This window comes from Alkalihalobacillus pseudalcaliphilus (genome assembly GCF_028610675.1).
In the GTDB taxonomy this organism is placed as follows: domain Bacteria; phylum Bacillota; class Bacilli; order Bacillales; family Bacillaceae_D; genus Alkalihalobacillus; species Alkalihalobacillus pseudalcaliphilus.
Genome location: NZ_JAQQWS010000006.1, coordinates 59348 through 174690, shown reverse-complemented (window position 1 = coordinate 174690; position 115343 = coordinate 59348). Strand labels below are relative to the sequence as shown.

Genomic DNA, 115343 nt, shown 5'->3' with positions numbered 1-115343 from the left:
TGGGAGCGTTCCGCATTATTGGCTGAAAATGAGTGCCAGACTGTCCGGGCGGAATATCGACAGCTAAAAAGGCTTTTACAAAGTCAAGAAGAACAAACAAGAGCACAGGAACGAACGAGAATAGCAAGAGACATACATGATAATGTCGGGCATCAGTTGACGGCTTTAGCGATGCAGCTTGAAATGGTTGAAATGGGTGTGGAGAAAGGTCAAATAGATTATGAAGCGATTAAACAGTCGAAGCATTTAGCCACACAAAGTCTAAAAGAAATGAGATCCTCGGTACAGGCAATCCGTCATGAGGATATAAAAGGATTTGCTTCTGTACTGCAGTTAATTCGAAGACTTGAGGCAGAAAGCCATATTCAAGTGAACTTAACTACTAGAAAGGGAGCTTTGCTTGCCCCATTAACCAATGACCATATGATTACGATTTATCGCATTGTTCAAGAAGCGGTTACGAATGCAATGCGACATGCAAGAGCAAGAGAGGTTGATCTTATTTTTGAAGGGATTGCCAAACAGGCCTTTCAATTAACAATTTCTAATAAAAATGAGCATGTAAAAGTGGCTCATAGGGAAGGGTTCGGGCTATCAGCAATGAGAGAGCGAGTAGAAGCACTACAAGGTCGTCTTGCCACCTCTCAAGTAGATGAAACCTTTACAATTGCTGTCTATTTTCCCTTAAAACCAGTGTCGGAGTGAGGCGTTCACGTTGAAAAAAAGAATTTTATTAGCTGAGGATCAAGTATTAGTTAGGCAAGGCTTGAAAATGATGATTGAATATTCGGGTGATTATGTCGTTGTAGCTGAAGCGAATAACGGAAGTGAGGTGCTAGACCTCCTTCATCAGCATATCGTAGATTTAATAGTAATGGACATTAGAATGCCGATTATGAATGGGCTCGAAGCTACTAAAATCATTAAAGAAAGCTATCCGTCAATGAAAATACTGATCTTAACAACTTTTGCAGATGATGAGTATGCCCTACAAGCTTTGAGGTTAGGTGCGTGTGGATATTTATTAAAAGATGCGGACAGGCAGCGTTTATTGTATTCAATTGAGAAAGCTTTAACGGGTGGTTTAGCGTTAGATGAACAGGTTGCTGCCCAAGTAGTTCCACAGTTACTGCAACAAAAACAGGAGCGCCTCCCTTTGCCAATTCCTTTAACAGGCAGAGAGAGGTCCATTATTGTTTTAGTCGGAGAAGGAAGAAGTAATCAAGAAATCGCTGATTCTTTGTTTCTATCACTCGGTACGGTCAAGAATTTAATGAGCCAGCTATTAACAAAGCTAAACGTAAGAGATCGAACACAGCTTGCGATATTTGCTTTAAAACATGATATGAAAGTGGGCGATTAGATGAGTTGTCAGTCTGATCGCTTTTTTCATGGGGAAGCACTATAAAATGACTTAAGTCATCGAAACAAAGAGAAAACAATGACTAAATATAGTGGGAAGAGTCATAGCGATTACCTATTATATACATAAGGGTTTAAAGGGAATGTTTCAACTCCCTATAAGAAACGGGATGTAAGGAGTGTGTAGTAGATGATTGAAGTGATTAATTTGAAGAAAAGTTATAAAAAAAAGGAAGCTGTAAAAGGAATTAATTTATTTTTGGATAAAGGTGAGGCAGTAGGGTTATTAGGGCCAAATGGGGCAGGGAAATCAACGGTTATTTCATTAATTTCCTCACTTAATAAGCCGACTAGTGGTGAGGTTTTTCTTAACGGGAAGGATGTGTGGAAGCACCCACAAGATTTAAGGGAAGTGCTTGGTGTTGTTCCACAGGAAATCGCCCTGTATCATGAACTAACGGCAGAGGAGAACCTCTTGTTTTTTGCCAAAATCTATAAGTTAAACAAAGAGAAAACGAGAGTACGTGTAGAAGAGGCATTAAAGGTGGTAGGTCTTTATGAGCGGAGGAAGGACCGAGTGAAAACTTTCTCTGGAGGCATGAAACGACGATTAAATATTGCCGCTTCCATTTTACATGAGCCACAAATATTAATTATGGATGAACCGACAGTCGGAATTGATCCACAGTCTAGAAATCATATTTTTGAAATGGTGAAACAGTTACAAGAAGAACAACATGTCACAGTTCTGTATACGAGTCATTATATGGAAGAGGTTGAAGCTTTATGTGACCGCGTGTATATCATGGATCAGGGTGATGTGATTGCCTCTGGAACCATACGCGAGTTAAAGGCGATTTTATCGTCGGAGCAAACGGTTGAATTGACATTAGCCCAGCCCAATCATCACTTATTAGAGTTATTAATGGAAGATTCATCGATTAAGGTTTCGCAAAAATCTGATTTTACTTATTCACTGATTGCTCCACATACAAAAAATATCTTCCAAACGGTCATTGAACTTGCTAATACAATTGGAATACAAATCAATGCCATCCAAGTAAGAACACCAACATTAGAAGATGTATTCCTCCACTTAACTGGAAGAACGCTACGCGATTAAGGAGGAAGCTGGCGATGTTATTTACAATGATCATAAAGGATTTGAAGTTACTTCTACATGACCGTATTGAATTATTTGTCTTATTATTCATGCCACTTGCTTTTATTGGTATTTTAGGTGCAGCTCTTGGAGGTGGTGGGAATGCGAATGTATCAAATGAACCTTTGCAAATTGCGTTAGTGGATGTGCAGGGGGCTGAGGAAGCATTAATGGAGTATGAACGAAACTTAGTTGAACGGGGTTTGGGTGATACAGCCATTCAGGAATTACTTGAACAGGCACGCATACAAACGATTCCAGCTACACTACGTGAAGATGTTTTTTCTGGAGAGTTAGAATCAAGGGTCGTTCTAGAGGAATTGAGATCATTAAGTGAAGTGACTGAAAATGGGCAGTACGAGGCCGTTTTTCTCTTAGAGGAAGGTTATCACCAAGCCTATTGGGACTATCTCTATTTTCAATCAGGTTCTATGGAGCCTTTGCAAATAAAAGTCGATGATAATGAATATACGGCAAAAATCATTACACAAATGGTGGATTATTTTTTTGAACAATGGCATGTGCATATGGAAATAGCGAGCATAAATGAAACGACTCAAGACACAGTGCTCGAATTAAATGAGACATATAAAAGTGAAACAGCCTTCGCGAACCGCCTTATTTCTGGGTTTGATTACTATGCGGTTGGCATGGTGACAATGTTTGTGATGTTTGGTACTACTTTTGTAGCGAGTTATTCATTAACCGAGAAAAAATCACATCTGTTCTTGAGGTTAAGACTCGCTGATATTCCATTTTATTATTATATGTTATCGAAATGGTTAACGAGTTTTATCATTGCCTTTTTACAAGTATGCCTCATATTTACATTTTGTTATTTCGTATACGAGGTGACATGGGACCATATTGGGTTAATGTTGGTTGTTACCTGTTGTTTAAGTGTAATGATCGGTGGTCTTTCTACGGTTTTAGCGTCATTATCTTATATTTCAAATTCATATCGAACGATTCAAGCATTTTCCTTTTTGGGTGTGGCGATTTTATCATTTATTGGTGGTAGCTTCGGCTATGCACAAACACCTATAACAAAATTCACACCGAATGGTGTAGCGATGGAAGGCTACTTTATTGCGATGGTTGGAAATGGTGGGATTCATGAACTGACCCATATTTTTCCGATGGTTCTAACTTTTGTTTTTGTTTGTCTAGCGGTATCCTCGCTGTTATTAACGAGAAAGGGGGATATCCAATGAGGGCAATTATTTGGGGTGAATGGCGTCAAGTGTTAAGAAATCCAGCTTCTTTGTTAAGTTTGATTGCTTTGACGATAATTTTTGCATCATTAATGGGCAATAGTGGTGGATTAATAGGGGTTATTCCTGTATATTCAACATATTTTTCTGAGCAGGAATTAGAGCAGGCTGTGGCCCAATTAAATCGAGATGAAGCGATCGTTCAATTTGTGATTCGAGATGAAAGTAATATCAATTCAGGGCTCATCAATCAATCCTATGAGCTGGCGATTGAATTAAATGATGAGCATTATCAATTATTTGTGGCAAGAGAGACGCCATTAAAGGGTGTCGTGGAAGCAGAGCTGCAGTCTTTTTATCAGCAAAGGGATATCAGTAAGAAAGGGTATGAGATTACTCCCTATACTTCTGAAATGTATGTAAAGAGTGAAACGTTTAATAATGAACAAACAGCCCCATTTGATCAAGCGTTGCATACACTGTTTGGGATGAGCTTATTCTTTGTTGTGTACACGGTCTCTTTTTCTATTCAATCAATTTTGAATCAGAAGGAGTATGGATTATGGGATCGAATTATCCTGTCGCCGACTACTAAAACAGATATGTATGTTGGTCAAATATTGTTTGGCTTTCAAATTGGTTATGCTCAGTTACTGATTACTTATAGCATTTTTAAGTGGGTAATCGGTGTTGATTTCTATGGAGGCTTCTGGTGGGTGTTGGTCGTGATCGTTCCATATGTTGCTGCACTCGTATCGCTTGGAGTACTTCTAAGTGGTTTAGTTACGAACTTAAGGCAAATGAATGGAATCATTCCCTTTGTATCTGTCAGTATAGCGATGCTAGGTGGGGCTTTCTTTCCGTTAGATATCGTTTCAGCAGAGTGGATCTTATGGTTGTCAAAAATATCCCCGATCACGTATGGGCTTGAAATGTTAAAAGGAGCTACCGTCTATCAATGGAGCTTGGAGCAATTTTTATTACCTGCATCGATATTATTTGGAATGAGTGTCTTATTTATGGGACTTGGCTTGAACCTAATGGAAAGGCGTGCTGAATATAAAAAGAGTTAAGTAAACATGAAGTAATTGAGTGTTTCATAGAAATAGAGGGAGGGAAACCTTTCTCTTTTTTATTTTGCATAATGTCTTTTAGAGGCACGGTTTATATAGGAGGGGTTTGATGAGTGATTGGCAAAAGAAGGATGAAAAATATGTTTGGCATTCGATGAAACCGTATCAACCGAGTGGGACGATGGTGGTGAAAGAAGCGAAAGGTGTGTGGGTAACGACAGACAGTGGAGAGAAATATCTAGATGCAATGTCTGGTTTGTGGTGTGTCAATATTGGTTATGGAAGAGAAGAGTTGGCTGATGTAGCGGCAAAGCAAATAAAGCAATTAGCCTATTACCCATTAACGCAAAGTCACCCTATGGCGATTAAACTCGGAGAAAAACTTAACGAGATGTTAGATGGGGAGTACGTTATCTATTTTTCTAATAGTGGCTCTGAGGCGAATGAAACGGCTTTTAAGATCGCACGGCAATATCATCATCAACGTGGAGAAGCGAGTAGACATAAGATTATTTCACGCTATCGCTCTTACCACGGTAATACATTGGCAACATTAGCTGCCACGGGTCAAGCGGAACGTAAATATAAATATGAGCCTTTAGCGAATGGCTTTTTGCACGTTACACCACCTGATGTGTATCGTAATGAACCTAGGGGAGGAACAGGAAGAAAAAGGTATGAGGTGCGAATGATAGAGGATATGATCCGTTGGGAAATGCCAGAAACGATCGCGGCATGTATAATGGAACCGATTATTACAGGTGGAGGAATTCTTATGCCACCTGATGATTATTTAGCGTCGGTTGCGGAAGTGTGTACGGAAAATAATGTGTTGCTTATTGTTGATGAAGTCATTTGTGGCTTCGGCCGTACAGGTAAAGCATTTGGCCATATGAATTATGATGTGAAACCAGATATTGTGACGATGGCAAAAGGACTCACAAGTGGGTATTTACCTTTAGCTGCAACAGCAGTCAAAAAAGAAATTTATGAAGCGTTTGCTGGGACTGAACCTTACGATTATTTTAGGCATATTAATACATTCGGTGGCCATCCAGCCTCATGTGCTGTCGCATTAAAAAATATTGAAATCATGGAAAAAGAGCAGCTTTTTGAAAGATCCGAAAAAATAGGAGAATGGTTAAAACAGCAACTTGTAGAAAAGCTAAATGAGAATCGCTTTGTCGGAGATATTCGTGGTAAAGGACTATTGATAGGTATTGAATTAGTAGAGTCAAAGGAAAGTAAAAAGCCTTTAGCGGTGTCCTACTTAAATCAGATTATTGCATCATGTAAAGAGAAAGGCCTCTTAATTGGAAAAAACGGAGCGACCGTCGCCGGTTACAATAACGTGTTAGCCATTGCTCCACCCTTAACGATTACGAAAGAGGAATGTGCATTCCTTATAGAAACGGTTATGGAAGCCATTAATCAATCAACCACATCAAGCTGAGTTGACAAATCTAACGTCAGAAGCCCCCTCATTAAATGGAAGAGAGGGGCTTTTTCTATTGGAATGAAAGCAGAAAAGGGAGGGGGGACTCGAGGGAAGGTGGGATAAGGCTGAGGTGTTGTAGGGAAGACGTGAAGCAACAACACGTCAGGTGAAAAAGGCCGAGTTGTTGTAGGAAAAGTGGGAATAGCGGGGTTGCGGTCTGAAAAAGAGAGAGGAAGCCCGAGCAAACGCTGAATCGCGGGGTTGCGAGCAGAAAAAGAGAGAGGAAGCCCGGGCAAACGTGGAATCACGGGGTTGCGGTCTGAAAAAGAGAGAGGAAGCCCGAGTAAACGCCGAATCGCGGGGTTGCGAGCAGAAAAAGAGAGGGGAAGCCCGAGCAAACGCCGAATCGCGGGGTTGCGAGCAGAAAAAGAGAGAGGAAGCCCGGGCAAACGCGGAATCGCGGGGTTACGAGTGGAAAAAGAGGGGGGAAGCCCGAGCAAAAGCCGAATCGCGGGGTTGCGAGCAGAAAAAGAGAGAGGAAGCCCGAGCAAACGTGGAATCACGGGGTTGCGAGTGGAAAAAGAGAGAGGAAGCCCGAGCAAACGCGGAATCACGGGGTTGCGAGTGGAAAAAGAGAGAGAAAGCCCGAGCGAACGTGGAATCACGGGGTTACGAGTGGAAAAAGAGGGGGGAAGCCCGATTCATTTTGCCACAACACAGATATAAGAAGTAGCGAAATCTCAAACAGTACAAATAAAAGCTAGTTTGATTTGAGGCAAAAAAGGAAACATAACGAATATAGGTATTTTTTTGTTGACTTAACTTGTATAGGCAAGTTAAAATAATGTCGAATCATAAACTTGTATATACAACGAATTGATTATTTTTTAAGCGATATGAAAACGTTCACAGGGGAGGATATTTATGAGCGATCCTAAAAAAGCTTCTAAAGAGATTCTTGAAGCAATAGGCGGAAAAGAAAATATAGATTCAGCTACACATTGTGTAACGAGATTACGCTTTGTTTTACATGATGAATCAAAAGTAGATAAGAAAGCATTAGATCATGTTGACGTTGTAAAAGGGACATTTGCTACGGACGGACAATTTCAAGTAATTATAGGTCCGAAAGTAGTCGAGCAAGTCTATAAAGAGTTAGCACAAGAAGCAGATGTAGAAGAGGTTTCTAAAGATGAAGTGAAAGCAAAAGCTTCCAAAAAAATGAACCCTCTTAAACGAGCAATCAAAACATTAGCGGACATATTTATCCCTATTTTACCAGCCATTGTTACAGCAGGTCTCTTGCTTGGAGTTAACAATATATTAACGGCTAATAACATTTTTGGTGAACAATCACTTGTAGAAATGTACCCACAATGGGCTGATTTTGCTAACATTATCAATTTAATAGCTGCTACAGCCTTTGATTTCTTACCAGCGCTAATTGGTTGGTCGGCAGTAAAGAGGTTTGGTGGAAACCCACTGTTAGGGATTGTCTTAGGACTTATTCTAGTTCATCCAAATCTATTAAGTGCTTGGTCTTACGGAGAGGCTTTAGAAGCTGGAGAAGTACCTTATTGGAATTTATTCGGTTTAGAGATTGCCCAGATGGGTTATCAAGGACAAGTCCTTCCTATTTTAGTTGCAGCGTTTATATTAGCTAAAATTGAAATATGGTTGAAGAAAAAAGTACCAGAAGGTTTTCAGTTATTAATCGTTGCACCAATCGCTTTACTTGTTACTGGATTTCTATCTTTCTTATTAATTGGACCCGTTACATTTTCAATCGGTAACTTTATAACGGATATATTTGTTTGGGTATTTGACAACGTTGCCGCTTTAGGTGGTTTATTATACGGATTATCCTATGCACCACTCGTTATTACAGGAATGCATCACACATTCCTTGCAATCGATGTGCAATTAATTGGTACCATTGGCGGTACTTTCTTATGGCCAATCCTTGTTTTATCAAATATTGCCCAAGGATCAGCCGCATTAGCCATGGCATTTTTAGTCAAAGATGAAAAAATTAAAGGTTTATCATATACCTCTTCAGTATCAGCGTACCTAGGAATTACAGAGCCGGCTTTATTTGGAGTGAATTTAAGATATCGCTTTCCGTTTATAATGGCGATTATTAGTGCCGCTCTAGGTGGATTGTGGATTTCATGGAATGCAGTTATGGCCAATTCTATTGGTGTAGGTGGTCTACCAGGAATCTTTTCAATTGTAGTCGAACAATGGGGCGTTTTCTTAATTGGAATGTTAATCGCCTTTGTCCTTCCATTTGTCTTAACTTATCTATATGGAAAAACACGTAAGATCACAGATTAAAATGAAAGGTCATTAGTTGCAAAACTAGTGGCCTTTTACCAATAAACTCTCCATTAATAAAATGAAATTCAAAACTTTAAATTGGCTGGCTTTGACTGTGTACTACAAGTAACTGCAAATTGGGTTTTTACTTTTTATTTGCATGAATGTTGTAAGAGTTTTTTGAACTTAAGAATTAATAGTAACCCAGCGGAGCAAGAACTTCGGTAGCTGCGATTAACGCTCCGCAATAAAGCTTTAGATAATTTTTATAAACGAAAGGGGATCATAACAATGAATGAATGGTGGAGACGTTCGGTCGTCTATCAAATTTATCCGAAGAGTTTTAATGATACAACAGGTAGTGGTCAAGGAGATATACAAGGAATTACTGAGAAGCTAGATTACTTAAAAGAGTTAGGTGTTGATGTCATCTGGCTAACTCCTATTTATGCCTCACCCCAAAATGATAATGGCTATGATATTTCTGATTACTATTCAATAGAACCTGAATATGGCACGATGGCTGATTTTGAAGAACTTTTAGAGGAAGTTCATAATCGCGATATGAAACTGATTATGGATTTAGTTGTTAATCATACCTCGACAGAGCATCAATGGTTTCAAGAAGCAAAGAAATCAAAGGATAATCCTTACCGTGATTATTATATATGGAAAGATCCCGTCCAAAGTAAAGAACCAACAAATTGGCAATCAAAGTTTGGTGGCTCTGCCTGGAAATATGACGAAAAGACAGACCAGTATTATTTGCATTTATTCGATCAAACTCAAGCGGATTTAAATTGGGAAAATGAAAAATTACGAAAGCATGTTTATGAAATGATGCATTTTTGGTTTGACAAAGGTATTGATGGTTTCCGATTGGACGTCATAAATTTAATTTCTAAGGACCAGAGTTTCCCGAATGAAACCGATCCGAATAAAGATGGGAGAAGGTTTTATACAGATGGGCCAAGGGTTCATGAGTTTTTACAGGAGATGAATCAAGAAGTATTATCCAAATATCAAACAATGACAGTCGGTGAAATGTCGTCAACAAGTATAGAACATTGTATTAAATACTCCAATCCAAAAAGAAATGAATTAAGCATGACTTTTAATTTCCATCATTTAAAGGTCGATTATCGAAATGGTCAGAAATGGGAATTGGCACCTTTTGATTTTGCACAGCTCAAACAGATTTTATCGACGTGGCAAGTTGAAATGGCAAAAGGTGGAGGGTGGAATGCTTTATTTTGGTGTAATCACGATCAGCCTCGAGTTGTAAGCCGTTATGGTGATGATAAAAAATATCATCACCAATCAGCAAAAATGCTTGCGACGGCCATTCACCTCATGCAAGGTACACCGTATATTTATCAAGGTGAGGAAATTGGTATGACGAACCCTGGTTTTACTTCGATTCAAGATTACCGAGATGTTGAAACATTAAACGCCTATAAAGCTTTGTTAGCTGAAGGTAAAAGTGAAGAAAGGGCAATTGAAATCATCCAAGAGCGTTCACGCGATAATTCAAGAACACCGATGCAGTGGTCAGATGAAACAAACGCAGGTTTTACTTCAGGAACGCCATGGATAGGTGTATCAAAGAATTACCGTGATATAAATGTTGTACAAGCTTTGAAAGATGAAGACTCGATCTTTTATCATTATCAAAAACTAATACAAATGCGTAAAAAGTATGATATTATCACATATGGGGATTTCGAAATAGTAGACGAAGATAATGACCAGATATTTGCGTATATTCGAAAGTACGGGCAGCAGAAACTATTAGTTATTAATAACTTTTATGCTGAGAGAGTCATGTTTGAAGTGCCCAAAACTATCAGCCGTGGTCATGCTGAGCTACTATTAAACAACGATGAATTAGTACCACCTTTTGGTGAGACGCTAACGTTAGAGCCATATCAATCCGTTGTTTACTTGATTGAGGGCTAAAGATAGAAAAAGGTGAGACTATTGAAGCGTAATAAGTTCAATTTTATTTATGAACAGCTTAAAGAAGATATTAAAAATGGTAAATATCGAGAAAATGAATATTTACCTTCTGAACATGAGCTGGTCGAACAGTTTCAGGCTTCCCGTGAGACGATTAGGAAAGCATTAAAAAACTTATCAGAGTATGGGTACATTCAAAAGATTCAAGGTAAAGGTTCCTTAGTATTAAAAAATGCAAAGATTGACTTTCCAGTCACTGGATTAGTAAGTTTTAGAGAACTTGCTCATACGATTGGAGGAAGTGCGAATACTGAGGTCATCACACTTGAAGAAGCAGACATGATAGAACCGTTAAGAAATGCTCAGGTGGATGAAGATGAGAAAGTGTGGAAAGTGGTTAGGGTTAGAGAAATTGATCATGAGCGCATTATATTAGATAAGGATTTCTTAATAAAAAGTTATATTCCCGTATTGAACATGGAACAATGCAAGCAATCTATTTATAAATATGTAGAAGATGAATTAGGGTTAGTCATCAGTTTTGCCAAAAAAGAAATTACCGTTGAGGAAATCACAGAGGAAGATGCTGAGCTTTTGAACATGGGACATTATCAAAATATCGTTGTGGTAAGAAGCCTTGTTTACCTTGAGGATGCTAGTTTATTTCAATATACGGAGTCTAGACACCGTCCTGATAAATTCCGCTTTGTAGATTTTGCAAGACGCCAAAAATAGAAGAGAGCAGCTATTGAATCTGTTTTTCAGATGCATAGCTGCTCTTTCATTATTTAAGTAAGGATTATCGCATTTAATATACGTAAGTAATTAGAAAATAAAATAATTAGGCAGGAACTTTGCCATTAAGGGGAACTCATTTTTATTGAAGGGATAGTAAAAAATTGGTCTTTTAGTGGGGGGGAATGGAGAAGTAGATGAAGGATTTGCAGTTATTTTGTTACATTATATTTGTCTGTGTAACATTCTTGTAATATAAATGGAGATGAAAAGACCTATCTCTTTAATGAGGAGATGAAAAAAAGACTAGTAAATTGCCACTTTTAATTAGTGAGTACCTTATAAAATAAGGGTTTGATAGATTATTTCAAAAATATAATTGTTACAATAATAGCGTTTATTGTAACATTAGAAATATAAATGTAACACTACTAACATATCATTGTCATTTTTTGATGATATACTTCAAATCGTGAAGGAAAATTAAAAGATTTATAAGGATTTTGTCGTATTACATATAAGTAAGTCGTAAAGAGGAATCACATACATATTAATTAAAAGGTAGGGGTACATATGCGTAAGCAAAAGCATTTAATCTTGAGCACGGCTATTATCTTAGGTTTATCAGGTGTATTTGCGTCAACAACTTCAGCTAACACAGACCTAGACAGAATTCAAGCAGAACGTGACACGATTCAAAGCGAAATTGCGAAGCAAAATGAGCAATTAACGGATTTAGAAAAAGAAATCCAGCAAATAAATGAACAAATTGAACGTGTAGAGCAAGCTATTAAAGACAACGAGAAAATGATTAAAGACACAGAAGAAGCTATTGCGGTAGCTGAATCTGAAATTGCTGAGTTAGAAGAAGAGATTGCTATTTTAGAAGAGCAAATCGAAGCACGTTTTGACTTATTAAAAGACCGTGCCGTTTCTTACCATCAAAATAACTCTAATTCTAGTTTCTTAGAAGTTGTTTTTGGTTCTACAAGCTTTAGTAATTTCATTGAGCGTGTAGTAGCAATGACAAAAATCGCTGAGGCTGATAATGCCATTATCGAGCAACTAGAAGAAGACCAGGCGAAAATTGAAGAGGCACGTGCTGAAGTAGCTACTAAGCTAGGTGAATTAGAAGACAAGCAAGTAGAGCTTGAAGGTATGAAGCATCATATTATCGAGCAACAAGAGCAGAATGAAGCTTTAAAAGCTGAGGTTGAAGAAAAGGTTGAACTTGCCGAAGCAGAAAGAGATGGTTTAACTGCACAAGATAGTGAACTTGCTGCAAGAGCGGCAGATATCGAAGCACGTCAAAACCAAGTCGTTGATCGTTCTGATTCTGTCTCTTTAACATCAGCATCAAACACAACAGCTGATACATCTTCTAATACAAATAGTCAATCAGCTGTTTCAACTGGAAATGGAAACATTCAAATTGCCATGGATGCAGGTAGAAAATACATTGGTAATTCTGTTTATGTATTTGGTGGAGGACGTAGTGCTTCAGATATTGCTAACGGACGTTTTGACTGTTCAGGATTTGTGGCATGGGCAATGAGGCAAGCAGGCTATCAAGTACCAGCTTCTACAGATGGATTACGTTTTGCTGGACAACAAATTGCAGCGGGTGATAGACAGCCAGGAGATTTAGTTTTCTTTAATACTTATAAAACAGATGGACATGTTGGTATTTATTTAGGAAACAATAAATTCATTGGCTCTCAAAGCTCTACAGGTGTTGCGATTGCTGATATGTCAAGTGGTTACTGGAAAAATACATTCAGTGGGCGTGTTGTACGCGTACATTAATAGCTTATTCATAAAGGCTTACTTTCAATTAAGAGAGTAAGTCTTTTTTTGATTCTTTAATAAGTGATAACTGAGTATGTAAAAGCATTTTGTTGTTTCATGTATACCCGTGGAATGATGTTTTAAACATGAAGTTTTTATATGTTCAATAGCGAGAAAACTCGAAATGATCACCAAGAATAGGTATAATGGGTATAACTTATTGATGGGAGGAAGAGCTAAAATGGCCAATGTTTTTGATTTTACCGTACAAGCTCCAAATGGAGAAGAGGTCGCTCTAGAGCAATATAAAGGAAAGGTACTTTTGATTGTTAACACGGCAACAAAATGTGGGTTAACACCGCAGTTTAAAGGTCTTGAGCATTTGTATCAATCCTATAAAGAAAAGGGATTAGTTGTACTAGGCTTTCCATGTAACCAATTTATGAACCAGGAGCCACTATCAAATGATGAGATGGTAGAAGCTTGTCAATTAAATCATGGTGTTAGTTTCCCGTTACTTGCCAAAATAAAAGTAAATGGCTCGGAGGCAGAACCTTTATATAAACACTTAAAAAAGGAGCAAAAAGGTGTCTTAAGCTCAGAAGTTAAATGGAATTTCACCAAATTCCTAATAAATAAAAAGGGCGAAGTAGTAGAACGTTACTCACCTCAAACTGAGCCAGAAAAGCTAGAAGCAAAAATCCAAGAATTATTAAAGGGCTAAAATAAATAATCAAATGCCCACAACAAAAAAAGAAGATGTTTGATACATTACTTGATAGCTTTTGGTTAAATGAGTTTTTACATCTGCCATTAAGTTAAGGTTGATGGATGAACGTTGAAACCGAGAACTAGTAGCGGTAATTAAGGCTTCGCACATGAGGTTTAGTTAATTTTCATACAAAACCCACATGGCGAAGCCCCGTTCACTTCGCCACCAACAAACACGAAAGTGGCATTTGCCTTTAACTGGTGTCTGTTCATCCACTTTGTTTTTGTTGTTGTTATTGTTTTTATTTTAATTGATGTTAGTACCCGGCGGAGCATAATTTTCGGTACGGGAAGTAGAACTCCGCACCTAATCAGTAGTATCACTTTCATACAAAATATTAGAGTTGTAACGGACTAAAGCGACTGACAAGTTCGGCAGCTCTGAATTTGTTTAGAACTTTAATTTAAGAAAAAAGGAGGGATGACCATGTATTCCAAAAAAGGACTGTTAGAAGAAGCAGAGACTTTTTTACATAGCTGTTATCAAGAATTATCCTTTCAATCCAAAGTACTCAATGACAGATTAAGCGAAGTACAGCAACAAATACATCAAGAAGGAACATATACACATACATACGAAGAGTTAGCACATGGAGCAAAAATGGCCTGGCGAAACAGTAATAAATGTATTGGTCGGTTATTTTGGGATTCCATGCAAGTGCGTGATGCAAGAGATGCGGTATCTATCGAAACAGTATTTGCTGAAATATGGGAACATATTAAAAGCGCAACAAATAACGGGAAAATCTTGCCGACGATAACGGTTTTCCAACCGGAAACAAGTAGACATTCTATCAAAATCTTAAATCACCAACTTTTTCGATATGCAGGATATGAAACAGAACTTGGCATAATTGGAGACCCAGCCTCTATAGAATTGACAAAAGTTTGTTTAGAGTTAGGTTGGCAAGGGAAACAACAACCATTTGAATTATTGCCTATTGTTGTTCAAATAAGTGATAAGCTATATTTTAGAGAGATTCCCGAAGGTTTAGTTCTTGAAGTTCCGATTGAACACCCGACCAATCCATTATTCGAAGAGTTGCAATTGAAATGGTATGCTGTACCTATCATTTCTGATATGGTATTAGAGATAGGTGGTATTCGTTATCCATGTGCACCCTTTAATGGTTGGTATATGGGTACAGAGATTGCCGCACGAAATTTTGCTGATCCATGTCGATATGATCAATTAAGTCGTGTTGCTGAATTATTTCATTTGGATCAAAGTAGAGAAAGTCATTTGTGGCGCGATGAAGCATTAGTTGAATTAAATAAAGCTGTTCTATTTTCCTATAAAAAATTTGGAGTAAGTATTGTTGACCATCATACTGCAGCTAAACAGTTTAAACGATTTGAAGAAAGGGAAGCGAAAGCAAACCGTGAGTTAACCGGTGATTGGACTTGGCTCATTCCACCTCTATCGCCAGCGACAACTCATATCTTTCACCAACAATACAAAAATAAAATCGTCAATCCAAACTACTACCGGGAAGACGAACTTGTGTGAGCAATGACGAGCTAACTTCACGGCACAAACTATCGCCCATAAGTAACTTTCATACAAAAGATACACTAAAGGATGAAGAACATGAGTATATTACATGTAGAAGGATTAACAAAATCCTATGGAGACAAAGTACTGTTTGAAAATATATCATTTACACTTGATGAGCAACAACGAATTGGCCTTATTGGACTTAATGGCACTGGGAAATCCTCACTCTTAAAAGCTATTGCACAGCTTGAACAAGCTGACAAAGGAGAGTTTAAACACGCAAATGATTTTAAAGTCGAATATTTAGCTCAGCAGCCAGAACTTGATAGTCAACTAACGGTTCTAGAACAAATTTATTATGGGGATGCTCCTATTATGGTCACCCTTAGAAAGTATGAACAAGCCTTGATTAATTTAGAGGCACAAGAAAATGAAAAAAACTTGTCTGCTTTAATGAAACAACAGCAAAAAATGGATGAACTAGAGGCATGGGAAGCGAATACGATAGCTAAAACAGTCTTATCAAAATTAGGTATTCACAATTTTGATCAAAAGGTAAGTCAACTTTCTGGAGGTCAAAAGAAACGAGTAGCTATAGCCAAAGCCCTCATAAACCAGGTAGATTTATTGTTGCTAGATGAACCAACAAACCATTTAGATAATAATACGATAGAGTGGCTAGAAGGGTTTTTGGGTCAATACAAAGGTACTTTTATCGTCATTACACATGACCGCTATTTCTTAAATCGTGTCACGAACCAAATTTTTGAGCTCGATCATGGACGTTTGTTCCGGTATGAAGGCAATTATGAGGTCTATCTAGAAAAAAAAGCAGAGCGCGAAACATTAGAAGTACAGCATGAGGCAAAAAGACAAAATATATTAAGGTGCGAGTTAGCATGGCTACGGCGAGGAGCGAAGGCAAGAACAACGAAACAAAAAGCTAGAATAGACCGAGTACATGATTTGAAAGAGCAAGGCTTTAAAAGAGAGCAACGTGATTTTGATTTTTCTATCGGTTCTAAACGTTTAGGAAAAGATGTCATTGAACTTAAGTCAATTAGTTATGCAATTGATCAAAAGCAGCTATTATCTAACTTTGATTACTTACTAGTAAAAGGACAACGTTTAGGGATTATCGGTCCTAATGGTAGCGGGAAATCAACTTTATTAAATATAATGGCTGATAGACGTAAGATCAATTCAGGCGAAGTTATAGTTGGTGAAACCGTCGATATCGGTTATTATACACAGGAAGATGAAGAGATTAATGGAGAGCTAAAAGTCATTGAATATATTAAACAAGTAGCTGAAATTGTCTATACAAAGGATGGAACGATTATAACAGCAGAGCAAATGCTTGAACGCTTTTTGTTTCCACGTTCCATGCAATGGACGTATATTCACCGTCTATCAGGTGGGGAGAAGAGACGCCTGTATCTACTTAGAGTTTTAATGGGAGAACCGAATGTGCTCTTTTTAGATGAACCTACAAATGATTTAGATACGGAAACATTATCTGTTTTAGAAGATTATTTAGACCAATTTCCAGGTGTTGTTGTAACGGTATCCCATGATCGATATTTTTTAGACCGAGTTGTTGATCAACTTCTAGTCTTTGATGGTCATGGTCATGTTTCATCATTCTATGGAACCTATAGTGATTATTTAGAAAAAACGGATGTAGAGAAACAACAAGTTATCGAGGAAAAAAAACAAGTATCCAAAGCTATTGAGGTAGATTTGAAGAAAACGAAAAAGAAGCTTTCCTATAACGAACAAAAAGAGTGGGAAACCATTGAAGGTAAAATTGAGTCGCTAGAAACAGAGCTGCTGGAAATTGAGCAAAAAATTGCTGTGGCTGGTAGTGATTACACGGTGATTGCGGATTTATTAGAGGAGCAAAAACAAAAAAACGAACAGCTTGAAGCAGCGATGGAGCGGTGGGAGCAGTTATCAATACTTATTGAGGAAATCAATGCTAATTCTTAATAAAGGCTGTTCGTCTAACGGAAATTATGTTACAATGTAAAAAAATATAAGAACCACTAGGGGTGTCTTTTGACTGAGAGAGGCGAATGCCTTAACTCTTAGAACCTGATCTAGTTTAAACTAGCGTAGGGAAGTGGTAGACGGATTTTGTTAATTAAGTATGCCTTAATACGTTTATGACAAATGACATCTCCTTGTGGTTAATTAAAGAGGGGATGTTTTTATTTTGGATAGAAAAAGATTATATCTCATGATTGAGATTGCGATTATGGCAGGTTTGGCAACGGCCTTAAGTTTTGTAAAAATCAACGCCTTATGGGCAAATGGTGGGTCCATATCTTTTGAGATGATTCCGCTATTTTTAGTGGCATTTCGCCATGGTTGGAAGGTAGGGGTGTTAACGGGGTTAATAGCTGGTTTTACTGGTTTATTATCGGGAGCTAGTATTTTCCATCCGATTCAATTTGTATTAGATTATCCAGTTGCTTTTGCATTAATTGGTCTTGCAGGTGTATTTGTAAGGAAGAGGCAAGTTCCTAATTTATCTGTTATTGTGTTAGGAATATTACTAGGGACATTATTACGATTCATGGCACATTTCACTTCAGGTGTCGTTTATTTTGCAGAATTCACACCAGATGGCTGGAATGACTATATTTACTCAGCTGCATATAATGCTTCTTATCTTGTCCCACAAATGATTATTACACTCATTCCACTTTTAATCATCTCAAAGAATTATCCACAGTTTTTTAAAGTAAAACCAACTTTATAAAAGCAAAAGGCTCGTAAGTGATTGAATTCAACCGCTTACGAGCTTTTTTTATGCATAGACATGACATCTTGCTTAAATACTTTAAGAGAAAAATCAATGATTGTATTTATTTTTCGATAAAACCAAATGGTCGGAAGATTGCTTTTGTGCCAATATATTCCCAAATGATTGTGTTATCTGTAGAGCTGCCGTTATCATGTCTAGGACCCAAGTCGCCACTTATTCCAGCTTTTATGCATTTGTATATTTGGTTTTGATAAAAAATAATATCGTTCATCTCATAGGAATGGTTAGGGTGCCATTCTTTTTGACTAGCAATTCCTGATTTTATACAAACCCAACCGACATAACCTCCAGGCATCGGATTTGCATGATAAATGATATCAGTAATTTGAAAGCTACCTGAGAATGGTTCGACAGGACTATGTGTAACAGGATCATAGGTAATTAAAAGGCGTTCAGGATTTGGAGGGTGGAAACCTATAAGATCGTTATTAGAGAAAATAAATGCTATTAAGCTTTTTTGATGATTATAAAGGGGAAGAGCGATTGTTGGCTGAGCACTTGAATTTTTAATGGTACAATGTTTAAAAGCAACTTTCAAAACGGATGGCACTACGGTAAAGTTTGTTCGAATAAGAGATTGGAAAGTAGGGTTTTCGATGTTTATGTGAGAGTTTTTTATTTCTACGATACCGAAGCCTTTCTCTCTATTAATGTCAGTAACGAGTAGTTGATTAATGGAAACTAATTTAAAATCACATTTATTCACAAAGATATTCGGATGCTCATTTTCGGAATTAATATTACCAATATTTAATCCACTATTTATGAAGGAACTGTTAGATACAGTAACTATCCGTTGTTTTTGGTTATAGATATGGTTTTTTATTTGACATTCCTCAAAGGTTGCGTGGTTAAAAGCGACTTTTTCTACTAAACTTCTACTTTGACGTGTTGAACTATTAATGATTATATTTTTGTAGTAACACCTATAATGCTCATAAGATTGAAAAATTATTTCTCTTTGTTCACCCTTCATTTCAAAACTACATTCTTCTATTTTGTTAACAATTAATTGACTAATACCTTGATAAAAGCTTGAATAACTAATATGATTCCCTCGAAAAACGGAGCGATTAGAATCTTTTAGAATGATATTATCGGGTTCAATAAAGGAATTCCCAGTTACAAAGACATCATAATGATTTCCTACTAATTGAGTTGTACCACCTTGGAAATAATTATTTCTTATATACACGTGTGAATTTTCAAAGTTGGCATCCATTAAGCCAACCGTATTTTTGCAGTTATATATATAGTTGTTGGAGATTCCTGCATAAGCAGTCGTATAAATATTAATAGCGATAGAGTTGACATTATAAATATGATTGTGCTCGATTTGGATCGAATAACAGCCAATTAATATCCCGTGGTTTGTATTATAGATAAGGTTATTTCGAATCACACAATGATCGCCATAAAAGTCTTCTTGGTTAATGCCATACCTAGTTGAGTCAAAAAATAGAGGCTTCCCATCGTAAAAATTGAATCCATTATCTCGTATTATATTGTGCTGAATGACATTATAATTGCCACCTAACGTAATTCCACCTCTATGTCCATTATAAACTTCATTATGCTCGACCATATTATAGCAAGGGATTAAGCCCCAACCTATTGTTATATTCATATTTTTTGCTGGGTTTGTTTCATTGAGGAATTCTAATCTTATTTTTTGAGCACCTATTGGAATCGTAATAGGCGTATACACTTTTCTTTTAAATAACGAGCGAATATAGTCCTCTTTTTCTGAATAAAAGTGAATGTTCACGACTTTAGTGTTAATTGAAGTGTGTCTCACATAACCGAAACCACTAATGATAAAAGAGTTAAATTGGCCGTTATCAATCGTAATAAACCGTGATGTTAAGTTTTGAGTGGAATGAAAAAGGTTTCCTTTGTTATCAACCGCATGTTGGGTCAAATTCATGTTAAACTCCGTTAATGTCCTGGCAGCATCACTTCTAATAGATATATTGTCGCCCATATAATCACGAATCGTACAATGCTTAACAGAGCAATGATTACTTCCGCGTTTTAGAATTACCCCATAGGATTGCTCTTGTCTTCTTTCATTATCAGATAAAAAGCTACGGTCGGCCTTGCAGCCAATGATTGTACCACCTAACAGATGTGAGTTCGTTACATGATCAAATGTAAAACTATTACCTATAAAATTATAGAAGTCATTTCCTGACCTTTGATCAAATGGAGAACGTTGATCAGAGTCATAAATCACTTTAAATGTCGACCGATTCAAATGAAAAGTCATGTGACTATGAAGTTCAATCGTTCTAGGGTAACAAATCGCGTAGCTTCCTTTAGGCATGGCAACATGGGTGTAACCTTTTAAGGAAGCTTCTACTAAAGCAGCATTAATTCCCTGAATGTTAGTATCTGCCATTTCAAAATCGGCTTGAGTATATGGTTTATTTGGTATTCCTTCTGTAATTCCCCAAGTTACTAAATCGATTACATAAGAGTTAGAGACAGGCATGATATCAGTCTTATCGATTTTAGAACTTAGAACATCTTCTAAATGAGTAATATCCTGAATGGCGTGGTGGTGTATTTTTTCCGATTTATTATTTAAAGAATCTTTAAATTCTCCGATCAAAAGTTCTAAGTCATTGATATCAACTTTTGCAGCTAATAAATGTTCTAGCAGTTCATCTTTAACATAGGGTTCCAATGCTTGTGGGTCAATTTTCGTGTGAATCATATCTACTAATTCTGAGTCATCGTAAATGGATATCTCTATGCCATTAACATTTAAATGACCATTTAAAGAAGAGGGGGATATGTGATCACCTTTGTTGCTTATAAGAATGTTACCCGAATCGCTTCCAATGAACAGTTCGGTAGTGTCAATACAAAATCCAAATTCCCCCACGTCTAATATCGGTAAATCTTGTCTTAGGCCTCTTTTTATTAATATTTTTTTGTTCACTTGAAAACTCCTCCATCAATTATTAAAGATGGAGTAAAACCGTTAGAGCGTAATGAAGGATGGATGACGATAGTGATATACCCATCTCTAGGAAAATTCTCGATTGTATTATTAATATGGTGAATCTCGAATTCTCCTAAAAATAAACCTACTTCATCGGTCTGACCTTGTTTAAAAGTATAAGATAGTGTTTCAGTTTCAATTAATGTAGCGATTTCATCGATAATGATTCTTTTAGCGTATTGATCTGTCATTATAAAATGTATTTTAGAAAAGGTAAGGTCTATATCTAATTGTTGTGAAGCTTGAAAAAGCAAAGGTGTGCGTAAATCACCTTGTTTTAAATGGAAGAGCATGGCTTTTGAACTCCTTTCGAAATCATCTAATCCTATATTTGAAATGTGATTCTATAGTTTATTCATTCTGTATAAAATGGAAACGGCATATCATTAGTATAATGAAAAGTGATGAGGAAATTTGGACTTCTAAAATAACAATTGACATATTCTTTATAAAGAACTAATATGAATGTATTAAATCAATTTAGGATGAAGAAAACGTATTTATAGCATTTGTATGTTATTTTTTTAAAATAAAACGTTCTTTAAAAAGAACGGTATATAGAAGGTGATCATGGTGGAGTCAGGTAAAACAAAAGAAATGGAGATTAAAAAGATAGTAGATGTACTGAAGAAAAGGCTATGGATCATTATCATTTTTGCAGTTCTAATAACTTCACTTGCGACGATCTACCAGCAATTGAACAAACCTATTCCTATTTATGAATCAACGGCAAGGTTATTAATTCATGATAATACTGAATACTTCGAGACGCTGATTGTATTTATTAAAGAGCCACCGATTTTAGAGAAGGTAATTGAGGAATTATCTCTATCACAATCTGTTCAAACTCTTACAAATCAAATTCAAGTTGGTCGAGTTGATAATTCAAGAATTGTTACGTTAACTGTACTAGATAGAAGTCAGGAGCAGGCAACACAAATTGCTAATACATTAACAAGTGTATACCAACAAGAAGTAGCCAAAACATTAGACTTTCAAGATATTGCTGTTTTTTCTGAAGCACATTTACTTGAAAATCCGGTACCAATTAACCCTGAAAGTAGTCGTTTATTATGGATGGCATTAGTGCTAGGTATAACTCTAGGTATTGGTTTTGTTCTTATACTAGATAGTCTCGATAATCGACTACGTTCCGCGAGAGAAATAGAAAGGTTATTGGAAGTGCCTGTAATTGGGAGTGTTTCATTAATTAATAAAAAGTCATTGGCAAAAAAATCAAGAAAAAAATCCAGTTCTTCTTCATTAAGAGGTGAAACCATTGGTTCTTAAAAGAAAGAATAAACTAAAAAAAACCATCAATCATTATGACTCATTAATAGCTGAAGAGTATGAATTTATTCGAACTAATATTGAATTTACTGTTTTAGAGAATAATTGCAAAGTAATTGGAATTACTTCACCAAGTGGAGGAGAAGGAAAGTCAACAACGGTTGCCAACCTTGCTTTATCTTTAGCTGAGATGGGAAAAAAAGTGCTTATTATTGATATGAATGTTAGAAATCCCATGATTAATAAAATGTTCCATATAAAAAATACAATTGGTCTTACTAACATACTGGTTGGACAAAAACACTTAGAAGAAGTTATCGTTCAAACTGGTGAACCATTAATAGGAGTCATTCCTGCAGGACCAATTCCTTATAATACAGAGCGTTTGTTCAAATCACAATTAATGGATCAATTATTTGAAAGTGCCCAAAAAATCTATGATTTAATTTTAGTGGATGGACCATCGATTTTAGCTGAGAATGAAGCTAAAATTATCGCTAACCGTTGTGATGGAGTTGTCATGGTTATCCAATATGGAAAAACAGAAGACACCGTTGCACTAGAAGCAAAGAAATCTTTAATTATTGCAAAAGCGAAGCTTCTGGGAGTAGTTATTAATGCTAAAAGAAAAGTATTATTCTCATGAGGCATTTTTTTTGCGAATGTTGTTCTTAATAAAGAATTATCGAATCTAATGGAGATATCTCCTTTCCAATATCAATGGGGGTACTCGGTTATGCTGTGGGTGAAAACCTTAGACGCTAGTCGTCGAAAGTGTGATGTGAGGAAGGGTTAAATGCCCTGTTTTATTATAGTTAACCATGGAATGGTGAAGAACTATCCTATGATTAACTATAATAAATAACCCTTAAAAAATGACAGAATGGAGGTAAAAAATGTACCGTAAGAGATTAGTTACTTTAGTTTTAATTGATTCACTTATGATTATATTTACAAGTGTTTCGAGTTATTTACTTGTGTTTGCAACGTTACCATCAATAAGCCCTGTATTAATCATAACCTTACTTTCTTTATTTATTTGTTATTATATTTTTTCAGTACGATATAAGTTGTATAAAAAAGCTTGGGAATACGTTAGCATTGATGATCTTGTAAGTATTATGAAGTTAGTCATCTATGCTAATTCTTTTGCAGCTTTTATGCAACTACTATTATTTGAAATGATTCAATTTAGATTCATTATTTGTATGACGATACTTCAAGTCTTCTTTATTGGAGGTTCTAGGTTTTTTATTCGAATCGTTCAAAACAGTAAGATAAAAAGGGATATAGCAAAGGAACGGACGCTAATAATAGGGGCTGGATCAGCTGGTACGATGGTTGCAAGGCAACTTCAAGGTAATCAAGAAACTGAGTTACAAGTCGTAGCTTTTCTTGATGATGATCCTAAAAAACAGAATCTTGATATCTATGGAGTGCCTGTATTGGGTGGCATGAAACAGATTGAAGAAACGGTCAGAGCATATGATATCGCTCATATTATTATTGCGATTCCTTCTCTGCATCATAAGCAATTAAAGGAGATTTACTATCGATGTGCTCAAACAAAAGCTAAAACCAAAATTCTTCCTCTGCTAGAGGATGTAATAACAGGTAAAGTCTCGGTGACGAACTTCCGAGATGTGAATGTGGAAGACCTACTTGGTAGGGAGCAAGTCCAGTTAGATATGGAGAGTATTTCAGATTATATTACAAATAAAGTGGTACTTGTGACGGGGGCAGGTGGCTCAATAGGATCTGAAATTTGTCGTCAAGTATCACAGTTCTTACCCAAGAAGTTAATCCTTTTAGGACATGGAGAAAATAGTATTTATTCGATCGAAATGGAATTACTTGAATCGTATCGAGATACTTCGATTATATTTCACACTGAAATTGCTGATATCCAAGATAAAGAGAGTATGTTTCACATTATGGAAAAATATAAACCTCATGTTGTGTATCACGCGGCTGCTCATAAACATGTACCATTGATGGAACGAAATCCAGAGCAAGCGATTAAAAATAATCTATTAGGAACTAAGAATATAGCAAATGCCGCACATTGGCATCAAGTTCATACATTTGTGATGTTATCTACTGATAAAGCAGTAAATCCTACAAGTGTTATGGGAGCAACGAAAAGGTTAGCAGAAATGATTATTCAAGATTTGGATAGGCAAAGTGAGACGAAATTTATCGCGGTACGATTTGGAAATGTATTAGGGAGTAGGGGAAGTGTCATTCCTTTATTTAAAAAGCAGTTAAACATGGGAGGGCCGCTTACTGTAACACATCCTGATATGGAGCGTTATTTTATGACGATAAAAGAGGCATCAAGGTTAGTATTACAAGCTGGAGGTTTAGCTAGTGGTGGTGAGATATTTGTGCTAGATATGGGTGAACCAGTTAAGATTGTTGATTTGGCCAAAAATATCATTACTTTATCTGGATATTCCGTCGATGAAATCGGAATAAGCTTTAGTGGAAAACGGCCAGGGGAAAAGCTATTTGAAGAATTACTTAATGAAAACGAAGTGAATGAAGACCAAATATTTACGAAAATTTATCTCGGTAAATCATCACAATTATTTATAGAAGATATTGATGAGCTTCTGTTAGACTTTATGATACTTGATAAACAGGTATTAATTGATAGAGTTGTCCAATTAGCCAATAAAAAAGTAGAGTTTATTCATGAAAAACAAGTAATAAATAACAAGGCATTGCCGATACCAGGATAATAGATTTGTAGGAATGAGAGCTTGAATGTTAAGTCGAAAGGGAGGTTTTTCAATACTAAAATATGGCTATTCTATGGATGAATTTAACGATTGTATCAATTTGTGCTTGGATGGCAAGATATCTGTCCAAACCACTGCTAGCCAATATTTATAGACCAGTTCCGGTTAAACCTAATATATTTTTTGCCTTGCTGGCCTTCCTTTCCTTAGTATTAGTTTCTGGACTTCGTCAAAACATAGGTGATACGTACGTTTATAGAGAACTCTATGAGCAAAGTGATTGGAGTTGGGAATTTATAGTAAGTGGCAAAGATATCGGGTTTGGTATTTTTCAATTGTTTTTAAGAAACTTTTCAGAAGACGCTCAGCTTATGATTTTTATGACAGCTCTTATTACGAATGGTCTAATTGTTTGGGTTCTTTATAAATATGCAAGAGTTTTTGAATTAAGCCTCTATGTTTACATAACTAGTGGCTTATTTTTAGTTTCAATGAATGGGATAAGACAGTTCCTTGCAGCAGCAATCATCTTTGCAGCAACAAAGTTCATATTTGACGGTAATTGGAAGGGGTTCACCATCGTTGTTTTAATAGCGGCTACTATTCATCAAAGTGCACTTCTTTTAATTCCTATTTACTTTTTGGTGCGTAGAAAAGCTTGGACAAAGGTTACTTTTGTCCTTTTAGGTTTAGCCATTTTATGTGTATTTGCGTATAATCAATTTTCGGATTTATTATTTGCTGTTATAGAAGATAGTCAATATGCTGGGTATGCGGATTTTTCAGAAGGAGGAGCCAATTTGGCGAGAGTTGCCGTCTATTCCGCCCCTTTAGTTTTAGCTTACTTGGGAAGGCACAGGTTAAGAGAGTTGTTTCCTAATAGTGATTATATCGTCAATTTGTGCTTATTAAATGTAGTGTTTATGATTATTGCTTCACAGAATTGGATATTTGCACGGTTAAACATTTACTTTGGCTTATATCAATTAATATTATTAGCTTGGATTGTAAAAATATTTAAAGAGAAAGATCAGAAACTGATTTACTTTATCATTGTCCTTTGTTATTTGTTCTTCTTTTATCAAGAACATGTAGTTTCATTAAATATTCGTTATAGAAGTGACTTTCTTTCACTATTATTTAGGTAAACAAAGTTACGGTAGTTTTTTAGTAAAGGGAGATTCCTATGAAAAGAATATTTGATTGTCTTATTTCTCTTACATTATTTATCGTCTTGCTACCACTTTACTTACTAATCTATTATTCTATTCGTTTTAAACTGGGGAAACCAGTCATTTTTAAACAATTACGACCAGGGTTAGATGGGGAGTTATTTGTATTATATAAATTTCGAACCATGAACAATGCAGTAGGAAAGGATGGTCATATTGTAGATGATCATTTAAGAATGACAAGCTTAGGAAAGTTACTGCGCAAGTATAGCCTTGATGAGCTTCCTCAGTTATTAAATGTAATGAAAGGCGAGTTAAGCTTAGTCGGTCCAAGACCATTGTTAGTTGACTATCTACCATTATATTCTGAAACACAAAAAAAACGACATAATGTTAGACCTGGCATTACCGGATGGGCCCAAGTAAATGGACGAAATACGATTACATGGGAGGAGAAATTTGAACTTGATGTTTGGTACGTAGATAATCGCACGTTTCTATTGGACTTAAAAATTATTTTGTTGACTCTCTATAAAGTTTTTAAAACAGAAGGTGTGAACCAATCAAAGACTCTCACAATGGAACGGTTTAGAGGTACTCAAGCAAACTCTAAAATAGGTGGCGGTGGTGAGCAGTGAAAGTAGTGATTATCGGTCAGGGAGGCCATAGTAAGGTCATTCAGGATTTAATAGAGACAAATAATGAATTGGAAGTCATTGGTTATTTGGATGATCAATATAAAGGGTTAGTGAAAAAAGAAGGGGTGTACCAGGGAGCAATAGATTCAGCTATTCAACTTGTTGGGTTAATAGACGAAATTAAATTTATTATAGCTATTGGGCAAAACCAATTAAGAAAATGGATTTTTCAGAGGTTAGCATTTGAAAATGAAGCGTATGTTTCGATTATTCACGCTACTGCTTGTATAAGTCCAAGTGCACAAATTGGATTTGGAACAGTCATCATGCCTTATGCTGTCGTTAACGCAAATAGTCAAATTGGTAACCATAGTATCATTAATACAAGTTCTGTCATTGAACATGATGTTCAGATCCATGATTTTGTTCATATTTCACCAAATGCGACATTAACTGGTTCTGTACTAGTGGAGCAAGGGGTACATGTAGGAGCGGGAGCCATTGTCATTCCTGGTTTAAAGGTCGGCGAATGGTCAGTTATAGGTGCAGGTGCAACGGTAACGAAACATATTCCAGCACAGTGTACAGCGGTTGGAATTCCGGCAAAAGTAAAAATGAAAGAAGGGAAGAATATTGTCGAATATCGTGAATAATCAAAGAATATTCCTTTCTCCCCCACACATGAGTGGAAACGAATTCCAGTATATAAAAGAAGCTTTTGATTCAAATTGGATTGCTCCACTTGGCCCGAATGTAGATGAGTTTGAAAAAGAAATTGCTCATTATATGGGAGTTAATGGAGCCGTTGCTTTGAGTTCCGGAACAGCAGCCATTCATTTGGCTCTTTCTTTATTAAATATTGGCAAGGGAGATAAAGTCTTTTGTTCGAGTTTAACATTTGTTGCGAGTGCGAATCCAATCCTCTATCAGGGGGCTGAGCCAGTTTTTATTGATTCGGAACCAGAGACTTGGAATATGTCTCCACGAGCATTAGAGAGGGCATTCCTAGATGCGTCTTCAGAGGGTGTCATGCCAAAAGCAGTTGTTGTTGTTAATTTATATGGGCAAAGTGCCAAGATGGACGAAATTATGGCTTTATGCCAAGCATACGGTGTGCCAATTATTGAAGATGCAGCAGAATCATTAGGAGCTTTTTATAAAGGAAGGGCGAGTGGCACATTTGGGCAATTTGGCATCTATTCTTTTAATGGTAATAAGATTATAACAACTTCGGGGGGCGGTATGCTTGTTTCCGACCAGAATCACTTTATTCAAAAAGCACGTTTCTTAGCAGCTCAGGCGAGGGATAAGGCTATTTTTTATCAACATAGTGAATTAGGCTATAATTATAGGCTCAGTAATATACTAGCTGGAATTGGTAGAGCACAGCTACCCTTTTTGAAAGACAGAGTCGCGGCAAGAAGAAAGGTTTTTTCCAGATACTACGAGCAATTAAGCCATCTTCCTGGACTTGAATTTATGCCTGAACCAGATTATATGCAATCGACGAGATGGTTGACGGCGTTTACAATTGATGAAAGTCAATTAGGAATAAGTTCAGAAATATTGCTCCAAGCATTGAACAGTGAAAATATTGAAGCAAGACCCGTTTGGAAACCATTACACTTACAGCCGCTTTTTATTAAAAATCAATATTATGCTCATAGTGATAGAGAGAATGTATGTGAGCAACTATTTATGACTGGTATTTGCTTACCATCGGGATCAAATTTAAGTGAAGAAGAGCAAGAAAGAGTGATTCACTGTATCCACAATGCTATAGAAATTAAAGGATTGACGTTATATGGATAAAAGAGTTGAAGCTATACCAAAAGTCATTCATTATTGTTGGTTTGGTGGTAAGGAGAAACCACCCATTGTAGAAAAGTGTATAAAAAGTTGGAATCGTCACCTTCCACATTATGAAGTGAAGGAATGGAATGAACAAAATTTTGATGTATCATGTAACTCTTATGTAGAAGAAGCTTATGCAGCAGAAATGTATGCTTTTGTTAGTGACTTTGTAAGAGTTCATGCTTTATATCATGAAGGAGGTATTTATTTAGATACAGACGTAGAAGTACTTAAACCCTTTGATGAGCTTTTAAAACATCAATCGTTTTGGGGGTTTGAACAAGGTGATTACATTGCTACAAGTACGATTGGGGCTGTGAAGGGTCATCCATTAATAGAGGAGTTCTTAGAATCTTATAATAAGAAGAAATTTATAAAGGAAGATGGAAGCTTTGAGCAACTAACGAATGTAAAAATTGTTACTGAATTATTAGAAAAAAAGGGTCTAAAAAGGAATGGTTTGTTTCAGGAAATTAAACAACTCGGTGCTTTTTACCCGCAGCCTACTTTCTCACCCTATGATTATATTAATTGTAGAAATCTAATGAATGACAGCTCGTTTACCATTCATCATTTTCATAAAGGTTGGTTACCAACGAGAGATAAAGTAAAGGGTCATTTGAAAAGAGCAACGGCTGCCATTATTGGAGGAGATAATATTTTCAGAATACGGAAATTTATGTCTCGAGGAGAATTAAAATGAAAAAGATCCTTATTACCTCTTATGATCTTGAAGTCGGAGGAGTCGAAAGAAGCCTTATTAACATGCTTACCCATTTTGACTACAACTCTTATCAAGTAGACTTATTGTTATTTAGTCATACAGGGGATTTCATTGAATATTTACCTGAAAATGTTACATTGCTGAAAGAACATCATAAGTATGCGACTTTTAGAAAGTCGATTTTAGAAATGGTCCGAGACAAACAATGGTTATTAAGTGTACCGAGGCTAGTAGCAAAAGGGTTGGCTTTTTTGCGTGGGCACTTAAAGCGGACTTCTGAGCCGGGGTATTTCCAAATGCAGTTAATGTGGCGTTATTCCATTCCATTTTTACCGAAAGTGACAAAAGAGTATGATATTGCTATAAGCTATTTATGGCCACACGATTTTGTTGCCAAAAAAGTAAAGGCAAAAAAGAAATTGGCTTGGATTCATACTGATTACTCTTCGATTGATACTCATGTGAAAATGGATGAAAAAATCTGGACCCATTTTGACCATATTGTAGCGGTATCGGAGAATTGTCGCTCATCCTTTTTAACGAAATATAAGGGATTAAGCCGTAATGTTGTCGTTGTTGAGAATATTCTTTCGCCGGATTTTATTCAACGAATGGCGATAGAAAAGGTAGAGAATCCGATGATAGAGGACCAACGATTTAAAATGATCACGGTTGCGAGGTTATCCTATCCAAAGGGGATCGATCAAGCTATCGAGGCGATGAAGATACTAAAAAGTAAAGGGTATACAGAGCTAGTTTGGTATGTAGTTGGTTATGGAGCTATCGAAGCAGAGCTAAAAGAGTTAATTGCTCAGGCTCAATTAGAAGATTGTTTTATTTTATTAGGCAAACAAATCAATCCATACCCATTCATAGCAGCTGGAAATATGTATATTCAGCCGTCTAGATATGAAGGCAAAGCTGTTACAGTAAGTGAAGCACAAATACTAGGGAAAGCAGTCATTGTTACCAATTATTCTACGGCCAGAAGTCAAGTTTCAGATGGTGATGACGGAATCATTTGTGAATTGAATGTTAAAGATATAGCAAGTATGATTGAAAAAGTATACACAGATGAGAGAACTCGCCATAATTTAGAAAGAAATTGTCGCCGAAAAAACTATCATAATAATGAAGAGTTAATCAAGTTATATAAGCTTTTTAATGAGGAAGAGCATGTACTAAAGGAAAGAAAGTGGGAAGTGATTTAAGGATGCATCCCAAGGTTAGTATTATTATCCCCGTTTATAATGCAGAAAAGTATCTAACTTTTTGTATCAATTCTTTATTCAACCAACAACTTCGAGAATGTGAATTTATCTTTATTAATGATGGATCAACAGACGGTAGTTCAGCTATATTAGAGGAATTTAGAAAATTCGATAAAAGGGTTAAGCTTATTCATCAAAAAAATAAGGGTGTAAGTGAGGCGAGGAATGCAGGTTTAGCTGTGGCTAAAGGTGATTACATAGGGTTTGTTGATGCCGATGACTATATTGAAGCAGATATGTATAAAAATTTATATAAAGAGGTGATTAGAGAACAATCTGATGCTATTATCTCTAATCTTGAAAGTCAGATAGATGGATATCCTGTCATTACCAGTTATCCTTTTCCTATGAATAAAAATCTGGATAAAGCCTATATCAATAAGCATATGCTACCTTATTTTATTTATAGTGAGCAGCTTAATTCAGTATGTAATAAATTGTACCGAGCGGCGATTATAAAGGAACAAAATCTGACTTTTCCTAAAAAAGTAGCTTTAGGTGAGGATGGTTTATTTAATATGCAATTTCTAGAATATGCACAAAGCGTACGTTACATCGATTATGTAGGTTACCATTATCGTGAAGTGGTTGGTAGTGCGACAAGGAATAGTCATCGTGTCAATTACTTTCATCGAGCGCTTGAGGTTTTTAATGAAGAATTGCCTTTATTTATCAAGTTAGAATTAGGCGAAGAGCGTATTAAGGAATTAAAATCTATCAAACTAGTAAACAGTGTGATGTCTTTCATTCATATTTATTTTGCGCCATCTACAAAGACTCATTTTTCAAAAAGATATAAATGGATTCAGGCAATGATCTCGGATAGGCGTGTGCGAGATTCGTTGCCTTTTTATTATCGTCGCCAATTTAAGGAACTAAATAGTTATGAGAAGGTTATGTTTTTTTTAGTCAAATATAGGTTTATTTATGGTTTGTATGGACTAACTCTTTACAGTAGGTTCAGAAATAAGAAATAGATGGAGGAAACCGTATGAAGGTGATGATGTTTGCACATCATAGTAGTTTAAATCGAGGCTGTGAAGCAATAGTTCGTTCGTCTAATCAAATCATTAAACAAAAGATACAAGGAGCTAAAACATATTTAGTTTCTGAAAAACCTGAATCAGATCAATTACATACTCATTTGGATGCAATTTATGATGGAGCAAAAATACCAATAAGAAAATATTCGTTACAATGGGCAATGTCATGGATGTATGTAAAGTTGTTTAAAGATGAAACTTACGCATTAAGAAAAATTGAGCACAATACCATTAAATATATCGATGAAATGGATGTATTCCTATCAATAGGGGGAGATAATTATTGTTATGGCGAACAACCAGGCTGGTATGAGATTGATAGAAGAGTCAAAGAGAAAGGAAAGAAGTTAGTTCTGTGGGCATGTTCGATTGGGGAAGAGGACCTTTCAAGTAGGAAGCTTGACGACCTCAAGCAATTTGATCTAATCCTGGCAAGAGAGTCGCTCACCTACAATACACTACAAAAACATGGATTAACGAATGTCAAATTATGTGCAGATCCAGCATTTACAATGGAAAAAGAAGAAATGCCATTACCATCTGGTTGGCAAGAGGGAAATACAGTAGGGCTTAATTTCAGTCCACTTGTATTAAATAAAAATCCCGAGTCTAAACAAGCAGTTAAAGATTTAATAGAACATATTTTAGATACTACAACCATGACGATTGCTCTTACCCCGCACGTCATTCAAGAGAATAACAACGATTATGAAGTCCTAGAAGAATTTTACCGAGATTATAAATATTCTAAAAGAATTTTATTGCTATCTGACCAATTAAATGCCACACAGTATAAAGGATATATTGCTAGAATGCGTTTTTTTATTGGAGCAAGAACACATGCAACAATCGCAGCATACTCAAATTTTGTACCTACGCTTGTACTTGGATATAGTGTTAAATCAAAAGGAATTGCCAAAGATTTATTTGGTGAAGAGAAATTCGTTTTAAATCTAGCAGATATATCCAATTCAACAAAGTTAAAAGGGAGCTTTAATGAACTCTATCAACAAGAACACGATATTAAACAGCAATTAGAAGTGAGAATACCAGAAATAAAGAAGTTGTCTTTACAGGCGGTTGATTATTTAGAACAATTAATTCATGGAGGGTAAGGTATGAAAAAGAAACTCTTATTTGTCATGAATAATTTACATTGTGGTGGAGCAGAAAAGGCACTTATTTCATTGTTTGAAATGATTGATTATGACAGGTTTGAAGTCGATCTTCTTCTCTTTAAACAAGAAGGGATGTTCTTATCAAGTGTGCCAGCTCAGGTGAATCTAGTGGAGGGGCCATCCGTGTATCATTATTTTGATGGCCGTTTTTTTCCGACGATAAAGAAATGTCTCAAAGAAAAGCGGTTTAGATTAGCATTAGCTAGAGTGATGGCCGGCTTTATTTATAAAACAGAATCAAATAAAGCGATATGTGAGCAACGGGTTTGGAAACATATAGGTGCTAATATTCGTCCATTAGAAAAAGAGTATGACGCGGTGATTGGTTATTTAGAGAAAAGTCCTATTTACTACGCGGTTGAGAAAGTAAAAGCGAATACAAAAATAGGTTTTATTCATAATGATTATCAAAAATTAGGAATGGATGAGAATTTTGATCAGCTTTATTTTGAGAAGTTACATTCAATTGTGACGGTTTCTGAAAAATGTGCCACTGTTTTAAAACGTGTTTTTCCTAGTGAGCAAGATAAAGTGAAAGTTATGTATAATATTATATCTCCAGCGGTTCTAAGGAAATTAGCAAGAAATAAAGTGGAAATAATTAAAAAAGACTTAACGATTATATCAATAGGAAGGTTAGCTTATCAAAAAGGTTATGAGCTAGCCATTTTAGCATGTGAACAACTAGTTCATAAAGGAATGAAAGTAAAGTGGTATGTTATCGGTGAAGGGGAAGAAAGGGAAAAGTTAGAACAATTAATCGCAGAAAAAAATCTGCAAGACCACTTTATTTTACTTGGGGTAAAAGAAAATCCATACCCTTACATGGAAGAGGCCGATTTGTATGTGCAAACTTCGCGGTTTGAAGGGAAGTCGATTGCGATAGATGAAGCAAAAATCTTAAGAAAGCCAATCATTGTCACGAATTTCAGTACAGTTCAAGACCAAATACAGCATAAAATAAATGGCTACATCGTCGGTATGAGCCCAAACGCAATAGCAGAGGGAATACACAATGTCTTTCATAATGAAGCCCTAAAAAATCAATTCATTAAGCAGTTATCTAGTGAGTCATTAGGAACAGAAGCTGAAATAAATAAATTATATGATTTAGTTCATGTAGGGTAGAAAGGGAACGGAAATGACTTACATCGTTTTTCTACTAGTGATATTGGGAATAGCGGTTATTCTCACGGATGTCCTGCCTATTTTTAGAGATTGGTTAAGCAGAATCCATATTGGAAGATTTCATAATGAAAATCAGTGGATGGTAGCAGCTAAAGCAATAGCTGTTAAATGGTTAACACATACGCCTAAAATGAAGGTTACTGATCAAACCCGCTTCGTTATCTTGGATATTTTGAAAGGGAATTATTCTAAGGCGACGATACAGCACTGGCAAGAGGCAGCTCTTTTATTTGGACTTTCAAGTTATTTAGAATTTAATAATAATCAAGAGGTGCAAACAAAAATTAATGAATATGTAAACAAAACGTTTGATAGTGAGGGTCAGTGGGTGAAGAAGCCTCAACATGTAGATGCGGCAATATTAGCCTATGCAGTAATGAAAATTAACTTCATTAAGGTGGAGAAGTATCAAAAAGCATTTGATTATATATGGGAACTTATTCAAGAACACATTGGAAGAGATGGGACAGTAGGGTATAGAAAATCAATGATGGACTACAGATACGTAGACACAATTGGTTTTATATGTCCTTTTTTGGTCGCTTACGGAGTGCATTTTAAGAAAGCAGAGTGTGTCGATTTAGCGATAACGCAAATCAAGGAATTTGATCTATATGGCATGATGCAAAGTCTGTATATTCCATGTCATGCGTATCATGTGTCCAATAAAATACCAATTGGATTATACGGCTGGGGAAGAGGAATGGCTTGGTATGTGATTGGTTTAATGGACGCTTGGCTTGAATTGCCACAATCCCATATGCATAAAGCGTATTTAGGGGAAAGAATAGAGCGATTAGCTGAAAGTGCTTTACAGACACAACAGGACAATGGTAGCTGGACTTGGTTAATGACAAGGAAAGAAGTAAGAGCAGATTCATCGGTCACCGCTGTTATGGCGTGGTTTTTATTGAATTGTTCAAAAGTAAATTCGCCTGTTCAACCGAATCATAATCTTGCCGCTAATAAAGCACTGAGTTATTTAAGAACCGTCACGAAAAAAAATGGAGAAGTTGACTTTTCACAAGGGGATACGAAGGATATAGGCGTTTATTCTCAATTATTTAATATAATGCCTTTTACACAGGGCTTTACGTTAAGAGCTTATTTTATAAGAAATAAGAGCTGAGAAAAACGATACTAAAAAAGAGCATACAGATATTAGTACTAACAATTTTCCATTCATTGTTAGCGGGTACCGTAACCAGTTTTATTTTTGTAAAAATAAAAAAAAGGTGTGGCTAAATTGAGCATTCATATTAAGAGATTACTAAATATCCTCAATAAAGGTGATAAAAAGAAGTTCTTAATCATCTTTTTAATGATGATAGTTGCCGCATTATTGGAAACAATTGGTATAGGTTTGATTGTTCCCTTTGTTGGGGTTATTACTAATCCAGGAATGATTGAATCGAATAAAATACTGTCGTTCTTTTACCAGTCATTTCAATTTCAAACAGAAGGCAGCTTCGTTCTATTTCTAGTTGCTATCCTTTTTTCTATTTTTGTACTGAAAAACATCTATTTACTTTTCTTTTTCCATATTCAATACAAAGTAATTTTTAATCAACAGATTAAATTAGCAAGAACCTTATTTGCCACCTATTTAAGAAAACCCTATACCTTTCACTTGCAACGAAATACAGCCGATTTACTTAGAAATGTAAATGGCGAAATACCGAAAGTATTTCAAGGCATTATTTTATCAGTGTTTCATTTATTAACTGAGGTGTTTGTTGTAATTTGCATAGTAGCTTTACTTATTTACACAGCACCTTATATCACTTTGGCGGCTACTTTGCTGTTAGGTCTCAGTATCTTTCTGTTTTTTAGGGTATTTAAAGGCAAAATTAGTGATTTAGGAAAAGAGCAGCAACGTGTTGGTGGCATGATGATTAGGTGGGTAAACCAAGGTTTAGGTGCAAGTAAAGAGTTAAAGGTCTCAGGTAATGAAGATTTTTTTATCAATTCATATAGTAGTCATAGCAAGATACAAGCTAGGAATAATAAGTATATGAAAATGCTAGAGCAAGTTCCGAGGCTTTTTATAGAAACGTTATTAGTAAGTATCGTATTGTTAATGATAGCGATGATCCTGTTTCAAGGAACCAATACTGCTGAAGCAGTGTCTATCTTGGCACTTTTTGCGATGGCTGCTTTTCGGTTAATGCCATCTATTAACCGGATGATCAATATGATCACAACGATACGTTATAGTTTACCTGCATTAACGGTTATTTATGAAGATATAAGTTCTAGTATTAGTGAACGAGTGGAAGAGCATGAAACGGTTGATGAATTGGTCCTTGAGAAGGGAGGACCCATTTTTAAGAAATCTATTCAATTAATCGATATCTCTTTCAAATATCCTAATCAACAAGAATATTCAATAAAAGATGTTTCATTAAGAATACCTATCGGTCAATCAGTAGCTTTTGTCGGGGAGTCTGGAGCTGGAAAAACAACGCTTGTCGACATTATACTAGGCGTCTTAGAACCTGGCAAAGGGAAGTTGCTCATCGATCACCATCCACTTGAGAAAATTAAGAAATCATGGCAGCAGAATATCGGTTACATTCCACAAACGATTTTTTTATCTGATGATAGTATTCGCCATAATATTGCTTTTGGTATGAACACAGACTGTATTGACGACCAAGAAGTATGGAGAGCTTTAGAACAGGCACAATTGAAGGAATTTGTTGAAGGTTTGCCCGAACAATTAGATACATCGGTTGGTGAAAGAGGGGTAAGGTTGTCTGGTGGGCAAAGACAAAGAATTGGAATTGCAAGGGCACTATATCATGATCCTGAAATTTTGTTCATGGATGAAGCTACGTCAGCATTAGATAATGAAACAGAACAAGGAATTATGAAATCAATTGATCAATTGAAAGGTGAAAAAACGTTAATCATTATTGCCCATCGTTTAAGTACGATTGAGAACTGTGATGTTGTGTTTAAGATAAAGAATGGAAGACTGCAGTCAACTACTCACAATGAAGCTGAGATGCAAACATCATAAGGAATAGCATTGTGTAATAAAAAATGAAGCAGGTGATTAATGATGGGTAGGAAAAAAATATGTATCATCACGACTACTTCTATAACAATTCGATGCTTTTTAATTGAGCAGCTAACCTTTCTTACTAGCCATGGGTATGATGTGACGGTTGTGTGTGACCGCGATGTGAGTTTAAATAAGGATCTCCCCGCAAACATACGATATTATCCAATTACGATGAAAAGAGGAATGGCTAGTTTCGGTGTTATACATAGTATCTATGCTCTGTCACTCTTTTTCCATAAAGAGCGATTTGATATGGTGCAATATTCAACACCAAATGCAGCTCTTTATGCCTCTGTTGCTAGTTGGTTAAATTCAGTACCTGTCAGATTGTATTGTCAATGGGGGATACGATATGTAGGATTCAAAGGCATACGAAGAGGCTTGTTTAAAGGGATTGAAAAGTTAGTTTGTATTCTATCTACGGTAGTAGAGCCAGATAGTTATGGGAACCTTCAGTTTAGTCATCAAGAGAAGTTATATTCAGCTAACAAAAGTCGAACGATTTGGAACGGGAGTGCCAACGGAGTTGATTTTACACGTTTTAATTTCTTGAAAAAGAAGTTATGGAATAAGGAAATAAGAGCCAAGTACAAGATCAAAGATTCAGATATTGTATTTGGCTTTTTTGGTCGTCTCCATAGAGATAAAGGGATTACCGAATTATTAACAGCATTTAATCAACTATCTGAAAAAAATAGCCACATAAAATTATTGATTGTTGGACCTAAAGAGCAGACGAATTTGGACTCAGAATTAATGAAGAAGTCAATTGCGAATGAAGCAATTATCTTTTGTGATTATACGGATGAAATAGAAAAGTATTATGCGGCCCTAGATGTATTTGTTTTACCTAGTTATCGAGAAGGTTTTGGAACAGTAGTGATTGAGGCAGGGGCAATGGGAGTTCCTGTAATCGTGACAAATATTCCAGGACCAACAGATGCGATGAAAGAAGGAGTAACCGGAATCATTGTGGAGAAAGGAAATATTCAAGACTTAGAGCACGGAATGAAACGTATGTTAAATCCTTCGTTAAGAGAACAAATGAGCTTAGCTGCTATCCCGTTTGTTCAACAACATTTTGAGCAACAAACTTTCTTGCAACACATTTTAAGTGATAGAAATCGCTTAATCGCTGAATCTAGGTTAGGAAAAGAGGTTGAATATGGGTAGAGCGAAGCCGAAAGTATCGATTATTATGGGCATATATAATTGTTCTTTGACGTTAGAAGAAGCCATTTATTCGTTGTTTGATCAAACCTTTCAAGATTGGGAGTTAATAATGTGCGATGATGGCTCAACAGATGAAACCTTTAAAATTGCCTCTTCCTTTGCAAAAAGGTATGAAAATATTCATGTACTTCATCATAAGCAAAATAAGGGGCTAGCTCATTGTTTAAATGCTTGTTTAAAAAAGGCTAAAGGTGAATATATTGCAAGACAGGATGGGGATGACAGGTCAAGACAAGAACGATTAGAGAAGGAAGTTGACTTTTTAGATAATCATCAGCAATTTGACATTGTTAGTACGGGAATGAATTTTTTTGATGATCATGGTTTTTGGGGGCACATACAGTTACAAGAACGGCCAAACGCTTTTGACTTTATCCCACAAACGCCTTTTTGCCATGCACCATCAATGTTTCGTAGGCAAGCTATTTTAAAGGTGGACGGTTACGATGTGACTAAAAAGACGTTACGAGTCGAGGATTATCATCTTTGGTTTAAAATGTACGCAAACGGTTCTAGAGGCTACAATTTGCAGGAGATTTTATACGAAGTTAGAGATGATCGAGACGCAATCAAAAGAAGAAAATACTCAATGAGGTTAAGAGAGTCCTATGTAAGATTAGTAGGATACAAGATGTTAAAGTTACCACTTCACACTTACTTTTATGCCATGCGACCTTTAATAGTTGGGTTAGTTCCTGTGCAAATGTATAAATATATACGTAAGTTTAAATATAATCAAGTTTGAATCGGGATTCTTAGTTTTGAAAGGGGAGCAGTATGAGTGCGATTGCAGGGATTATTCATTTCAATCAAGAGCCTGTCTTGAAAGAAATGGGGTACGCGATCATGAAACATTTCAGTTCATTTCCGGCAAATGACGTTCAACAATTATATCATAATGGGTTGTTTTTCGGTTGTCATGCACAATGGTTAACACCGGAATCAATTGGTGAAGTATTACCTTTTTATGATCGTGAACGTAAGCGGATTATTGTGGTGGATGCGATAATCGACAATCGGGAAGAGCTCCTAGACTTATTCCGTATTAGTAAAAGTCATAGAAAACGAATTCCTGATAGCCAAATCATATTAATGGCTTATGACAAATGGGAGGAAGAATGTCCCAAGTATTTAATCGGTGACTTTGTCTTTATGATATGGGATGAAAACAAAAAAAAGTTGTTTGGAGCAAGGGATTTTTCCGGTGGACGCACATTATATTATTTTCGAGCTTCTGAGCGTTTTGTATTTAGTACATTGATTCAACCTCTTTTTAAGCTACCATACATTAAAAAGCAGCTAAACGAACAGTGGCTTGCTGAATATTTAGCGATTGCAGGGATGGTAGATGTGGTAGATACTCAATCTACTCCTTATGTGAACATTCAACAAATACCACCCTCTCATAGTCTAACAGTTGAAAGAAATCAAACGAAGTTGACAAGGTATTGTCATTTGGGAAAAGATAAGAAAATGATTTTTAAAAAGAATGATGAGTATGTCGAAGCATTTCAGGAGGTCTACCAACAAGCTGTCACTGCACGATTGAGAACAAATAAAAAAGTGGGTGCCCAATTAAGTGGTGGCCTTGATTCTGGTTCAGTTGCCGCATACGCTCAAAAGCAATTAACGAAACAAGATAGAAGCTTACATACTTTTAGCTATATACCATCAAAGGACTTTGAGGATTTTACACCGAGAAACATCATGACCAATGAAACGCCTTATATCCAATCAACATTACAGTATATAGGGGGCATTCAAGAGCATTTTCTTGATTTTGACGGAAGGGATTCTTACTCTGAAATCGACTCATTTTTAGAAATGATGGAAATGCCTTATAAATTCTTTGAGAATTCATTCTGGATGAAAGGGATTTTTGAAAAGGCTGATCAGCAAGGGGTGGGCATTTTATTAACAGGAGGACGGGGAAATCTAAGTGTTTCTTGGGGAAGTGCTCTTGAGTATTATGTTACGTTATTTAAAAGGTTAAAATGGTGCAAGTTAAACACAGAATTAAACCATTTTAGTCAACGTACAGGAGGACCTCGTTATCGGCTTTTACCAAAAATAATCAAAAAAAGTCTACCAAAATTATCGGCGAATAAGGTGAGTCCTTATCCTTTGATTCATCCAGGATTTGCAAAGAGAACAAAAGTTTACGAGAAATTGAGAAGTTATGGTTTTGATCAATCTGGCTGGTTTCGTTTAAATAACATCTATAAAGAGAGAGAACATCACTTTGAAGATCTATTTCATTGGAATGCTACCAACACGGTATCAACTAAGCTATCGCTGCAGCATTCATTATGGAAACGTGACCCTACGAATGACTTGAGGGTCATTAGATTTTGTTTATCATTACCTGAAAGTCAATACGTCCAGAATGGTTATGAACGTTCTCTAATTAGAAGAGCTACCAAAGATTTATTGCCTGATCAAGTAAGGTTGAATCAACGTATAAAAGGTGTGCAGGGTGCAGATTGGGTTCATAGAATGAAAAATCAGTGGGATTTTCTTATTAATGAACTGGAGGAGATGCTCACAGACCCAATTAGTTCTCTCTATTTAAATAACGAATTAATCAAAGAAATTCTACCGACGTTAAAAGGAAATGTTAAACCAAATTTTATCTTAGACCCTCATAGCAAGATAGTGATGAGAAGCATTATTGTTCATCGCTTTTTAAAACAATTGGAAAGGAGGTGAGTACGTTGAAAAATGAATGGGTGAAACCTACATTAGAAATGCTAGATATTTCCTTAACCATGGCACAAACAACTAATGGTCCTTTTACAGATGAGGCATATGTACCTGGAGAGTGGTCAGAAGACCCTCGTTTTACACCGAGCTAATATACAAAACCCACAAGCGCCACCCCGTAGGGAGCGAAGCATAATTTTCGGGAGCGACGAGTGAAACTCCATGTTCGCACTAACTTTTATACAAAATGGATTCATATGTGAAAGTTATTGTTCAGCCCTTATTTACTAAAAATGAGGGCTTTTTTATCGTTGACATTGTTCGTTATTAAGAATAAAATAAATATAAGAACAGATCGTTAGCCAAATCTCCACATTTATTGATTTGTATAATGGAGGTTATTTTTTCGGATGAAAAGTTCTTAATAAAGAACAAATTTAACTACTTATATGTTAATTGAAGGGGGTCCCAGAGTTTAACCATGACCTTTAACTACCAAGCATTTGGGTTGAAAATTGCTAGTGAAATGTGTCTATCTGAGTTAATAAGTATCGGAAGAACCCAACAGCCAGATGTTGAAATAAAACTAGAGAATATGGAGGATGAATGGAATAAGCAATACCAGAAGGGTGAATACTTTATTGTTAGACCGAATTTTATCTTTTTTAAAATCCCGAAGGTAGCCTTGTTCTGTATAAAAAATGGAAATGAAATGAAGGTTTCACCATTTAAAGGAGTGTCAGAAGAGCATCTCAGACTCTATATCTTAGGAACCTGTATGGGTGCTTTATTATTACAAAGAAAGATACTTCCTTTACATGGAAGCACACTCGCTATTAATGGGAAAGCATACGCAATTATAGGTCATTCAGGCGTAGGGAAATCAACATTAGCAACAAACTTATTGGCAAACGGTTGTCAGCTTTTGAGTGATGATGTGTCGCCAATTACCTTTAACGAACAAGGCCATCCAGTTGTTATTCCAGCGTATCCTCAGCAAAAATTATGGCAAGAAAGCTTGGAGAAATTAGGTAAATCTAATCATGGACTCAGACCGATTGTGCAAAGAGAGTCAAAATTTGCAGTTCCGGTAAGAGAACAATTTAAAGAAGAGCCCCTACCTTTAGCAGCTGTTTTCGAACTAGTGAAATCAGAAGTAGGGGAATTACAAGTGAAAAAGGTACAACGGTTGGAGAAGCTATCTATTTTATATACTCATACGTACCGACATTTTCTTTTGCAAGAACTACAGTTAACAAGTTGGCATTTTCAGACGATGACACAGATTGCTCAACATATAAAGATGTACTCTTTGCACAGACCATTATCAGCATTTACGGTAGAAGAACTTACAGAGTATATCTTAATACGTACAAATAAGGAGGTAGTAGTGACATGAATGATAACGTCATGAAAAGTAACGTCGTTTATCAGCAAGTACAAGGAACGATTGTCTCAAATATGGATGGAGAGAAAGTGATGCTGAGTATAGAAAATGGTAAGTATTATAATTTGGGAGAAATAGGTGGCGAAATTTGGGACCTGTTAGAGAGACCTTTAACATTAGAGAGTTTAGTAGAGAAATTAGTTAATAGATATGAGATATCGCTTTCAAAATGTTCAGAAGAGGTGCAGGGGTTTCTGGACGAATTGAAGGAGCAAAACTTGATTGAAGTGAAATAAAGTTAGGAGATACTACAATTTGAAATGGGGGTAGGTGATGAGTAAGCTAAAACATTTTATAGCTCTAGAACGCTCAATGAAGCTGTTATTAATAGAAGCCTATTACTATTTAGGCTGGGCAAGGATGAAGAAGCTCATTCCTTTTCAAAAGCTTGTAAAGACGATGGAGATGAGAATAGGGGAAACCACAGTTCATGTAAATGTAGAACAAAAAGGGATTTGTAGGGACATTTCATGGGCAATTCATATAATGAGTTCCTACACGTTTTGGGAAAGTGAGTGTTTAGTAAAAGCCCTTGCTGCTATGAAAATGCTTGAAAGAAGACAAATTGAAAGTACGCTTTATTTAGCTACAGGTAAGGATGAAAAAGGTTCACTTGTTGCACATGCTTGGTTAAGAAGTGGTTCATTTTACATTTCTGGAGCAGAAGGAAAAGATCAATTTACGGTCATCGCTAAATTTTCGAAAGAGATAAGTCCGATTGCATAGTGAGGAGGGATGAAAATGGAACTCACGCTTGATAAAAATTCGATTTCTAAAGAATTACTTTTCATCTTAGATTTGATTTGTGATAAAAAGAGCGATAGTTACGAAGAGGTTGATTGGGAAGAATTTCTTATACATACTCAACATCACCGGGTATATCCATTGCTTTATTCGAAGGTGAAGCAACTCGAACATATGATTCCTGATTTTGTGAGACAATCCCTTTATTCTGATTATAAACATAACATTTTTCAAATGCTTCGCCTACGTGCAGAAATGAGTGGGATTCATGAACTGTTTTTTGAGGTGCAGATTCAAACGCTTTTTCTAAAAGGTCCGATATTAGCAGAAGAGCTTTATGGTGATTTGTCGTTAAGAACATGCAGTGATATCGATCTTCTCATTCCATTAAATCAATTAGAATATGCAGAATCACTCCTAATAAATCTTGGTTATGAAAAAGATGATTATATTGAAACGGTATTAAATGATTGGCGTTGGCGGCATCACCATGTTACTTATTATCATCCTATAAAAAAAATCAAAGTAGAAGTACATTGGCGCATGCATCCTGGCCCGGGGAAAGAGCCTACTTTTGATGTGTTATGGGAGAGAAGAAGAGTAGATAAAATAACAGGAACCGCTGTCTATTATTTAGGAAGAGAGGACTTGTTTCTATTTTTAACAGCCCATGGGGCTAGACATGGTTGGTCGAGGCTACGGTGGTTAACAGATATGTATTATTTAAGCGAACAAGATTTGGATTGGTCCCTTCTTTATAAGCTTTTTCAGGTTTATAGTAGTCCACATCTTTGCGGTCAAGTTCTCATCTTATTATCTCATCTATTAGATATGAAGCTTCGAGAAGAAATGAATCCTTTTATCAGTCGGAAGGCACTTAGGTTAGCACAAGAAGCTCTTTTTTATCTTGAGAATAGAGTACAGTTACATACTAAACCGCTAGCTATAGAAGTGGCCAATTATCATAAAAGATATTTGGTGAGACTCATGTCTTTTAAGCAGCTTTCATTGTTTGCTTTAAGTACGTTACATCCATTTCCAGAAGATGCACAAACTTTACCTTTACCAGTTCGATTGCATTTTTTATATTTTCCTTTAAGACCGTTTTTATGGATATGGCGTAAATCGAGAAAGGTTGCCGTCACGTAGGGGGAGTGCTCATGAAGGATATTATTTATTTTGTAAAGAAAATTCATGCTTATTCAGGAAGGGTTCTTTATCTAAATTTGACTGCGAGTGCACTTATGAGTTTATTAGAAGGGCTAGCTATCGTTTTGCTTATTCCAATGATTAGCTTAACTGGTCTGATAGTATTTAATCTTGAAGGAACTCCACTAATTGGTATTCAAGATGTGTTTCAAAGTGTACCAGCTCAAATGGCTTTGCCGCTAGTTTTACTGTTGTTTATCTTCATTGCAATTGGCCAAAATGTATGTAATCGACAGTTACATATTCGCAATACGAAAATACAATTTGGTTTTTTGCGCCATTTACGCGTCCAAATGTATGAAGTTTTATTATATACGAAATGGAATTTCTATGTGAAAAATCGTAAGTCAGATGTCATTCACTTATTAACAAGTGAAGTATCTAAGGTAAGTGCGGGAACTTATTATTTCTTACAATTTTTGGCATCCTTTATATTTACTTTTATACAAATAGGTCTCGCTTTTTGGCTCTCACCAAGTATTACTGTTTTTGTTTTATTAAGTGGACTTCTATTACTTTTTTTAAATCGAAAATTTCTAAGACGTTCTCTCGAGCTAGGAAAACGTAATTATGTTTTAGGGAAAGAGTATTTAGCAGGAATAACCGATCAAATTAATGGGATTAAAGATATAAAAAGCAATACATTAGAATCATCAAGGCTCAGTTGGTACAAAAAAATTACAAAAGATATTGAAAAGGAGCAAGTTGATTATACCGTTATTAAATCGACTTCACAGTTTTATTATAAAGTAGCATCTGCCCTGTTTACGGCTGTTTTTATCTATTTGGCTATCTCCTTATTTCAAGCTCAATTAGCTCAATTAATGCTAATAATCGTTATTTTTTCGAGGCTTTGGCCAAGCGTCATGAATATTCAAAGTTCCGTTGAGCAAATTTTAACGACATTACCTGCATTTAAAGCAGTTAATAACATGCAATCTGAGTGTAAGCGTGATAAAGAGTTTTCCGAATTAGCTGCAACAACGCCACTAGAATTAAATGATGGCATCGAGTGTAGAGAGGTTTATTTCGGCTATGATGAAAAGCAGTATGCACTAAAAAATATAAACGTAAAAATTAAAGCGAATCAGATGACCGCAGTTGTTGGTCGATCGGGAGCTGGAAAAAGTACGCTCATTGATATTGTAATCGGACTCCATAAACCACAAAAAGGCTCAGTCATCATTGATGGCATAATTCGTACGGATGAAATGCTCTATTCGATGAGAAAAGCGATTAGTTATGTTCCTCAAGAACCTTTTTTATTTAATGCTAGCATAAAAGATAATTTGCAATTAGTGCTAACCGATGCCAATGAAGAGGAGATGTGGGAGGCCCTACATTTTTCATCAGCTGAGGATTTTGTTCGGAAATTACCTGATGGTTTAGATACGATTATTGGAGATCGAGGAATTAAACTTTCAGGAGGAGAACGTCAACGTATAGTACTTGCACGAGCCATATTAAAAAAACCTTCCATTTTAATTTTAGATGAAGCAACAAGTTCATTAGATACAGAAAATGAAGCTAATATACAAGCGGCTATTGAACGTTTAAAAGGAAGAATGACGATTATCGTCATTGCTCATCGATTATCAACGATTCGAAATGCTGATCAGGTTATTGTATTGGATGAAGGACAGGTTGTACAAAATGGTCGTTTCGGTACTCTTTCTCAAGAGAAAAAGAGCACCTTTCAACTACTTCTACAAAACCAATTAAAGGCGACATTATAAATACAAAATGAAGATGGGGGCGTAACAAAAGGGATTGAAAATAAGGAGCATGCATGATTTGTTCCAGAGCCATGGTAGAGCAATAATGGCCCTTTTCCACCAAAAGATAGAGTGAAAGGACTATGGGAATATGAAGGGATTCAACAATATGTAAGTGCAGGTCTTGGTAGTAGTCGCTATATTCCATTCTTCAATTTCCGTTTTTTAAATCTGCCCGAATTAATCTAAATAGAAAAAAACGAGTGACAGTAATATATTAATTGACTAATAGTAAGGATTAGATTATATTCGTTATAAAGAACTCGTATAAACTTTTTATCTTTATAACGAACAAAGGGAGAACTGCCCAATTTTATTAAGGAAAGGTGGTGAGAGTATGAAAAAAAATTGGAAGTCACTATCATTAGAAGTATTAGATGTAAGCTTGACGATGAAAAAGAACCCGCCAACAAAGCCTACAGATCCAACGGATCCGACAGACCCGACGGATCCATTAGATAGCTAGGGAAATGATTACTTCTGTAGGACTCTTATCTGTTAGATGAGGGTCCTCTAGTCTAATGGTAGAATGAGAAAGGAGAATTGCTCCGTGTTTGAAATCGTACAGCATTCAAAGCAACAAAAGAAATTCGCATCCATTTGGGAACATGCCTGTGAAAAAAATGGATGGGAAAATGATTCATATCGAAATGATGCCGTTCGTTATAATTTGCTCATATCTAATCGTTATCCATTTCTTCCAAAGAAAGCGATTGGAACGGTTGAATTTATTCCATTCGATCCTTTACATAAAAATAGTACGGTAGAAGGAGAAGGGCGCTCCAAATTTTCACATTACCCAGATATTAAGGCAAACCAAAAAAAAACTTGGGAAATCGATAAATTATGTCTTCATGAATCCTATCAGAGACAAGGACATTTTAAGCGTTTTATGGAGGTATTTTATGATCACGCATTACACTATGAACCAATATATTATATTGGGTTAATGGAAAAGAAATTTTACCGAATGATCAAAATCCTATATAAATTAGCGGTGGAACAAAGAGGTGAAGAGCTAGTTGGGACAGGGCAGACTTTAGTTCCAGTGGTACTTAAAATTGGAGAGATCATGGAAAACAAAAAAATGGTTGAGAGGATATTAAGAGAAGCAAAGTAATCTAATAAATAATATTGCAGTTAAATAAGAAGGCAGAGTATTTGCTTATTTAATAATGTCCTCTTGATTAGAAGCTCGTTCACCTGTGAACCTTCTTCCGAAATGGCAAACAAACCTTAGGTATGAACCTTATCACAAATCATAACTATTAAAAGTATCCAACTCTGAATAGGGTTTATTTCTATAATAGTAAAATTATTATATTTATTGTATGTTCATTGAAACCTTTCTCCATTTTCAAAACCCGCCTGTAAAAAATCTATCCCCATTCCCACAGAGTCCTACGAAGAAGAGCATATGGATAATAATAGTACACTATCAAGCGGAAACCCGTGAGACATAGTGGCAGAGCTGAGAACCAGCGGCGAAGCCGATTAGCTCAGCACCACGTAATTGTCGCGCAGCATGATTTTCGGTAGCGACGAGTAGAACTCCGCCTATCATCTTTTGGACACTTTCATACAAAACTTCCTCAAGTAACCCTCATCCATTAAATAAAATCCTCATAAACTTTGTGAAATAGTGGAAATAGCTTATCTATAGGTTTCATAAGCCGTTTATCAGGTTAAACAAAAAGTAGAAACACATCAAAAGGAGGAATTTAGAATGGAACAAACAAAGTGGAAAGGTCGTTGGAACCAAATGAAAGGTGAGGCTAAAAAGAAATGGGGTAAATTAACAGACGATGACTTACAACAAGTGGATGGTGATAAAGATAAATTAATTGGTAAAGTACAAGAAAGATACGGAATCACAAAAGAAGAAGCCAAAAAAGATGTAGATAGCTGGAATTAAACGTTATTTAAAGGGATTAACAATTCGTTACGTAACGAATTGATGATATAGATATGGGAGCTGTAAGATTGGATGAGAAATTCTAATGTTACAGCTCCTTTGTTTTTAGAGGAGGCTAGAAGAATAAAGGATTGATTCATTCATTCATATGGTTTTTATGAGAGGCACGACTATAAGGAGCGCTCACTTTAGTAGCTGAGCAATAAAACGCCAACCTTACTCGGCTTTTTTGGCATGTTGTTCATAATTATTGACACTATACATACAAATAGGTAGCGAAGGAGGGATGCTAATGATAAATCCTGAAGAATTAATCAAACAAATAAAGGAACTACAGGAAAAATTTAAGGAAACGATGCAAACATCACCATATCCGCTTTATCGTCATTATGGCAAGATTGAAAGATATGAAGAAATTCCAGTTACAGTTCCTGAACAAAGACAGCTAAATCAACCAGGTGTAGATGCCTTAATGGTACCATTGCCTATTCTTGAAAACCCTCATTATAAAGGTAGTGAAAAGCTGAGTAATAAAGTGGCACTTATAACGGGAGGTGACAGTGGGATAGGCGCGGCGGTTGCTATTGCTTTTGCAAAAGAAGGAGCAGATATTGCTATTTCTTATCTTAATGAGCATGAGGATGCACATCGAACGAAAAGGCGAGTAGAAGAATTGGGAAGAGAGTGTCTTTTATTACCTGGAGATGTAAGGGAAAAAAAACAAAGTATAGATATTGTTACGCAAACGGTTAAGCGTTGGGGCAAAATTGATATTTTAGTGAACAATGTAGGTATTCAATTTCAGCAAAAGGAATTGACTGATATTACTGACGAACAATTTGATGATACATTTAAAGTAAATATTTACTCACATTTTTATACGACAAGAGCAGCTTTACCATATATGAAAGCAGGGAGTTCCATAATTGGCACCACATCTGTCGTCACATATAATGGTGAAGAACAAATGATTGATTATACGGCTACAAAGGGAGCAATTGTTGGATTTACACGAGCTTTAGCTAAAAATGTCGTGGATAAGGGCATTCGTGTCAATGCCGTTGCACCTGGTCGAATATGGACACCACTTATTCCAGCAAGTTTTACGGCTGATCAGGTGGCGATTTTTGGCTCGCAAAATCCGATGAAACGTGTGGCTCAACCATTTGAGCTTGCTCCGACGTACGTTTATTTAGCTTCTGATGATTCAAGGTTTGTTACGGCACAAGTACTACATGTAGATGGCGGAGAATCAACCAATTCTTAATGGAGGAGAAGATGGAATGAAGTTTCAATTTAACCCTGAGTTGACTTTACTATTAAGTAATCAACCAGGTCTTGTGACGATGACGTATTTAAATCATTCATGGAAGATGCAAAAAATTGGACCAAGACCTCCTTTTTATCGTAATCCATCCTATCAAAGTAATTTTCCACTTATTTAAAACAAAGAAAGATCCTTTATCTATTCCGAAAAATCAGTTAATCTAGCTATAATAGATAAACTGATTTTTTTTGAGGGGTGAGTTAGTGTTACGTATATCTTGCATTCAAATGGAAGTTATTCCGGCAAATCCTCAGGCTAACCGCGAACGTGTTGAGAAATGGGTTGTTGATGAGTTAAATAAGAATGAAAAACCTGATATCCTTGTCTTGCCTGAAATGTGGACAACAGGTTATCGGTTAGAAGCACTTAAAGAAATCGCTGATACACCTAATGGGGTTACGTATCAATTTTTAAGTAGACTTGCAAAATCATATGGTGTTCATATCATTGGCGGCTCGATTGCGGTTAAGGAAGGGTCCGATATTTATAATCGCTCTCTCGTTTTTAATCGTGAAGGTGAACTCGTTTATCAATATGATAAAGTCCATTTAGTGCCGATGTTAAATGAGCCAGCTTACTTAAGTGCGGGACAAAAGAAAGGACAGGTTTTTACGTTAGATGGTAATAAAATGGGTCTAATCATTTGTTATGACTTACGTTTTCCAGAGTTATCAAGATCACTAGCGTTACAAGGGGTACAAGTCCTTTTTATTGTTGCCCAATGGCCAGAAGTAAGGTTTAAGCATTGGAATATTTTACAGCAAAGTCGTGCGATTGAAAATCAACATTATGTGGTCTCGTGTAATGGTATCGGTGAAGATCAAGGGACGATTTTTGCGGGACGATCAAAAGTGATTGACCCTTGGGGGAATATTTTAGTTGAAGGTACAGCAAATAAAGAGCAGACTCTGTCTTCTCAAATCGATTTAGAGAAAGTAGTAAAGATAAGAAATGATGTACCTGTATTCGAAAGTAGAGTGCCACATTTATATTAAAGATTACCTGTCAAAGCGATCGATGGATGCCTTGGCAGGTTTTATTTCAAATAAAAAGGTCATTTTTAATTTCTGAGTACATAAAAGATATAAATAAAAGACATCAATTTCAAACACTCACATATATTGTATTATTCCGACTTATCAAATTTGAATACTTGTATAAGTGGAATAATTGATTAGCTGGAGAGGTGAGAAAGGCATGTTTATTATCTTAAATGTATGTATAATGCTTGTCCTTATTTTGGGTTTATATTGGATGCAGCGCAATCATATTTCTTTTTCAAAAAGAGTATTTACAGCTTTAGGAGTAGGTATACTGTTTGGTCTAGGTTTACAATGGGTTTATGGAGCATCTTCAGAAATTATAGCTGAGACATCGAATTGGTTTAACATTGTTGGAACAGGTTACATTCGCTTTTTACAAATGATTGTTATGCCTCTTATCTTTGTATCCATCTTAGCAGCTTTTACGAAAATGACATTGACTAAAAATGTAGGCAAAATTAGTGTTCTCATACTAGCTGTTTTGGTTGGGACGACTGCAATTGCAGCGGCTGTAGGTATTGCTACGTCTGTGGGTTTTAACTTAGAAGCGATTGAAATTGAACAAGGAGAAGCGGAGCAAGCACGAGGTATTTCATTAGAAGAAAATTATACAAATAACGTAGAAGGTTTAAGCTTCCCTCAACAAATCATTCAATTGTTGCCTGCTAATCCTTTCTTAGATTTTACTGGTGCGCGCTCAACATCGACTATTGCGGTCGTTATATTTACTGTGTTTTTAGGTATTGCTTACTTAGGGGTTCGGCGGAAAGAGCCCGAGAAAGCGGAAACCTTTGCAAATCTAATAGGTTCTATTCACGCAATTATCATGCGAGTCGTTACATTCATATTACGTTTAACCCCATATGGCGTTTTAGCGATTATGACTCGGACAGTTGCAACAAGTGATTTGACTGCGATTGCAAGTCTAGGGAAATTTGTCGTCGCTTCATATGTAGCTTTAGCTGTTATGTTTATTATTCATTTATTATTATTACTCTTTTCAGGCTTGAATCCTATCACTTATGTAAAAAAAGCATTTCCAGTATTAGCGTTTGCTTTTACTTCTCGTACTAGTGCTGGAGCATTACCCTTAAATATTGAGACGCAAAGAAAATTAGGTGTTCCCGAGGGGACGGCGAATTTTGCTGGTTCTTTTGGTTTATCAATCGGACAAAATGGTTGTGCAGGTATTTATCCAGCAATGTTAGCGGTTATGATTGCTCCCACAATTGGAATTAATCCTTTAGATCCTGGTTTTATTCTTATGTTAATTTTAGTTGTGGCTATTAGTTCTTTTGGCGTAGCTGGTGTAGGTGGAGGAGCGACGTTTGCGGCACTTTTAGTTTTATCAGCCCTCGATATGCCAATTGCTTTAGCAGGATTGTTAATATCTGTTGAACCCCTTATAGATATGGGGCGTACAGCAGTGAATGTGAGCGGGAGTATGACAGCAGGTACATTGACAGGGAAATGGACGAAAGAATTAGATGAGACGATTTATAATGATCCTACTCAACAGCTCGAAACAAATGAGATTTAAAACTTGATGGCTAAATGAATAAATCTATCTATGAAATAGGGCGCTAAAGAATTGAATCTTTAGCGCCCCTATACTTTATAATCATAATACAATCGGTTTTAAACCGTTGCTTTTTGAAGTTTATCAATAAATTTCAGTGAGCGACCTGTTCCAATGGCAACAGATTCTAAAGGATTAGGTGCTAAGTGAACAGGAACAGAAATTTCGTTTGATAACCAATCCTGCATCCCATTTAATAATGCACCACCACCAGTTACCATAACACCACGGTCAACAATGTCTCCACTTAATTCAGGAGGGCAGTTTTCCAACGTTGCACGAATAGCTTCAAGCAAGTGAATCATATTTTCGTGTAAGGCAGCTTGAATCTCAGTTGAAGCTAATTCAAGTGTTTTCGGTAAGCCATTAACTAAATCACGACCACGAACTTCCATTGTTAATTCCTCGTGCTCGATTGGTGTATAACCAATCTCCATTTTTATTTGCTCGGCAGTGCGTTCTCCAATTAACACATTGTATTGTTTACGTACATATTGAATAATCGCATCATCGAGTTTATCTCCACCTATTCTTACTGAATTACAGGAAACAACTCCTCCAAATGAGATAATTGCCACTTCTGTTGTACCTCCACCAATATCTACCACAACATTGGCTATCGGTTCACTTACTGGTAAGTCTGAACCAATCGCTGCTGCTACAGGTTCCTCAATGATATGCACATTTTTTGCACCACAACTTCTAACCGCATCTAAAATTGCTCGACGCTCTACAGATGTTGAGCCAGATGGAGCACAAACGACAACATTTGGCTTACGCATTGATAACCCTAGTTTTTTGCTAGCTTTTTTCATAACCGCTCTTAACATATCACTTGTAACATCAAAATCAGCAATGACACCGTCACGTAATGGACGAACGGCAATGATGTTTGCTGGTGTTTTACCGACCATATTTTTAGCTTCTGTACCAACGGCAAGAACTTCTTTCGTTTCTGTATTTAATGCCACAACGGAAGGTTCGTTAATGACAATTCCTTTGTCCTTCGTATAAACAAGTAAATTCGCTGTACCTAAGTCTATTCCAATTTCTGCAGTAGACCACATAATTAGCACCAACTTTTCTATTAGTAGTTTCTAATTTGTCATTTTAACAACTAATTTGTCAGCTTAATAGAGTCCTACAGGCTATCTTCTATGTAAGATTATGAGAACAATATGGGATTATTTTTTAAGAAATAAGGGATAGAGGAATATTATACCAGAATAAAGAGAGGGCTGAGTCTTTTTGACTAGTTCTATTTCCTTTCAAAAAAAGGAACCCCACTTACCTTACAAGGTAGTGGAGTTCAAATATAAAGGGGGTGAGGAATAAAGATGCATTTAATCTTCACTCGTTCAATTATGGTATACCCGCTGCTCAAAATTTAAAACCAATTTAATTAAATTTATTTTAAAAAAAGTTTTTATTAATTATAATGGATTTAATGACTCAATTAGAGTGGAGGGGGATTCATGGTTACGGGAGATACACGAGAGTGTGGCATTATTTTATTTGATGGGGTCTGTAATGTGTGCAATAAATTCGTCGACTTTATGCTCAAACATGATAAACATCAATTCTATAAGTTTGCGTCTATTCAATCTGACATTGGTCAACAGCTTATCAAGCAACACAAAGTGAACCGAAATATTGACTCCGTTATCGTAATCGAAGCGAATCAGGCTTTCCTACACTCTGATGCTATAGTGAAGATTATTCCAAAGTTAAGTTGGTATTGGCAGTGGGCAAGAGTATGGAAAGTGTTACCTAAAAATATTAGAGATAGCTTATATCGATGGTTTGCGAAAAATCGTTACCGCTTTTTTGGTCAAAAATCGAGTTGCCGTCTACCTACTAAAAAGGAACGGGAAAGGTTCTTATAAATTCAAAAGCAGGGAGCGACAGATTTATATCTGAAGCTTCCTGCTTTATTTATGGTGAACGAGGATTGTTTTAGGGAATGTGCTTGTAAATGTATGAAGTATTGAGCTGTGAAAAGGAAAAAAAGCGTTAGAAGGGGAAATGCTCGGGGTTGCGAGTGAAAAAAAGAGGGGAAAGCCCGAGAAAACGATGATGCTTGGGGTTCTGGGCGGAAAAAAGAGGAGAAAGCCCGAGAAAACGGAAATGCTTGGGGTTACGGGCGAAAAAAAGAGTAGAAACCCCGAGAAAACGATGATGCTCGGGGTTGCGATCGGAAAAAAGAGGGGAAAGCCCGAGAAAACGATGATGCTTGGGGTTACGGGCGAAAAAAAGAGTAGAAAGCTCGAGAAAACGTAGATGCTCGGAGTTACGTGCGAAAATAACTGTACTACACCATTGGGGTGGCCGATTCCTTCAGCTAGTCCTCCAGAGGGTACGTGCTCCCAGTCCCGTAGCGAAATCCGAAGCGACAAACTATCAACTTTAGTCAACGCCCATGGCAAAGCCAAATTCACTTCGCCACCAACAAAGATGAAAGTGGCATTTGCTCTTCAACTGGTGGCATTTCATTCATAAACGGTTTTGAGGATTCTCATATTATGCCGTAGCCCCGCCACTTTTTATGTGTTGCGTACGGGCAACACATAAAAAGATTCAGCGCAAGCGCATAAACAGCCACCACCAACAAAAAAGAGAGAGTAGTAACCCATCATCAGGATTAGTATCTAAAATCCAAGGTTTTTGGACCGTTAGCCAAGCTCGCTTGGCTACTTCACGCGACTGTGTTTCGATTTTCAAAGACGGACCAAAAACAAAAACCGAATGGTCAAGTTATCTCGAAAAATGAGCGTGACTCATTGAACTTTCATACTAAAGAAAATCAGAATTTTAAATTTCCCTCTTGTTTGTTCATTTATGCTTTGCTAATATAGGGACATTCGTTCGTTTAAAGGGCTAAAGTGTGTGTAAGCATACTTTATGCAATTAAATGAATAATAAGGAAGAAAATGTTTCGTTATAGAAAGGTTTGAGATGAGTGAGTCAACAAGAGCAATGGTCATCTAAGTTAGGTTTTATATTTGCAACAGCAGGCACAGCAATTGGACTCGGGGCGATTTGGAAATTCCCTTATATTGCAGGTACAAGCGGTGGCGGAGCATTCTTTTTATTATTTCTATTATTTACTCTTTTTATTGGATTGCCATTACTGATTGGTGAATTTGTTTTAGGGAGAACAACAGGAAAAGAAGCCGTATCAACCTATAAAGAGCTAGCCCCAAAAACACTATGGCCAATTACTGGTTGGATCGGTGTGGTCGCTTGTTTCTTGATTTTATCGTTTTATAGTGTCATTGGCGGATGGAGCTTATTATATATATTTGAAACAATAACCGGACAAATGTCGCAGCTGAGCGTAGAACAGTTATCGAGTAAATTTAGTGAACTAATCGCGAACCCTTGGCGAGCAATTGGTGCCCAAGCTTTATTTATGATTATGACTATTTATGTCATTTCTAAAGGTGTACAAGCGGGTATTGAAAGAGCGAGTAAAATAATGATGCCAGCTTTGCTTATTTTATTACTCATTATCGCCATCCGGTCTTTGACATTAGAAGGAGCGAGTGAGGGAATTCAATTCCTTCTAAAACCGGAGTGGTCGAATATTAGTTCAGATACTGTGCTATTTGCTTTAGGTCAAGCATTCTTTTCGTTATCACTTGGCGTTTCGGTGATGGTGACATATAGTTCGTATGTATCGAAGAGTCAAAACTTACCTTTAACTGCTTCGGTCATTGGAATCATGAATATTCTCGTTGCTTTGTTAGCTGGTTTAATTATATTTCCAGGAGTGTTTACATTTGGTCTAGAGCCGAGTGAAGGTCCTGCCTTAATTTTTGTCGTATTACCTACGATATTTAACCAAATGCCTTTAGGACAGGTATTTATGTTTGCATTCTTTTTATTATTTTTCTTTGCCGCATTAACATCCGCATTTTCATTATTAGAAATAATTGTGGCTACCTTTTCCAAGGGGAAACCCAAAAAGCGTCAGAAGTTAAGCTGGAATATTGGCTTAATAATTTTATTTGTTGGTGTTCCATCGGCGTTGTCCTATGGAATCTTAGCTGATGTTCAATTATTTGGACGAACATTTTTTGATCTTTTAGATTATTTAACGAGTAATATTTTATTACCGTTAGGGGCTTTGCTTGTTGCTTTATTTATATCATGGAAGGTGCCAAAGGAAAGATTATTAAATGAGATGAAACAAGGAGCTCATATTGGTAATCGATTTTTTGCCATTTGGTATTTGTTAGTGAAATTTCTTATTCCATTAGCGATTTTAATTATATTCTTAGATGTTTTAGGTGGATTTTCTTTCTTTTTTTAATATAGATAAATAATTAGAAAAGTATAATTTAACAAAAAATATACATTTTTACTCATGTTGTTTGGTCGAAAACATGGTATGATAGAAAAACACAACGAGATGCCAAGATGCATCGATGGGAGGGACTATAATGGATAACAACAAGCTACAAAGTTACTTTGAACAGAAGTTATCGTTAGCTAAAAATCAATTTGAGCGTACGATTGATTGTAAGCATACTGAATTCGATGATCTCTATCCGTATATGACAGAGCAACCACAGTTTTTCTGGTATAAGCGTTATGTAGCGTGGCAAGAGTTGTTGACCATTGTCCACACGGTAAAGGATCTAGAGTTGGAATGGCAGCAGCCTTTCACAGACAAACAGATTGCCTTTGTAGAATCGAAAGTCATGGATGCAAAGGTCCTTGATAATTGGTATGAGGAACAAGAGGAAGAGGCAGAGAAAGAGCAATCTTCGCAGCAGGAATAAATAATAGTCCCTAGGCTCTCTTAAGAGACCTGGGGATTTCCTATGAAAGGAGGGTTTCTTTGAAAATAAAAGTGGTAGTAGCTTTAATTGCATGTAGTTCGATGCTCTTTTCTTGTCAAAGTAAGGAAGAGGATTCTACGGATTCTTTAGTTCCAAACATTGAACAGGAAGTAGTTGTAGAAGTTGAAGAACCCAATCATGATACTCAGCAGTTAGATGAGTTATTAGCAGAACTAAAAATGAAAAAAGAGCTTGATGTAAGTGATTATGAAAATAGAACTCCTATGGAATGGGGAGAAAATGTACAAGGAGTCAAAACTCAATTAGATACGGATGAACAAGTCATTGCTTTAACGTTTGATGCGTGTGGAGGTCCATATGGGAGTTTATATGACGAAGAATTAATTGACTTCCTCAGAAAAGAATCTATCCCAGCTACTTTGTTTGTTAATCAACGTTGGATAGAAGAGAATGAAGTGACTTTTAGTGAACTTGTGGAAGAGCCTTTATTTGAAATTCAGAATCACGGCAGTGAGCATGTTCCTTTATCGGTGAGTGGTCAAAGTGCATGGGGCATTGAAGGGACACAAAGTGCTGAGCAAATTGTTCATGAAGTGATTGAAAATCAAATGACGATTACTTCATTTACGAATGAAGAGCCGTTATTTTTCCGTTCTGGAACGGCATTTTATGATGAGATTGCTGTAGAGATCGTAAAGGAATTAGGTTTAGAGGTTGTTAATTTTAATATCTTAGGAGATGCCGGTGCTACCTATTCTGCCGAGCAAGTACATGATGCTTTGTTGAGTTCAGTGTCAGGTTCCATTGTTTTATTACATATGAACCAGCCCAACTCTGGAACGGCAGAAGGTGTGGAGCGGGCGGTTATGGACTTAAAGGATCAAGGTTTTTCTTTTGTAACATTATCACAATATACACTTAAGTAATTTGAATCGTAGCATCATCATGGTGATAAATGGCACTGAGTTCACCTTCAATATCTTCAGCTAATTCTTCATGAGTTGGAAGAGAGTCATAGTTTTGAATGATTTCAAAGGTTTGTAAATCTAATAATAAATAAGGATATCGCTCGCCTTTGTCTTCTAAAAGAGCAAATAAACGTTCATCAACGGTAGCAATTAAATCTCCAGCCGTTTTGACTGAGCGTTTTTTTTCTATGATCACATCCATTGTGCATGCCTCCTTTTTATCCATTCTTTACATGATTTATAGTTTTATACATGACTAGCTAGTGATTTCGAGAGTTTCATAGTTAGAAGGGGTATTATTTTCACTTATTTCTTTTTATCATAACCAGTACCCCCCCTTTCCATTGTGTAAATGTGTATTCATTGATACTATTTGATTAATTAGGATTTCTATTCAGAAGAGGTGTTTGTATTGGCAAAGAAAAAATATTATGTAGTTTGGGAAGGTAGAAATAGAGGAATTTATACATCATGGGCCGAATGTGAAAAACAAGTAAAAGGTTACACAGGTGCTAGGTTTAAATCTTTTCAGAGTGAAGCGGAAGCCAATGCGGCATTTTCAGGAAAATCAACTCAGGTGTTTGCAAAGAGCAATAAAGGATCCGCTAAGAAAAAGGAGAAAATTAGCGAGTCAGAAATTATTTGGGATAGTATATCTGTTGATGTAGGCAGTCATGGAAACCCTGGTAAAATAGAATATAAAGGGGTCGATACAAAAACCGGTGAAGTTTTATTTGCCCAGGATGATATCCCTGTTGGAACAAATAATATGGGTGAATTTCTAGCCATTGTTCACGGGCTTGCTTATCTTAAAAAACAAGGGAGCAATAAGCCTATTTATTCGGACTCTGTTACTGGTATGAAGTGGGTGAAACAAAGAAAAGCCAATGCAACACTTGTGAAAAATGAAGAAACGGCTTATATTTGGCAACTTATTGAGCGAGCAGAAAAGTGGCTCCATGAAAATAAATATGATAATCCAATTTTAAAATGGGAAACCGCTTCATGGGGTGAAATCAAAGCTGATTATGGACGTAAATAAAGGAGGAAGATGAGATGTTTGCTGACTTACAATTAAAGCAAAAAGAGTATTTTTATCGTGGTGAAACAAAGGATCTAGAGTTTCGTCTTAAACAGTTAGACAAGCTTTATGAGGTGTTAAAGGCCAATGAAGATTTATTCTTTGATGCACTAGCTAAAGACCTCAATAAATCCAAAGATGAAGCTTATGTAACTGAAATGATGCTTCTATATCAAGAAATTAACCACACGAAGAAGCATCTAGAAGAATGGATGAAACCAGAAAAAGTGAAGACAGCCATCTCACATACTGGCTCCCAAGGTTATATTCAACATGAACCTTACGGCGTTTCTTTAATTATTGCACCATGGAATTATCCTGTTCAATTAGCATTTGCCCCATTAATTGGAGCGGTATCAGCTGGCAATTGTGCAGTGGTCAAGCCTTCAGAATTAACGCCTAATGTTTCCAGAGCCATAACAAATGTGATAAATAACCATTTTCCAAAAGAGTATATTCATGCTGTTGAGGGGGCTGTTGAAGAGAGTCAAGCCTTGTTAGATCTGCCTTTTGACTACATTTTCTTCACCGGAAGTGTCGCAGTTGGAAAAAAAGTGATGGAGGCTGCTTCTAAGCGATTAACACCGCTTACTCTTGAATTAGGTGGGAAGAGCCCAGTGATTGTTGATAAAGAGGCAAAGATAGACGTTGCAGCGAAACGAATTGCTTTCGGCAAGTTTCTTAATGCGGGTCAAACTTGTGTGGCACCAGACTATTTACTTGTTCATCAAGAGGTTAAACATGAGTTTTTAGCGGCTTTAAATAAAGAGATACAAAGATTTAAAAAAGATAAAATTAATAAAGGGAAATATGTACGAATTGTAAGTGAACGGCATTTTGAAAGGTTAGTCTCTTTTTTGGATGAAGGAGAAACTTTAATTGGCGGTGGTTATTCAGAAGCAGCCCTTCGGATAAACCCAACAGTCCTACAAAATGTGGCATTAGATTCCCCGTTAATGGAAGAGGAGATATTTGGTCCAATTTTGCCTATTTTCACTTATGAAAAGATAGAAGAAGTGTATGCGATGGTACGAGAGCGCCCGAATCCGTTGGCCCTTTACGTTTTTACAGAAAATAAAGATCTAGCTGATCAAGTTTTAGAGAACTTGTCGTTTGGAGGAGGCTGTGTCAATGATACGGTCATGCACTTGGCAACACCACATCTTCCTTTTGGTGGAGTGGGTGAAAGTGGAATGGGAGCTTATCATGGGTTTGAAAGCTTTGCCGCATTCTCTCATCGTAAAAGCATTTTAAAACAAACAACAAAGTTTGATCTAGCTGTTCGATATAAACAAAACAAGTTTACAACCTCGGTTTTAAGGAAATTAGTAGAATAAGTTTTTGATAAAAGAGGAGGCCAATGATGAAGCACGGGGAGTTGGGGCACAAAATAATAAATCCTGATGATTTCTTAGATTAGTAGGTAGAGTATGAACGAGCAAAGCTCGATGACTAACACATAGTCATCGAGCTTTTTGATTGGAGCATTTTATAATTTATACTTCATTACTCTATTTACAATAGGTAATGTCTTTCTACTAAAGAGCCAAAGAATATCATGAAATATAAATAAAAATACTCGTAAAAGAAGGTGAATATAGGAATTTGAAAATGATCTTTCGCTAGACGCAAATACCTATATCATTTATACTGAAAATTAAGATATTTACGGAAACTTTCGAATATGCAAATAAATTCATATTCATCCATTTAAATGTCAATTAATAAACAGGTAGTAATAGACGGTCTAAATGATTGTAACTGCTGTCATGTGTCGCAGAGAAGTGCTTGAAATCGATATGTCCTATAATTATATTTCGCTACTAAATGAGATGTATTCGTATTTAAAACTATGTTTTTGAGCAAACTCACATTCCACCTAGCCAAACCTCTGTTCATACAGAACGCCCACGGCGAAGCACAATTCCCTTCGCCACCAATAAACACGAAAGTTGGATATTCCCTTTTTCTTGGTGGCTCTTCATTCACTTTGTTTTTGTTGTTATTTCTTATAATGAATGCAATTTGTACATGAGAATGAGCAGTCCCAAGCGGACGAGTTATGCGGAGACTCCCGTGGTGTAGTGGAAAAAGCTTGAGAGCCGCTGGCTGTACTGATTAGCTCAGCGCCACGCGATTGTCGCAGAGCGAGTATTTCTGTAGCGAACAGTAACGCTCTATGTTCGCACTAACTTTCATATAAAACGCCCATGTCGGAGCCAAACCGCTCCGACACCAACAAAAAAGAGAGAGTAGTAGCTCAAGAATTAGAATCTAAAATCCAAGTGTTTTGGTCGTTAGCCAAGCTTGCTTGGCTACTTATCTCGATAAATGTGCACCGCCCATGTAACTTTCATATAAAAGGAGAATCAGCGATGAAAATTAAAGACATTCAAACACTAGGACAGTCATTAAAAGAAAATGTACAAAAAGTCATTGTAGGAAAAGATGATATCATCGATTTACTATTAGTTGGCCTCTTTTCCTCAAGTCATATCCTCTTAGATGACGTTCCTGGAACAGGAAAAACACTACTTGCAAAAACGGTCTCCAAATCATTAGGTATGAATTTTAAACGTGTACAGTTTACTCCTGATTTATTACCAACTGATTTAACTGGAATTCAATTTTATAACCAAAAATTAGGTGAATTTGAATTCCGAGCTGGGCCACTATTTACAAACCTATTACTAGCCGATGAAATTAATCGAGCAACACCAAGAACTCAATCGAGTTTGCTTGAATGTATGGAAGAAAGACAAGTGACGATTGATGGAGAAACCCACACTTTAGATCGACCCTTTATGGTTATTGCGACCCAAAACCCTGTAGAGAGTCAAGGGACATTTCCTTTACCAGAAGCACAGCTGGACCGTTTCTTAGTAAAGGTTGCAATGGGATACCCAAATAAAGAAGAAGGCATATCAATTTTACGTCGTTTTAAAGGTGATCATCCACTTGAAACGCTACAACCTGTAGCAAGTCGTGAAGACATTAAACAAGCTCAACATATATTTTCTGACGTACATATTAGTGATGATTTACTTACATATATTATGAACCTTATCGAAGCGACTAGAAATCATGATGAGATAGAACTTGGTGTAAGTCCAAGGGGAAGCCAAGCCTTATTAAAGGCGGCTCAAGTGTATGCGGCCTTAAAAGGAAGAGATTATGTGGAGCCAGATGATATTAAAAGGCTGGCTAAACCAGTATTGAGTCATCGAATTGTCACGAGACAGCTTTATCAAGACGGTGATACGAATGAAAAAATAATTGAGCAAATCTTAACAACGGTCGAGGTTCCAGTTGAAAAGGAACTTTTAGAAGGGACTAACCAGTAATGGCAGTAGCTTCACTCATTGCGATCACTTTTTTACTCGTTTTTTTACAGATGATTCTTTATCAAAAAAAGAGTTTACAAGGAATAGAATACGAAAGAACGATTAAAGATAGAGCTGTTTTTGCCGGCGAGAATACAGAGATGACCGAAGTGATTGCTAATAAAAAGCTTCTTCCACTACCATGGATTCGTTTAGAATCAAAGATGGATAAAAGTTTGGTTTTTAAATCACAAAAAAATCTTTCCATTGTTGGAGAAGCTTATCATCGCAGCTTATTCACATTGGCACCATATCAAAAGATAAAACGTAGGCACCAAATTCATTGCGTAAAAAGAGGGTTCTATCAATTAAAGACAGTGACAATGACAAGTGGTGATTTATTTGGCTTTGTACAAGTTTTTGAGACGCTTCATATTAAATGTAACTTAGTTGTATATCCGCAATTAGTTGAATTAAAGGATTTACCTTTACCTTCAAAAAGCTTTCAAGGAGATACGATTGTAAGAAGGTGGATTATGGAGGATCCGTTCATCAATGCTGGTGTCCGAAAATATGCACATGGCGATACATTCAAAAATGTAAACTGGAAGGCTTCAGCAAGAACGGGAGATTTGCAAGTGAATAAGAAGGATTATACAGCGAATTATCATCTGCTCATTTACATTAATTTTGATCAAAATTATATGAACTGGTCAAGGGTAAATTATGAGCAACAAATGGAAAAAGCGATATCCTATGCAGCCACTTTGGCTACTTATACGATTAATCATGGAATTGAAACAGGTTTTGGTGGAAATTCCTTTGCTTTAGAATTTAGCGGGGACTTTAACGGTTTCCGTAAACCGATCCGACTAGCAGCTCGAACAGGAAGACCACATTTACATCATTTGTATGAAACGTTAGCGAAAGCTCAATTAGCAACTAGTATATCATTTGCTCAATTTTTACAAGAGGACGTTGACAGAAGACAGAAGGGCAAAGACATTATTATATTGACTGAACAATTAGATAGTGATGCTAAAAATAAAATAGAAAGCTTACAAAGACTTGGTAATAGCGTAAAGGTTATGTGGTTAGATGGGGCTAATCAGCCAAAGCAAGCACAAGCATAGTGGAGGTGAGCACAAATGAACTTTGGTTTCTATTTTCAAAAATGGTTTAAGTCATTTTTAGAATATTTGGCTTACTTTCCACTGCTGTTATATGTAGGCGTAGCATCGTTACCTTCAACGGAAAAGGTCGTGTATTGGCTTTTGTCAGTGCCAATCATATTTGCGATTTCTTTATTCATCGGGATGAGCTTAAAAATAACGCGGCGGATATGGAAGATTATTTTTTCTTTATTACTATCAATAGCTGCTACATACCTCTTCTTAGGAAGTTCGATTAGTCCTGGCTATTTTATTTTCTTTGCTTTTGTTCTGCTGTTAAATATGAGAGGTTTTTATTATAGTAGCCAGCTAATTGAAGAGCTCGTACCTGTTCGTCTCCTGTGGTATGGCTTTGTTGGATACTTTTTTGCTTACTTCTTTTACCGAATGTATGACCTGTTAACTCCGTATGAAGTTGTCTTAAATGTAGTCGGTATTTTTTATTTAATCATTACGTTTTTCTATTCAAATATCAGACACTTAAAAGAAGCAACCCTAACGGGGAAGGTAAATCCTTTTCTCAGTAGGGCGACAAAAAGGCAGAATCGCTTTTATCTAATTATTTTCTTAGCTGTCATTTTGGTCATTTTTACAGGTGGGTATATTCAAGATTTATTTCGAACATTGTGGAATGGTTTTGTTCAACTTTTATTATTATTAGAGCCACCAGACATTGGAGATGTAGATGAACTTGTTCCTGAATTTGAAAGTGAAGAAGATGAATTAATAATGGAAGAGCTAGGGTATGAGGAACATAATGAGATCCCATGGTTAAATGCAATTATGGTTGCATTTCTTGGTACAGGCTTACTGTTTTTTATCGTTTATCTCCTGACTAAATCAAAAGCGTTGATGAAATGGTTAACGGATATTAGAGAAGGTTTTTTTACAAAAAAACCAGATGATGAAGCTTTTGTCGATGAAAAAGAAAAGTTAATGTCGGCAAAGGAATTAAGCAAACAGCTTGGGAACCGATTGAAAAATTGGTTGCAATCCAAAGTTGTGAGCAAACCATCGATTGATGATTTTACAACAAATGAAGAGAAGGTCCGATTTATTTTTAGAGAATTTATTGAAAAGCAAGGTAAAGGGTTACAAGTACGTAAAGACCAGTCTGCACATGAGATTTTAAAATTGATTGAAATAGAGGAAAAGAAATTAGGGAAATCACTCTTAGACGATCAGTACCATTTAGCAAGATATGGGTTAACGAATATTAATGACCAAGATGTTGAGAAGTTGCGAAAATGGCTTATCTCTCTAGAAGAAAGTGATTAAATAAGGGGTGGGGGCATGCCTGTTTCATTATTTTTTAAAAAGTGGTTCAAAGGAGTGTTAGAGGGATTTGTATTCTTTCCGATTCTCTTCTTTTTGACTGCTGTTGCCTTTCAATCAATCGTGGCCTATTTATGGTTATTAGTACTTTATCTGATATTCGGTTTTAGTTTATGGTGTGGTATGCGATTTCTCATTGAGGACCGTAGAATACAGATTATAATCTCATTCGTCATAGCGTGCCTATTATCGATTATGATGCCAGTTTCTATCATATCAACACTGTTTCTAATACCTACCGTATTTTTTGTGAGCTTACGTGGTTTTTTTTATAGCAGAGAAGTGGTAGAGGATATGGTGCCCCTTCACTATATTCTATATGGCTGTGCTTTTTATTTAGTTTTTTCCGTCGCCTTTTACTTATATCCGGTTCTAGTTCCATTTCAATGGGCTTACAATATGATGGCGCTCGTGTTTATTTTTAGTATGGTTTTGTATAAAAATAGGAGATTCTTAAAGGAAGCAACCTTAATTGAGCGAGGTAAAGCCTATTTAACTCCAGCAACCAAAAGACAGAATTTCATTTATATTTGTAGTTTCTTTATTCTTTTATTGCTATTAGCTTATCATCAGATTATCGAGAGGATTTGGGGATGGTTCTTGTCGACCCTTTCTAGCTTTCAAACACATCCAGAAGGGAGCCTACTTGAGCTAACTGAGGAGTTGATGGAAGAGGAACCAGTAGTAGTAGAAGGGAAATTTGAACTTCCAGAGCAGCAAGAGTCGATATTACCACTATTATCACTTTATGTCATTGGAGTGATCCTATTAGTAGGTATTATAGGTCTTATCATACTATTTATGGTGAGAAAATCGTTTTTCAAATGGTTAAAAATTAAATTAGTAGGCTTATTTCATTATGAGATTCCGGATCAAGAGCAAGGTTTTCAAGATGTTTCGATGCAACTCGACCCATTGGCTAAATGGAAGCGTCGTTATCACTTATGGATGAAAAGAAGAAACTTACGAAAGAGGAAGTTAGCTGATTTTTCTTCTAATGAGGAGAAGGTTCGTTTTCTATTTATAGAATTAATGCTGAAAGAAAAAAAGATGGGTACGTCAATTAGTTTGAACGAAACGGCTCATGAACTATTAGAGAAAGTGAATATTGAGGGTTATCAAGGTAAAGAAATAAAAAATATGGATGAAATATATCACCTTGCCCGTTACCATTATGGAGCAAATGTGAGTGACACCCAAGTAGATACTTTACATGAATGGGTAACAGAAATGAAAGCAAGTTATAAGCAGTAATAAAAAAAGCTTATTGGTCATATTTCACCAATAGGCTTTTTTATGGATTAATCATTTTTAAAGTTGGAGACCACTTCTACTTTTAAAACGTCTTAATAAAATATGGCTTTCCACTCGGCTAATACCCTTCAAGCTATATAACTCTTCATTAATGAAATTCTCTAACTCCTCAAAGTCTTTAACCAATACATGCATATGCAAGGTACTGGGCCCTGTCATTTGATAACAGCTAGCGACTTTAGGATTATCCGCTAATTTTTGGGCAACATCAACCAAATAAGTTGGCTCACAATCAACTTCAAAAAAAGCAGATACTTTCTTTCCGACTTTATCTGAATTTATAACAACACTGAATTTCTCTATGACTCCGTTTTCCATTAGTTGATTCATTCTTTCTCGTATGGCTACTCTCGATAAATTTAATTTCTTGGCAATGTCAACGTAAGACATGCGGCCATTCTCAGTTAGAAGCGTAAGAATTCCTCTGTCTATCTCATCAATTTTCATAAAAATCCCCTATTCCATCAATATTTAAATTTTAGACCGAACATTTTGTATATTCTTGTTTTATCTATTATAAATGATCTAATAAATGATGGTAAGTTGTGGTTGGTTATCTATCTGGTCGATTTACAGTAAATAAATAAACTTTTGTAAACTTATATTGATTCATCTATAATCAAAATAGTGAATAAATAGTGTTTTAGACTATCAAATGGAAAGAAGTGAAGTTAAATTGGACTGGAAAAAACAAAGAGATATTTTTATTGCTTTTTTCCGCTCAGGCATTCTTGGATTTGGAGGTGGTCCTTCATCGATCCCTCTTGTTCATAAGGAAGTTGTTCATACGTATCAATGGCTTAATGATGAGGAGTTTAGTGATGTTTTGGCTCTAGGAAACGCATTACCGGGTCCTATTAATACGAAAATGAGTGGCTATATTGGTTATCGAGTGGGTGGCTGGTTTGGGTTAGTCAACGGCGTTTTAGCAACGATCCTACCAACTGTTTTATTGATGATAGGTTTGATTGGTTTAATTAGTCAGTTTCGGGATTCTAGAGTTGTTATGGGAATGACCGAGGCGATTGCTCCTGTTGTTGGCGTCATGCTTGCGGTATTAACTTACAACTTTTTAAAACAATCTAAAGGCGGGCTAGGCATTGGAGGAATGTTGGCTCTTAGTTTATTGAGTTTAATTCTTTATCAATTTTTACATGTGCATCCTGCTATCATTATTGCGGTTTTACTCTTTTGTGCCGTGGCCAAACCTGACAAGCAAAAAGAGAAGGAAGAAAAAGGAGGAGCTAAATGATTTATTGGGAGATCTTCTTAGCCTTTTTTATTCCGGGAATTGTTGGTTATGGTGGCGGACCAGCGACGATTCCTCTCATTCAGGAAGAGGTTGTCAATCGTTATGAATGGATGTCGCACGAACAATTTGGTGAACTATTAGCGATAGGTAATGCATTACCCGGACCGATTGCAACGAAAATGGCTGGGTACATTGGTTATGAAGTTGGGGGTATTCTAGGATCTAGTATTGCTCTTTTGGCAACAGTAGCCCCTTCTTTATTAGCGATGGTATTTCTACTGTCCCTTTTATACCGTTTTAAAAATTCACCAAAAGTCAAACGAATGACCATTATTGTCAAACCAACAATTGCCGTTTTATTAGGTGTAATGGCGTATGAATTTTTCTTTGCTTCTTATGAGAATTCAGGTGTATGGCAAATGATTTTTTTAGCAATAGCCAGTTTTTTATTATTAGAAAAATGGAAAGTTCATCCAGCCTTTGTCATCGCTGGAGCATTATTATATGGAGCATTATTTTTAGGTTAATGGCTGGAGAGACTATTGTTGTTTGACCTCTAGCTTTTAATAGGTGGCTCTTCATTCACTTTATTTTTGTTGTTATTTCTTTGAATGAATGCAATTTGTACTTAAGAATGAGCAGTCACCCAGCGGGCGAGTCATGCGGAGACTCCCGTGGGACATAGTGGCAGAGCTGAGATCAAGCGGCGTAGCCGATTAGCTCAGCGCCACGTGATTGTCGTGGAGCATGATTTTCAGTAGCGGTAAGTAGAACTCCGCACCCAATCATTAGCATTACTTTCATACAAATTCCGAAAATATTATAAAAAAATACTGAAAATTTCAAGTTATTCTGATAAAATAAATATTACGTAAATCGAAATAAATAAGGAGGAGTACTTATGAAGTATCCAATAACTTGGGATTTAGAAAGTGTTTTTGCGGGAGGAAGTGAATCAACAGAGTTTGCTTCATTTATAGAAGAAACAAAAGCATACATAAATAAATTTAAAAGCCGTGTTCAACAATCAGGTGATTCAGTTGAAGAACTGGCTGAATTAATTGATGAAATCCAGCAACTTATGCGTAGAACAAGGCAAGCAGGTGCCTTCATTAGCTGCTTAACTGCTGCAAATGTTCAGGACAAAAAAGCACTACAATGGCAAGGAACAATACGGACATACGGAAATCATATCCAACAAATATGGACAGAAATTGAAGAAAAAATCGTTCAATTTTCGTCAGAAAAATGGCAACAACTTCTGCAACAGCCACAATTAGCACCTATTACTTTTTATTTAAATGAAACGAGAGATAAAGCAAGTGATAAATTACCTCCAGAACAAGAGCGATTAGCTTCGAAATTAGCGTTGGATGGTTACCATTCCTGGGGTTCATTTTATAATCAACTAGTTGGAGAGTTGCAGTTTCCTTTTGAAGAAGATGGTGAGGTAAAGCAGTTATCTGCAGGACAAATCCAAAATCGAATGAACCATACTGACCGTTCTATTCGTCAGAAAGCTTTTGGTGTAGCTGAAGACGTGTGGCAACAAAATTCTGATTCGTTTGCTACAACTTTAAATTCTTTAGCTGGGTTTAGATTGCAACTTTATGAAGCAAGAGGTTGGGATGAGGTATTAAAAGAACCACTAGCTATCAATCGAATGCAAGAGCAAACATTACAAACGATGTGGAGCACAATAGAAGAGAATAAGCCTATGCTGCACCAATTTATGGAGCGGAAAGCGGAGTTATTAAATGTTGAAAAGCTAGCCTTTTACGATGTATTTGCTCAGTTGCCTGTTGAAGGGGAACAAAAAATCAGTTATGAAGATGCTTGTGATGTAATTATTAAACACTTCAAAACTGTGAGTCCTAAATTAGCAAACTTTGCAGAGATGGCATTAAGAGATGGTTGGGTTGAAGCTGAAGATAGACCAGGAAAAAGACCAGGCGGATTTTGTACAGGTTTGCCACTATCCGGAGAAGATGGTGAATCAAGGATTTTTATGACATATGACGGTAGTTTGGCTAATGTTGCAACACTTGCACATGAACTAGGTCATGCTTATCATAGCCATTGCTTAAAAGGGTTAAAACCTTTTGCTCGAAGTTATGCGATGAATGTGGCTGAAACCGCATCGACATTTGCAGAAAATATTGTTTCTGATGCGCTAGTAAAAGAAGCTGAACAAGAAGATTTGAAATTATCTTTACTTGAAAATAAAATCTCACGTTCATTAGCGTTTTTTATGAATATTCATTCACGTTTTATATTTGAGAAAAATTTCTATGAAGCGAGAAAAAATGGCACGCTATCGGCAAATGATTTAAATCAATTAATGGAAGAAGCGCAAAGAGAGGCCTTTGGTAACGCACTCAGCGAGTATTCTCCAACTTTCTGGGCTTCTAAGCTTCATTTTCATATAACAGGTGTACCATTTTACAATTTCCCGTATACATTTGGCTTTTTATTTAGTCTAGGAATTTATAAGCGTGCCTTATCGGGAGGGGAAGAATTTGAAGATTCCTATATTGACTTGTTAAGAGATACAGCGAGCATGAAAGTGGAAGACTTAGCTGAAAAACACCTTGGAGTCGATTTAACTCAATCAGATTTCTGGCAAGACGCACTCAATGTAGTCAAAGAAGATATCGAAGAATTTTTGGAATTGACGAAAGAAAAAGTAAAACAATAAAAGAACAAATAAGGCTTCCTCAGATAAACTCTGATGAAGCCTTTTTTAAATAGGTGAACTTCAATCACAGTTATTTTCAGTTTCTTATTTAGTGGATTGTATATGAGTTCATTCCCAGCTTGATTTTTGAAATAAGATACATAGCCTTTAGATACCTTCCATACAAAACCGACATGGCCAAGCCCAATTCACTTCGCTAAAAGTCAGCTATCGCCAACTTAACGATTAATAAAGGTTTGTGAAGATATGAACGCCAAAACACAGAGTATCTGCACAAAGCGGCGTTTTATGTGAAAATAAGGAGGTGAAAGCAAGGAGTAGTTGCACAAAGAGGAGGTTAATGTGAAGATACGGACGTCAAAGCTTGGAGTAACTACACGAAAAAGGCTGAATGTGCCAGTTACTCGAGGGGCATAATGTCACAATGAGCTCTTGAGCTTAATGATTAGTCGTAACCTGTCATACTGGAAGTGAACTTGACGAGATTCAGTGCATTACTCATTGAACTTTCATACAAAAAGAGTAGATAATGATACCTACTCTCTTGTATTACGATTTACTATTAATTTTCAGTTTGGCTTCATTGCGTTCATCAATTCTCTTTTCAATTTCAGATAATGCCTTAGGGTCATTCAAGAGTCTCTCTCTATTCTCTTTAATAAGTTCTTCAAGCGTGTTGGTTTGTTTTCTCATCCAATCAGTCCTTTAAGTATTCAATGTAATTAGTACTATTATACCAGTAAAATCACATATTTTAAACGGATATTATTACAATTGTTTGAAAATTTATAAATTAATTTATAAAAACATGAAAATCATCGCCTAGCTTCTACTAAACACATACAGCACATAAAATGACTGTAAAGATTTGGAGAAGAGGAAGTGAATAAATGAATCAAATACGAGAAATTAATCAAGGTCAATTAGTACAATTATTAACAACGGAGAGCCCTGATATTTTGACATTGGATTTCTTATCAACTAGAACTCAAAGTCCACAAGTCAAAGAAATGTGGCAAGTGCTTGTAGCGAGTCGAAGGCAACACTATGATTGGCTCAAAAGCTTTTATACAACAATAAGTGGAAAGGGTGCGACAGTCGATCAGGTTACATTTTCCCGACCTGCCACATATCAAGAAGGTATTGTTGAGCAAATTAATGAATACCATCAAAGATTACGTCGACTTATGAATTTGCTTAATGAGGCAAACAGTGATTTTGAACAGCAATATTTACGGACACTGATTTACTACTTTGAAAGGGAAGGTTATATACTGAATCAAATACAGCAATTGGAACGTTAAATAAAGAATAAAATGAGTGGAAGGCAACCATGCTAATAGTCAAGGTGTGAAATAGCCTTAGCTTTAACTTTTTAGTTATTTAACACAAAGCTTCTTTACAAAACTAAAGTAATTTGTTAGAATATTATAAAAATAAGAAATTTGGATAGGGACTGAACGAGTGCTCGTTAAGTTAATTGAAAAGGAGAGGGAGAATCATGACCGTTTCAGAACAGAAAAAAATTGAAGATATCCAAAGAAGGGTAGAACTTTTATCAAATGAGTTAAAAATGCTACAAGAGCAACCAGAAGAATCAAATAAATTTGAGTTGACTGAAGCTGGTGATGGTCTGCTTAGAACATATAATTGAAAATTGAAAAAGCCTCTGAAGTCCCATATAAACAGGGCTCAGAGACTTTTTCGTTATTCTGCTTCTTCAAGAGCTAATAATAACTCAGTTAATAGTGTTGAGAATGAGGCAAGACGTTCTTCAACTCTTCCAGGGAATTTATCATTAATTACTTCTAAAGTATCGTTTTCGGTATGCCAGAAGCTCCCGTGTTCTTCTGTTTGAGTATAGCCATCTAAATCACCAATTTCCCAGTTTGTTGCTTCGAAATAAGCATACGGGATACCTGCTGCATTAAAAGCTGCGTGGTCACTCCAGTCACCTGTTGTCCCTTCAGGGTAATCGGCATTTAAACCAGGATTAATTTCAATGTCTAAGTCGTGCTCAATTGCTAAGTCTAATGCTAAATCACGAATAAAACTATTTTCTCCTGCACTACCGTGTACATACATTTTGTCACCAGAAACTAAGCTGTCTAAATTAATCATACCAACTGTTTGTTCTACTTCTTTTGCTGACATTTCACTCACATAATGATTTGAACCTTTTAATCCGACTTCTTCTGCACCAAATCCAATAAAAATAATAGAGTAAGGTGTTTCAATGTCCTTCAGGCGTTCAGCTGCTTCTAACATTACACCAACACCTGAAGCGTTGTCATCAACACCAAGTCCTTCTGAGACAGAGTCGAAGTGAGCACCTACAATGATCGATTGTTCAGACTGACCTTCTTTAAAAGCGATTATATTTTTTGAGTCAAAAGATTCTTCATCTTTTTCATACGTAAAAGGCTGTACTTCTGTTTCGTATCCTAACTGTTCAAATTGGTCTTTTACATATTGTCCGGCTTCTTCTTCTGTTTCAGAAGCGGCAATTCTTTGACCAAGTTCGCCTGATAAATATTCAACATGTGTTAATGCGATTTCACCAGATTGAAGTTCTTCTTCAGATGTTTCGGTCGGAGTGTTCTCCTCCGTAGTGACATCGTCTTCAGCTTGATTGTTTGTCTCGTCTTCATTTGTTCCACATGCCATTAGTAGCACACTACCGATGAGCATAATCGAAAATAACTTCATCTTTTTCATTTACATCCCTCACCTATCTTGGTTTTCAAAGTTGTCTACAAGAATATACATCATAATTAGTATAAATACAATCATTATTTTTGTGTGTTTATAAATGTGTGTTTAATAGCCGTTTGTCGTTGGTGTATTTATTTTAGTTATTGAATATTTGTATATTTATTCAAAATCTCGTTTTATTTCTTTTTTTGCCGAATTATTGGTAAAATAATGATATTCGATTGAAATGAGGAGGCTTTTCTAATGGAGAATTTGGACAAGCAAGTTTGCAAAACTAAGAAGTGTAGCTCTTTAAGTAAAGGGCTATGGATTGGAGGAGCTATTGTCTTAACTGCTGTTTTATTAAAGAAGGATTGGCGTGAAAAAGTAATTTCTGAAGCCAATGGATTAAAGAAATGTTCCGTTAATGCATACGAGTTTGTTCGAGATAACCGTGAGGAAATTGTCAGCCAAGTGCGCGTGACCGCAAATGAGGTATCAGAGGTTGTCCGCGGAATTAGCGAGGATGTAAAAAAAATTGGGGAAAGTGCCGCTCACCTCAAGGAAAGTTCTGAAGAGCTTTATAAAGCCACAAAAGAAAGTGCTCAAGAAATCAAAGAGTTAAAAAATAAAAATCATGAATAGCATTTTTATTTGAGGACATGATAATAATCGAGGCAGGCAGTGATGCTTCCTCAATCACTAATCACATATAGCATGTTGTTCAAAGTTGCAATAGGTGAAGAGCTATTTTTGTTGTGTGATTACCTATGAGGTGATTCTATTGTACAGGGATAAGGATTTTTCATTTTGTTAATCAAAATGAGATGAGGTGTCTCCAAAAGACAAAAATCGTTTCTACCCCAGATTGTAGATTGAATATTAGCTGTGATTAGCTAAGAAGATGGTCACATTTCGTTGGCCATCTTCTTCTATTTCAATGGTAGGGAGAGATAGGCATGAGCGAAAAGAAAAAAAGAAAACAAAAGTCAGGCAAAAACCAAAACAGTCAACATAAAACGAGTAGTTCTGCCAATAAAAAAAATACGTACCATTAATCAGAAGAACTCTAGGCCTAGGTCTAGAGTTTTTTTAGTAATGATAGATGTAAGAATTTCCTCGGAAATAGTCGATTGCAATATTTTTATCTCCTTTGGATAATTTTAAGCAAGTTCGCTCAAACTAATTTTAACCTAGACATCGATCAGTAATTTTTAAGGAGGAAAAACAATGAAGCGATTTCTTGCTTTAAGTGTCATGTTAAGTATGATGTTGACTTTACATTTACATGTGTATGCAGAAACAATAAATAAAGATGAAGAAGAGCCACAAAAATCGTCTGAGGTAACACCTGATGAGAAAAAGTCATTTGAGATTCCTAACTCTGTATTAAACATTGGAAAGGACAATACGTATACAAATCCGACCCAAGAATTACCTTATTTAAAGCCGAGTGAACTCGCACAAAGATTAATTGATACAAGTGAAGCGGTAAGTATTAAAAACCCTGATTTAGTAAAGATTTTAAATGAATCGACGATTTCTTTTCCTAAATTGGCTATTGGTTTCAGAGCCTCCATTTACTTAGGGGAATGGCCTTTATCTTATGAATCTGAAGGAACCGAAGTGAACTGGGAGTTTCAAAAGGTTAATACAAACTATGTAGATAATCGCGGTGGTAATGCTGTTCATAAGCTCAAGTATTACCAAGAACAACAGAAAAAAATTAACGGTGGTCTAACAGCAAAAATTCCTAATAGTGAAGCTGTACAAAAAATGATGATGATTAAAGCCGCTGAAGTTACTCATCTGCCGCTGTCTTTTGATACGGTTATTGGTCAAGGAACTAAAAAGGAACAAACGTATAATGTTCCGCCTAGCCAAGTAGGTTATTTAAATAGCTATGTTCCCGCTGTACATGAAACGGGTAAAGTGACATATGGTGAAGTTTTCTTAACTTTTAAAGGTGGTAAATCGTCGATTGAAGTGAAAAACATAACCCAGCAAGGAATTGGAGCATGGATTCCAATACAGGATCATTTATCTTTTACATTTATGTCCTCAAACCAACCAAGATAAAAAGGCGAGCCCAAAAGGCTGCCTTTTTTGTTGATTATATATTTGTAGATCGCTTCGTGAAATCAATTTCTGGATAATAGGCATCTTTTACTAGAAGATTAGGTCCTAAGCATTTGACGCTTGGACAATGGCAGTTCAAAGATTGAGCAATATCTGATTGAACCCATGTTTTATAGGAACTTGGAAGTGAATTCGATTGGATATTTCCAAGTGGTGGTGCATCACCGAAATCCGTCACGATAATTTCTCCATCAAAAATATTCACATTTAAGCGAGAGCGACCATCTGGATCATTCCTAACTGTTACATGCGGCTCCTCTCGTAAGCGTTTCTGTAAAAGTAAATCTTCTTTACGATCGCTACAAGGATAAAAAGGTAAAGTACCGAATAACATCCACGTATTTGAGTCTCTAACATCGAGTAAACGATGAATGCCAGAGCGGATGTCTTCTAATGAAGCAACCTCAAGGGCACTAGCGAAATCACTAGGGTACATAGGGTGGACTTCATGTCTTTGGCAGCCCATGTCTACAATTTGTTGATGGATTTTCTCTAAATGAGGTAAAGTTCTTTTGTTAATCATCGTTTCTGCGGAAACAATAACTCCTCGGCTTGTTAGTTCTTTGGCATTTTTAACCATACGATCAAACATCGCTTGGCGCTGAGTAAGTGAAGGTTTTTTATCCATAACGGCAAAGCCAATTTCTTGGAAATCCTCAACAGAGCCATAGTTAAAAGAGATATGTAAAACATCTAAATATGGAATAATGAGTTCATATCGTTTTAAATCAAGTGTGAGATTGGAATTGATTTGAGTGCGAACTCCACGTTCGTGGGCATATTTTAATAAAGGCACGACATAATTTTTAACCGACTTCATTGAAAGCATCGGTTCACCACCGGTAATACTAAATGCTTTTAAATGAGGAATTTCATCGAGCCTCTGAATGAGTAGGTCGAGTGGAAGTGGATTCGGGTCCTTTGGTGATAAAGTATAACCAACTGCACAATGCTCACAGCGCATATTACATAAAGTTGTTGTCGTAAATTCTATATTCGTTAATTCGAGATGGCCGAATTGTTCGATATCCTGATAAGCTTCCCAAGGGTCAAATTTTGGAGTTATCTGAGGTATTGAAGTATGTAGCAATGTTATCCTACTCCTTTAACTTTTCAACGTTCACTCTTCATCATAACGCATATCGGTTCATTTCAAAAGATCTAGATTTAATAGATAACATCTTCCATTGTGGGCTATTGCATATTTTGTTAAACTTATTGAAGGTTAGAATTCGTACAAATATTACATATTTATGATAGATAGGAGCGAGATAGAATGGGTGGAGCGATAGATAATAAAAGTGAGCAAGTACATTATTTACAAGCACGTTTTGAAATGGTGATGACGATGCTTGATGCAATCGATCCTGAAGAAGCAGGCGTAGAAGAAATTGATCGTCTGATTTCAATGTTAGATGAGATTGAAAATAAATGTAAGCAATTTAGACATGATTGGTCAGAATAAGCATCATGTCTATGAATTTATATTTAATTCGTCACGCTCAATCTGAAGGGAATCGCTTAAAAAGAATTCAAGGAACTATGGACTTTCCACTTTCTGAGGAAGGTGAGAAGCAGGCAATAGCTCTTGGCGATAGGTTCAAAAAGGTTGATTTAGATTATTTATATACAAGTGATTTAACAAGAGCCTTTGTGACGGCCGAAGCAATTGCCGATACGAAAGGTATGGCTGCCCAACCTTGGGAAAAGCTCCGTGAGGTACATTTAGGTCCATTACAAGGAAAAACGCGGGAAGAGATTTATGCCCAATATCCTGAAGCTAATAAAGAATCATTGATTACTTCAGGCATTGCTGGTACAGAGACAGTGGCAGAGCTAGAGGCAAGGTGTGAAACATTACTAGATCAGCTCCTCCTTGCACATCGTGATAAAAACGTAGCAATTGTTTCTCATGGTGGCTTTTTAAGCGTGCTGATGATGTATATTTTAACGGGAAAAGACTGGGTTAATTATCATCGACCATTTCGGTTTGGTAATACAAGTGTCACTCATTTAGAATGGCCGCGTGGTACTGGTAAGCCATATTTACATTATATGAACGACCGAACACATCTCCGTGACCAGCTAAATGCGATGACCGATAGAAAAATAGATATTTTATAAAATAGCCAAAAGACCCTTTGTCGAATTCGAGAAAGGGTCTTTTGGTTTTTTGTACTGGACAAAGGCAGAGAGAATAAGTGGGGTGGCATAATAGAATATACGGAGGTTGTGAGGTGAAAAAGCGTTAGAAATTCTGAGCAAAAGCCGAATCACAGGGTTACGAGCATCAGCTCTAACGTCAATACAAAAACCCACCCCTAGCCATTTCATTTTTTAATACAATGTGAATTCGTTTACATTTTAACCTTTAAGAAAAATGTGACAAGGAGTATAATAATAGAGTGCGAGTTTTGTCATAAGCTTTATGGGGGATGCCGTGAGATGTGCAAATGGAACGGTATAGTGTAAAGCTGCAAATGATTCAAATCTTCAAGTGTAAAAAGGAGTTGGATGTTGTGGAGAAGTTACATGATAGTATTTATCAATTAATTGTAGAAACATCAACGAATTTACCGAATGATGTTAGACGAGCAATAAAGGCAGCAAAAGAAAAAGAAAATGCAGGCACGCGTGCAGCATTATCTTTAGGAACAATTACAGAAAATATTGAAATGGCAGATGAGAAAATCTCACCAATTTGCCAAGATACAGGTATGCCAACATTTGAAATTAAAGTGCCTGTTGGTGTCAATCAAATCAAGATGAAAAAAGTGATATATGCAGCCATTGCTGAGGCCACAAAGGATGCTAAGTTGCGTCCCAACTCGGTTGACTCTTTAACTGGGAAAAATTCAGGTGATAATTTAGGTGAAGGAACACCTGTCATTCACTTCGAGCAATGGGAACAAGACGTTATCGATGTCCGTCTCATACTTAAAGGTGGAGGCTGTGAGAATAAAAATATTCAGTACAGTTTACCGGCTGAGCTCGAGGGATTAGGACGAGCTGGTCGTGATTTAGATGGTATTAGAAAATGTATTATGCATTCCGTTTATCAAGCACAGGGTCAAGGTTGTAGTGCAGGTTTTATCGGAGTAGGTATCGGTGGTGACCGTACAACCAGTTATTCGCTTGCAAAAGAACAGCTTTTCCGTACGGTCGATGATGTCAATTCAAATCCTGACTTACAAAAGCTTGAAGATTACGTCCTAGAAAATGCGAACAAACTTGGTATTGGAACGATGGGATTTGGTGGAGAAGCCACTTTACTAGGCTGTAAAGTAGGAGCGATGAACCGCTTACCAGCAAGCTTCTTCGTCTCCGTAGCCTATAATTGCTGGGCTTACCGTCGTCTTGGTGTCGTATTGAATATAGAGACAGGCGAGATTCAAGAATGGTTATATAAAGATGGGGAAAAAGTTGAACTTAACCAAACGGATGAAGAAGTTGCGGCCGCGGCCGAGGAACAAGATGGTGTCCGTGAAGTTGTACTCGAAGCTCCTATCACTGAGGAAAAGATTCGCGAGCTAAAAGTGGGAGATGTCGTGATTATTAATGGAATGATGCACACTGGCCGTGACGCCATACACCATCATTTAATGGATCATGATGCACCGATAAATTTAAATGGTCAAATTATTTATCATTGTGGTCCTGTTATGGCAAAGGATGAGCAAGGGAATTGGGTTGTTAAAGCTGCTGGTCCAACAACAAGTATTCGAGAAGAGCCATACCAAGGTGACATTATGAAGAAATTTGGGATTCGAGCTGTTATTGGTAAAGGTGGTATGGGACCAAAAACTTTAAAAGCATTAGAAGAACACGGTGGAGTGTATTTGAATGCAATTGGTGGAGCGGCTCAATACTACGCTGACTGTATAAAAGAAGTTAAAGGTGTAGATTTAATGGAATTCGGAATTCCTGAGGCAATGTGGCATTTAGACGTAAAAGGCTTTGCTGCTATTGTTACGATGGATTCACACGGAAATAGCTTACATGCCGATGTCGATAAGTCATCTTTAGAAAAGCTTGCTCAATTTAAAGAGCCCGTGTTTAAATAAAAATTCAAAAGCCGTCCATTTTAGTCAATAAAAAGGACGGCTTTTCTCACAATGTATATGTCGGAATATTTAGTTATCATGTGCTATATAAAATATAATTTTAGGTTGTATCATTAATTTGTTCATTATATTTTAAGGAGTGATCCAATGAATTCAACAAAAAGCTTAGTCGTAGTTGGTGCCCATTGTGGTGATGCAGAGATTCAAGCGGGTGCTATCGCCCATAAATATGCAAAAGCTGGCTGGGAGGTTACATTCCTTCATTTAACAGCTGGTGAGAAGGGAAATCCCACTCACATGTCTGTGGATGAGTACCGTGTGCAAAAAATTAAAGAGTCACATCAAGTTGCTAAATTACTAGGTGGCAGTAGTATTACATTAAATTATAAAGATGCGGAATTAGTTTTAAGTGATGAAATAATAACGGAAGTAGCTAAGCATATGAGGAGGCTGAGACCTGATCTAGTTATTACACACTGGGAAAAAAGCATCCATCCTGACCATATGTTATGTCAGCAAATTGTTCAGGCCGCCCAGTTAAAAACAGGGTTAGTTGGTTTTGAACTCGATGGACTTCCACCACATTATTATCCTTATTTTCACAGTGAAAACTGGGAGGATATGGAGGAGTATGTTCCGGATATATATGTTGATGTGACCGAAGAATTCGAGACGTATCTAGAGGCTTTGTCCCATTACTGGTTTATTATGAATTCAACGTCATTTCGGTATTATGATTATTATCAAGCGTTGGGTACGATGCGAGGGTGTTTAAATCGTACGAAGTATGCACAAACATTAAAAATGGCACGTGGGCAGAATGTACGAAAGGGTTCGCATATTCCTGGATTTGAAATATAAAGAGGAGGGGATAAAAATGTTTACATTTCGTCATTATCAGTCTGGAGATGAAAAGGCAATTGTTGAGCTTTGGAATAAAACGTTAAAAGAAGATCCAATAACACCCAAAAGGTTTAGTCATTTAGTTCTTTTAGATGCCAATTTTGATCCAGTAGGTTTACGTCTAGCTTTTGTTAAAGAGAAACTTATTGGTGTTGTTTATGCTGTGCGCAGGTTGGTGCCACTCGGAGTAAATTTGGAGACTGACAATGGGTGGATTCCATTCTTTTTTGTTGCAGAAGATTATCAGAAACAAGATGTGGCGTCGAAACTATTTCATGATGCAGAGTTTTTTTTACAGGAGTTAGGCAGAACATCCGTCTTTTTTGCCTCCTATGCACCTAATTACATCTTACCTGGATTAGATGAAGAGGCTTATCCATCAGGGTATCAGTTCTTGTTAAAACAAGGTTTTCAAAAACTTTATTCACCTGTTGCTATGGATAGGAGTCTTATTAAATGGAAGCCTCATAAAGAAATTGAGCAACTAAAAGCTTTAAGAGAAAGTGAAGGTTTTTCGTTCAAACAACTGGAAAATCAAGATATATATGAAATTATCTTATTTGCTAATCAACAATTTAATCCCGACTGGGGGAGGGCCATTCGAGAAGGGCTCTTACAAGGTTTACCGATGGGACAAGTACTTGTCATTAGGTTTAAAGGTGAGGTTGTAGGTTTTTGTATGTACGGTGGTTATGAAGGAATTGCAGAGCGTTTTGGGCCGTTCGGTGTAGCGGAAACGATGCAAGGTAAAGGCTTAGGTAAAATTTTATTGCAAGATTGCTTACAACAAATGCGTTCAGAAGGATTGCATCATGCCTGGTTTTTGTGGACGAGTGAAAAGTCTGCTGCGGGTCACCTATACCTGAAAGCTGGTTTTTCGGTTACAAGACGCTTCCACGTTATGAAAAAAGAATTAACATAGTGATTTATAGCTGCTCATTTCAAAAAGTTAAATGTACTGAAACTAATTCAAGCATTTCTAGCCATTTTTATTGCTACCTTTTCTTGACTTAGGGTTTGTGAGAATAATGTTAGTTATTCGTGAGAAACTAAGCAAAAAATGATAGGAATGATGAGTTGTGAAGCACTTAATTTCTGTATTGTGTATGAGCGTATGCATCACGCTCGTTTTTGGCTCCTTCCCACTTACAGCATTCGCTGAGCAGTCCTATAACTGGAGCTATATCCCAGCGAAAAACAATGTTCCCGTTAAGACTGAAACGATTTATCAAGAGCTTTTAGATAAAACGGGTGGTATTTTTATTGGGAATACAGGACAGAAACATTTATATGTAACCTTTGACAATGGTTATGAAAATGGTTATACGGAAGAGGTTTTAAATGTTCTAAAAGCAAAAAAAGTACCAGCTACTTTTTTTGTAACAGGTCATTACTTAGAAACGGCACCAGACTTGGTTAAACGGATGGTTGCAGAAGGTCATATTGTGGGAAATCATTCCTGGCATCATCCAAGCTTACCTACAGTAGGGGATGGTAAACTGATTGAGGAGCTTGATAAAGTTAAAAAGAAATTCACTGAGCTAACGGGCGTTAAGGAAATGAATTATCTACGGGCTCCTCGAGGTGAGTTTAGTGAACGAAGCTTAACGCTTTCCAATAAGCTCGGTTATACGAATGTTTTTTGGTCGATGGCTTATAAAGATTGGGATGTGAATGCACAGAAGGGTGGAGAATATGCCTATAACAACATCATGAAACGTATTCACCCTGGTGCTATTATGCTTATTCATTCTGTATCATCTGATAATGCCGAGGCATTACCACGCGTCATTGACGAAGCAAGGAAATTAGGCTATGAATTTAAAAGCTTAGATGACTTAATGTTTGAAAGACAAATGGAACAGCTCCCATTTCCAAGATAATAAGTTAAAATAGCTCTTTTGGGGGCTATTTTTATTTTGGGCGAAATTGATGATTCATGGGTATGATTCAGATGCCGAGCAAATGAAAATACGCAGCAATGGCGAAGGAAAAATAGAGATCAATGCTGAGGCTGCAAAGATAAAGATAAAGAAATCATGAAGCCAAAAAATCCAGTACAACATTGTGACAGATGGCATGGTAATACAAATATTAAAAGGTTAAACCTATATCAGCATTAGCAGTAACGTCATACAGAACCCACATGCGAAGCCCGATTCACTTCGCCACCAACAAAGATGAAAATAGCGTTTGGCTCTCTAACTTTGACTTATCAATTCATTTGGTTTTGTATGGGAAGTGTACGAACCAGAGGGTCTGCATGAAAAGGAGCGAGCGTGACAGTTATTTAAGTGATGTGCCGCGAGTAACGTTGCGACATGTCGATGAAGGCAGTAGGTCGACATGATCAAGGGCAAAAAAGGACGAGATCATGTCGATGAAAATGGCTAGTCACATATAATCATGGGTAAAAAAGCCGGACATGTTAATAACTCAAAGGAACCGATGACCAGTTCAAGACACAAACTTTCGCTCCCAAGTAACTTTCATACAAAACTGCCATGATGACTTGCTCAGCAACTCATCACCAACAAAAATGAACGTATGGTTTTGCTCTATAACTGGTGGCTTTTTTTCAATGAGGTTTTTTGAACGAGAGAAGCACACGAACCAAAGAGTCTACACGGAAAAGGTCGAACATGTCAGTTACTCAAAGGAAAAGCGTGAGTAACTGCACGAAAAAGGCCGAACATGTCAGTTACTCAAAGGAAAAGCGTGAGTAACTACACGAAAAAGGCCAAACATGTCAGTTACGCAAAGGAAAAGCGTGAGTAACTACACGAAAAAGGCCAAACATGTCAGTTACTCGAAGGAAAAGCGTGAGTAACTGCACGAAAAAGGCCAAACATGTCAGTTGCACAAAGGAAAAGCGTGAGTAACTGCACGAAAAATGCCGAACATGTCAGTTACTCAAAGGAAAAGCGTGAGTAACTACACGAAAAAGGCCAAACATGTCAGTTACTCGAAGGAAGAAGGTGAGTAACTGCACGAAAAAGACTGAAGAAGCCCCAGTCACTCCGCCACCAACAAAAACGAAAGTATGGTTTTGCTCTTTTAACTGGTGGCTTTTCATACAATATGATTTTGCTTCTTGGTTTGTTAGCTTTAATTATTTCTTATTTATTCATTTGTATGAGAAGTGTACGAATCAAGAAGCCTGCACTAGCCAAAGCGGAGGGAATGGGGAGGCCGACTCCTGCAGGAGGAAAGGGCAGGCTGAGATCCACTTGCGTAAGCAAGTTAGCTCAGCGCCCGCCTGCGGAAAGCGTGCCCCCATTCCCGGAGCGATCTTCGAAGAAGAGCACTTGAGCTTTAGTTAACTTTCATATAAAAAAGACTACCGTCCACAAAAGGTAGTCTCCTCCCACATTTAGTTTAAAAGGGTTTCATGTCCAATCGCTTTGGCAATTGTTTCAAGTGTACTTACATCCGTCACGTCAAACGCAATAGGCTGTAGACTGCGGACAAGCATAAGTCCAATCTCTTTGTCTTCTTGGTTCATAATTGGAAATTTGAGCTCTCCATTACATTCCCATCTAATATCGTTCTCAAATGAGGAAGCAGCTACCAGTTTATGGTCTAGCTGTTCATATAAATATATCCCAGCCCAATTAATATAAGGCACATTTTCTACTAAACTGGTTACCGTCTTTTCATAAATAGATTGAGCACTATTTTTTTGATAAACATGGGCCATAATTTGTAGTGAAGCAACATCTGTAGGTATAGACAAAACAATCTCTCCTTAAAAAGCAAACAAAAGGTCGCTTTCAAAAGTTTTTTATGGCAGAACTTATTAAATCAACACAACTTACGAATAAAATTATGTATAATAAGCATTTGCCTTATGTTCTGTCATTGTAACAAAAAAAGAAACAGTTCCGTTCTAGAAAGTTTAGGAAGTTTTTTGAACATGCTATAATGGAGGGCATATATCAAAAGAATCGAGTATTTTTCAAAGTTGCTGTTATAAGGTGGAATTTGTTAATGAATCAAAAAAAGAGATATCATAAACCAAAAGAAGACGTTCATATAAAAGTTGGACAGCGTTTTCCATTAACGATCAAAAGACTAGGCATTAATGGAGAAGGAGTCGGATATTTTAAACGGAAGGTTGTTTTTGTTCCAGGAGCGTTACCAGAAGAAGAAATTGTCGCCGAAGTAACGAAGGTCGGCACAAAATTCTCTGAGGCAAAAATTAGTAAGGTTCGTAAAGCTTCACCAAATAGGGTGGAGCCCCCTTGCCCTATCTATGATCAATGTGGAGGTTGTCAGCTCCAACATATGACGTATGAAAGCACCTTGAGTGCAAAGAAAGATATTATCGTACAAGCATTTGAACGCTATTCAAAGCTTTCGTTAGATAAAATCAAAGTTCAAGAAACAATTGGTATGGAGGAGCCTTGGTATTATCGGAATAAGAGTCAAATGCAGGTCGGTAAAAAAAATGGAGAAGTGATTGCCGGTTTGTATGCTGAAAAGTCCCATGAACTTATTGATCTATCCGCATGTATCGTTCAACATAAGACGACAAATAAAGTAACAACCGTCATTAAGCAAATCTTGAATGATTTCCAAGTCTCTATTTACGATGAACGAAAAAGACGCGGTCTCATTCGAACGATTGTAACTCGAGTTGGTTTTGAGACAGGCCAAGTGCAGGTCGTATTAGTCACAACGGATATGAATATACCGAGGCTCAACTTAATAACAGCGGAAATTAATAAGCGTCTACCAGAAGTAACATCTTTACAGTTAAATGTTAATAATAAGAAAACCTCGCTCATTTTTGGTGATAAAACGGTTCATTTAGATGGTGAAGAAGTCATCGAAGAGCGTTTAGGGGATATTTCATTTGATTTATCGGCAAGAGCATTTTTTCAATTAAATCCAAAACAAACGGTCAAGCTTTATAATGAAGCACAAAAAGCGGCCAAACTGACTGGAACAGAAAAAATCGTTGATGCTTATTGTGGTGTCGGAACGATTGGACTGTGGCTAGCAGACAAAGCCTCTGAAGTAAGAGGGATGGATGTCATTGAGGATTCTATTCAAGACGCTAGAAAAAATGCTAAGAAACACGGATTTGAGCATGTGCGTTATGAGGTGGGGTCAGCAGAAAAATGGTTACCAAGGTGGGTGAAGGAAGGCTGGAAGCCAGATGTCATTCTCGTTGATCCGCCAAGAACCGGCTGCGATGATAAGCTTTTGCAATCAATCATTGAAGTAAAACCAAAACGTGTCGTATACGTGTCCTGTAATCCTTCGACACTAGCCAAAGATGTGGAGCTGCTACGAAAAGCGGGTTACAAAGTCAAAGGCATCCAGCCAGTAGATATGTTCCCATGGACAGCACAAGTAGAGAGTGTGACGGAGTTAGTATTGTGAATGTAACCCCATAATAAAGTCTTCCGAAACAGAATAAACATTTCCGAAAAAAGACTCGAATTTTGTGAGAATAAACATCTCCGAAATCGGGTCTTTTTTCTGTCTAAAACGTCTGAAAACGAACAGTATCAATGGTTTTCCAATATCTCTTTCTTTAATTTTCCTTCTTCTATTATCGGAAAATTTTATTTTAACTGCGAAAAAAACGTGAAAAAACGGGTGGAAAAGAGGTGAAAAACGGGTGATTTTTGATCCGGAAAAGGCGAAAAAGGAGGGTTTGTCGGAAAACTTTATTTTAGCTGGAACGGTGGAATGGGGGTTTGAAGTGGGTGATTTCGGATGAGTTTATTTGGGGGGAACATAGTTAGAATAAATTTATAGAATTAGTACTCAAATTAAGTTGTCTTATTAAGAGTTTAGAAATAAGAGTAGTAGAAATTGGGCTATATAACGTATTTAAGAATCATAACTGTATACTGCTATTTTTTTAAAAAGGGTACTAGTCTAAGTTCTTGCTGATGAAGGTGTGAAAAGATTAAAGGCACTGTGACAATGGCATTATGTTAATACTTAGATTTCATAGTAGCATATGAATTAATTAAAGATAGGCTATGTTGCTAAAGGATCAGGTTAAAAGAGAGGGATTGTAACACTTTTATAGAAGTATAAAATACTATAAAGAACTCTTTATAGGCTATAAGTCGTAAGAGATGTTAATTGGGGATGATTAATTGAAAAAAATCTTAATTGTTGGAGCGACAGGAACACTTGGACAACTAGTATACCGTGACATTAGACGTCTTTTTCCAGAAGATGTGACCTTCGCAATTACTGACTATAATAAGGAAAGAGGTATAGATTTTGCCTCTAATAAAGGTAAGGGTACTGAATGGCGCTACCTGAATGTGATGGATGCTGGTAGTATTGAGCAAGCATTAGTAGGAGTAGATTTCGTTGTTATCTTAGTAAAGCAACTTGAACCTAAGATTCAAGAGTTATGTATAGAAAGGAAAATTCCCTCATTAGATGTTACTCCTTTCTATGCTTTGTATACAGATACAATTAAGTATGGCGATTATGCCTTAGGGCAAGAGACGGGTGTATTATTATTCTCAGGATTCTTGCCAGGTCTATCTGGTTTACTCATTCAGAAAGCTGTTGCTAATTTTGACAAGATAGAGTCTGTAGATATAGGGTTCTTACAAAATAAGAATGCCAATGTTGGAATAACAGGAATAAAAGACATGCTTCGTTTGATCAATGAGCCAATTAGAAATCAAGAAAAAACTTTTAGCTTCTCCCAGACAAGAAAAATGTCTTTCCTGGGACATCAGAAACCAAAAAAAGTGAGGAATATTGAACACGCCGAAAGATTATTACTAATCGATAAATATCCAATAAGTTATTGGACTGGTTGGAGTGATAACACGTTCAATACTTTAATATACATCCTAAAAAAAGCTGGATTATTACCATTCATAATTAAACTTAGTCCTAATATAATGAAAAAAATCGTTAAACATAACCCTGAAAATCCAGAGGAAGCTATTCTTACTGTTGAAGTTAAAGGGCATATTCAAAATAAATTAACAATAAAAAGGTATTCACTACAGACTTTCTCAGATTATCAAACGACATCACTGGTGACGGCAGCTCTTTTAAAAATTATGTTATCAAAACAGGTAGATGGTGTGGTCGTACCTTATGAAATAACAAACATTGATGAAGTTCTTGGTCTTATTAATAATAAAGATATAAAACTAGAAGAGATAGAATGATGCAGTTTCTAAGGAAGGGGAAATATGGTGTTCCTTTTTATATTTCGAATTAGTGATGTTTTAGTTAGTGGTCCTCCCTTATGTAATAAATTTATTTTTAATATGATGTGTTAACAGAAGCCGTGTTGTGCCCCAAGATTGCTTAATTATAGCGTAACATTGAAACCTAAGTAAGCCAATGACGTATGAATATTAAGGATTGAAGTATATGAAAAAGAATAAACCAAATCATATCTTTTATTTTATTAATGCACCAATTCTTATCTTATTGGCTATTCTATCCCACTTCTTTTTTGAATATTTAGGATTAAATGGAGTGCCAAGTATTATAATTTTTGGAGCTTTAGGTTTCATGTTTTAGTAGGAGTATCCCAGTATCGGAAATATCATGCCTACTAGGACGTTCTGCTGCTATTAGGAAGGAACAATTCCATTGCCCTAACTAGAATGGGTTACGTAGAGTGAAGTTAAATGCAGTCAAATACAGTTTGGTCAATAGAAAAACTCTAATTATTAATAGGTTTTTTGAAACCTGTGAGGTTCACAACATTTTAAGGAGAAATCTTTCGGGACCTTAAATGAATAGGATATTCTATATCTAAACACTGAATTCATGATTTTTGAGAAGATTTATAGGATTTAGATAGGAACCCTCCAATGGAGAGTTCCTTTTATTAATCTTAATTTTAAAATGTATTGTGAGGTGATGATTTCTAACATCAAATTCATATTGAATCACGATTTATTATTATTAGTTTGAGCTTTACTTATAACTTTACTAGCTATAAAGTTTATGGCTTATAGAACAAGAATAACGAATATTGGTTCAACATAATCACCCATCATCCATACAAGAACAAAATAGGTTGCTCCAAATATAAGTGTTAAGAAAATGTCTTTACCTAATATAGTTATTCCTCTCCTTCATTTTGTGAAAATATTTCTTCTAAAGGTACACTTTTGATGTGAAAAGGTATTGATAAGGTTTCAATAATCATATTTATACATTTAATAGAATTCCTGACAGATGATTCAGACCTCATATGGGTTCCAATAAATCTTGAATACATTTTTTAAGCTGTAAGTTCTAATAGGTAGGTCGATTTGGGTATCAAATATAGCCTGAATGAATAAATACGATAGTTAGTATATAGGGTTTGTTTTGAATAGTAAGAATATTAGAATAAACACTCTTCTTTTATCAAAAGGAGTTAAAATTATTAGAAGGTGAGAAAAGAAAATCAATAACGCTTGCTTACTCTACCGGGGACCATATGAAACTATTGGTAAAACCCATGCTAAACTTCATCAATGGCTTCATTGTAGTAACTATAAATTAATTGAACCGCTACGAGAAGCAGTAATTGATGGGATCTTGAATGAAAGAGAGCCAGAATGTTGGCTAACCGAAGTCCAGTTCCCAATTAATGAGAAGTGTGTAACACTCATTTTCAAAATAAACTCAAGTTTGTGAACATGATAGATGTACGTATTGAGGCTTTCCTTAACTAAATGTAAGCCTTTTTCTTATGACATTAAAGAAGCAGGTTACTCAAACAAAAAGACCCGTAAAATTTTACGGGTCTTTTCTACCTTAAACTAATTTTGAAGTTAAAGAATCCACATTTCTATTTAGCCATGTTAACTGTTTGGTTGTCAGCATAGCAATTTCTAAATATTCCTTTGGTAGCTGTTCATATGGTTCATAGAAGTTACTAACTGCCAACTGGAAGAAATAAAGATAAGTCATCGCATTTAAATCGTATTCGTTAAGAGTAAAGTTCTTTGAATAATTCTCTACATATCGTTTAAGTGAATTAACGTTAATTTCTCCACTCTTAGCAATAGGATCTGCATAAGCAAATGACATGATTACTTCCCAGCAAGCGGGTAAATAACAGGCATCTGTCCAATCAATTGTGTATAATTTTGTGTCTTTATTTATTATTTGAGAAGTATAGTAGTCTCCGTGTGAGTTCGTAATGGTAAGCCTAGAATAATCAAACGAATAGTTACTAACTGATTTTAGATATTCTAGTCGTTTCGTTATGTCTTCTATAATCATAGTATCATTTAATTGCTGTGCCTTTCTTAACGTATTCAGATAAGATTGACGAGCAATATCAATTTGATTACTAGTAAACAATTCTTGATTAATCAGTCCTTTTTTTAAATTAGGGATGTTTGATAATACATCTTGAATTTTTCCTAAATTTTGGGCAGATAAGTCCATGAACCGTTGCGTTCCACTATTTAAGTCAAAGGTTTCGCCCCTGATATATTCTTGTAAGTGATAATTATTACCATCGACTAAGAAAGTATAGGTGCCATGATTAGATTGTACGATTCTCGCTACCGAAATTTCGTTTTCGTGAAGGTACTTGACCAATTTCCCTTCTTCTTCGGGAGCATCAATAGATGATGGGATACGTTTAAGAACATATTCTCCCTTGGACGTATTTAAGTGATACGTTGCAGCGACGTTATGGTTGCTAAGTTGTGTTAATTTGTTAATCTTTAAATCATACTGTTCGCTCAGTACATCAATAATTTTAGTTTCTATCATTTTCAACACTCTCCTCGTTTATTTACTATTGAGAAAAGTGTTGAACCAGACTTAAACATAAGTTTTTCAAACAAAGACCTCCTAATATGATAAATATTCTATAAAAGATACTTACTAAAATCAACAAACATCATATGGAAATTTGCGAAAAAAGTATTTGAAAGAGCAAATTATAAACCTATATACTGTTATTCATGAAAGGTACTAGTCTAAGTTCTTGCTGGTAAAGGTGAAAGAATTAATCGCACTGAATCAGCGGCAGTAATTTAATGAATATACCTCATTGTGGTCTTATATGAACTGGAGAATAGAAGATGAGGAATAATCAGATATTATAGATGAGTTGAGTGGCATGAAGTTTTTCTTTATGTTGCTAAAGACTCAGGTAGTTCAGGACAAAATCAATGGAGATAGCTTAAAAGTCTATGATAAAATAAACTTAAATCGAAATTTTATTAATAATCCAAAAAGGGGTGTGAATGTGGAGAAAACATTTGAAGTCAATTATGAAGGGCATCAAATTTCAGTGATAAATACATGGATAAACGGAGAGAAATTATATATTGATGGAAATTTACAAGATGAAAATCTAGGTCTATCTTTTAGAGGAACCCTAAAAGGGAAATTTATAAATGTTAATAATGAAGTAAGGAATGTAAAAGTTTCTATTGGTGGATTTTTCTCGATTAGTTGTAGGATTTTTGTGGAGAATGAACTTGTTTATCCGATACGTAACTAGAATATTTTGGAGAACGATAGGTACAAATTAATAAAACTACAAGGAGAGATTAGGTGTCAAAACTAACTAAAATTATAGTAATTGTCATCGTTATTTTGTTAATCTTTATAATAATTGGTGTAGTAGGTTTATATAACCCTAGTAACTTTGATCATTAATGAAATTTTTGATTTGGTATCAGTCTACTTCTAAAATAATAGTTAATATATCGATATGATTGTCACCTATATCCAAAAAGTTTGGCTAGCCACTGTGGTTAGCTTTTTTATTCGAACTATTGAAAAGGAAGTGTTGGAGACTAGATTAATAATTTAGGGAATGGATTTCTATTTAATATAATAACTAAACCCTAAGAAAGTCATAATTACTTAGGGTTTGGTTGCAATATAATTAAAACAGACCTAAAGCTTGCCCATTTTCATCGACATCCATATTAAGTGCGGCAGGCATTTTAGGAAGTCCTGGCATTGTCATGACATTACCGGTTAAAGCAACGATAAAACCTGCACCAATGGATGGCTTTAATTCACGAATGGTAATGGAAAACGGTTGTGGCCGTCCAAGTTTTGCTGGGTCATCAGAAAGGGAATATTGCGTTTTGGCCATACAAATAGGCAGGTGACCCCAACCGAATTTTTCAAAATTAAGTAATTGCTTTTGTGATTTAGGTGAAAATTCAACATGCGTAGCTCCGTATACCTTTTGAGCAATTGTTGTGATCTTTTCCGCTAATGAATCAGATAGCTGATAGAGTGGAGCGAAGTTCGCTTCCTTTATTTCAATTGTATGAAGTAGTTGCTTCGCTAAATCAACACCGCCATTTCCACCTTTTTCCCACACTTCTGTAAGTGAGACAGGATAACCAGCTTCTTCACAAAGAGTATGTAATAGGTTCATTTCAGCTTCTGTATCTGTTGTGAATCGATTAACGGCAACGACGAACGGCAAGCCGAAGCTTTGAATCGTTTCAGCATGTTTACGGAGATTGGCAAAACCTTTTTCAAGTGCTTCGATATTTTCCTCTTTCAAATCGGTTTTAGCGACACCACCATGCATTTTTAACGCGCGAATTGTTGCGACGATAACCACGGCTTCTGGTTTGAGATCGGCACTTCTCATTTTGATGTTTAAAAATTTCTCAGCACCTAAATCGGCTCCGAACCCAGCTTCTGTAATAACGTAATCAGCTAATTTTGTTGCAGTCTGAGTCGCAATAACACTATTACAACCATGTGCGATATTGGCAAACGGTCCACCGTGAATTATGGCTGGGGTATGTTCCATTGTTTGTACGAGATTAGGTTTGACCGCATCTTTTAACAGTAGTGTTAATGCACCTTCCACACCAAGGTCACTGACGGTAACAGGTTGCTTTTGTAAATCGTAAGCAACGACCATTTGACCTAATCGTGTTTTTAAGTTTTGAATATCGGTCGCTAAACAGAGGACTGCCATAATTTCTGAAGCGACAGTAATATCAAAACCATCCTCACGAGGTACTCCTTGTGTTGACCCACCTAATCCAATAACTACTTTTCTTAAGGCGCGGTCATTTAAATCAAGTGCTCGCTTCCAAACAATTCTACGTTGGTCAATTTGTCGTTCGTTTCCTTGTTGAATATGGTTATCGATTAATGCAGCTAATGCGTTATTTGCTGATGTGATGGCATGAATATCACCAGTAAAATGAAGGTTGATATCTTCCATAGGTAAGACTTGTGAATAGCCACCTCCTGTTGCGCCACCTTTCATTCCCATTGTGGGCCCTAATGAAGGTTCACGTAGTGCAATAACTGTTTTTTTGCCAAGTTTACTAAAAGCATCTCCTAATCCAACTGTAACCGTTGACTTTCCTTCACCGGCTGGTGTCGGATTTATAGCCGTTACCAAAATTAATTTTCCACTATTTTTTGTTTTTAGCTTTTTTAATGCCTCAAATGAGAGCTTTGCTTTATATTTACCATAAAGCTCTAAATCATCATGTTCTAATCCAATCTGTACAGCTACTTCCGTAATTGGTTTTATCTGTGCATTTTGTGCGATTTCAATATCTGACTTTGCTTCTAGCTTCATATTCACTCTGTCTGCCCCCCGAAACGTCCAAATAATGATCATTCATACATTTCTTATTGTACCATTGTTTCAAGTTCTTACCCGAGTCTGAATAAACATTATTTTTAAAAATATCATGAACTAAATATAAAGCAACCGCAGAGTCTGCATGAAAGGGCTAATAATATGTCAGTTACTGAAAGGAACAGAGCGAGTAAAGTAACGAAAAGGTAGGAACGTGTCAGTTACTCGAGGGAAGTGAGCGAGTAAAGTAACGAAAAGAGCCGAACGAGTCAGTTACTCAAGGTAAGAGGCTGAGTAAAGTAACGAAAAGGGCTGAACATGTCAGTTACTCAAGGTAAGAGGCTGAGTAAAGTAACGAAAAGAGCCGAACGAGTCAGTTACTCGAGGGAAGTGAGTGAGTAAAGTAAGGAAAAGGTAAGAACGTGTCAGTTACTCGGGGGAAGTGAGTGAGTAAAGTAAGGAAAAGGTAAGAACGTGTCAGTTACTCGAGGGAAGTGAGTAAGTAAAGTCACGAAAAGAGCCGAACGAGTCAGTTACTCAAGGGAAATGAGTGAGTAAAGTCACACGAAAAGATGTGAAGGGAATAAAGTACCTTCAAGACACAACCTATCGCCCCTAAGTACACTTTACAAAACTTCCATAATGACTTAATGAAGCAACTCATCACTAACAATCATGAAAGTGGCGGATAGTCCTTGGCTTGTTGGGTCTCCATTCACTTGATTTTTGTTCTGGTTTATTTTAATGAATGCTGTGAGGCTGCTTTTGAACTTGAGAATTTAGATTAAGCTAGCGGACGAAAATATGCGGAGACTCCCGCGGGACGTAGTGGCGGGCTAAAATCCACTGGCTGTGCCAGTTAGTTCAGCACTACCCCGCAGGACGCGAAGCATCATTTTCGGTAGCGACGAGCAATGCTCCATGTTCGCACTAACTTTCATACAAAAACAGCACTTGGAATCACCAAGTGCTGTCTCAACATTAATATTTATAAGATTGTCCACCATCAATTGGAATCACTGTCGCATTAATAAAGTCTGCTTGGTTAGATAAAAGGAATGCCACTAAGTATCCTACTTCCTCCGGTTTACCAAAGCGGAGCATCGGATTCGCTTTAACAAACTCTTTACCAGCTTCCTCCCAATTATCGCCTCCCATTTGGCGTAATGAACCTTCAACCATCGCTGTCATAATAGCTCCAGGAGCGATTGCTTTAATACTCACACCAAACTGTCCGTATTCAATACCAGAGTTTTTCGTTAAGCCAACAACACCGTGTTTGCTCGCTGCATAACCCGATTGATTACCAACACCACGAATTCCACCGACAGATGCTGTATTAACAATAGAGCCAAATCCTTGCTCTTTCATAACCTTTAGCACATGCTTCATTCCATAAAAAACACCATTTAAATTAACATCGACAACACGTTGAAATTCCTCGATGCCATAATCCTCGGTTAAGTTTTGTTTTCCTTCAATCCCCGCATTATTGAAAAATCCATCGATTTGACCGAATTTGTCTATTGTAAATTGGACATACTTCTTTACATCCTCTTCGTTGGCTACATTTGCTTCAACAAGCTCGATCGTTGCATCAGGAATCGTACTCGTAATTTCTTGTTTACTTTCCTCAAGACCTTTCAGACTCAGGTCGACAAGCACTAACTTAGCCCCTTCGGAAGCAATTTGTTGTGCAGCAGCACGACCCAAACCAGAGCCTCCACCTGTAATGATAACGACTTTTTCTTTAAAACGATTCATGAAAACTACCCCTTCCAGAGATGTTATGATAAGATTTTTACAACTTCTATAGTGTAAACGGACACAGAATGGTCAACAATCAGTAAACCCTTTTAAACTGTCTATTTTAACTACACTTTTACTTAATATGTTGATTTAAAGGAGAAATCATACATGAACTCGGAGCAAAGTCGTTCGACGAAACAAGGGGAGCGAACAAAATCATACTTCAAACAGGCATTCATTGAGTTAATTCACGAAAAAGGTTTCAGTCATGTATCGGTCACCGATATTATTAGAAAGGCTGAATATAATAGAACCACTTTTTATTTGCATTATCAGGATAAATATTGTTTAACAGAAGATCTACAAGCAGAAATGTTTCGTTATATTAAAGAAAAAAGTGTGAATAAATATGAAAGGGAAAAGAGTGTTGAAACGATATCAATGGGACCTCATTCATTTGAGTTAATTCATTTTATTCATCAGAATCAGAACTTCTTTAATTTATATAGAATCGACGATACGATACCTGGCTTACATCGAGATTTACCACAGGCCATTTACGAAGTTTTAAAAGAAGATTTTTATTTAATCGCCGTGAATCAACGTCGAGATATTAATTATGATGCTCATAAATTATATATGGCTCACGGTACAGCGGGCTTAATTCTAGATTGGATTAACAAAGACTATCACGTTAGTCCTGAAGAAATGTCCATTCAGCTCATCCATATTCTTGAATCATTCGCTAAACAATTTATGATAAAAAGCCGTGAATAAGTATATCACTTTAGTATCCTTTACCATACCTTACCACCTTATTGTGCCTACTTTTATTAGTTACTCGGGTGGAATAAACTTAGGACATGGAAGGTTAGCTCTAGCTACCATCACAAACATACATTCATATAGTGTAGTATGAGCTTGTAAACAACCGCACAAACATGTATATGATACAATAGACTAACAAAAACAGATAATAGAAATTAAAATTAGATACAGAAAGATAAGGGGAATAAAGATGACAGATGTAAAAGAAGGATCCAAGGCATTAAATGTACTAAAAGACAAAATCCAGTTAATAAAATCAACTGATTTTGATTTATATGTGGTAGGCCCAATTAAGCTTCCAGTGCAACTAGATGGACAGACCGTTGAATTCAGCTGGTATAGTTGGTTTCGAGTTCAAAATGGTAGCGATGACTTTGAAGAATTACTAGCCAATCTAAAAAATCTAAACCTTGCTGAGCACCAACAATCGAGTGTCCTCGTCTATGGAGACTTTAAAGATGCAGAGGATGCATTTATACGTATGCATTCTATTTGTCACACGGGTGATATTTTCGGAAGCAAACGATGTGATTGTGGTTACCAACTGAAGACTTCAATGAAGATGATTGTGGAAAAAGGTCAGGGAGCTTTATTTTATTTAGCTAATCATGAAGGCAGAGGGATTGGTTTATTTAGTAAAGCACTAGCTTACGTACTTCAAGAAAACGGCTATGATACGGTAGAAGCCAATGAGGCACTTGGTTTTGAAGATGATGTTAGAAATTATGCTGAAGCGATCCAAGTATTAAAAGCTTTACGTACCAAATCAGTTACATTAATTACGAATAACCCCAAAAAACTATCAGCATTACAACAATATGGTTTACCTGTGTCTGGGCGCGAACCTCTTTGGGGGGATGTCTCCACGTATAATGAATTTTATTTAGAAACAAAAAGGAAGAGGTCAGGGCATTTAGATGAAGAAAGGATTTTGTTTTCATGAGTAGCCACAATTTTTATATGAATATGGCTATTCAAAATGCCAAAGCAACAAACGGTCAAACTGCTCCGAACCCTTTAGTTGGTTCAGTGATTGTAAATGATGGTAGTATTGTTGGCATAGGTACACATTTAAAGACGGGAGAGCCGCATGCGGAAATTCATGCATTAAGAATGGCAGGAGCGCAAGCCAAAGGTGCGACTATTTATGTGACATTAGAACCTTGCTCACATCATGGAAGAACAGGACCTTGTGCAGAGGCAATCGTCAGTGCAGGTATTAAAAAAGTAGTCATTGCTACTCTTGACCCTAACCCTCTTGTAGCAGGAAATGGCGTTAAGATTTTACAAGCGGCAGGTATCGAGGTGGAAGTAGGGGTTAAAGAGCAAGAAGCAGTAGAAATGAATGAGGTATTTAACACTTTTATCACGAAGCAGCGCCCTTTTGTAACAATGAAAGCAGGTTCCACACTCGATGGAAAAATTGCTACCCGAACGCGAGATAGTAAATGGATAACGTCCGAAGATGCTAGAACTGATGTTCATCACTTAAGGCATGTTAATCAAGCGATTTTAGTAGGGATTGGAACGGTTTTAGAGGATGATCCGGAATTAACAACAAGAGTTCCTAATGGTCGTCACCCCTTAAGAGTTATCGTAGATTCGTCGCTTAAAATACCATTGGAGGCTAAAGTAGCAAATGATGGCTTAGCTCCAACTTGGGTATTTACAAGTCAACATTATGATAAAGAAAAAGCAGCCATATTAGAGGCTAGAGGTGTAAAAATTATTGCGACCTCTACTGAAAAGCGAGTTAATCCAGTTGAGGTATTGAAATATTTAGGTGGAGAACACATTTCATCTTTATTGTTAGAAGGTGGGGGAACGATTCATGCCTCGTTCCTTGAAGCAGGTCTTGTTGATAAGGTTGTTCTATATTTTGCACCAAAGCTCGTAGGAGGACAGCTAGCTCCTACATTCTTAGAAGGTAATGGTGTAGAAAAGATGGCCTATGCCATAGAGATGTTTAATACATCGATGACACCGATTGGAAAAGACTTTAAATTTATCGGTTACCCGATTATAAAGACAAATTCATAAATAAACGAAGGACTGAAACAACTTAACGTTTCAGTCCTTTATTTGTTGGATGAAAGCAACCAGCCTCATTCTTGAACAATTGGATTATAACCCGGTATGGAACTCTAAATTTACATAAGAATTATAAAATCAATGCTTGAGGGCGTTAGCGTGAGAAGAGAGTGAGAATACGGAAGCGCGTGGTTTGGAAGTCGGGGAAGGTTTAGGAAACTCGAGCAAACGCAGAATCACTTGGTTTCATGCATAAAAAGAGAGCGAAAACCCGCTCAACGCTAAACATACAAAACGCCCATGTCGGGGCGAAAACCACTCCACCACCAACAAAGATGAAAGTCATCTAGGCAAGCAAACTCGCTGCAATATTACCGGGCAGCCAATCGACTCTTTTTAATTGAGGACATATAAAAGCTGTGGTACATTCACCACAGCTTTAATGTTATTTCGTTAAATAGGCATTCGTTTGGAACTGGACTTTTAACTCTGTACACTGCGCCATTTTTAGCAGGTTAGTAAGTCTTTTAGTTAGATTTCTTCAAATTGTTCATAGGTTGGTATGTCAAGTGATTCTTGAAAAGCAAATTGATAATGAAATAATTGTCCCGCTTTTTTCTCTTGAGGATTTAGGCCCATTCCTTTTTGTGTGATTTGGGCATTTACAAATGCAGCATTACTTAAGGCTAAGACCTCGAGTAGGTTCATTTCACGCTCTGTGAAAACATTTGCACTATTTTTAATTACAAAATTGGTCATGGCTATTTTTTCGATTGAAAACACCGTCCTGTTTTGTATTAAGCTTCTGACATCCAAGTACTGTGTTTGGACTCCAAAGCTTGTCTAGTACTTACCTTTATGAACGCTTAGCCCCTTTAAAAACAAGTAATTTACACATGAAAATCCCACCTTAACCACAGTATAAATGAAAACGAGTTGGAAATAGAGGGAAATAAATGATTATTCTATTAATTCGTAGGGGAGCCTCTAAATATTTTCGCCGCAAGGGTATTAGTTAATCATTTGCTATCCACATTTTTAATAAAACAAATTGACTGTACGGCTATCAAGAGATGAACCATATTTTTAGGTTTCAAGCTATCATAGGTATGTTGTACATAAGACAGATGACCTATTTAAATCTCTTTTAGTAGATGATCTTGACTAGGCATAGTGATCAAATTATACTAAAATTATGAAAACGATTGCACTAAGTCATGCAACAACACCATGATTTTCCATTTTTGTACAAGTTTCATTTGAAGAAGGTTTACATGAGGGAATAGAAGCAAGTCATGTATATTCATAAAACTCTGCAATCTTTCACACAAATGAAAGCGTTTCACGGTTGCTATTCTATCATTCACTCACATTATGAAAGCGTTCTCTAATTTTTCGTTTTTATAAAGAGGAATGACTAGATTCATAGTAATAAATTATTTACATAAAAAGGGTGTGAGTAAGTTGAAGGGAAAGCTGAAGAAATTTTTAGTTCTTAGCATGGTTTTTATCCTTACTTTTTCAAGCTTTGGAATGATGGGAACGACTCAGTTGGTTGAAGCAGAAACAAAAAGTTCAATCGAAGAATCAGAAATTCCAGAGAATACGTTAAGAATTCACTATCAAAACAGTAGTGGAGATTATTCAAATTTAGGTGTATGGACATGGGATGATGTGGAATCTCCTACAGACAATTGGCCAAGTGGGGGAATTCCTTTTACTGAAGAACAAGTAACGGATTATGGTGCATATGTAGATGTTCCGTTAGAATCAGGTGCTAGAAACGTAGGATTCCTAATTCTTGATATTGTGACAGGTGGGAAAGATGATGCAGGTCATAACGGTGGAGATAAACGATTAGAGCTTTTTTCCCCCAATATTAATGAAGTGTGGATTTCAGAAGGGTCTGATGAGATCTCATTCATTGAGCCTGTTGATTTACCGGAAGATACAGTAAGGGTTCATTATAAAAAAGCTGATGGTGATTATGAGAATTGGAGCTTGTGGTTTTGGGGAGATGTTCAAAGCCCATCTGAGACTCAAGGTGACTTTCCATCAGGGGCTACAGGTTTCTCTGAAGAGCAAATAGGGAAGTATGGAGCATATATCGATATTCCTTTAAATGAAGGAGCAGAAGAAATTGGGCTGGTTGTTGTGAATAAAGAGACTAACGAGCAAGAAGCTGATCGCTCATTTACGCAATTAAATCAATTTAATCAAATATTTATAGTTGAAGGTGATGGGGCCGTGTATTCAAACCCGTATGGTGCGATTGCAACAGAATTACTTTCTGCTGAGCAGTTATCCGATGAGAAAATCGTCTTATATTTTTCTAGAACGGATGAGTTAACAGAGGAAGCTCTGCTTGAACAAGTGGGCATTCGAGATATCGAAGAGCACACGGTAGATGTTAATGAAGTAGAAATTAAAACAGATAATCGTACGGTAGAAGTGAAGGGAGATTTTAACCTCGATCAATCTCCATATACGGTAAGTCTTGGCGAAGTGAGTGTTCCTGCTAAGATTGGCTGGAGGCTGATTGATGAGATGTATGCCTATGATGGAGAGTTAGGGGCACAGTTACACCAAGATGGAACAGCTACGATTAAGCTGTGGTCACCAAAAGCAGAGCATGTTCAGGTGATTTTGTACGATAAAGATAACCCAGATGATATCGTAACAGAGGTTGAAATGAAGTTAGGTGATCGTGGAGTTTGGGAAGTGCAATTGACTAAAGAAAACACGGGTCTAGATAGTCTGAGAGGCTACTACTATCATTATGAAATTGATCATGATGGAGATAAAAAAATTGCTTTAGATCCATATGCTAAATCTTTATCGGCTTGGAATAGTGATGAACAAGGTCCATATGCGAAAGCAGCGATTGTCGATCCGAGCTCAATTGGACCTGAGTTAGAATTTGCTCATATTGAAGGCTTTGAGAAAAAAGAAGATACAATTATTTATGAAGTTCATGTGAGAGATTTCACTTCGGACCCTCATATTGCCGATGAGTTAACCGCTCAATTTGGTACATTTGCAAGCTTTGTAGATAAGCTTGATTATATTGAAGACTTGGGTGTGACACATATTCAGCTTTTACCAGTTATGAGTTATTTCTTTGCGAACGAGTTTAAGAATGATGAAAGAATGCTCGACTTTTCTTCAACGAATACAAATTATAACTGGGGATATGACCCGCAAAGTTATTTCGCTCTAACGGGCATGTATTCAGAAGATCCAACAGACCCTGAATTACGCATTAAAGAGTTCAAGAAATTAATTGATGAAATTCACAGTCGTGGAATGGGTGTTGTTTTGGATGTTGTGTATAATCACACAGCAAGAGTTGGTATCTTTGAAGATTTAGTTCCAAATTATTATCATTTTATGGATGCTGATGGTACGCCAAGAACAAGCTTTGGTGGTGGACGTCTCGGTACAACACACGAGATGTCACGTCGAATTCTCGTTGATTCCATTACCTATTGGGTAGAAGAGTTTAAGATTGATGGATTCCGTTTTGATATGATGGGCGATCATGATGCAGAGTCTATTCAAATTGCCTATGATAAAGCTAAAGAAATCAATCCGAATATTGTGATGATTGGTGAGGGGTGGATTACGTACGCTGGTGATGAAGATGACCCGAATGTACAAGCTGCTGATCAGCATTGGATGCAGTATACAGAAAGTGTCGGTGTATTTTCTGATGAGTTCCGTAATGAGTTAAAGTCTGGTTTTGGCCATGAAGGTGAGCCGCGTTTCTTAACGGGTGGTGCTAGAAATATTGACCTGATTTTTGACAATATTAAAGCTCAACCACATAACTTTATCGCTGATGATCCAGGTGATGTTGTGCCGTATATTGAAGCACATGATAATTTAACTTTACATGATGTCATTGCGATGGCGATTCAAAAAGATCCAGATGACCATCAAGAGGAAATCCACCAACGCATTCGTCTAGGAAACTTGATGACGTTGACTTCTCAAGGTATTGCTTTCTTACATGCAGGTCAAGAGTATGGACGCACGAAGCAATTTAGAGCGGAAACATCAGAGCCACCGTATAAATCTACCTATATGACTGATGAAAATGGTGAGCCTTTCCGTTATCCATACTTTATTCATGACTCGTATGATTCTACAGATATCATCAATCGTTTTGATTGGGAAAGAGCAACGAATGCTGATGCTTATCCGATTCAAAATTTAACGAGAGAGTATACAACAGGTTTAATTGAGTTAAGACGTTCTAGCGATGCTTTCCGATTAGGAACAAAAGATCTTGTAGACGAAAAAGTAACACAATTAAACATTCCAGAAATTGAAGAAACAGATTTAGTTGTGGCTTATCGCATTGAGGCGACAACAGGTGAAGCATTTTATGTATTTGTGAATGCGGATGATGAAGAAAGAACATTAACATTAGAAGAGGACTTAACCGTGGGTGAATTTGTCGTTGATGGAAAAACAGCTGGTGTGACAGCGATTGCCGAGCCACAAGGGGTGGAGTTGAGTGCTGAGCAAATAAAGCTGGATCCATTAACTGCAGCGATTGTACAAGTAGGTGGTATTGAAGCACCAGAAAAACCAACACCTCCTAAAGAAGAACCGAAAGAACCGAAAGAGCCAAAAGAGCCAAAAGATCCAAAAGAGCCAAAAGATCCAAAAGATCCAAAAGATCCAAAAGATCCACTAGACCCGCCTGGAACCGATGATCAAAATGGAGAAACACCAAAAGGAAACGAAGAGAAAAAAGAGGAGCAAAAAGGTGATAACTTGCCAAATACGGCGACATCTAACTATCAATTCATTGCCTTAGGTATCGCACTTGTATTAATGGCAACCGCGATTTATTGGTGGAAAAGAAAACGGCAAGTAGCGTAAAAGAAAATAATAGATGTAGCCCTCACACATGGATGTGAGGGCTTTTACTTATGATAATAAAGAGGCCCTGCCGCCTAAGCGTAAAACGAGAGAAAGCCCGAGCAAACGTCGAATCTCGGGGTTGCGGGGAAAAAAGAGAAAGAAAGCCCAGCAAAAGGAAAGTCGCGCGTATCTATCACCAGATGGATGACCAGCTAACTTCACGGCACAATCTATCGTCCATAAGTAATTTCATATAAAACTAATTCATATCAATTTAATAGGCTTTAATGATTGACAAATAGGAAGGATGAATCTATAGTAAATCAATAGGAATTAAATCGTATGAACTTGACTGACTCATCAATCAGTTGACAAAAAGATATTAGTCCTTAAAGGGTGTGAATAGAATCGATTCAAAAAAGGTGGATGCGACTTTACGAAAAGAGCAACTTATGAAAGCAGCTTTACAATTATTTGCAACAGATGGTTACCATAAAACGAAGGTTTCAGACATTGTTAAGGTGGTTGGCGTAGCACAAGGCACTTTCTATTGGTACTTTTCTAGCAAAGAAGATATTGCCTTAGCCATTATCGCTGTTGGGAAAGAGAAGCTATTGGCTGTCGTTCAACAAGGGTACCGTGAGAAAGCCGGTTCCTTAGATGAAATGCTCAGATCTTCTTATCATTTAATTTATTCGTATTTGCAGTTTGCCAAGAGGAATCGTGATTTAATGGCTTTTATATTCTTAAAAGGTCAAGGAGCAGATCCGGCGATAAAAAATGAAATTATAAAAATATTTGTATCTATTGAGCATGCTTTTGCAAATAATATAAAACGAGCAACTCAATTAAAGATGTTACAAAAATCTCAAAAGGCAGAATTAAAAGCGATGATGTTAACAAGTTTGTTAAATGGAACGATGGAGAGATGGCTATTTGGCCCTCAAAGGGATTTACATTATCTTTCTAACGAATCAATTGAAACGGTTGCACATCACCTTGTACAGTTCGAGTTTTTTGGACTTTTATCAGGAGGAGACGTGGATGGAGACAAAGGTTAAATGGCAAGGAACGAGCATGTCCATAACCAATGATAAACAATTTCAAGTGAATGGCGCTACGTTGCAGACGAATGATCAAGGCTTATCACCGATTGAACTAATATCGAGCTCGTTAGGTTTATGTGTCTTTATTTCGATGAACAAATTATTTGATCGTGATGAAGTCGACGTTGATCGGGAACAATTAGAAGTGAAGGTCTTGGCAACAAAAGCTGAAGGAGCACCTTCTAGAATTGAAAGCTTTCAAGTCAAAATCAAATTCCCAGACGGGTTAGAACCTACATATAAAAGAAAATTAGCGATATCTGCGGAAAAGGCTTGTACAATTGGCAATACGATTCAACGTGGTGCAGAAATAAAAGTAGTAGAAATATAACAACAGGAGGAAATGAACATGAATAAGAAAGTAACTTTGTGGTTTACCGCTGCTATGTTAGCTTTAGTGCTTGTCGCGTGTGGGGGAAATGATAACGAAACAACTGAAAACGATGGTGGCGAGGGAGATGTGACGGTTGAGCCAGGTGGAGAAATCAGAATTGCGATTCCGGCACAGCCTCCAACATTAGATGCACAAGTAACGGTTTCGACAGCGTCGCTCAATATTGGACGTCATATATATGAAACATTAGTAGCTTTAAATGAAGATTATGAGCCAGTGCCGATGTTAGCAGAATCTGTTGATATGTCAGAAGATGGTTTAACTTATACATTTGTAATGCGTGAAGGTCTTACTTTTCATAACGGTGAGCCTGTCACAACTGATGATGTGGAAGCGTCGATGAATCGTTGGTTAGTCAGTTCATCCCGTGCCAAGCTATTGCTTGAAGGTGCTGAGTTTGAAGCAACAGATGATCAAACGGTCGTTTTAACATTACAAGAGCGTGCAGCCGATGTGTTAGACATTATGGCTGGGCAAAGTGAATTCCCTGCGATCATGCCAAAAGATGTCGTTGAAGGTGCTGATGCCTCTGGTGTAACGGAATACATTGGAACGGGTCCTTTTAAATTTGAAGAATGGGCTCAAGATCAATATATTCATTTATCGAAGTTTGATGATTATGTAGCTAGTGAAGAAGAGCGTAGTGGTCTATCAGGTAAAAAGGAAGCATTGGTTGACGATATTTATTTTGAAATTGTGACAGATCCATTTACACGTGTATCTGGTTTACAAACAGGAAGTTATGATATTGCCGACGAGATTCCGTTTGATAACTTTGAGCAAGTTAGTCAAATGAATGATATTGAAACACATTTATACTTAAACCGTACGTTAACTTGGTTTTATAATATTAATGAAGGCCCAATGGCGGACCAAAAAATGCGTGAAGCTGTAAATTCGGCGATTAACCTAGACGACCTTTTACTATTTGCTTATGCAGATGAAGAGTTATACGAAACACACCCTGGTTATATGAATTTAAATCAGGTGAATTGGTCTAATACAGCGGGTGAAGAAAATTATAATGTTAACGACCCTGAGCGGGCGAAAGAGCTTTTAGAAGAAGCAGGATATAATGGTGAGGAAATTACGATTATTACGACACGTGACTATGATTATATGTATAAGGCCGCTTTATCTGTGCAAGATCAGTTAACGGAAATCGGTATGAATGTAAATGTTGAGAATTACGACTTAGCTACATTCTTAGAGTTAAAAACCGTACCAAGTGAGTGGGATATGTTAGCAGCTGGTACAGGCTATGTGACAATTCCTGCACAGTTACTAGCGTTAAATCCAGGATTTGCTGGCACTGATGACCCTGTTGCACAAGAAATGTTAAAAGAAGTTCGTACGGCTGAAACACCAGAGGATGCCTACGAGAAGTGGGAAGAGCTTCAAGGCTACTTATACGATTTCTTATCAACAACGGTCATGGGCCACCAAAATGATATTATCGCAACCTCGAACCGAGTCAAAGGATTTGAGCCATTCCAAGCACCAATTCTTTGGGGAACAACGGTTGAACAATAAGTATAGTTAATTGGGTGAAAAGGTGTGGCAAGTTCACACCTTTTTGCTGATTACAAGTGGTATTACCTCCGAGCAAAAGCCGAATCTCGGGGTTACGAGCAGAAAAAGAGAGAGTAACCCCGAGTAAAAGCTGAATCTCGGGGTTGCGAGTGAAAAAAAGAGAAGAAAGCCCGAGCAAAAGCCGAATCTCGGGGTTGCGAGCAGAAAAAGAGAGAGTAACCCCCGAGTAAAAGCCGAATCTCGGGGTTGCGAGCAGAAAAAGAGAGAGTAACCCCGAGTAAAAGCCGAATCTCGGGGTTGCGAGCAGAAAAAGAAAGAGTAACCCCGAGCAAAAGCCGAATCTCGGGGTTGCGAGTGAAAAAAAGAGAAGAAAGCCCGAGCAAAAGCCGAATCTTGGGGTTGGGAGCGAAAAAAGTAGAAGAAAGCCCGAGCAAAAGCCGAATCTCGGGGTTGCGAGCAGAAAAAGAGAGAGTAACCCCGAGTAAAAGCTGAATCTCGGGGTTGCGGGCGAAAAAAGTAGAAGAAAGCCCAAGCAAAAGCCGAATCCCGGGATTCGGGGCGAAAAAAGCGAGAAGAACTTTGTGTAAAGCAGGCAAACAGTAATACGCCACAATGAAGCAAAAAAGAGAGCCGCCGATGCTGCGTAAATAAAATGGTGCGCCAATGAATAGAAAACCGAAAGAAAGGAGTGACAACATGGCCTCATATATTGTTAAAAGATTATTTTCGTTATTTCCTGTACTGTTTGTTGTTTCGATTGTAATTTTTTCTATTATACATATTACGCCAGGGAATCCAGCCGCGATGATTTTGGGTCAAGAGGCGACGCAGGAAGCGATTGATGCTCTCAGTCAGCAGATGGGCTTGCATTTACCTGTATATGAACAGTATCTCAATTGGGTTATGGGTGTTTTTCAGGCTGATTTAGGGAACTCCTTTTTTATGCGTGAGCCTGTGCTTGATTTAATTTTTAACTATATTCAGCCTACCTTATCATTATCGATTTTTGCTCAAGTTATTGCGATTATGATCGCGATTCCAGTGGGGATTATTGCCGCGACAAAGAGAGGTTCGTGGTTAGATCAATCATTAATGAGTATGACATTAGTCGGTATGGCGATCCCTAGTTTTTTGTTAGGTCTATTATTAATGCTTGTTCTAGGTGTTCAGCTTCAATGGCTGCCAATCGGTGGTTATCGGCCACTTGAGCAAGGGTTGTTCGAGCACCTTAAATTTCTGCTTATGCCAGCTTTATCTTTGGCAACCGTGCAAGCAGCATTGATTGCGAGAATGACACGTTCATCGATGCTTGAGGTTCTGAATCGTAGTTTTATAAAAACCGCACGATCTAAAGGATCAAAAGAACGTCGCGTTATTTTTGGTCATGCCCTGAGAAATGCTTTTTTACCGGTATTAACCGTCATTGGACAATCATTTGGAACGTTGCTGGCAGGAGCGGTCGTAACAGAAATTATCTTTAATATTCCTGGAATCGGGCAGTTAGTTGTCAACTCTGTTGAAAGGCGCGATTATCCTGTCATTCAAGGAACGGTTTTATTTATTACGGTATCCTATGTGTTTATCAATTTATTGATTGACTTGTTATATGGGATCATTGATCCACGCGTTAGACTAGGACAAGGTAAGAGGGGAGGTTAGGTCCATGCAAAGTCGTGAAGAAGCTTTGAAAAATATAAAGCTTGATTTAAAAAGAGAGCAGCGTCAACTATTTAGGAAGCGTTTCTTCGGAAATAAATCGGTGGTTATTGGTTTTATTCTTATCTCCTTTATGCTGTTTGTGGCTTTTATTGGACCACTCCTCATACAGGCAAGCCCTTTTACAATGAATGCCACAGAGAGATTACAAGCACCGCAACTATCCCATTGGTTAGGAACCGATGAGTTCGGGCGCGATCTTTTAAGTCGTGTCGTGCATGGGGCTCAAGTATCGATTTTAGTTGGTTTAGCTGTTACGTTCATATCGGCAGTAGGTGGACTTATTATTGGATTATATGCAAGTTATTACCCGAAGCTTGATCATATTTTAATGAGAATCTGTGATGGGCTCATGGCCATACCGGGTGTTCTACTGGCGATTGCTTTAATGGCGGCATTAGGTCCATCGCCGACCAATGTTGTGATAGCATTAAGTATCGTTTTTACACCAAATATAGCAAGGGTCGTTCGTTCGGAAGCCCTTGTTGTCAAGGAACAAACGTATATCGAAGCGATGTATGCACAGGGAGCGAAAGGGACAAGGATTATTTGGCAGCATATGGCTCCCAATACATTATCACCGTTAATAGTTCAGGCAACTTTTATTTTTGCAGAAACGATTATTACAGAGGCGGCATTAAGCTTCTTGGGTGTTGGAATACCGGCTCCTGAGCCAAGCTGGGGAAATATACTCTATGATGGAAAACTGGTTATCTTCCAAGCTTGGTGGATGGTTGTCTTCCCTGGTTTAATGATTATCATCTCTGTATTAGGTCTGAATTTATTAGGGGATGGACTAAGAGACTTACTTGATCCACATGGTAGCGTTAGAAAGAGACGGAAGAAAAAATGAAAGGAGGGGGAATCATGAAAAAGCAAACTTTATTAGAAGTGAAGCATCTTCAAACATCTTTTGAGACAGAAAGAGGTCCGGTCACAGCTGTTGATGATGTTAGCTTTGAAGTCAATAGTGGCGAAATACTTGGCATTGTTGGTGAGTCTGGGAGTGGAAAAAGTGTAACGGCACAATCGATTACACGTTTACATGATGAGCATTTTACATCTTATAACGGTGAAGTGCTTTTTGAAGGAGAGAATATCTTAACGTTTCCTGTATCAAAAGTACAGCGCATTCGTGGGAATGAAATCTCGATGATCTTCCAAGACCCGCTAAGTTCATTAAATCCTGTTCATAAAGTGGGTAAACAAATTGTTGAAGCGATTTTACTTCATAAAAAAGTCTCCAAAAAAGCAGCGAAGCAAGAAGCGGTTGAGCTATTGAGGAAAACAGGGATTCCTTCTCCAGAAGAAAGGTATCACGAATATCCTCATCAATTATCTGGTGGAATGCAACAGAGGGTTGGTATCGCAATTGCCCTTGCTTGTCAGCCAAAATTGCTCATTGCCGATGAACCAACGACTGCTTTGGATGTTACGATTCAAGCTCAAATACTAAAGCTAATGACAAAAATTAATGAGGATTCGGGTATGGGTGTGATGTTTATAACCCATGATTTAGGTGTTGTCGCCCAAATTTGTACACGAGTCATGGTGATGTATCTTGGACAAGTCGTCGAGGTCGCTAGTACGAAGCAGTTATTTAATGAACCTTTGCATCCTTATGCATTGGGCTTAATGGAATCAATACCAAAACTTGAAGGTGACCGTCACCAAAAGCTTTCTGTAATTGAAGGGGTGGTCCCTTCATTAAGTGACATACCAAATGCTTGCCGATTTGCACCGAGATGCCCACTTGCGACCTCAATTTGTGTAGAAAAAGAACCACAACTTGAAGAGGTTAAGGATGGACGACAAGTCCGTTGCTGGCATTACGAAAAACTTGTGAAGGAGGAAAACGAGCATGGTGAAACAAGTGGTTGAAGAGAAATACTTACTTAATGTCCAACATTTAAAAAAGTATTATCAAATTCGTGGAGCCTTTGGTCGTTTAAGCCCAGTCAAAGGTGAAGTGAAGGCGGTTGATGATATTTCCTTTCAATTAGAGAAGGGCGAAACATACGGATTAGTCGGTGAATCAGGATCTGGCAAAACAACCACAGGACGTGCCTTACTGCGATTAATCGATCCAAGCTCAGGACACGTTTTGTATGAAGGGAAAGATATTGCCAATTTATCACAAGAAGAGTTACGGAAAATAAGGAAAGATATGCAAATGGTCTTTCAAGACCCGTTTTCTTCATTAAACCCAAGGAAAAGGATTGGCCAAATTCTAGAAGAACCCCTGAAAATACATGGAATTGGCACAAAGAAACAAAGGCAAGAGACAGCCTTTGATATTCTAGAGAAAGTAGGTTTAAAGCCAGAGCACTATTTTCGTTTCCCGCATGAGTTCTCAGGCGGACAAAGGCAGAGGATTGGTTTAGCTCGAGCTCTCGTATTAAAGCCTAAATTTATTATCTTAGACGAACCCGTCTCTGCTTTAGATGTTTCCATTCAGTCGCAAATTTTAAATTTGTTAGCTGATTTGCAAAAAGAGTTGGATTTAACATTTTTGTTCATTGCCCATGATATAAGTGTTGTTCGTCATATTTCCGATCGAATTGGTGTCATGTACTTAGGGCATATCGTTGAAGAGGCTCCGACCGATTCCTTATTTGAAAAGCCGTTACATCCTTATACACAAGCATTACTGGCCTCTGTTCCACGTCGGACCACAGATGTGAAGCAAGAATTAATCTCGATTGAAGGTGAATTACCTTCCCCGCTTCATCCACCTTCTGGTTGTGTCTTTCATACTCGTTGTCCTCATGCGTGGGAACGATGCAAGCAGGAAGTGCCTGTCTATCAAGAAATTCATCAACGTCATTTTACAGCATGTCATCTGTACGATGAGAAATAAATGAGTGGAGTTATTCATCTTTGTAGGGGTGGATAGCTTTTTTTGTCGAAGGAAAGACAGAAAAAATTATAGAAGGGAAAAACATCCTGTTGTAAAATTTTTTTAAGGGTGTCGCCAAAAAAAGAGTGGTTATGAGTCGATATTAATAAAAATATTATTAGCAATAATCGTTATTCGTTGATTTTGTCATACTTGGTGTAGTAGCTTTGAATAATCCTGTAAGTATTGATTCATTAAATTCGTTGAACATAAAGTAAGGGATTCCTTACATGAGATTATATCAGAAATTTCTAATAATAAACAGTCTACTTCTTTTGAAAAAGTTACTTTATAATGAGTAAATACCATTATTTTCAAGGAGAGGTGCTACTCAAATGGAGATTTTTTCTTTTACTAAAGAGCTTGGCAAAAAAGTCACGCATTTTGATTCTAATTTTATCATGTCAAAAATAACAGTTATAGAAGAGGAAACGAGGATAGGCGGTATGTATCTAGAAGCTGGTGGAGTCATTGGTTATCACCAAGCAAAATCACCGCAGCTTTTATTAGTTGTGAAAGGGGAAGGATTAGTTAAAGGTGGCTCTAATGAATATCTAGCTGTGTCAGAAGGTGATGCCGTCTATTGGGAAGAAGGCGAGTGGCATGAGACGAAAACAGACAGTGGTTTAACAGCGATTGTATTGGAAAGTAAGGAGCTAAGTCCGGGATTGTTGATGGAAAGGAAATAAAGGTACGTGTAATTTCTGAAATTTACATAAAGGTAAGCTCTTTTCTTCATGTAGGAGAATGTAGAATAATAAATATTAGGAGGTCCTTGCTTGAAACAAAAAATATTATTTTATCTATTTGCCGTTCTATCTGTTATATTATTTACAAAAGTAAGTAAAGAAATATATCTTTATGTATCAAGTGTATGGGGTTGGGATTTTGGTAGATTAATAGATCTAATTTTATTGGCCTTCTATTTTGTGATCATTATCCCTTGTGCTATTTTTCTTACTCATCAATTGGTGAAGTTTTTGGTGGCGAAAGGAATCGAGAAACCGAGGAATTATACAATTTTACTGATTTTTCTTGTCGCACTTGGTTCCTTGTACTTCTATAACGAATACCGAGCAAAGCCCTTAGGTCAAGTGTTAGGTGTAAAAGAATCGAATTTTGAATCCTTGCAAATTAGAGGTGGAGCAGGTGAAGTACAAATTACAGATATTGATGACGTACAGGTGTTTATCCAATTTCTAAACAAATATAATGTAAAGAAAAGTATGAAGGGAAATGGTGATCTATCGGGATTAGAGTCCTTTGGATTATTTGTTGATACAAAAAGGCTACCTTCAACAATAGGAGCCATTTCCCCAGATAAACTGTACCTACTCGGCCGAGGAGAGGGTAACTATATCGTCACAAATGGACCAATTGATATGAATTGGGTTGAGGATTTTGTGCAAACACAACAACAGGGCGAGTAAGTCTTGTTGTTTGTTTACGATTTATATACGAAAAAATAGAAAACGATCAGAGCCATTAAAATAGAAATACCTGCTTTTCCCCAAACAAAACCTTTACTTAATCCAGCTAGTCTTTCTAAGTAATGGATATATGACATCGTCAATATAAAGCCAAAAGACAGAATTAAATAGGACAGGTCATGAGATAATTCTAGGTATCTAGCTAACCCAATTAGTATGAATAATAATCCTATTGTTCCTACTGTGGCATAAAAATATAAACCAGTTTTTTTGTTGTTTTCCACGGTACGTCCTCATTTCAACTTAGAATTGACGCCTATTCCCACTCTTTTTTTGCTAATGGTTTGAGTGACTCCCCAAAATAAAAAACGTAAACAAAAATGAGAAGAAAAACCACATAGACAATTTCAAACAACGTGAATGGTTCAAAGTCAATCAATAAGATATTAATAAAAATCAATATTAAGGAGAGGAGTTCCAAAAATGAACTTTTAAATCCAATTCTTTTATACAGAAATTTTGTCTTATATAAGTTAAAAATATCCACAAATTGTTCGCTCATAAAGCCTTTGACTAGTGCTAAACCTATCAAATATATCCCTACAGCATAAGAAATATCTAAAAATTGCACAATAATACAATAGCCAATTGTAAATAGAAGTAATAACATGGCTGTAATCTCCCTTTTATGTAATTATTGAATATTCTAGCATTAATAGACAGAATATTCAATATTTTTTAGAGGGAGGGGCACTCAATTGAGCAGTAAAGCTTGAAGTATGCCATTAAATACACTCAATTTATTGAAAGAGAGGAGAGATATAGTGAGTCACTATACAGTTTCTTTACATAAACCGAAAAAAATCAAACTTTAGCTATTCGAGGAAACAAACCGTGTGTGATACTGTGGTGTGGAGATGGACATTTACGGTGTTTATATGGTTGAAATGACGAAAGAAATGTACAATCAACGGTCTACTAATGTTTTTATGAGAGGGGAGCCATGCACTCTTCTAAGTTATTTCGTGCGTTATTGACAAGTGAGCTCACTTTATAAGCTGTCAAATGACCTTCATGATAGGGGATAAGTTGATATTTTAGAATGGAAGGATCTGTGATAGTATGGTCTAACCATGTTCGCCTTGCTTCTTCATCTAAGATCACAGGCATGCGCTCATGAATAGGGCTTATCATTTTATTGGCCCTTGTAGTGATAATAGTACATGTAACAAGTTCCTGATCGTTCATTTTCCAACGGTCCCATAGCCCAGCAAAGGTCATGATTTTGCGATCGGATCGTATAATCCGAAAAGGTTGCTTAGAACCATCCTCTTGTTTTTTCCATTCATAAAAACTATCCGCAGGAATTAAGCAGCGTCTGTGAGATAAAAGCTTCTTAAAAGCGGGCTTTTTATCTAGTGTCTCAGCACGAGCATTAATCATCTTAAATCCGTTTTTACTATCCTTCTCCCAAGCAGGAACAAGCCCCCATTGTAAGAAGCCTGTTCGATATTCATTTCTATTGGCAACAATCGCCAACACGTGTTGGCTAGGAGCAGTATTATAGCTGAGTTCATATTCAGGGAAAGAAAGCTGAAGTTGATCCTCTAATTCGTCCTTAGGGGTTGCAAGTGTAAAACGTCCACACATATGGGAAACCTCGTTTCTTTTGGAACTGTAAATCGAGTGAAACATGCTCTCTAGTTAAATTGGTTTACCCTCATATTTTAACCAAAATAAGTTAGCTTTAATTCAAATAATAAAGAAGTAAAGGGACGACCTTTACTCCTTTGCTCCGTGGACTTTAACACAAATTCAATTAAGCCCATTGGTGGATCTGAATGATTAAAGTAAGAATCTAACACCCAAACATCGACAATATCACCAATCTCTAACTCCTCAAAGTTTAATTTATTTTCATTGACATCGACGACAACTGTTTTAGAAGATCTATCTAAATAAGCGGATAAGCCACCCTCCTCATTTTCAACGAAAATCTGATTTCTACTGAATTCAATAATCTCGCCTGTGACTTCTGGAGTTCTATCTGGTTCGTTATGGTTACAACCTATACAAAGAAGAAGAAGCATAGCAATTAACGTTTTACGTAACAAGGGACTCACTCCTCTTAAATAAGTTATCATGATAAATGATATTTTCAGAAAAATAAATTAATTACCTGCTGTTTGCATATATCATACATGTTTATAGAAGGAGTAATACAGTGAAAACGTAAGTTCCGTGTTATGAACCTTCATAACCTGCGTTTATATTTTAATTCCTAGCTGGCTGATTAAATCAAAGATATTTTTGGAGCAATTCTTCATGTGAAAGTAGTAGTTTTGTTAATAATATCCATAAAAAAGTACCGAATCACCTATTGACGCATATATTAATCTTATATATTATATAATTCATATCTTAATACTATGAATTAAAAGAGAAGTAGGTGAAATAGATGGTTTTTATGGTGATTACAGGTTTAATCCTAGGTGCTTTACTCGGTTTTGTCATGCAGAGAGGTCGTTTTTGTTTGACAGGTGGATTCCGAGATATGTTTATTTCAAAAGATAACCGAATGTTTTACGCCTTATTAATTGCGATAGCTGTTCACGCTGTTGGTATCTATATACTAATAGGTACAGGGTTTGTTCAATTTTCAGCAGGAGAGTTTTCGTGGTTAGGTGTTGTTATTGGATCGTTTATTTTTGGGATTGGTATTATCCTAGCTGGTGGCTGTGCGACAGGAACATGGTACCGTGCAGGAGAAGGTTTAATTGGGAGTTGGATCGCTTTAGCAACTTATATGTTGATGGCAGCCATTATGAGAACAGGTCCACTTGCACCCGTTAATAATTCGGTCTCTGAGGTTACTTTACCGAGTAATTCCTTGGAGGAATCAACGGGGATATCGGTTTGGGTATTCGTTGCAGTCTTATTGGCTGTTGTTACTTGGATTTTAGTACGTGAATTCAAAAAGCCCAAAGTTGCGATACCTAGTTTAAAGCCTAAACGTACAGGATTGGCCCATCTATTATTTGAAAAGCGTTGGCATCCATTTTTTACAGCAACATTAATTGGGGTTATTGCCATCGCAGCTTGGCCAATAAGTCAAGTGACCGGGAGAATGTTCGGTCTCGGTATCACCACACCTTCAGCGAATATATTACAATTTGCAGTTACAGCTGATATGAGCTTTATTAACTGGGGTGTTTTCTTAGTCTTAGGGATTTTTATTGGTTCGTTTATAGCAGCAAAAGCTTCGCGTGAGTTCCGTTTTAGAATGCCAGATGTGAAAACAGGTATTAGTAGTGCTTCTGGTGGTTTGATGATGGGCTTTGGAGCTAGTCTTGCAGGTGGTTGCTCGATTGGGAATGGCTTAGTTATGACAGCGATGATGACATGGCAAGGCTGGACAGCTTTATTATTTATGATTCTAGGAACATGGACAGCATCTTACTTTGTCTTCATTCGACCAATGAAAAAGAAAGCAGGAAATGCATCACCCCAAGCAGCATAAAAGTTAAAGATAAAGATGTCAGAACTGTGGGTAGGTTTAGAGTGCCATCGAGGCCGGGTGCAAGGACGAAGGTGTCGTAAAAGAAGTTTAATGACATCTTCCACAACGAGCATTGAAGATGTGCATATCCAGCTTTAGTTAACTTTTATATAAAACTCCCATGGCGGAGCCAAAACCAGCTCCGACACCAACAAAAATGAAAGTCATCTATCACCACCTTAAGGTATATAAGGGTTTGTGCAGATACTGAGGCCAAACCTTGGAGTAATTGCACAAAGAGGCGGTTAATGTGCAGATACTGAGGCCAAACCTTGGAGTAACTGCACAAAGAGGCGGTTAATGTGCAGATACTGAAGCCAAACCTTGGAGTAACTGCACAAAGAAGGGGTTAATGTGCAGATACTGAGGCCAAACCTTGAAGTATCTACACAAAGAAGGGGTTAATGTGCAGATACTGAGGCCAAATCTTAGAGTAACTGCACAAAGAAGGGGTTAATGTGCAGATACTGAGGCCAAACCTTGGAGTAACTGAACAAAGAGGCGGTTAATGTGCAGATACTGAGGCCAAACCTTGAAGTATCTACACAAAGAGGCGGTTAATGTGCAGATACTGAAGCCAAACCTTGGAGTATCTACACAAAGAGGCGGTTAA

The 115343-nt window shown here is 36.9% G+C and carries 105 protein-coding genes and 1 riboswitch (1 of these 106 cut by a window edge); of the genes, 85 read left to right on the top strand and 20 right to left on the bottom strand.

What is annotated here, in order from left to right; genetic code table 11:
• From PQ479_RS14105 to PQ479_RS14080, 6 genes are all read left to right on the top strand, one after another.
• On the top strand, positions 1-705 hold the 3' portion of the coding sequence (locus tag PQ479_RS14105; RefSeq protein WP_053070460.1) for a sensor histidine kinase. The gene continues 399 nt to the left of window position 1, outside the view; 705 of the gene's 1104 nt are visible here — the last part of the coding sequence; its start codon lies off the left edge, out of view; the stop codon is at positions 703-705.
• Between the two features lie 10 nt (positions 706-715).
• The gene (locus PQ479_RS14100) at positions 716-1363 is read left to right on the top strand and encodes a response regulator transcription factor (protein WP_273717048.1); all 648 of its coding nucleotides are present in this window, start codon (positions 716-718) and stop codon (positions 1361-1363) included.
• Between the two features lie 189 nt (positions 1364-1552).
• Positions 1553-2485 carry an ABC transporter ATP-binding protein gene (locus PQ479_RS14095; protein ID WP_047989775.1) on the top strand — a complete coding sequence of 311 codons (933 nt, stop codon included), beginning with the start codon at positions 1553-1555 and terminating at the stop codon, positions 2483-2485.
• A gap of 14 nt (positions 2486-2499) precedes the next feature.
• Complete coding sequence (locus PQ479_RS14090; RefSeq protein ID WP_047989774.1) at positions 2500-3738, top strand: ABC transporter permease; 1239 nt, start codon at positions 2500-2502, stop codon at positions 3736-3738.
• Positions 3735-4811, top strand: a complete 1077-nt coding sequence (locus PQ479_RS14085) for an ABC transporter permease (RefSeq protein ID WP_053070459.1) — start codon at positions 3735-3737, stop codon at positions 4809-4811. Before PQ479_RS14090 ends, PQ479_RS14085 begins: the two co-directional genes overlap by 4 nt.
• Before the next feature lie 109 nt (positions 4812-4920).
• On the top strand, positions 4921-6264 hold the full coding sequence (locus PQ479_RS14080; protein ID WP_047989773.1) for an aspartate aminotransferase family protein: 1344 nt from the start codon (positions 4921-4923) through the stop codon (positions 6262-6264).
• On the opposite strand, the gene PQ479_RS14075 is transcribed toward PQ479_RS14080, so the two are convergent.
• Positions 6243-6914, bottom strand: a complete 672-nt coding sequence (locus tag PQ479_RS14075; RefSeq protein WP_273717047.1) for a hypothetical protein — start codon at positions 6912-6914, stop codon at positions 6243-6245. The genes PQ479_RS14080 and PQ479_RS14075 overlap by 22 nt on opposite strands.
• A gap of 259 nt (positions 6915-7173) precedes the next feature.
• Between PQ479_RS14075 and treP the strand changes: the two genes are divergently transcribed.
• The 8 genes from treP (at position 7174) to thiT (ending at position 18086) form a co-directional block, all read left to right on the top strand.
• Positions 7174-8586 carry a PTS system trehalose-specific EIIBC component gene (gene treP, locus PQ479_RS14070; RefSeq protein ID WP_047989771.1) on the top strand — a complete coding sequence of 471 codons (1413 nt, stop codon included), beginning with the start codon at positions 7174-7176 and terminating at the stop codon, positions 8584-8586.
• Between the two features lie 273 nt (positions 8587-8859).
• Entirely contained in the window at positions 8860-10527 is a 1668-nt protein-coding gene (gene treC / locus PQ479_RS14065; RefSeq protein ID WP_047989770.1) for an alpha,alpha-phosphotrehalase, read from the top strand.
• A 21-nt stretch (positions 10528-10548) separates the two neighbouring features.
• Complete coding sequence (gene treR, locus PQ479_RS14060; protein WP_047989769.1) at positions 10549-11262, top strand: trehalose operon repressor; 714 nt, start codon at positions 10549-10551, stop codon at positions 11260-11262.
• 573 nt (positions 11263-11835) lie between these two features.
• Positions 11836-13068 (top strand): C40 family peptidase, encoded by a 1233-nt coding sequence (locus PQ479_RS14055; RefSeq protein WP_047989768.1) that lies wholly within the window; start codon positions 11836-11838, stop codon positions 13066-13068.
• 223 nt (positions 13069-13291) lie between these two features.
• Positions 13292-13774 carry a glutathione peroxidase gene (locus tag PQ479_RS14050; protein ID WP_047989767.1) on the top strand — a complete coding sequence of 161 codons (483 nt, stop codon included), beginning with the start codon at positions 13292-13294 and terminating at the stop codon, positions 13772-13774.
• 474 nt (positions 13775-14248) lie between these two features.
• On the top strand, positions 14249-15331 hold the full coding sequence (locus PQ479_RS14045) for a nitric oxide synthase oxygenase (protein ID WP_053070458.1): 1083 nt from the start codon (positions 14249-14251) through the stop codon (positions 15329-15331).
• An 81-nt stretch (positions 15332-15412) separates the two neighbouring features.
• Positions 15413-17311 (top strand): ABC-F family ATP-binding cassette domain-containing protein, encoded by a 1899-nt coding sequence (locus PQ479_RS14040; protein ID WP_047989765.1) that lies wholly within the window; start codon positions 15413-15415, stop codon positions 17309-17311.
• Between the two features lie 48 nt (positions 17312-17359).
• Positions 17360-17460, top strand: a riboswitch (TPP riboswitch).
• A 77-nt stretch (positions 17461-17537) separates the two neighbouring features.
• Positions 17538-18086 carry an energy-coupled thiamine transporter ThiT gene (gene thiT / locus PQ479_RS14035; protein ID WP_047989764.1) on the top strand — a complete coding sequence of 183 codons (549 nt, stop codon included), beginning with the start codon at positions 17538-17540 and terminating at the stop codon, positions 18084-18086.
• Positions 18087-18192: 106 nt separating this feature from the next.
• Here thiT and PQ479_RS14030 read toward each other — a convergent pair whose 3' ends face one another.
• The gene (locus tag PQ479_RS14030) at positions 18193-21099 is read right to left on the bottom strand and encodes a hypothetical protein (protein ID WP_053070457.1); all 2907 of its coding nucleotides are present in this window, start codon (positions 21097-21099) and stop codon (positions 18193-18195) included.
• On the bottom strand, positions 21096-21455 hold the full coding sequence (locus PQ479_RS14025; RefSeq protein WP_047989763.1) for a hypothetical protein: 360 nt from the start codon (positions 21453-21455) through the stop codon (positions 21096-21098). Before PQ479_RS14025 ends, PQ479_RS14030 begins: the two co-directional genes overlap by 4 nt.
• 280 nt (positions 21456-21735) lie before the next feature.
• Between PQ479_RS14025 and PQ479_RS14020 the strand changes: the two genes are divergently transcribed.
• From PQ479_RS14020 to PQ479_RS13875, 30 genes are all read left to right on the top strand, one after another.
• Positions 21736-22452, top strand: coding sequence for a YveK family protein (locus tag PQ479_RS14020; protein WP_273717046.1), 717 nt, complete (start codon positions 21736-21738; stop codon positions 22450-22452).
• Positions 22442-23098 (top strand): CpsD/CapB family tyrosine-protein kinase, encoded by a 657-nt coding sequence (locus PQ479_RS14015; RefSeq protein ID WP_047989761.1) that lies wholly within the window; start codon positions 22442-22444, stop codon positions 23096-23098. Before PQ479_RS14020 ends, PQ479_RS14015 begins: the two co-directional genes overlap by 11 nt.
• A 250-nt stretch (positions 23099-23348) precedes the next feature.
• Positions 23349-25196: a polysaccharide biosynthesis protein gene (locus tag PQ479_RS14010; RefSeq protein WP_047989760.1), complete on the top strand. Its 1848-nt coding sequence runs from the start codon at positions 23349-23351 to the stop codon at positions 25194-25196.
• Positions 25197-25258: 62 nt separating this feature from the next.
• A complete protein-coding gene (locus PQ479_RS14005) occupies positions 25259-26344 on the top strand; it encodes an EpsG family protein (protein WP_047989759.1) in 1086 nt (361 codons plus the stop codon).
• A gap of 38 nt (positions 26345-26382) precedes the next feature.
• Positions 26383-27006, top strand: coding sequence for a sugar transferase (locus PQ479_RS14000; RefSeq protein WP_047989758.1), 624 nt, complete (start codon positions 26383-26385; stop codon positions 27004-27006).
• Entirely contained in the window at positions 27003-27659 is a 657-nt protein-coding gene (locus tag PQ479_RS13995) for an acetyltransferase (RefSeq protein ID WP_047989757.1), read from the top strand. Before PQ479_RS14000 ends, PQ479_RS13995 begins: the two co-directional genes overlap by 4 nt.
• Before the next feature lie 28 nt (positions 27660-27687).
• Positions 27688-28818, top strand: a complete 1131-nt coding sequence (locus PQ479_RS13990) for a DegT/DnrJ/EryC1/StrS family aminotransferase (protein ID WP_420535552.1) — start codon at positions 27688-27690, stop codon at positions 28816-28818.
• Positions 28811-29563, top strand: a complete 753-nt coding sequence (locus tag PQ479_RS13985) for a glycosyltransferase family 32 protein (RefSeq protein WP_047989756.1) — start codon at positions 28811-28813, stop codon at positions 29561-29563. The genes PQ479_RS13990 and PQ479_RS13985 overlap by 8 nt, the downstream gene beginning before the upstream one ends.
• The gene (locus PQ479_RS13980) at positions 29560-30795 is read left to right on the top strand and encodes a glycosyltransferase (RefSeq protein ID WP_047989755.1); all 1236 of its coding nucleotides are present in this window, start codon (positions 29560-29562) and stop codon (positions 30793-30795) included. The genes PQ479_RS13985 and PQ479_RS13980 overlap by 4 nt, the downstream gene beginning before the upstream one ends.
• Entirely contained in the window at positions 30780-31832 is a 1053-nt protein-coding gene (locus tag PQ479_RS13975) for a glycosyltransferase (RefSeq protein ID WP_273717045.1), read from the top strand. The genes PQ479_RS13980 and PQ479_RS13975 overlap by 16 nt, the downstream gene beginning before the upstream one ends.
• Before the next feature lie 14 nt (positions 31833-31846).
• On the top strand, positions 31847-33013 hold the full coding sequence (locus tag PQ479_RS13970) for a polysaccharide pyruvyl transferase family protein (RefSeq protein WP_047989753.1): 1167 nt from the start codon (positions 31847-31849) through the stop codon (positions 33011-33013).
• A 3-nt stretch (positions 33014-33016) separates the two neighbouring features.
• Positions 33017-34204 (top strand): glycosyltransferase, encoded by a 1188-nt coding sequence (locus PQ479_RS13965; protein WP_047989752.1) that lies wholly within the window; start codon positions 33017-33019, stop codon positions 34202-34204.
• Positions 34205-34217: 13 nt separating this feature from the next.
• Positions 34218-35393 (top strand): glycoside hydrolase family 88 protein, encoded by a 1176-nt coding sequence (locus tag PQ479_RS13960; protein WP_047989751.1) that lies wholly within the window; start codon positions 34218-34220, stop codon positions 35391-35393.
• A gap of 117 nt (positions 35394-35510) precedes the next feature.
• Positions 35511-37289, top strand: a complete 1779-nt coding sequence (locus PQ479_RS13955; protein WP_047989750.1) for an ABC transporter ATP-binding protein — start codon at positions 35511-35513, stop codon at positions 37287-37289.
• 42 nt (positions 37290-37331) lie between these two features.
• Positions 37332-38507, top strand: a complete 1176-nt coding sequence (locus PQ479_RS13950) for a glycosyltransferase (RefSeq protein ID WP_047989749.1) — start codon at positions 37332-37334, stop codon at positions 38505-38507.
• On the top strand, positions 38500-39312 hold the full coding sequence (locus PQ479_RS13945) for a glycosyltransferase family 2 protein (protein WP_047989748.1): 813 nt from the start codon (positions 38500-38502) through the stop codon (positions 39310-39312). The genes PQ479_RS13950 and PQ479_RS13945 overlap by 8 nt, the downstream gene beginning before the upstream one ends.
• A gap of 32 nt (positions 39313-39344) precedes the next feature.
• Complete coding sequence (locus PQ479_RS13940) at positions 39345-41276, top strand: asparagine synthase-related protein (RefSeq protein WP_047989747.1); 1932 nt, start codon at positions 39345-39347, stop codon at positions 41274-41276.
• Positions 41277-41281: 5 nt separating this feature from the next.
• On the top strand, positions 41282-41422 hold the full coding sequence (locus tag PQ479_RS13935) for a paeninodin family lasso peptide (protein ID WP_273717044.1): 141 nt from the start codon (positions 41282-41284) through the stop codon (positions 41420-41422).
• A gap of 329 nt (positions 41423-41751) precedes the next feature.
• Positions 41752-42669: an aldolase gene (locus tag PQ479_RS13930; protein WP_047989746.1), complete on the top strand. Its 918-nt coding sequence runs from the start codon at positions 41752-41754 to the stop codon at positions 42667-42669.
• A complete protein-coding gene (locus PQ479_RS13925; RefSeq protein ID WP_047989745.1) occupies positions 42666-42953 on the top strand; it encodes a lasso peptide biosynthesis PqqD family chaperone in 288 nt (95 codons plus the stop codon). The genes PQ479_RS13930 and PQ479_RS13925 overlap by 4 nt, the downstream gene beginning before the upstream one ends.
• Positions 42954-42990: 37 nt before the next feature.
• Entirely contained in the window at positions 42991-43443 is a 453-nt protein-coding gene (locus PQ479_RS13920; protein ID WP_047989744.1) for a lasso peptide biosynthesis B2 protein, read from the top strand.
• Between the two features lie 9 nt (positions 43444-43452).
• A complete protein-coding gene (locus PQ479_RS13915; protein ID WP_047989743.1) occupies positions 43453-44610 on the top strand; it encodes a nucleotidyltransferase domain-containing protein in 1158 nt (385 codons plus the stop codon).
• Between the two features lie 11 nt (positions 44611-44621).
• The gene (locus tag PQ479_RS13910; protein ID WP_047989742.1) at positions 44622-46406 is read left to right on the top strand and encodes an ABC transporter ATP-binding protein; all 1785 of its coding nucleotides are present in this window, start codon (positions 44622-44624) and stop codon (positions 46404-46406) included.
• A 376-nt stretch (positions 46407-46782) separates the two neighbouring features.
• On the top strand, positions 46783-46911 hold the full coding sequence (locus tag PQ479_RS13905) for a paeninodin family lasso peptide (RefSeq protein ID WP_273717043.1): 129 nt from the start codon (positions 46783-46785) through the stop codon (positions 46909-46911).
• 84 nt (positions 46912-46995) lie between these two features.
• Positions 46996-47565, top strand: coding sequence for a hypothetical protein (locus tag PQ479_RS13900; protein WP_047989741.1), 570 nt, complete (start codon positions 46996-46998; stop codon positions 47563-47565).
• A gap of 606 nt (positions 47566-48171) precedes the next feature.
• Positions 48172-48360 (top strand): CsbD family protein, encoded by a 189-nt coding sequence (locus PQ479_RS13895; RefSeq protein WP_047989740.1) that lies wholly within the window; start codon positions 48172-48174, stop codon positions 48358-48360.
• Between the two features lie 292 nt (positions 48361-48652).
• Positions 48653-49627: an SDR family oxidoreductase gene (locus PQ479_RS13890; RefSeq protein ID WP_420535548.1), complete on the top strand. Its 975-nt coding sequence runs from the start codon at positions 48653-48655 to the stop codon at positions 49625-49627.
• 16 nt (positions 49628-49643) lie between these two features.
• The gene (locus PQ479_RS13885) at positions 49644-49805 is read left to right on the top strand and encodes a hypothetical protein (protein ID WP_273717042.1); all 162 of its coding nucleotides are present in this window, start codon (positions 49644-49646) and stop codon (positions 49803-49805) included.
• Between the two features lie 85 nt (positions 49806-49890).
• Positions 49891-50682 carry a carbon-nitrogen family hydrolase gene (locus tag PQ479_RS13880; protein ID WP_083991310.1) on the top strand — a complete coding sequence of 264 codons (792 nt, stop codon included), beginning with the start codon at positions 49891-49893 and terminating at the stop codon, positions 50680-50682.
• Positions 50683-50884: 202 nt separating this feature from the next.
• Positions 50885-52270: an L-cystine transporter gene (locus tag PQ479_RS13875; protein ID WP_047989738.1), complete on the top strand. Its 1386-nt coding sequence runs from the start codon at positions 50885-50887 to the stop codon at positions 52268-52270.
• Positions 52271-52368: 98 nt separating this feature from the next.
• Here the strand turns inward: PQ479_RS13875 and mreBH are convergent, their stop codons facing one another.
• Positions 52369-53376, bottom strand: a complete 1008-nt coding sequence (gene mreBH, locus PQ479_RS13870) for a rod-share determining protein MreBH (RefSeq protein ID WP_047989737.1) — start codon at positions 53374-53376, stop codon at positions 52369-52371.
• A 408-nt stretch (positions 53377-53784) separates the two neighbouring features.
• Here mreBH and PQ479_RS13865 point away from each other — a divergent pair, with 408 nt between their 5' ends.
• From PQ479_RS13865 to PQ479_RS13845, 5 genes are all read left to right on the top strand, one after another.
• Positions 53785-54195 (top strand): thiol-disulfide oxidoreductase DCC family protein, encoded by a 411-nt coding sequence (locus PQ479_RS13865; protein WP_047989736.1) that lies wholly within the window; start codon positions 53785-53787, stop codon positions 54193-54195.
• A 139-nt stretch (positions 54196-54334) separates the two neighbouring features.
• Positions 54335-54589: a hypothetical protein gene (locus PQ479_RS13860; RefSeq protein WP_047989735.1), complete on the top strand. Its 255-nt coding sequence runs from the start codon at positions 54335-54337 to the stop codon at positions 54587-54589.
• A gap of 679 nt (positions 54590-55268) precedes the next feature.
• Positions 55269-56624: a sodium-dependent transporter gene (locus tag PQ479_RS13855; protein WP_273717041.1), complete on the top strand. Its 1356-nt coding sequence runs from the start codon at positions 55269-55271 to the stop codon at positions 56622-56624.
• 130 nt (positions 56625-56754) lie between these two features.
• Positions 56755-57096: a hypothetical protein gene (locus PQ479_RS13850; RefSeq protein WP_047989733.1), complete on the top strand. Its 342-nt coding sequence runs from the start codon at positions 56755-56757 to the stop codon at positions 57094-57096.
• A gap of 59 nt (positions 57097-57155) precedes the next feature.
• Positions 57156-58043, top strand: coding sequence for a polysaccharide deacetylase family protein (locus PQ479_RS13845; RefSeq protein WP_047989732.1), 888 nt, complete (start codon positions 57156-57158; stop codon positions 58041-58043).
• Here PQ479_RS13845 and PQ479_RS13840 read toward each other — a convergent pair.
• A complete protein-coding gene (locus PQ479_RS13840; RefSeq protein ID WP_047989731.1) occupies positions 58036-58287 on the bottom strand; it encodes a hypothetical protein in 252 nt (83 codons plus the stop codon). The two genes, PQ479_RS13845 and PQ479_RS13840, sit on opposite strands and share 8 nt — an antisense overlap.
• Before the next feature lie 210 nt (positions 58288-58497).
• Here PQ479_RS13840 and rnhA point away from each other — a divergent pair, with 210 nt between their 5' ends.
• The 6 genes from rnhA (at position 58498) to PQ479_RS13810 (ending at position 66250) form a co-directional block, all read left to right on the top strand.
• On the top strand, positions 58498-59127 hold the full coding sequence (rnhA, locus tag PQ479_RS13835; RefSeq protein ID WP_047989730.1) for a ribonuclease H: 630 nt from the start codon (positions 58498-58500) through the stop codon (positions 59125-59127).
• 14 nt (positions 59128-59141) lie between these two features.
• Entirely contained in the window at positions 59142-60503 is a 1362-nt protein-coding gene (locus PQ479_RS13830; RefSeq protein WP_047989729.1) for an aldehyde dehydrogenase, read from the top strand.
• 1038 nt (positions 60504-61541) lie between these two features.
• Entirely contained in the window at positions 61542-62510 is a 969-nt protein-coding gene (locus tag PQ479_RS13825; protein ID WP_047989728.1) for an AAA family ATPase, read from the top strand.
• Positions 62510-63622, top strand: coding sequence for a DUF58 domain-containing protein (locus PQ479_RS13820; protein WP_047989727.1), 1113 nt, complete (start codon positions 62510-62512; stop codon positions 63620-63622). The genes PQ479_RS13825 and PQ479_RS13820 overlap by 1 nt, the downstream gene beginning before the upstream one ends.
• A gap of 15 nt (positions 63623-63637) precedes the next feature.
• Complete coding sequence (locus tag PQ479_RS13815) at positions 63638-64939, top strand: hypothetical protein (RefSeq protein ID WP_047989726.1); 1302 nt, start codon at positions 63638-63640, stop codon at positions 64937-64939.
• Between the two features lie 15 nt (positions 64940-64954).
• The gene (locus tag PQ479_RS13810; protein WP_047989725.1) at positions 64955-66250 is read left to right on the top strand and encodes a hypothetical protein; all 1296 of its coding nucleotides are present in this window, start codon (positions 64955-64957) and stop codon (positions 66248-66250) included.
• A gap of 57 nt (positions 66251-66307) precedes the next feature.
• Here the strand turns inward: PQ479_RS13810 and PQ479_RS13805 are convergent, their stop codons facing one another.
• Positions 66308-66757 carry an Lrp/AsnC family transcriptional regulator gene (locus tag PQ479_RS13805; protein ID WP_047989724.1) on the bottom strand — a complete coding sequence of 150 codons (450 nt, stop codon included), beginning with the start codon at positions 66755-66757 and terminating at the stop codon, positions 66308-66310.
• A 229-nt stretch (positions 66758-66986) separates the two neighbouring features.
• Between PQ479_RS13805 and PQ479_RS13800 the strand changes: the two genes are divergently transcribed.
• The 3 genes from PQ479_RS13800 (at position 66987) to PQ479_RS13790 (ending at position 70260) form a co-directional block, all read left to right on the top strand.
• Entirely contained in the window at positions 66987-67562 is a 576-nt protein-coding gene (locus PQ479_RS13800; RefSeq protein WP_047989723.1) for a chromate transporter, read from the top strand.
• The gene (locus PQ479_RS13795; protein WP_047989722.1) at positions 67559-68089 is read left to right on the top strand and encodes a chromate transporter; all 531 of its coding nucleotides are present in this window, start codon (positions 67559-67561) and stop codon (positions 68087-68089) included. The genes PQ479_RS13800 and PQ479_RS13795 overlap by 4 nt, the downstream gene beginning before the upstream one ends.
• Before the next feature lie 374 nt (positions 68090-68463).
• Positions 68464-70260, top strand: coding sequence for a M3 family oligoendopeptidase (locus PQ479_RS13790; RefSeq protein WP_047989721.1), 1797 nt, complete (start codon positions 68464-68466; stop codon positions 70258-70260).
• Between the two features lie 549 nt (positions 70261-70809).
• On the opposite strand, the gene PQ479_RS13785 is transcribed toward PQ479_RS13790, so the two are convergent.
• Positions 70810-70953 (bottom strand): FbpB family small basic protein, encoded by a 144-nt coding sequence (locus PQ479_RS13785; RefSeq protein WP_083991309.1) that lies wholly within the window; start codon positions 70951-70953, stop codon positions 70810-70812.
• A gap of 197 nt (positions 70954-71150) precedes the next feature.
• On the opposite strand from PQ479_RS13785, the gene PQ479_RS13780 reads away from it, so the two are divergent.
• Both PQ479_RS13780 and PQ479_RS13775 read left to right on the top strand, forming a co-directional pair.
• The gene (locus PQ479_RS13780) at positions 71151-71564 is read left to right on the top strand and encodes a hypothetical protein (RefSeq protein WP_047989720.1); all 414 of its coding nucleotides are present in this window, start codon (positions 71151-71153) and stop codon (positions 71562-71564) included.
• Positions 71565-71761: 197 nt separating this feature from the next.
• Positions 71762-71914 (top strand): hypothetical protein, encoded by a 153-nt coding sequence (locus tag PQ479_RS13775; protein WP_273717040.1) that lies wholly within the window; start codon positions 71762-71764, stop codon positions 71912-71914.
• Positions 71915-71967: 53 nt separating this feature from the next.
• On the opposite strand, the gene PQ479_RS13770 is transcribed toward PQ479_RS13775, so the two are convergent.
• Positions 71968-72978, bottom strand: a complete 1011-nt coding sequence (locus PQ479_RS13770; RefSeq protein WP_053070456.1) for a M20/M25/M40 family metallo-hydrolase — start codon at positions 72976-72978, stop codon at positions 71968-71970.
• A 240-nt stretch (positions 72979-73218) separates the two neighbouring features.
• Here PQ479_RS13770 and PQ479_RS13765 point away from each other — a divergent pair, with 240 nt between their 5' ends.
• Together PQ479_RS13765 and PQ479_RS13760 are read left to right on the top strand one after the other, a co-directional pair.
• Positions 73219-73599 (top strand): hypothetical protein, encoded by a 381-nt coding sequence (locus PQ479_RS13765; protein WP_047989719.1) that lies wholly within the window; start codon positions 73219-73221, stop codon positions 73597-73599.
• A gap of 585 nt (positions 73600-74184) precedes the next feature.
• Positions 74185-75033 carry a YfkD famly protein gene (locus tag PQ479_RS13760; RefSeq protein ID WP_047989718.1) on the top strand — a complete coding sequence of 283 codons (849 nt, stop codon included), beginning with the start codon at positions 74185-74187 and terminating at the stop codon, positions 75031-75033.
• A 34-nt stretch (positions 75034-75067) separates the two neighbouring features.
• On the opposite strand, the gene yfkAB is transcribed toward PQ479_RS13760, so the two are convergent.
• Entirely contained in the window at positions 75068-76183 is a 1116-nt protein-coding gene (gene yfkAB, locus PQ479_RS13755) for a radical SAM/CxCxxxxC motif protein YfkAB (protein ID WP_047989717.1), read from the bottom strand.
• A 186-nt stretch (positions 76184-76369) separates the two neighbouring features.
• On the opposite strand from yfkAB, the gene PQ479_RS13750 reads away from it, so the two are divergent.
• From PQ479_RS13750 to pdaA, 6 genes are all read left to right on the top strand, one after another.
• Positions 76370-76558: an SE1561 family protein gene (locus PQ479_RS13750; RefSeq protein ID WP_047989716.1), complete on the top strand. Its 189-nt coding sequence runs from the start codon at positions 76370-76372 to the stop codon at positions 76556-76558.
• A 5-nt stretch (positions 76559-76563) separates the two neighbouring features.
• Positions 76564-77217: a histidine phosphatase family protein gene (locus PQ479_RS13745; protein ID WP_273717039.1), complete on the top strand. Its 654-nt coding sequence runs from the start codon at positions 76564-76566 to the stop codon at positions 77215-77217.
• A gap of 395 nt (positions 77218-77612) precedes the next feature.
• Positions 77613-79157, top strand: coding sequence for a fumarate hydratase (locus tag PQ479_RS13740; protein ID WP_047989715.1), 1545 nt, complete (start codon positions 77613-77615; stop codon positions 79155-79157).
• Between the two features lie 147 nt (positions 79158-79304).
• Positions 79305-80018 (top strand): PIG-L deacetylase family protein, encoded by a 714-nt coding sequence (locus PQ479_RS13735; RefSeq protein WP_047989714.1) that lies wholly within the window; start codon positions 79305-79307, stop codon positions 80016-80018.
• Positions 80019-80034: 16 nt separating this feature from the next.
• A complete protein-coding gene (locus PQ479_RS13730; RefSeq protein WP_047989713.1) occupies positions 80035-80982 on the top strand; it encodes a GNAT family N-acetyltransferase in 948 nt (315 codons plus the stop codon).
• A gap of 184 nt (positions 80983-81166) precedes the next feature.
• Positions 81167-81943 (top strand): delta-lactam-biosynthetic de-N-acetylase, encoded by a 777-nt coding sequence (pdaA, locus tag PQ479_RS13725; protein ID WP_047990069.1) that lies wholly within the window; start codon positions 81167-81169, stop codon positions 81941-81943.
• Positions 81944-83433: 1490 nt separating this feature from the next.
• On the opposite strand, the gene PQ479_RS13720 is transcribed toward pdaA, so the two are convergent.
• On the bottom strand, positions 83434-83796 hold the full coding sequence (locus tag PQ479_RS13720) for a hypothetical protein (protein WP_047989711.1): 363 nt from the start codon (positions 83794-83796) through the stop codon (positions 83434-83436).
• A gap of 254 nt (positions 83797-84050) precedes the next feature.
• Here PQ479_RS13720 and rlmD point away from each other — a divergent pair, with 254 nt between their 5' ends.
• Positions 84051-85451 carry a 23S rRNA (uracil(1939)-C(5))-methyltransferase RlmD gene (gene rlmD / locus PQ479_RS13715; RefSeq protein WP_047989710.1) on the top strand — a complete coding sequence of 467 codons (1401 nt, stop codon included), beginning with the start codon at positions 84051-84053 and terminating at the stop codon, positions 85449-85451.
• A 731-nt stretch (positions 85452-86182) separates the two neighbouring features.
• The gene (locus PQ479_RS13710; RefSeq protein ID WP_047989709.1) at positions 86183-87229 is read left to right on the top strand and encodes a saccharopine dehydrogenase NADP-binding domain-containing protein; all 1047 of its coding nucleotides are present in this window, start codon (positions 86183-86185) and stop codon (positions 87227-87229) included.
• Positions 87230-88823: 1594 nt separating this feature from the next.
• Here PQ479_RS13710 and PQ479_RS13705 read toward each other — a convergent pair.
• On the bottom strand, positions 88824-89795 hold the full coding sequence (locus tag PQ479_RS13705; RefSeq protein WP_047989708.1) for a phosphotransferase: 972 nt from the start codon (positions 89793-89795) through the stop codon (positions 88824-88826).
• Positions 89796-90147: 352 nt separating this feature from the next.
• Between PQ479_RS13705 and PQ479_RS13700 the strand changes: the two genes are divergently transcribed.
• On the top strand, positions 90148-90534 hold the full coding sequence (locus PQ479_RS13700; RefSeq protein WP_273717038.1) for a hypothetical protein: 387 nt from the start codon (positions 90148-90150) through the stop codon (positions 90532-90534).
• Positions 90535-90924: 390 nt separating this feature from the next.
• Here PQ479_RS13700 and PQ479_RS13695 read toward each other — a convergent pair whose 3' ends face one another.
• Entirely contained in the window at positions 90925-92607 is a 1683-nt protein-coding gene (locus PQ479_RS13695; RefSeq protein WP_420535551.1) for a formate--tetrahydrofolate ligase, read from the bottom strand.
• A 984-nt stretch (positions 92608-93591) separates the two neighbouring features.
• Positions 93592-94374, bottom strand: coding sequence for an SDR family oxidoreductase (locus tag PQ479_RS13690; RefSeq protein WP_047989706.1), 783 nt, complete (start codon positions 94372-94374; stop codon positions 93592-93594).
• A 153-nt stretch (positions 94375-94527) separates the two neighbouring features.
• Here PQ479_RS13690 and PQ479_RS13685 point away from each other — a divergent pair, with 153 nt between their 5' ends.
• The 3 genes from PQ479_RS13685 to ribD all read left to right on the top strand — a co-directional run bounded on the left by PQ479_RS13685 (position 94528) and on the right by ribD (position 97227).
• The gene (locus PQ479_RS13685) at positions 94528-95136 is read left to right on the top strand and encodes a TetR/AcrR family transcriptional regulator (RefSeq protein ID WP_053070455.1); all 609 of its coding nucleotides are present in this window, start codon (positions 94528-94530) and stop codon (positions 95134-95136) included.
• A 241-nt stretch (positions 95137-95377) separates the two neighbouring features.
• Positions 95378-96130, top strand: coding sequence for a GTP cyclohydrolase II (locus tag PQ479_RS13680; RefSeq protein ID WP_047989705.1), 753 nt, complete (start codon positions 95378-95380; stop codon positions 96128-96130).
• Positions 96127-97227 carry a bifunctional diaminohydroxyphosphoribosylaminopyrimidine deaminase/5-amino-6-(5-phosphoribosylamino)uracil reductase RibD gene (gene ribD, locus PQ479_RS13675; RefSeq protein WP_047989704.1) on the top strand — a complete coding sequence of 367 codons (1101 nt, stop codon included), beginning with the start codon at positions 96127-96129 and terminating at the stop codon, positions 97225-97227. Before PQ479_RS13680 ends, ribD begins: the two co-directional genes overlap by 4 nt.
• Positions 97228-97749: 522 nt before the next feature.
• On the opposite strand, the gene PQ479_RS13670 is transcribed toward ribD, so the two are convergent.
• A complete protein-coding gene (locus PQ479_RS13670; protein ID WP_047989703.1) occupies positions 97750-98034 on the bottom strand; it encodes a hypothetical protein in 285 nt (94 codons plus the stop codon).
• Positions 98035-98682: 648 nt separating this feature from the next.
• Between PQ479_RS13670 and PQ479_RS13665 the strand changes: the two genes are divergently transcribed.
• Positions 98683-102111 (top strand): pullulanase, encoded by a 3429-nt coding sequence (locus tag PQ479_RS13665; RefSeq protein ID WP_273717036.1) that lies wholly within the window; start codon positions 98683-98685, stop codon positions 102109-102111.
• A gap of 48 nt (positions 102112-102159) precedes the next feature.
• On the opposite strand, the gene PQ479_RS13660 is transcribed toward PQ479_RS13665, so the two are convergent.
• Positions 102160-102315 carry a hypothetical protein gene (locus tag PQ479_RS13660; protein ID WP_273717035.1) on the bottom strand — a complete coding sequence of 52 codons (156 nt, stop codon included), beginning with the start codon at positions 102313-102315 and terminating at the stop codon, positions 102160-102162.
• 230 nt (positions 102316-102545) lie between these two features.
• Here PQ479_RS13660 and PQ479_RS13655 point away from each other — a divergent pair, with 230 nt between their 5' ends.
• The 3 genes from PQ479_RS13655 to PQ479_RS13645 are packed head-to-tail and all read left to right on the top strand — an operon-like array spanning position 102546 to position 105126.
• Positions 102546-103154 carry a TetR/AcrR family transcriptional regulator gene (locus PQ479_RS13655; protein WP_047989702.1) on the top strand — a complete coding sequence of 203 codons (609 nt, stop codon included), beginning with the start codon at positions 102546-102548 and terminating at the stop codon, positions 103152-103154.
• The gene (locus PQ479_RS13650) at positions 103138-103530 is read left to right on the top strand and encodes an OsmC family protein (RefSeq protein WP_053070454.1); all 393 of its coding nucleotides are present in this window, start codon (positions 103138-103140) and stop codon (positions 103528-103530) included. Before PQ479_RS13655 ends, PQ479_RS13650 begins: the two co-directional genes overlap by 17 nt.
• Positions 103531-103548: 18 nt before the next feature.
• Positions 103549-105126 carry an ABC transporter substrate-binding protein gene (locus PQ479_RS13645; protein ID WP_047989701.1) on the top strand — a complete coding sequence of 526 codons (1578 nt, stop codon included), beginning with the start codon at positions 103549-103551 and terminating at the stop codon, positions 105124-105126.
• A 92-nt stretch (positions 105127-105218) separates the two neighbouring features.
• On the opposite strand, the gene PQ479_RS13640 is transcribed toward PQ479_RS13645, so the two are convergent.
• Entirely contained in the window at positions 105219-105662 is a 444-nt protein-coding gene (locus PQ479_RS13640; RefSeq protein ID WP_273717034.1) for a hypothetical protein, read from the bottom strand.
• Positions 105663-105822: 160 nt separating this feature from the next.
• Here PQ479_RS13640 and PQ479_RS13635 point away from each other — a divergent pair, with 160 nt between their 5' ends.
• The 6 genes from PQ479_RS13635 (at position 105823) to PQ479_RS13610 (ending at position 111171) form a co-directional block, all read left to right on the top strand.
• A complete protein-coding gene (locus PQ479_RS13635) occupies positions 105823-106785 on the top strand; it encodes an ABC transporter permease (protein WP_047989700.1) in 963 nt (320 codons plus the stop codon).
• Positions 106786-106789: 4 nt separating this feature from the next.
• Positions 106790-107695 carry an ABC transporter permease gene (locus PQ479_RS13630; protein WP_047989699.1) on the top strand — a complete coding sequence of 302 codons (906 nt, stop codon included), beginning with the start codon at positions 106790-106792 and terminating at the stop codon, positions 107693-107695.
• 14 nt (positions 107696-107709) lie between these two features.
• Positions 107710-108723: an ABC transporter ATP-binding protein gene (locus PQ479_RS13625; protein ID WP_047989698.1), complete on the top strand. Its 1014-nt coding sequence runs from the start codon at positions 107710-107712 to the stop codon at positions 108721-108723.
• Positions 108704-109702 carry an ABC transporter ATP-binding protein gene (locus PQ479_RS13620; protein ID WP_083991308.1) on the top strand — a complete coding sequence of 333 codons (999 nt, stop codon included), beginning with the start codon at positions 108704-108706 and terminating at the stop codon, positions 109700-109702. The genes PQ479_RS13625 and PQ479_RS13620 overlap by 20 nt, the downstream gene beginning before the upstream one ends.
• 374 nt (positions 109703-110076) lie before the next feature.
• Positions 110077-110430 carry a cupin domain-containing protein gene (locus PQ479_RS13615; RefSeq protein WP_047989697.1) on the top strand — a complete coding sequence of 118 codons (354 nt, stop codon included), beginning with the start codon at positions 110077-110079 and terminating at the stop codon, positions 110428-110430.
• 90 nt (positions 110431-110520) lie between these two features.
• Entirely contained in the window at positions 110521-111171 is a 651-nt protein-coding gene (locus PQ479_RS13610; RefSeq protein ID WP_047989696.1) for a hypothetical protein, read from the top strand.
• Between the two features lie 14 nt (positions 111172-111185).
• Here the strand turns inward: PQ479_RS13610 and PQ479_RS13605 are convergent, their stop codons facing one another.
• From PQ479_RS13605 to PQ479_RS13590, 4 genes are all read right to left on the bottom strand, one after another.
• Positions 111186-111455, bottom strand: coding sequence for a hypothetical protein (locus PQ479_RS13605; protein ID WP_047989695.1), 270 nt, complete (start codon positions 111453-111455; stop codon positions 111186-111188).
• Between the two features lie 32 nt (positions 111456-111487).
• Positions 111488-111841 (bottom strand): hypothetical protein, encoded by a 354-nt coding sequence (locus PQ479_RS13600; RefSeq protein WP_047989694.1) that lies wholly within the window; start codon positions 111839-111841, stop codon positions 111488-111490.
• A gap of 317 nt (positions 111842-112158) precedes the next feature.
• Positions 112159-112821: an SOS response-associated peptidase gene (locus tag PQ479_RS13595; protein WP_047989693.1), complete on the bottom strand. Its 663-nt coding sequence runs from the start codon at positions 112819-112821 to the stop codon at positions 112159-112161.
• Between the two features lie 77 nt (positions 112822-112898).
• Positions 112899-113285, bottom strand: coding sequence for a DUF3221 domain-containing protein (locus PQ479_RS13590; protein ID WP_047989692.1), 387 nt, complete (start codon positions 113283-113285; stop codon positions 112899-112901).
• A gap of 344 nt (positions 113286-113629) precedes the next feature.
• On the opposite strand from PQ479_RS13590, the gene PQ479_RS13585 reads away from it, so the two are divergent.
• Complete coding sequence (locus PQ479_RS13585) at positions 113630-114691, top strand: YeeE/YedE family protein (RefSeq protein ID WP_273717033.1); 1062 nt, start codon at positions 113630-113632, stop codon at positions 114689-114691.
• The last annotated feature ends 652 nt before the right edge of the window (positions 114692-115343 follow it).

Coding starts and splice junctions, on each gene's coding strand:
- PQ479_RS13905 (WP_273717043.1), top strand. CDS start 46,783: ATGAAAAAAAATTGGAAGTCACTATCATTAGAAGTATTAGATGTAAGC.
- PQ479_RS14080 (WP_047989773.1), top strand. CDS start 4,921: ATGAGTGATTGGCAAAAGAAGGATGAAAAATATGTTTGGCATTCGATG.
- PQ479_RS13990 (WP_420535552.1), top strand. CDS start 27,688: ATGAGTGGAAACGAATTCCAGTATATAAAAGAAGCTTTTGATTCAAAT.
- PQ479_RS13860 (WP_047989735.1), top strand. CDS start 54,335: ATGCTCGGGGTTGCGAGTGAAAAAAAGAGGGGAAAGCCCGAGAAAACG.
- PQ479_RS14025 (WP_047989763.1), bottom strand. CDS start 21,455: ATGCTCTTCCATTTAAAACAAGGTGATTTACGCACACCTTTGCTTTTT.
- PQ479_RS13730 (WP_047989713.1), top strand. CDS start 80,035: ATGTTTACATTTCGTCATTATCAGTCTGGAGATGAAAAGGCAATTGTT.
- treP (WP_047989771.1), top strand. CDS start 7,174: ATGAGCGATCCTAAAAAAGCTTCTAAAGAGATTCTTGAAGCAATAGGC.
- PQ479_RS13940 (WP_047989747.1), top strand. CDS start 39,345: ATGAGTGCGATTGCAGGGATTATTCATTTCAATCAAGAGCCTGTCTTG.
- PQ479_RS13735 (WP_047989714.1), top strand. CDS start 79,305: ATGAATTCAACAAAAAGCTTAGTCGTAGTTGGTGCCCATTGTGGTGAT.
- PQ479_RS13805 (WP_047989724.1), bottom strand. CDS start 66,757: ATGAAAATTGATGAGATAGACAGAGGAATTCTTACGCTTCTAACTGAG.
- PQ479_RS13650 (WP_053070454.1), top strand. CDS start 103,138: ATGGAGACAAAGGTTAAATGGCAAGGAACGAGCATGTCCATAACCAAT.
- PQ479_RS13655 (WP_047989702.1), top strand. CDS start 102,546: ATGAAAGCAGCTTTACAATTATTTGCAACAGATGGTTACCATAAAACG.
- PQ479_RS13595 (WP_047989693.1), bottom strand. CDS start 112,821: ATGTGTGGACGTTTTACACTTGCAACCCCTAAGGACGAATTAGAGGAT.
- PQ479_RS13825 (WP_047989728.1), top strand. CDS start 61,542: ATGAAAATTAAAGACATTCAAACACTAGGACAGTCATTAAAAGAAAAT.
- rlmD (WP_047989710.1), top strand. CDS start 84,051: ATGAATCAAAAAAAGAGATATCATAAACCAAAAGAAGACGTTCATATA.
- PQ479_RS14085 (WP_053070459.1), top strand. CDS start 3,735: ATGAGGGCAATTATTTGGGGTGAATGGCGTCAAGTGTTAAGAAATCCA.
- PQ479_RS13615 (WP_047989697.1), top strand. CDS start 110,077: ATGGAGATTTTTTCTTTTACTAAAGAGCTTGGCAAAAAAGTCACGCAT.
- PQ479_RS13875 (WP_047989738.1), top strand. CDS start 50,885: ATGTTTATTATCTTAAATGTATGTATAATGCTTGTCCTTATTTTGGGT.
- PQ479_RS13965 (WP_047989752.1), top strand. CDS start 33,017: ATGAAAAAGAAACTCTTATTTGTCATGAATAATTTACATTGTGGTGGA.
- PQ479_RS13920 (WP_047989744.1), top strand. CDS start 42,991: ATGAGTAAGCTAAAACATTTTATAGCTCTAGAACGCTCAATGAAGCTG.
- PQ479_RS14010 (WP_047989760.1), top strand. CDS start 23,349: ATGTACCGTAAGAGATTAGTTACTTTAGTTTTAATTGATTCACTTATG.
- PQ479_RS13915 (WP_047989743.1), top strand. CDS start 43,453: ATGAAAATGGAACTCACGCTTGATAAAAATTCGATTTCTAAAGAATTA.
- PQ479_RS13895 (WP_047989740.1), top strand. CDS start 48,172: ATGGAACAAACAAAGTGGAAAGGTCGTTGGAACCAAATGAAAGGTGAG.
- PQ479_RS13810 (WP_047989725.1), top strand. CDS start 64,955: ATGCCTGTTTCATTATTTTTTAAAAAGTGGTTCAAAGGAGTGTTAGAG.
- PQ479_RS13770 (WP_053070456.1), bottom strand. CDS start 72,978: ATGAAAAAGATGAAGTTATTTTCGATTATGCTCATCGGTAGTGTGCTA.
- PQ479_RS13635 (WP_047989700.1), top strand. CDS start 105,823: ATGGCCTCATATATTGTTAAAAGATTATTTTCGTTATTTCCTGTACTG.
- PQ479_RS13600 (WP_047989694.1), bottom strand. CDS start 111,841: ATGTTATTACTTCTATTTACAATTGGCTATTGTATTATTGTGCAATTT.
- PQ479_RS13680 (WP_047989705.1), top strand. CDS start 95,378: ATGACAGATGTAAAAGAAGGATCCAAGGCATTAAATGTACTAAAAGAC.
- PQ479_RS13865 (WP_047989736.1), top strand. CDS start 53,785: ATGGTTACGGGAGATACACGAGAGTGTGGCATTATTTTATTTGATGGG.
- PQ479_RS13695 (WP_420535551.1), bottom strand. CDS start 92,607: ATGAAGCTAGAAGCAAAGTCAGATATTGAAATCGCACAAAATGCACAG.
- pdaA (WP_047990069.1), top strand. CDS start 81,167: ATGAGCGTATGCATCACGCTCGTTTTTGGCTCCTTCCCACTTACAGCA.
- PQ479_RS13815 (WP_047989726.1), top strand. CDS start 63,638: ATGAACTTTGGTTTCTATTTTCAAAAATGGTTTAAGTCATTTTTAGAA.
- PQ479_RS13585 (WP_273717033.1), top strand. CDS start 113,630: ATGGTTTTTATGGTGATTACAGGTTTAATCCTAGGTGCTTTACTCGGT.
- PQ479_RS13945 (WP_047989748.1), top strand. CDS start 38,500: ATGGGTAGAGCGAAGCCGAAAGTATCGATTATTATGGGCATATATAAT.
- PQ479_RS13830 (WP_047989729.1), top strand. CDS start 59,142: ATGTTTGCTGACTTACAATTAAAGCAAAAAGAGTATTTTTATCGTGGT.
- PQ479_RS13620 (WP_083991308.1), top strand. CDS start 108,704: ATGGTGAAACAAGTGGTTGAAGAGAAATACTTACTTAATGTCCAACAT.
- PQ479_RS14045 (WP_053070458.1), top strand. CDS start 14,249: ATGTATTCCAAAAAAGGACTGTTAGAAGAAGCAGAGACTTTTTTACAT.
- PQ479_RS13760 (WP_047989718.1), top strand. CDS start 74,185: ATGAAGCGATTTCTTGCTTTAAGTGTCATGTTAAGTATGATGTTGACT.
- PQ479_RS13950 (WP_047989749.1), top strand. CDS start 37,332: ATGGGTAGGAAAAAAATATGTATCATCACGACTACTTCTATAACAATT.
- PQ479_RS13690 (WP_047989706.1), bottom strand. CDS start 94,374: ATGAATCGTTTTAAAGAAAAAGTCGTTATCATTACAGGTGGAGGCTCT.
- PQ479_RS14050 (WP_047989767.1), top strand. CDS start 13,292: ATGGCCAATGTTTTTGATTTTACCGTACAAGCTCCAAATGGAGAAGAG.
- PQ479_RS14095 (WP_047989775.1), top strand. CDS start 1,553: ATGATTGAAGTGATTAATTTGAAGAAAAGTTATAAAAAAAAGGAAGCT.
- PQ479_RS13765 (WP_047989719.1), top strand. CDS start 73,219: ATGGAGAATTTGGACAAGCAAGTTTGCAAAACTAAGAAGTGTAGCTCT.
- PQ479_RS13795 (WP_047989722.1), top strand. CDS start 67,559: ATGATTTATTGGGAGATCTTCTTAGCCTTTTTTATTCCGGGAATTGTT.
- PQ479_RS14005 (WP_047989759.1), top strand. CDS start 25,259: ATGGCTATTCTATGGATGAATTTAACGATTGTATCAATTTGTGCTTGG.
- PQ479_RS13970 (WP_047989753.1), top strand. CDS start 31,847: ATGAAGGTGATGATGTTTGCACATCATAGTAGTTTAAATCGAGGCTGT.
- PQ479_RS13750 (WP_047989716.1), top strand. CDS start 76,370: ATGGGTGGAGCGATAGATAATAAAAGTGAGCAAGTACATTATTTACAA.
- treC (WP_047989770.1), top strand. CDS start 8,860: ATGAATGAATGGTGGAGACGTTCGGTCGTCTATCAAATTTATCCGAAG.
- PQ479_RS13785 (WP_083991309.1), bottom strand. CDS start 70,953: ATGAGAAAACAAACCAACACGCTTGAAGAACTTATTAAAGAGAATAGA.
- PQ479_RS13930 (WP_047989746.1), top strand. CDS start 41,752: ATGACCTTTAACTACCAAGCATTTGGGTTGAAAATTGCTAGTGAAATG.
- PQ479_RS13985 (WP_047989756.1), top strand. CDS start 28,811: ATGGATAAAAGAGTTGAAGCTATACCAAAAGTCATTCATTATTGTTGG.
- PQ479_RS14000 (WP_047989758.1), top strand. CDS start 26,383: ATGAAAAGAATATTTGATTGTCTTATTTCTCTTACATTATTTATCGTC.
- PQ479_RS13885 (WP_273717042.1), top strand. CDS start 49,644: ATGAAGTTTCAATTTAACCCTGAGTTGACTTTACTATTAAGTAATCAA.
- PQ479_RS13775 (WP_273717040.1), top strand. CDS start 71,762: ATGACCGTTTCAGAACAGAAAAAAATTGAAGATATCCAAAGAAGGGTA.
- PQ479_RS13625 (WP_047989698.1), top strand. CDS start 107,710: ATGAAAAAGCAAACTTTATTAGAAGTGAAGCATCTTCAAACATCTTTT.
- PQ479_RS13840 (WP_047989731.1), bottom strand. CDS start 58,287: ATGGATGTGATCATAGAAAAAAAACGCTCAGTCAAAACGGCTGGAGAT.
- PQ479_RS13780 (WP_047989720.1), top strand. CDS start 71,151: ATGAATCAAATACGAGAAATTAATCAAGGTCAATTAGTACAATTATTA.
- PQ479_RS13850 (WP_047989733.1), top strand. CDS start 56,755: ATGGATAACAACAAGCTACAAAGTTACTTTGAACAGAAGTTATCGTTA.
- PQ479_RS13705 (WP_047989708.1), bottom strand. CDS start 89,795: ATGATAGAAACTAAAATTATTGATGTACTGAGCGAACAGTATGATTTA.
- PQ479_RS14040 (WP_047989765.1), top strand. CDS start 15,413: ATGAGTATATTACATGTAGAAGGATTAACAAAATCCTATGGAGACAAA.
- PQ479_RS13630 (WP_047989699.1), top strand. CDS start 106,790: ATGCAAAGTCGTGAAGAAGCTTTGAAAAATATAAAGCTTGATTTAAAA.
- PQ479_RS13685 (WP_053070455.1), top strand. CDS start 94,528: ATGAACTCGGAGCAAAGTCGTTCGACGAAACAAGGGGAGCGAACAAAA.
- ribD (WP_047989704.1), top strand. CDS start 96,127: ATGAGTAGCCACAATTTTTATATGAATATGGCTATTCAAAATGCCAAA.
- PQ479_RS14090 (WP_047989774.1), top strand. CDS start 2,500: ATGTTATTTACAATGATCATAAAGGATTTGAAGTTACTTCTACATGAC.
- PQ479_RS13980 (WP_047989755.1), top strand. CDS start 29,560: ATGAAAAAGATCCTTATTACCTCTTATGATCTTGAAGTCGGAGGAGTC.
- PQ479_RS13890 (WP_420535548.1), top strand. CDS start 48,653: ATGATAAATCCTGAAGAATTAATCAAACAAATAAAGGAACTACAGGAA.
- PQ479_RS14055 (WP_047989768.1), top strand. CDS start 11,836: ATGCGTAAGCAAAAGCATTTAATCTTGAGCACGGCTATTATCTTAGGT.
- PQ479_RS13960 (WP_047989751.1), top strand. CDS start 34,218: ATGACTTACATCGTTTTTCTACTAGTGATATTGGGAATAGCGGTTATT.
- PQ479_RS13645 (WP_047989701.1), top strand. CDS start 103,549: ATGAATAAGAAAGTAACTTTGTGGTTTACCGCTGCTATGTTAGCTTTA.
- PQ479_RS13745 (WP_273717039.1), top strand. CDS start 76,564: ATGTCTATGAATTTATATTTAATTCGTCACGCTCAATCTGAAGGGAAT.
- PQ479_RS13925 (WP_047989745.1), top strand. CDS start 42,666: ATGAATGATAACGTCATGAAAAGTAACGTCGTTTATCAGCAAGTACAA.
- PQ479_RS13700 (WP_273717038.1), top strand. CDS start 90,148: ATGAAGTTTTTCTTTATGTTGCTAAAGACTCAGGTAGTTCAGGACAAA.
- mreBH (WP_047989737.1), bottom strand. CDS start 53,376: ATGTGGTCTACTGCAGAAATTGGAATAGACTTAGGTACAGCGAATTTA.
- PQ479_RS13910 (WP_047989742.1), top strand. CDS start 44,622: ATGAAGGATATTATTTATTTTGTAAAGAAAATTCATGCTTATTCAGGA.
- PQ479_RS13820 (WP_047989727.1), top strand. CDS start 62,510: ATGGCAGTAGCTTCACTCATTGCGATCACTTTTTTACTCGTTTTTTTA.
- PQ479_RS13790 (WP_047989721.1), top strand. CDS start 68,464: ATGAAGTATCCAATAACTTGGGATTTAGAAAGTGTTTTTGCGGGAGGA.